We start from the raw sequence: 103633 nt of genomic DNA on the forward strand, positions 1-103633 counted from the left end.
GAAGCCACCTACAAGGTCATGAAAACGGAGTTTATGTACCAGATGGAATTTAGAAGCCTTCGTCATTTAGAACTGGAATTATACGACTACGTCAACTGGTTTAACAGGCATCGAATTCATGGATCGCTGGGATATTTGACGCCTGTTCAATATCGCCAAGAAGCCCTTAAAAAAGTGGTCTGATTTAATGTTGACAATCCAGTGCTCTAATTCATCCAGCCAAAGCATTTTTCTACTACTTCACTAATTCTCTACTATATGCCATTCGACTTGAGCCTAGAGACACACATCTGTTAAGTTTTACATTTCATTACCCCATATTGACACACAATGTTATGCTTGTTTAATGGATATTGTGCCAATCCGTGCATATCACTTCCTTTTAAGGTCATACTTAGCGACTGGCTGATGACTGATGACTAAAATCTGCCATTTTAATGTGACTTATTCTTCTCCTGTCATCGTTGCATTGCTTTTACTATTCGAATCTTTTATCCAAATTTTTCACACTCACTTAGGTACTCTAAATAAATCACTTTAATAAGTTCCATCTACTTCATTCACCTCATCCATGGTCATCTCTATCGACGTAAAAGCAAGTTATTTTAAAATGAGGAATTTGGAAGCATCCTGTAGTTCTAGGATTTTTGCTTGTTCACACCGGTCCGACTCGTAATCAACAATTGATTATTAAATAAAATAAGATCCACTTGTGCATGCCTTCTTGTTCTTATCCCATTGGACTAAAGCGTTCGTCGGATTATCCCAACAAAACAAACTCACGCACCATCCACTCAACCTACTAGAAACAGGAGATTAATTATGTCATCACCTACACAACAGCAGCATTCCATCGCTTCAGGGGGAGATAAACCTTCTAAACAAACCTCTCAAAAACTCGGGATGTCACTCGCTGGAATTATCGTCATCGCCGCTACCATGCGGTCACCCATCACAGCCACTGGCCCTGTCGTGGACTTAATTCGCTCCGACACAGGGATTGGCCATACTATGGCGGGTCTGCTAACCTCACTGCCTTTGATTGCCTTTGCAGCTGTTTCACCTTTTGCTCCGCGTCTTGCGAAACGTTTTGGGTTGGAGACCGCTCTGCTGCTTGCTGTGATTATTGTTACTGGCGGAATCACTTTACGCTTACTCCCTTCCGTTTTGGCTCTATATGCGGGGACAGCTATTTTGGGATGTGGTATCGCCCTTAGCAATGTACTCCTGCCGAGTCTGATCAAACGTGATTTCCCGTTACGTGTTGGCATCGTCACCGGACTGTACTCGGTTTCGATGAACATGTTTGCTTCGATCTCCTCAGGCCTCAGTGTCCCCGTGGCAACAACCGTACCGCTTGGCTGGAGGGCTTCATTGGGGATGTGGTCCATTCTGTCCCTGCTGGCTGTAGTTCTATGGCTTCCGCGGGCAGGGAGAGGACGCAAACAGATGTTATATGTTACTTCTCAGAGCGAAAACGCACCTGCACGTTTACGTACCTCTTCTCTCGCTTGGTTCGTGACGTTGTTCATGGGCATCCAGTCGTTAATCTTTTATACAACGATAACTTGGCTTCCCGAGATTCTCGCGGATCAGGGATTCAGCGCTGCTTCGGCTGGCTGGATGTTGTCTCTGATGCAAATGATTAGCGTACCTGTTACTTTTATTGTTCCGATCCTAGCCGGAAAAACGCAAAATCAGCGAATGCTGACCACCATAACGTGTTTGTGTCTCATTATCGGATATGCATTACTTTTCAGCGAAGTACCGGCCCTCGTCACCATCGGGGTTGCTCTAGCCGGTATTGGTGCCGGGGCCTCATTTGGGCTGGTTACGATGTTTTTTGTTCTTCGCACCAATCATGCGCGAGAGGCTGCAAGTCTTTCCGGAATGGCTCAATCCTTCGGTTATATGCTTGCGGCAGGAGGTCCATTACTATTTGGCTTAATGCATGACTGGACCAATGGATGGACTCTCCCGCTGCTCGTACAGGTTCTGCTTGCGATTGGTCTTCTTATGACAGGACTTCAGGCGAGCAAAGACCGAACTGTTTCTTAGTTTTTGACTTTGTTAAAATTAGTTGTTGAAAATCAATGATTAACTGGCGTTCAACAATCAGAGCCAGGTTGTAGAATTATAAGGAGGGTGGAATAATGGATGATTTTTATACAGCACTAAATTATGTAAGTAAAATGATTTACGAGACAATTGATTTAACTGCGGAATCTGTCCAAGAAGAAAAACAAAATTCTAACTATGCTGCTGGTACATTTAATTTATCTTCTAAAACAGTTCGATTCAGAGTTGCTAATATAACTCCCACCAAAGTAGGTCAGTTTGTTGTATTTTGGGAAAAGGACGAAAATAATAAAAATCAACCCTATCTATATGAGGAAGCTCCTGATTTATTAATTGTAACAACCTTTAAAAATGAAAATGAGTTTGGTCAATTTATTTTCCCAAAAGAAGTTCTTCTAAAACAGAACATTCTTAGGTCTACTTCAACAAAGGGCAAAATGGCAATAAGAGTTTATCCTAACTGGGATAGTCCAAGTAATAAACAAGCGATGAAAACTCAAGAATGGCAGTTACCTTACTTTGTTGATATGCGTAATAAATTACCCTTAGAAAAAATAAAAGAACTGTATTCTTTTTAACCCTCTCGAATCAGGTGTTTAGTTGAATAAGGCATTATCGAAAATCAACAATAAAATTTAACAGAGCTTAGTTTGAAAAATAAACCACCAGGAGAGCGGATCTCGTTCCCTCCCTGTAAGCAAGCAACAAAAAATGGCCTCTTCCTGAACATTGCACAGGGGAGGCCATTTCTCATATCTCACTGTCGCCCTAGTCACCGGCTTAACGCCGGGACGAGCGAAGGCTTCACTTTTCCGGAAGCACAATCTGATTAGACTTCTTTACAGGAGACCTTCCCCTGATGATCGTTTACGGAACAGGAGTGTTATACTAGCTATATAAAACTTATATGCAATAAAATAGAAGGTGCGAGATCAACATATATTCGAACCGTAGCCTAAATTTGATCTACATAAGCAACTTTGTAGTATTTACTTTAAGTAAATTGGAGGAGGAATCATGAAACTCGTCATTGAGAAGTTAAAAGACACCGACTTTGAGAACTTATATAAATTTGAAATTGAAAACAGAACTTTTTTCGAGGAAATGATACCATCTCGAGGAGATGATTATTACAGACCAGAGGTTTTCAGAGTAAAAAGTGAACTGCTGCTTGATGAGCAAGCTAAAGGGCTCTCATATTTTTATTTAATAAAAGATGAAGATCGTTCTATTCTTGGAAGAATAAATTTAGTGGATATCAACTTTTCAAATAGAATAGGATTTCTCGGTTATAGAGTAGGAAAAATCCACACCGGGAAAGGTATCGCGAAACAAGCATTAAAATTATTACTCCAAACAATCATTGATTTAGATATAAAAGAGGTTCATGCCAAAACGACCACCCACAATATAGCATCTCAAAAAGTTCTAATGCAAAATGGGTTCAAGCATACAGTGACTAGTGATGAAGAATTTGAAATGAATGGACAAAAGCTGCAATTCACCAATTATATATGGATAAATAAACATCATCCCTCCCTGTAAGCAAACAATAAGAAATGGCCTCTCACTGTACACTGCACAGGGGAGACCATTTCTCATATCTCGCTGCCGCCCTGGTCACCGGCTTAACGCCGGGACGAGCGAGGGTTTTACTTTTTCAGACAACATGCTCTTACCGCGTTCACTTCACCTTCACCGTAATGGTATTGGTGTTTGTCACTCCGGCAGCGTTAACCAGCTCGGCACGGTACGTATACGTACCAGATGCTTTGCCTTTTACTGCGGTTACAGCAAATTGAGGCAGAGGCGTTGTAGCTTTGAGTGACTGTGTATCAATCAACTCATCATTCTCGTAAAGACGATACTCGGTCGCATTCGTTCCCCACCACAAGTTCATCATCACCTTGTAGTTGCCGTCCACATCCCAGTTATCATGGGAGAGCACCGCTTTGCCAGGCAGTGCATCGGTCACCCGTACAGTCAGCGTCTGACTGCGCGTAATGCCCTTGTCATTGGCCAGCTCGGCAACATAAGTGTAGGTGCCATTGGTTTTGCCTTTAATTTTCGTTTGAGCAAACTGTGCCCAAGGTGCGTTATAGGTCAATTTTTGCGAATCAACCAATACGCCATCCTCATACAGCTTATAGCTCGTTGCATTTTCACCCCACCACATGTTCATGGACACCGTGTAGTCGCCCCCTAACAGACCGTTCACAAAGCCGTTATTGTGGGACAACGTAGGTGTTCCAGGTGCTTTCGTAGCTGGTGTTTCAGGTTCAGTCTGCACAGATTCCACTGTAATGGTAGTGCTCGCCGTACCAGCAAGACCTTGTTCGTCTTTTACCGTAGTCTCAACAGTATACGTACCACCTTCGACACCCTCCAATGCATATCGGAAGCTGGCGTCTGCCTGAACATTAAACGTGCCTTCTTTCAACGTGGAGCCATCTTCCTTTTTCACCACGTAGGTAGCTTCCAGCGCTTTCGTCGGATCAAGGGTAATGCTCCACCCTTTAGCCAGTGCAGGTGCAGCGCGGAAATACAGATCATCCACCGTACCGTTAATCACGACCGCATCCTCTGCTTTGAACTCTAGTGATTCTGGAGCAGTTACTGCCGGAGCTGTCTTTTTAACCAAAAACGGAGGTGTATCTTTTTTATAAGTCTTGCCGTCCGCACCAATCGAAGTGATATCCACTGTATACAATCCGTCCGGAATTTCAGTGACTTCTTCCGTAGTGTAATCCGAATACTGGCCATCCCAAGCCAGCGTGTATTTTGTATTTGCATTAAAATTATAATAATTCCCAAAGATCGAGCCGATGTAACCATCTTGATAATGACCGCCCTCAGGATCAAGGCCGTTATAAATTTCAATCAGTGCAAATGTCATTGGATTATAGAACTCCATTGAAACGTTCAACGTGTCCAGTGAACCGTCTGCCTTCAACGGATAGTAAAACGGATTTTTGGCAGTCCCTTTGACCGTTTCAATATACTTCACTCCGCTGGATGTCACGTTAAAGTGTGCCACATAGGGTACCGTAAACGAATTTGTTCCATTCGTAATTTCAATGTAACCTTGTGCCTCAGTTAGTGCAGTAACACCACGAGGAACAGTAATGGTCACAGCAAGATCTTCCTCCCCGTTCAAGGTGAATGAAGTTTTATCAACGGCAACAGATACCCCCGGCACTGCACGAGTCGGATTCACATTTACCGTATACTCGCCGTTACTTCCGTTCAAGGCCTGAACCTTGATCGTTTTGGTTACTGTTTTTTCATCCGTACTCATAAAGTTGCCATAGTTGATACTTCCCGTGATGTTTTCTTTTTCAACTACGGAACCGCTCTCCGTATACTGGGTCACATCCATAACTTTGACAAAAGCGGCAGGATCAATGGATTTCACCGCTTGAATGCGGCCTGCACCCTGATCAAACACGTCATATTTGACTGTATCCATGATTTTGGCATTATTCATCAGAGCAACCTTGACATCAAAAGCAGTCCAGTCCGGGTGCTTTTCAAGAAGAAGTGCAGCGAGACCCGCTACGTGCGGTGCTGCCATGCTTGTTCCACTTTTGCGATCATACGCTTGCGCATAATCTGCTTCCGGTTCATCTTTGCCATAGGCAGGAATGGTCGACAAAATGCTGGCACCTGGTGCAACGACATCCGGTTTAATATCCAATGTCACCTTGGCAGGTCCGCGGGAACTGGAAGAACTCATCTCATCCCCAGGTGTCTGACTGCGTTCGAAATCACTGAAACTAATTTCAACTGCTTGACCCGCATCCAGTTCAGCTTTGATCACTTCGCCACCTTCCTTCGACATGCTGAGTGTCGGAATCAGGTCGAAGTTGTCACCAAGACTTACGCCAATCGGACCAGGAATATTGTTATACACAATAACTGCCACGGCTCCTGCTGCTTTGGCATTGGCAATTTTTTCAACAAAAGCAAGTTCTCCGCGTTGAATCAACGCGACTTTGCCCCCGAAATCCTTACCTTCGAAATCAGCAGGTTTACCCAGAGCTGCAAATTCAACATCATATCGATCTGTCAAAACTGCTTCAGGTTCAGCTGCAAGACTCCAGCCCATCACATCCAGACGGTACACGGATTCGGTCAATGACAGAGGCGTTTGTTCCTTATTCGTAGGTGATGCTGGTGCAGTTGGCTCTGTCACCTCTGACGTTGGAGCAGTAACTTCGTCCGTCATTACATTGTCAACATTCGCTTCTGGTGCTGTAGCCTGATCATTCTCAGGCTGTGCAGTTTGTTGTGACTTATCAGATGACGTTGCATCCGTTGTATCAGCATCAGTCGCATTGCCGCTATTCTGTGCAGGTGCAGCCTCTCCTGCTTCACTTTCAGGTGTAGTGGCTTCCGCCTCACCTTCTGGTGCGGTTACCGGTGTAGCGACCGGCTCCTGTGTTTCAGGAGCCTTCCCCAGTTCAGGAGTTTGCTCATTTTCTGGTACTGGCTGTTGCTCAGGCGCTGTTTTCTCGCCTTCTTCACCAATCCAGAAATGTGTGTTCACCGTAATGACCTGACTAGGACCTGTAGAGTTACCTACTGTAATCGCCATAGCGGATGCACCCGGTGAACCAAGAGTATAACGGCTAGGCCCACTGTTACCACTGGATACAACCGCAGCTACTCCAGACAGCATTGCATTATTCAACGCAACCGAAGTGACATAGTTTGGATCATTATTTTCGGCACCAAGCGACAGGTTGATGACATCCATTCCGTCCGCTACTGAGCGATCAATTCCGCCGAGTACCCAAGACGTCTGTCCATTGCCATAAGGCCCTAAAACACGGTACGCATAAATATCCGCTTCAGGAGCAATCCCGACAACCCCATAGTCTCCCGCTTCACGAGCAGCGACCGTACCTGAAACGTGTGTACCATGAGAAGTATAATAAGAGCTCCCTCTTTCATTAAGCTCAGGCTGACCTGATGCTTTCCATTCCTGATAGGTCGCTTCATATGGATCATCATCGTTATCTACAAAATCCCATCCGCCTTTATAAGCATCGCGCAGATTCGGGTGATTGTAGTCAATACCGGTATCAATAACGCCAACTTTCACACCTTTTCCTCTATACCCTAGATCCCATACTTCAGGAGCTCCGATAAAAGGCGCTGTATCTTTCATATGAGGATTAACCTCGCCTGTGTCAGGCGCAAGCGTCACTTCATAGTCAGGGTATACACTCACTACGCCTGGTATTTGAAGCAATTGTCCCAATTGATTCCCTTTTATTTCAAGGGATACACCATTAAGGGCATATGCATAATTGTCCAGTACTTCGTGTTTAATTTTTTTCTGAGTGAGGCTATGTACAAATGACTGTTGTTGGTCTTCAACTTGAGTCACAGCCTTGGTTTCCATCGAGGAGGTGAATGATCTTCCTGAGAGGGTTGATTCGCCTTGTGCTACAGCAACAGGTTTATTGGAAAGCTCAACAATTACCCGTGTGTTCTCTCCGCCAAGACCTTCCAGGCTTTTATCCAGAAAGGGATCTGCAGCAATTCGAGCTTCCCGACCGGCAAGCACCTCTCTCATTTGCTTTGCTTCGGTGCTGTTTAATGTGTTTTCAAGTTCAATTGCGGAATCCGCAGAAGCGGCTCCGGCCGCAGGCAGGATAAGGGAAAAAACCATTAGGACACTCATTAACATAGATATCAATCGTTTATTCAAGGCGATGCCCTCCTTCTTCGTGTATATGCCTCACCACATGGGATCTTGTTGCTAGAAGCACTGCAATACTCTCGACCATGTCACCGCCAATCTGCAAGATGTTTGACCCCTGGTAAATTATTCTACCAAAATATCACAAATTCCTTCTAAATACTTACATTATGATATAGAAATTACTTATATGGGTCTTTAGAACGATATGTATTCGCATTTGTATATTTTTGTCGTTTGGATATTTAAATTTTAAATATTCAGTTCAAAAACAAGGAAAAACCATGCTTTTCTGAACGAAAGAAAGGCATGGTTTTAAATGATTTGTATTAGAGGTTTCAAGATTCATTGGGATTAGCCTACCCCTTACTGGGGTGAAAATGGGGGGGGGGGAGAGATGTTGCCAATTAAGCTAATTAAAAGCAATAAATTCATATAACAATATTTTTCGGTTATTCACCTACTTAGCTTCGGGTTTAAACGCTTCAATTCGAATGCGCTTGTAATCAGCATAAATCGCATCATTTTTCCACAATTTTGGAGTCACGATCCGGCTGATCTCATGGCACCATTCCTCTACCTGCTCGGAGCTGAATCCCTGGAAATAGTCATCACCAAAATGAGCCAACCAGCCTATGATTCCCTCTTCCCCATCTGCTAGTTTGGTAGGACGGTCATAGTGATAGGCCTGTCGAACCATAAAGCCTCTGTTTTCCAAAAGAGTACTGTATTGTGCAATCGTCGGAAAATACCATGGATTACGCTCCGAAGCCTTGATTCCTGTATGCCGTTCCAGTACTTCCTCCACCGCATTCACAATGATCTGCACATTCCCTTTCCCGCCAAATTCGGCCACAAATCGCCCTCCTGGCTTCAAGGCAAGCCATACGCAGTCTACAACATTTTGTGGATTGCGCATCCAGTGCAACGCGGCGTTGGAAAAAACAGCATCATACTGGCGCTCTGTCTTAAACTGCTGGCCATCCGCTTCCCAAAACTCCAATCCAGGGAACTTTTTCCTCGCTTGATTGATCATATCAGAAGAGGCATCTATGCCTGCCACCTCTGCGCCTGATTGGGAAATCTCATGTGTTAAATCGCCAGTTCCACATCCAAGATCAAGAATGGATTCTCCTGCTTTCGGATGAAGCCAAGGGATGAGGCCTTTTCCATACTCCGATACAAAAGCCAGTTGATTGTCATACTCTTCGGCCTGCCACTGATTGATCGATTTCATCTGCTCCACCGTCGCTTTCACTGTTGATATCCTCATTGTGGCACAAATTCCTTTATTGATAAAATATATACAATCTATTTAACTTATAGGAAAAAACAATCAATCAACACTATCAACAGACCTAAAAGCCCGCTCGATGAAGGAGAACAATCTACATTTCATGGTTCGTACCCGTCAACAGGTAAGCAAAATAGATAGGATGTGTAAAGCAAGTATATAGGATGAGCTTACAAGAGGAAGAAGACTGCTCTGTAGTATATATTAAACGTAGGAATAGACAGCGTATCCTACCTCTTTTGTTGAACTAAATTTCTAACGATCACGAGAAGCCTTATTAGGTGAAGAAAAAGTTTTTTTCAATTCTAACGATCCTCAGAAACGCTATTCAGTTAAATAAACTCGAAAAAGCACAAAAAATGCCCTAAATCGAGAAAATAAGCTCTCTGATGATCGTTACAAGTTCAAAATGCCGAAAGTAGAGCAAATAGAGTCTCTGGTGATCGTTAGAATTATATTGGTACGGGGGCGAGGGCCCACCTCACTGTAAAATGGCTTACTCTCTCCCAAGAACAGCATTCTCCCTATAGGAGACTCATTCCCTGAACGCAAAAAAGCTTCCCGAAGGAAGCTTCTTGTTTGACGTCCCAGGAGGGATACTCTCCTTCCAGTCGAGACTGCGAAGTGAATGCTATCGATGTAGATGCTCCGACGAACCTTTGGGGGTTCTCATCCCCAGAACGCAAAGAATCTTCCCGAAGGAAGCTTCTTGTTTGACGTCCCAGGAGGGATTCGAACCCCCGACCGACGGCTTAGAAGGCCGTTGCTCTATCCTGCTGAGCTACTGAGACAAATATGTATAATAAAATTCGGCACGATCTCTATTATACTCCGATTTCTATTTTTAGCAATAGTTTTATTAAAAATTAATAATGAAGCCTAATAACAACCAGTACCGTATAAGTATGTATACTAAAGCAAAAAGCCGAATAAGGTAATCATATTGAGGTAATATTGAGTAACTATCGATCAGTACTAACGATAGTCCCTGCAGCCTTCAGAGAGAATAGCAGCACAGTACGCAACAGCATCTTTTTAACACTAGGCCTATATGGATCTATACATTTCTGTTGATGTAAATCCTATGCCTGCTACATTTCTGGACTTGTGTCAGTACTTACATATACCGTATCTTTACCTGTACTTATGTCTGTACTTATGTCTGCACGTGTACCTGTACCCATATGAAGTGCATAGTTATTCAGCAGCCCTCAAGCTGGGTAATTGGTTTGCATACATACCATGTGAAATTCCATCGAAGGAGAGAACATTTATGAGACAACTTTTATCGTCCCTATCCTATTTCAGCATTTTCTTCGCCCCGTTCCTGTTCCCCATTATTGTATGGATTGTGGCGAGGGATGAATACATCGCCGGACACGCAAAGCGTGCTCTTTTCTCCCATGTGTTCCCGTTTCTTGCAGCTATTCCGTTGCTATATTTTTTTGTGACCGCCCAAAGTTTGGGATCAGCGATCGGGTTCGTAGTTTTGTTCTTTGTCATTTATGGCCTGAGCTTTGTATACAATGTGGTGAAAGGAATTCAGGTTCTGCGTGAATATTACTGAATCACTGGATCACTCTAACCCACCTTAAACAAAATATGCGCTCACTTATCAACAAACCCGCCGTGATGCTACGGCGGGTTTATCCATCACTACTCTTGAATTCCCAATACGTCCCATTACTCTCTGTACTCGTGCTTCCTCTACTTCATTTCCTGTTTCTTGCAGTCCTCTAACCCTTCAATGTACGCTCTTCACTTTCAGATCTTTTTCTCTTTCCATTGCTGCTGATTGCAATAACACAATCACTTGTGCAAGTTGCGCTAGCTGCTTACCCCTGACCAATCAAATATCGCTGCAGTGTTGGGCCAAGCAAACCAAAGGCAAACAGATTGCTTTGAAACTGTGCTTTGTCCTCTTCTGCTGTGATGCCCTCACTATTTTCAAATGCTGTTTCTGTAGCATCTTCAAAAGCGGTATGCATATTGTTGTTATACCAGTCGATCGCGCCATCTGAGTGATTGCGCACAATGCGCACTACCTGCAGTTCATTGCCCGGCTGAGCCCTAGATACATATACAAGTAAAGACGGATCACCTGTATTACCCGGTTGTACCTCTACTTCAGCACAAGACATTCCATCCACTTCCGTTAATCTGCGTATTTTAGCATCCTGAATGGCATACATCGTTATCTTCTCCTTTTGTTCTGATCACTTTCACTTGCTTCATTCCAATCATCTAGCTTGCCTGTTCAAGTACTTTGTTCGATCTGATGCCTTGTCTCCGGTGTCCCTAATCGGTAAATTTCCCGATACACTTGCTGCAAAACGGCTTCATAAGCACGGTTCACATCATGTTCCGGCGTATCCGGCCAAGGAAATACCATTCCGGGAAAAGCTTCTTCTTCCTTTTCCTGCATAAGATAAAGCAATCCCAGTAAATGTTCGGCTTCCTGCGGTGTTGCCTGAATCACCCATTCATACGACGTTGTAGTTGAATCGGGTATGACGGAGCGACCCATGACAGACACGTAGTAGTTGATTCTGTCCATTGCATGTTCTCCCCTTCAGAGCCAGCTAAAGGCTGTTATCCCTAGATGTAGTTTCCGAAGAGGACAGACATTTTATGCCTGCATTCGGCATATATTTGTTACGACCTCTGACGAAAAAGACAACATTTGCTAGTTGCTTACGATTTTTAGCAGCATACGGATGAACGACTCGACCAAGAAAGGATGAACAAACCATGTGCGGTATAACCGGCTTCGTACAGTGGAATCGGGATTTGACACAGGAATCGGAGCTGCTCGTCCGAATGACGGATAGCTTGTCGAACCGCGGCCCCGACGCTTCAGGTACATGGATTTCCAACCCCTGTGCTTTTGGACATCGCCGCCTCAGCGTAATGGACCCAGAGAACGGGGCACAGCCCATGCATGCGTTACAGGGAGATACCTCCTATACCGTTGTGTATAACGGAGAACTATACAATGCACCCGAATTGAAAAAAGCGTTACTTCAGCGTGGGCATCATTTCCGTACCCAATGTGACACAGAAGTTCTACTTGCCTCGTATATCGAGTGGGGGCCTGTGTGTGTAGAAAAGTTTAACGGTATCTTTGCTTTTGCCATATGGGACAGCGGAAGAGAACAGGTTTTCATCGCTCGTGATCGCCTCGGCGTGAAACCTCTGTTCTACAGTAATACAAAGGATTGCCTCGTATTTGGTTCGGAACCCAAAGCATTGCTTCTGCATCCGGATGTGGAAGCTACAGTAGGACCGGAGGGACTCGCAGAAGTATTTATTGTAGGCCCTGCACGAACACCAGGACACGGCGTTTACTCTTCATTACATGAACTGAAGCCTGCCCACGCCATGATTTTTAGCCGTAATGGGATTAAAACCTATACCTATTGGAAACTCGAGTCCGTGAAACATGAACATAATCTGGAAGAGACAGCAGCTGAAGTACGTCGTCTGTTACAGGACACGTTAGAACGCCAGTTAGCCTCCGACGTTCCTGTATGCTCTCTTTTATCCGGCGGCCTTGACTCCAGCGCCTTGTCTGCTTTGGCTGTTGATTATTACAACCGGACGGGGCAAGGCCAAGTCAGTACGTATTCGGTTGATTATGTGGATAACGCTAAACATTTTCAGGCACATTCCTTCCAGCCCGGAGCCGATGGTCCATGGATTCAGCGAATGGTTGATGAGCTCAAAACCGATCACCACTGGATTGAGATTGAAAATGGAGAGCTTGTACACGCACTGACGCAGGCTATGCTGGTAAGAGATCTGCCGGGCATGGCAGATGTTGATTCTTCCTTGTATCTGTTCTGTAAAGAGATCAAAAAGGGAGCCACCGTCGCCATCTCTGGTGAAGCTGCTGATGAAGTATTTGGGGGTTATCCTTGGTTTCACCGGGATGAAATGCTGAACTCAGGTACATTCCCCTGGTCTGTAGCACCTGATATGCGGGCAGGACTGTTATCTCCAGACATTCGCGAGTGGATTAGACCACTTGACTACCTTGCAGATCGATATTCGGATGCCGTTGCCGAGGTTCCGTTACTGAAGGGTGAAACAGGAAAGACAGCGCAGATGCGTGTGATGTCTTATTTAAATATCACCCGGTTTATGCCTACACTGCTGGATCGCAAAGACCGGATGAGTATGGGCGCCGGATTAGAAGTACGTGTTCCTTATTGTGATCATCGTCTGATCCAATATGTATTTAACATTCCCTGGGAAATGAAAATTACCGGTGGAAGAGAGAAAGGCATTTTGCGAAAAGCACTTGAAGGCGTGCTGCCTGATGATGTTTTATATCGTAAAAAGAGCCCTTATCCCAAAACACATAACCCTCAATATCTAGCAGCCGTTAAGCAACAGGTGCTTGAAATACTGGATGATCCATCATCGCCAATTTTGCCGTTAATCGACAAAGTTCAGATTCGAAATCTCGCTTCTTCACCGGACGCCTCTTCGAATCTGCCTTGGTTTGGACAATTAATGTCAGGGCCACAATTGTTTGCTTATTTGACTCAAATCAATAGCTGGCTGAAGACCTACAGCGTCGCCATCCGATAAATAACTCACCCTCAGTTCATCTGTACTTTCGAACACACGGTGCACCCATTCTGCACAATGATGGTCACCAACAAGAATTCAGCAACTAAAAATGCCCCTATCCACCATTGACATGGCGTAGGGGCATTTTCGCATATTTCTTTTTTCCTCAATTAAGAAACTTTAAAACGAGCAACAGACTGCTGCAATACCTCCGCCATAGATGAAAGATCATTCGCAGCCGATGCAATTTCCTGCATTGCAGACAATTGCTCTTCGGTTGTTGCACTTACTTCTTCTGTGCCCGCAGCCGCGTTCTCCGTGACGTCCATGATTGATTTCATAGAGGCATTAATCTGCTCTACACCAGCATTCATCTGTTCAATGGAAGCGGATACCTCCTGTGCCTGCCCTGCAACACCACTCACTGAAGATCGAATCTCGTCAAAAGTAGATCCTGCCTGATGCACTAACTGAATTCCTTCTTGTACCTCAGATGATACCACACTCATCGAAAGCGCAGCATTCCTCATGCCTGTCTCAATGGAAGAAACAAGTCCGACGATTTCTCCTGCAGACTGTGCAGACTGCTCTGACAACTTCCGAACTTCGGTAGCCACAACCTGAAACCCTCTTCCGTGCTCTCCAGCTCTTGCTGCTTCAATGGCTGCATTAAGAGATAACAGATTCGTTTGCGCAGATATTTCCGAGATTGCATCTACCATTTTCACAATATCTGTCGAGTGCTTACTGAGTTCTTCAATAACTACTGCAAGGCTCGAAACCGTGTTCTGAATGGAATTCATCTGCCCCACTGCTGAGCGAATGGATTCACTACCGGAGATCGTCTGGGCAGATGCTTCTGCAGCCTGCTCCGAAACAACGGTTGTATTTTCAGCCACTTGCCGGAAACCGGTTGCCAGTTCATTCATCGTCTGGAATCCTTCACTGACCATACGGACCTGCGAATCCATTCCTGCTGCAATCTCCCCCATTGTCGTAGCAACTTGTTCGTTAGCTGTAGCAGTCTGTTCTGTACTTGCCGTTAATTCTTCAGATGAAGCTGCTACTCGTTCAGCACCATCGTTCACCTGATGGATCAGCCTACGTAAATTAACTGACATCAAGTTAAATGCCTCAGCCATCTCCCCAATCTCGTCTTTGTTACGAACCTTTAATGGTTCCCCTGTTAAGTCACCTTCCGCAATACGGCTCGCGGCTTGTGCAACAGCCTGTACCGGTTTGGCGATAATTCGGCCGATGATGATTGCGATTGCTAAGCCAATAAGAATAGAGATGATACCAAGGATGCTGATTAATCGAAGGACCGTAGCTGTTTGCTGATTGGCCGCAGCGACTCCTTCATCCATTGCCTTTTGCTGATGATTTTCCATTGATTGAACAATGTTTTCAAATTCAGTTATAAGCGGCGGGACTGTATTCTCCATCAACTGAGATATTTCTTCCACATTCCCTTGCTTGGTCATAGACATTATGTTTTTTGAAATTTCATAATATTGGCTCATCAATTTGCTGGAGTCTGCCAGATATTGTTTCATATTGGCACTTGCAACTGTCGCTTTTAAATCTTCGCTCAATGTTATGTAATCTTCATACGCCTGCTGAAATGCATCCTCATTATTCTGACCAGGTTGCATGATGTAATTCCTCAAAGCTACTTGTTGTGATTTAAGATCAATTGTCATGTTTTTGATTTTAAGCAATTTGCTAGTTCTATCATTTATTAAATCGGTGTACGTTTTCTCCAGGCTTACAAATTGAAAGTATGAAATAGATGTAACCGCTATCAACAACAATAGAACGGATGAAAAACCGATAAGCAATTTTTGACTGATGGATACCCTTTTCACGTTGAATTCCTCCTGAGGTTCAATGAAATTATGTAAAACCAAATACACTTTGACGTATTTACCCCTCCCACATTAAAGACTAAAGACCTATAATAAGATATAAATCGATATTATAAACGCTAATATCATCTATCAAGCAGGTCTTTGTTCCTAATTTATACTAACCCAAATTGAACCAAACTTGAATCAAAAATATTTAAAATTCGCAAATAAAAAAGTCAAGACCTATTCAAAAGGAGGGAATCGTGATTTTTTTCATCGCAAAAAACAAAAAAACATCTTTCAGTGCACTCGCAAGCAAACCTTTGGGTTTGATACAAGTACGTACTGAAAAATGTTTTTATTGATGGATGAAGGCTGGATTCCGTTCCAGCAGCCCTGTGCCAAATGTTTCTCTAAACGGGGCATCCTGCATATGAATATAACCGATATAACAACCGCATTTTTTCATACTACAAGGTCGGTCTTTCGCCAAAGCCTGTAAGCCGTCACGATAGAGATGACCAATGATGCGGCGATCCTTGTAACACCTTTTCACATGTCCCGAGCCTTGCACGTAAAATACATCTGATCCTGCGGCACAGCTTTTGCCCAAACTATCATAGTCTTGCAGATTCCCTTCAAACAACGGGTCGATTCCCTTGAGAAACTTTATTTCGTCCGGGGTATAGTACTTGGGCCGATCTTTGAACGCATTAACCCACATATATACATCGTCCGGCAGAGCTTTTCTCATGGTTTCTATCGCTGGAAACGCACTGCGCAAACCTACCGTACCTACACTGAAAGACAGTCCCATCTCACGTAAAGTCATACATTGGTTTACAAAGGCTGTCTCTTTCGTCTCACGGGGATGATATGTTGCCCAGAAGGCGGCTTTGCCCACATGCAACTCACGTGCCCAGTCCAGTTTGACTGACAGGTTCGTCTGAATTGCTACTTTTTCCACATGGGCCATATGTGACAATTCAACCATCGCTTCCCGATACCATCGCCGCACCAAGGCTTCTCCATAGGGGTTGAAAAATATAGAAAAACGATGCCCATGACTCTCCTGTTCCCTCACCCAGTTAACAAATTGCCGTAACTGTTGTTCATCCACACTCAGCGTTTCTTTGGAATCAACTGTTTTACTAAACGGGCAATAAGGACAGTCATAGTTACAGGAGGACAACTTCCCCCGATAATATAAGGTCGCTTTCATGAGAAAACAAATCCTTCCATCTGCTCCCGAATTTTCGCAGAGATAAGCCAATCTCCTATGGCATCAGAGTATCCCAGCCCCTCCTCTGTCAAACGCAGCACTCGCCCTCCAGCATCAACATCGAAACTTGCCATCTCTTCTGCCAGCAATTCGTTTAGCCAAGGGTAATCAGACATAACATCAGTTCCAAACCTCTCCTGGTAGGTGGACAATAGGAGTCCCTCCCGATGTAGCAATGCTTTTAAAATGAATCGGCGTCTCTGCTCTTCGAGGTTTAATACGATGCCATAATCTGCAATGTCGTAGCGTTCAGCGTTTACATAATCGGCAATAATGCTCTGCGTTGCTTTATAAGTCACACCATACTTTGAGGCATAATGCACCTCGCTCGTATAGGATCGAGCACCACATCCGAGACCAACCATACCTTCTTCCTGACAGCTGTAGGGTAAAAGTATTTTGGCAGAAGACTGTTCCTTCGCAAACCTACGCATGGAATATTGCACATATCCTTTGCTTTTTAACAGCTCACGTGCAGCTTTGTACAGTTCCATGCGAATATCGGGCCCTTGACGTTGTATATCTTCTGGCTTCACAATCGTATTCTCCCGCGTATACAGCGGATAAATAAATATTTCACCAGGATCATAGGCCAGCACACGTTCAAGGGAATAGATCCATGTTTCCACGGTTTGACCTGGCAGACCATAGATCAGATCCAGATTCAACAGCGGGAAATCATAACGAACCAACTTCTCGAGAGCCCGCTCTACCTCCTGCGGTTTTTGCGGACGATAGATGGCAGAAGCCTCCGCTTCAATAAAGCTCTGAATCCCCATACTTACTCGATCCACTCGTCGTTCCTTCAAAATGCTCAGTTTCCCATCCGTAACCGTGTCAGGCGATGTCTCCACCGAAATAGAAGCCTGCGACGAATCCAGTCCCATCGTATACTCAGCAATGTCGAATAAGCGGCTGAGTTGCGACTCATTCAACAATGTTGGTGTTCCCCCGCCAATAGCAAAACGTGAATACGGTCTACGCGATGTAATTGGCGCCCACTGCTTTGCCTGACGTTCAAGTGCATCCACGTACTTCTCATGGCTATCCTGCCTTTTGTCCGGCAATGTGAACAGATTGCAAAATCCGCAACGAGCGGCACAGAAAGGAATATGCATGTATAAAAAGTAAGTTTCCGTATCCTCCTTTTCCCACAAAGATTGCAGTGGAATCGGCGGATTCAGTTCACGATACGCTGTCTTATGCGGGTAGGAGTACAGATAAGAACGATAAGGGAATTTCAGCACTTCACGAAGAGTCGCTGTTGAATCGGAGCCAGATTGCGGGGCACTTGCTGTAGTTCGCTCTGCATACTCACTCATCGGGCTTCCCTCCTTATAAAATAAATTCACGGTACGGCACCGTCCAAACGACATCGTGTGCCAGACGATGACCGTGATATCCATCCTCACCGTAGGCGGTACCATGGTCAGAAAAAGCAAGACAGAACGTTGGCCGTTCGCGTTTTCTCATCGCTTCAAACAAAGGTCCTAACGCCTTGTCCACATATCGCAATGCAGCCCGCTGCGTCTCTACCGAGTCCTCTCGGGCTCCCTCAACGAAGTATCGGTTGGGGCCGTGAATAGCGGAAACGTTTATGAAGAGAAACAGCTTCTCTTCTAAAGCAGTCTGATGAAGCAGCTTTAACGCATGGTTTACTTGATTCTCTGTTGACCTTGGATTGGTAACCCCAAAATTCATGCGCCAATAACTTTGCTGAAAATAACCAGGCAGCACTTTGGCGAGAGGATTCTTTTTCGTAAAAAATATGACGCCACCGATACAGATCGTTCGATACCCCTCAGCGGCAAATCCGGACACGATATCTGGTGTATCAAACAACCAGGTGTGAGGATGAGTTTTAAGTCCGGTATTCCGAGAATGGAACAACCGGATATGAGATGCTTTATCTGTATTCACCGGTGTAGGCATAAAACCGCCAAAAAAAGCATGATGCGCAGCATATGTAAAGCTGCCGGGGGTGTGCCGTTTTTCCCATGGACCTGAGCCGCACAGATTAGGGCAATGTTGCTCCTCCAGCTTGGCAACGTCATATCGCAGTGTATCCAGTGTAATCATTAAGATGTCATGGGAGCCTACAATGGTGTTCATATCAGGCATGTCTAACAGGCTCCTTTCGCAAAAGCTTCATTTCCCATTCATAAGGGCTCATCCCTTCATATTTGACTCGGTATAACAGGTCTCCAAACGGATTCACATCCAGCACGTACGCACGAGGGTTCATGCCGCTAGTCAGCATCACATCAATACCTGCCGACCATGATTTAGGGAACACTCTTATCGTATCCTGAGCCGCCTTCTGAATCATGGACAGATGTGATTCCTTCAGACCAGCTTCTGCTGGCAGCATCCGCTCATTCCGTAGATGAAGATTGGTGATTGGTGTATGGCTAAGGCGCATGACCGCATGACCAGCCTGCCCCGCCGCTACAAGTTGACGAATATCATAAGCGCGTTGATTCAGCGTTGCTTTGGGCATCCACCGTTCAATTTGAGCCCCTTCAGCACAAAGCCAGTCCAGCAGCGTACGAATTTCCTCATGGCGAGTATATTTCTGCAGTTTCCCTTCGTTATAAAAAATCGTTCGACCCTGGAGGGTCTCCATACCTACAGTTGTCACAGCGATCTCCGCACCTGTTCGCGGATTCACCTGATATGCAACCACACCAGAAGCAGCCGAGCCGCAGGCAAGCTTGACAAAGACGCGATGCATCCGTGATGCATCCATCCCTGCTCGTAACATTTCCCAGCTCCTAATCGGCTCGGAAGAAGGTAATATCGGTGGCACCGAAATTCCATAACGCATGAGGTGAAGCTGGCATTCTCTTTTATCAAACATCATCCCAATCTCATCAGGATCGTTCCAGAATTGCACATCTGGCCACACTACACGCGCTTCTCGGGCAATCCGGTCAAGACAAATCTTCCAGCCTCTGAACCATTGGGCCGGTGCGTAAATTCTACCCCACTGTTGTTCTAATATGAGCGCTGCTTCGGCGGAAAAAGATTCCCGTTTCACCTTTTGCAAGGAGGACGGCAGATCAGTTGCAACGCACGCCTTCGATCCCTTAACGCTCGGCTCTGAATCAGTCCGCACCTTACCATCCGATACTTCGTAGTCGGTTGCCCCGAGATGTAACAGCCCGCGTTCTACCTCCCAATCTTCCCCAGGAGCATCCAGCCGAATGAGCGGGCTAGGTGAGCTGGATTTCACAAGTTCGGCAAGACCGCCTCCCCGTCTCCAGGTTTGGAGCAGATTCTCATAAGGCAACACCGTCGCAGGTTTCATGCCCATTTGACTTCTGGCTTCTTGTATTCCTGTCGTTCGTCGGTTACCTGGATGACCGATTAATAATAGATCCTTTTCATGCAACATCATTTATTCTGTCAGCATCGGGAAACGCCAGTCATCCTCATCAATTTCTTGCTGGTCACTGACATCCACCGACATGCCTGATTGTTTAAAACGCTCCATCATTTCGTCCGTCATGAAGTGATAGCTCAGGTTCAAATGTTTTAATTGTTTGATTTTATCGCTGGCAAGCAGCGCCTCTGCGCCTTCATCGGATAATGTGCCTTCGGAGAAATCAAGTATCTGAATCTGCTCCAAGATCGATGCATCTGCAACAGCCTTGGCTATCTCATCCTGTATTTCGCTGTCCTTCAAACCAAGGTACTCCAGTTTAGGGAAACGCCCTTTTTCAAGCAATGGCAGTACGTCCTCTAATGAACCGTTAAATCCGTAATCTTCCACACCCAGATACAGTTCGAGCTTGCGCAATTCAGGCAATTCAGCGGCCGCAATGGAATGTAGCACTTTCTTCGGAAGACCGCCACAGATAATGATTAATTCTTCCAGCTTGCTGTGCTGGAGAGGTTCCAGTTCAAGTCCGCTGCTGCCTTTGATCACAAACGAGGTCAAATTCGGAAAAGCTTGTAGAATTGGCGCAAGATTCGTCTGAACAATCCAGGAAACTTCGCACTCTTCCGACTCCATATCTCCGATAAACAATTGTTTTAGAGCCGGAAAACTTGGTGCAAGCTGAATTAACGTATCTTTGAATTCCTGCGGTGAATTTTCATAAGCTTGTCCCCAATCTCCAATGATCAGACTTTCCAGCGTAGCCGCTTCCGGTTTCGCTGCCAAATCTTGAAGAAGTGTCTCCATTCGTATACCTTCTTCATAGTCATCGTAATTTACAACCAGCTTCACTTCTTGCATGCCAAATCCCTCCCGTATAAGGTGTATCATCTTTCACTAATCTGAATGTTAACCCATACCCGGCATGACTTGCAACTTCTTCCAACCCCAGTCCCAATGCCATTCCCAATCGTGCAAACCACCTCCTGTTCGGCATAGGAAAAAGAACGCACGTTCCCCATATCTGAAATCCTTAATCAGTCATGATATCTAGGTATATGGAAGGACCACGCTTGATTAGTACAACTACGCATATCAAAAAGACGTTAACAGAGTGACAACCTTATCCCACAGGAATGAAAGTTGTTTCCATTAACGCCTTGATGAATTCAATGCTTCTCTTGCTTGCTTCATGCAATAAAGAAAGTCAATCGATTCAGCACACTAGCGAAGCATGCAGCCTACCTCGCCTTTTATGCTTTCAGCCGAGAAATGAGTGCTCGCAGCGCTTGACCTCGATGACTGATGGCTTGTTTTTGTTCCAACGTAAGTTCTGCCATCGTTTTCTCATATTCCGGCACATAGAAGAGTGGATCATATCCAAAACCGCCTTCGCCTGCCGCATCAGCTGTAATCCAGCCGTCTGCTGTACCTTCGGCTTCATACTTGTCTCCGCTTGCTGGATCGTACAACACCAGTACACAGACAAACTGTGCTGGGCTTAGCAATGGCTGCTGGGAATCCTCTCCGGACTTTAATGCAGCGAGAGCATCCAGAAGCTTGGCATTGTTCTGTGCGTCCGTTGCACCTTCACCTGCATATCTTGCCGAATAGACACCCGGCTCTCCGTTCAGCAGTTCCACACAAAGTCCCGAATCGTCTGCCAGAACGGGCAGTCCAAGCGCATCGCCAACTGCTTTTGCTTTTTTCCATGCATTTTCAGCAAAGGTAACGCCGTCTTCCACGACATCCGGCAGCTCCGGGTAGTCAAACATGCTTTTAACCTCTTTACCCAGGGAAGCGAAGGCATGTGCGAATTCCCGCACTTTACCCGCATTGCGGGTAGCAACAATAATAACCGGGCTGTCCAGGCTCATCTTATGCCTCACCTAATCCGCGTGAGCCGATTTTGAGCGCAATCGGTCCAAGTACTTCTTTTTGACGCTCAATCATTTCCAAGATCCCCTGTTCACCAAGTTCCAGCATCGCGTTTAATTCACGGCGATCAAATGGTGCTTCCTCACCTGTTCCCTGAAGCTCGACATATTTACCGCTGCCGGTCATTACCAGGTTCATGTCTACCTTGGCTTTAGAGTCTTCTTCATAGTTCAGATCCAGCACTGGTTGTTCTCCCACAACGCCTACACTCACGGAAGCGAGGAAGTCTGTAATCGGGAACACTTGCAGTTTGTGCTGCTGGGCAATTTTGTTCACTGCGAGCGCAAGCGCAACAAATGAACCGGTAATCGACGTTGTGCGTGTGCCTCCATCCGCCTGAATAACATCACAGTCCAGCGTAATGGTGCGCTCCCCGAGTGCCTGCAGGTTCACAACCGAACGAAGAGCCCGGCCGATCAGACGCTGGATTTCCATCGTACGTCCCGTCAGTTTACCCCGATTCGCTTCACGCTGGTTCCGAGTGTGCGTGGCACGCGGAAGCATGGAATATTCTGCTGTAACCCAGCCTTTACCTTGTCCTTTCATAAAAGGCGGAACACGTTCCTCCACCGTTGCGGTACAGATTACCTTTGTATCACCAACTTCAATCAATACAGAGCCCTCGGCGTATTTATTCGTGTTAATTGTTAAATTCATCGGGCGCAGCTGTTCGCTAGTTCGTCCGTTAGATCTCATATTTTCTGCCTCCTACGACTTAAGCATACTGTAATGTTGAACTTCTTATCTCTTACAGCCATCCTTTATATTTTACCAAAGAGTTCAATTAAAAGCACCCTTAGGCATCTCCTATCCTTTAAATCGGGATTTCGTTAATATACTCCGGCTTCGATACAGGCGTGCTGTAATCTCGGTTATCATCGCCTTTGACCGTTTTGTGCCCGTTCCATTCAATCTGCACTTTGGCATCCTTGCTGACTGTGTTCTCTGCAGTTGTCAGGACAACGGACTGCAAAAGTTCACTAGGTACAACATCCCCTTCAGTAAACATGTCGTCCTTAAGCGCAACCGTTACCGTTCCATCCTCAGATATTTTAACAGATTGGAGTTCTGTTCCACCTGTCATGACTTCTTCCAGTTCTCCGCCTTTGGCTGGTCCCTTGATCAACTCATTTAAAGCAGCCTGAACTCGGTCTCCACCTGGAGTTACGAGACGTGTAACAGGAACATAATACTGTACACCAGCAGGAGAAGCAGCTGAAAAATAAACCGTCACCGGACTGCTGTTCGTTGTAAAGGACTCGCCCAGATCCAGATTAATGCCTACTGCACGATTCAATGGCTCCGGTAGCGGAGTACTGTTCACAGGCATTTGGCTCAGCTTTTTGCCATCCACCCAAATCTGTACATTGTTTACGTCTGGCGTACCCGTCAGTGTCCACGTCACCGCTTCCAGCATTTTACGCTCATCTTTGGCATCATATTTGGCAAAGTTACCCGAGAACTCGACAACTGCCAGCTTGTCGTCTGCATGAATCGTTACATTTTGCACGACCGTACCTTGTGGCAGTACACCTTTGAAACCTTCTGGTAACATGCCTGCATATGCTCCGCCCGTAATTAATGTATCTAATGCAGTCTTCGGACTGCTCACATCCGTTCCAGACGGAAGTGTTAAAGAGACTGGAGCGAGCAGCCCCTGCTGGTCTTGCAAATATACGGTCGTGAGTGGGAGCGTTGCGAGCGTTCCGTTCCCTTCGGCTGCCTGAATCATAGCAGCTTCCTGAATACGTGGCGGCGGATCAATAGCTTCTGAAGATTGGGCACCAAACATACCACAGCCAGTCAAAACTACAGGAATACTCAGCAAAGCTGCTGCTGATGCCTTACGCAAAGATGGGATTTTTCTCATGATCACGTTCCCCCTCATCATTTTTACAGTTTGTACTACCATGTATACGAGCCTTTGATCAAAAAATAACTACTTTTTGCACAAGCCCTTACTCGAACTGACGATCTTCTTGTGAAACAAACATAAAAGCAACGCGATACGGTTAATAACGTATGTAAGTTAGATGTATACAATCATCAATATATAATCCGTATATAATCGTTATATAAGTTGAATGAATTTTTTTACACCAGAGGAGGAATCGCCCATGGAACATCCGGAGCAGGAAAAAATCCCTTACAGTCTGAATAGCCGTAAAGTTGCCGAAGCGACAAGGGAATGGTTGCACAAACGTGGCGTCACGATCCCTGAGATTGCAGAACTGGTTATGCTGCTTCAGAAGAAGTACTATCCTGGACTGACGATGGAAGAATGCATTGAAAATGTAGAGATGGTTTTGAAAAAACGCGAGGTGCAAAATGCAGTGTTAACCGGCATCCAGCTTGATCTTCTGGCAGAACAGGGACAACTGCTCTCTCCCTTGCAAGAGATGATTGAGAACGATGAAGGCTTATATGGCGTAGATGAAATTCTGGCCTTCTCCATTGTGAATGTATATGGCAGTATCGGATTTACCAATTACGGTTATGTGGACAAGCTGAAACCCGGAGTATTGGAACGTCTCAATGACAAAAGCCTTGGGCCTGTGCATACGTTCTTCGACGATATTGTCGGAGCCATCGCTTCAGCCGCCAGTAGTCGTATCGCTCACCGTAAACAATCCGAGATGGAAGAGGCGCTGGGAGAAAAACCGGTCAGTGACGATAAAATTTAGTTCCTTTATTAGCGTACCAGTAACAGAGGATGAATTGGCACGGAATGGATTCGTTTTCGCGTGAATACATATCTGCCTGATATACGTTGTTTCATAATCAAACGTCTCAGAAAAAAAGCGGCCTCCATGGCCGCTTTTCTATATTAAAATTACGATGATATATAGTTGAAAATGATGGAAAACCATACTCGAACAAGAGAACCTCTACTTAACACGATATGATAACATGCCTATTTGAGCTGCTCTTGTCCGAGCGGCACGGCTAATCCATAGGCTTCTGCCCACTTTCGATCCCGCATGGATTCTGATTCGATTCGTTTGGGTCCAATCGTAATCTCCGGTCCTTTGCGCTCCCGTAACAACCCACGCAATACCGTAATGCCTATAATACTTATGCCCGTAAATACATACATAAGGCGCATGATGACATGATTGGAATCACTCCCCGTAATCATGCCATGAATCAATAAACTGGCGAACACCGGGTAGGATAACATATGGAACATAAACCACCATCTGCGCCCCAGCTTGTTTCGTAGATCACTGGACAACAACACGATCAGCAAGCCGTAGAAAGCTAACGTGCCCAGTCCCGTACCAATCGGGTGCACCGATGCTGTAAAAGGAATCAACAATTCACTCCAAGTAAACGGGCTATAGTGATCAACAACCAATGTGAGCGCATGTATTATGCCAAGTCCAAAAGCTAGCCAGGTTGTCCTTGTGTGCCACGTTAACATAACAGCTTTTGGTTTCCCCTTTGCCATAGGCATCCCTTGAGCAATACCTAGAAACACCCCGGCAAAAAGCAGCAAATATGCGGCAATTCCACTTATTCGAATAATGTTCCACGTTGGCAGGTAATCTACAATCCACTGCGCCATAACCGGCTCCCCCAAATCTACTGGATTTGTCCCGTTCCTATTCGATCAAGCTGAACCGATGATCCGGGTCGAATCCAGGCCAGCGCTCAGCAAGCGTTGCAGTATTCCCTCTAAAATATACATTTCCGTCCCTAGTGATCCAAAGAGCATCATGTCGGTCATAATGCCGATTAAGCCAATTCACTGCCTCCGCACTTCCCAAGATACATACGGTCTTGGCTATAATTTCGCACTGCGAAGCATGCTGACCGACCACTGTGCATTGCAAAATGTCTGTATGTGAGGGTTCCATCGTCCGGGGATCAATAAGATGATGTGCTGTAAGACCATGCTCATTCTGCCACTGTCTGCGTGTAATGCCTGATGTAGCGACAGCCCCTCGCTGCAGCCTTACCGCCCCATTCATACCTTGCTCCTGTGAGAATGGACTTTTTATTTCAAGTGTCCAATGTTGATGATCTTTCGTTCCCCATACCTGGACATCACCGCCTGCATTAATCATGCCCGCAGTAATCTTCAACGTCTTCTGCAACCAGTCTGCAATGCGTTCTACAGCCCAGCCCTTCACGATTCCACCGAGATCAAGCTCGGCTCCCGGATCGAGATGAACCATCCGGCTACCTTCCCTTTGTATCCAGTTCGGACGACTGTAATCATACCCATGTTCGCTCATACTAAAGGATTCATTTTCTCTTGTACGAAACAGACGTGCCAGCAAGGGCAGCTGGAATCCTCTCTGCTGCATCTTCTCAAAGCTTATATCGTATCCCGCTGATCGCAGGGCCTGCGAGATGCCTGGCTGGAAAATGCCTTCCGTCTGTCCAATATATCCGTAAGCCAGACTGAGCACCTCATCCATCGCAGCCGACACAGGTACCCATCCTTCACTCTTATTCAGACGATTCAGTTCACTGTCAGCCACAAAACGGCTGAAGCGCTGCTCCTGTGTTTCAAACCAGTTCTTTACGAGGCAGGCTGCATGTTCCGCTTGTTCTCTATCTGCCAACAGCTGCACCTCCACCTCCGTGTTCATCGCGTAGAAACAAAATCGGAGCGGACTTACAGCTTGCTCTGTGCGGCTCATGATACACCTGTGTGTGACTGATAATGACCACGACTGCTTTCAGAGCCTGAGCGGAACAATTTTGTCTGATCCTGATTCTGATTCTGATCAACCGAGTCTCCATCTGCATCCCAGCTAAACTGATCTTTACGATCTGGAGACCATTCATCCATCACGTCGTCGCGTGAATCAAGCTGTGTTGAAGCCGTCACACCAGTGTCTGTTCCATTCGCAGCCGCATAAGCAGCATCAAATGCATCCGAGGTTCTTACATATTGAAAGAGTGCAGCCACCGTCAACGTTGCTGCAGCCGAAGCTTGCCATTTTCTCCATTGGTTCCTGTTACGTCTAGCCATCGCTTATCCCTGCTTTCTATAGCAAAGTTCATAATTGTATGATAGGCAAGCAGGCTTAAAAGAAGCTGAATAAACGGTTAAGCGTGCCTAAAGCTTTTTAATATGATGCAACAAAAAAGCCCCGAACAGGTACTTCCTGCTCAGGACACAAAAAAGTTTATCATTGAGATATATAGATAGATAGTAGTATCGATGCAAAAAGATCTTAATTAGCATATCATATGATTTCCGAATACTTATACTGATGTTGATATATAAATGATGCCTTCAGGTTGCTGTTCCTGTCTCGCTAAGCCCCGCCGGATTAATTCTTGCAAGTGAGCCAGTGTTTCACTCATGGCAAAACGCAACTGATGTATACCAAGCCGATCGCCAAACAGGTACAAACAGATATCGTAAGCGTGAGCAGGGCTTTCCTGCAAACGTTCCGTCAGTTTGCCCAGACGTTCTTCATGATGAGCAATCAATTCGATAGTGCGTTCCGTAAAACGGGTAAACGGATTTCGATGTCCTGGATATGCACGCTCCACTTCAAGCGCGTTCAAACGCCTTAAGCCGTCCATGTAGGATTGTAAAGGTTCCGGATCGCTGTCCGGCTGCAAACTAATATTGGGTGAAATCTGGGGTAAAACCGCATCTCCGCACAAAATCTCTTTGGACTCGGGAGCATAGAACGACAGATGGCCTGGAGCATGTCCCCCCGTTTCCACGGCGATCCAACCTTTTCCACCCATATGGATAGTATCACCATCTGCAATGATGGTTACCTTCGGAAGCGGTGTAATCTGTGAAATAAACGTTCTCATATGTTCCTTGATTTCAACCGTTTTTTGTTGCGGCATACCATGAAGAAGGTAATACGCTGGCAGTCTCTCTTCAATACTCGCCCCGGTTCCCCACATGAAATCTGTTTCCTGGCGGGAGCGTGCTGACATTAACACCGGCGCACCCGACATCTGCTGCATCCATCCGGATAATCCCAGATGATCGGGGTGATGATGAGTTAACACAATTTGATGAACATCCTCAAAGGTCAAATCTCGCTCTGCCAACGCTTCCTGCCACTCCTGCTCCGTCCCTGCTGATCTTGGTCCCGGATCAATAATGCTTACCTTCCCATTCGGTTCGGTCAAAATATAGCTGTTCACCCAACGAAGCGGAAAAGACATCGTGATTTGGATACGGTGCATCCCTTCTGGCATCGATAACTCTTCGGTTCTTGTACGTTTCATGGTCTTTCCCCTCTCTCATTCATAAGTTGAACTAAAGATATTTACATTGAGCATGCTTTTGCTTTTAGTCCGCAGGACGATGTCCCACAAAGATCATGCGTGGCGAAGTCTGCTCGTCATACTTCTCTTCATCGTAACCCCCGTGAACCTGATCAACCTGAAGATCCGCAGCCTCCAGCATCTCACTAAGTTGCTCACGCGAGTAGAGCTTGACACTTTCCTTATAAATTCGCGGTTCCGTCTCGGCTGCAATGTCCTTGATTCGAATTTCCTTTTGCACAAATCCGTCTTGTATCCTGCGAAACTCTTCAATCCGCTGCCCTTCATCTTCACGAACGGAGTGTGGCACCAGATGTTTCTTCACATGAGCTGTGTTGATAAAATCAATAATGAAGCTGCCTCCCGGTCTCAATACATCATGCATTGCATGCAGCACCTTCAATTGCTCGACATCCTCAGGAAAGTACCCAAATGAAGTGAACAGGTTAACTACGGCGTCAAAACGAGCGTTGGGCGGAAGCCTGCGCATATCGGCATGATACCACCTGACCCGATGATCGGTATCGAGTTCCCTGGCTTCGTTCAGTAGCACATCCGACAAGTCTACTCCTGTCACCTGAAAGCCAGCGTCCGCAAGCGCAAGAGAGTGCCTGCCCATGCCACAGCATAGATCAAGCACTTCTGCATGAGGGTGGAGCCTTAGCCAGTTAATCATTTTATGTACTTCCTCATAAGCACCATGTACATCCCGGTGTTTGTATACGAGCAGATAATCTTCGCCAAAACTCTTTTCGTACCATGCCGTCATGGTCATCTTCGCCCTCCGTATCATCATTCGCACAGCTAGCTATATACTTTGGACTAGATATTACTAAGACTTGCACTCCAATGACAAAACAACCTGAACAGTCGCTGTTATCAATAAATATAGACTGGTTATGCTCTATGTATCATTCCAAATTATTGTAACGTTTTATGCCTCAAACTCAAAATAATCCTCTATTGTCACTCATTGAACGCTTCTATAACGCACGATATAATGTTAGACATATCATGCTCCTGCGAATCGGTTAAACACATACAACAGGAGGTGTTCTTATGATTCGTATCGGACTTACGGGATGGGGCGATCAAGAAGACCTCTATCCTAACCGTACCCAAGCGAAAGACAAGCTTCGTCTGTACGGACAATATTTCTCCACGGTGGAGGTAGACAGTTCATTCTATGCCGTGCAGCCTCGCGACCGTATGGCCCGCTGGGCTGCGGAAACGCCTGAATCATTCTCTTTTATTGTGAAAGCCTATCAAGGAATGACGGGACATCTACGGGGCAAACCGTATTTTACCAGCACGTTCGAGATGTACAAAGCTTTTCGTGAATCGCTTGAACCTGTGATTGAGGCAGGCAAGATGCAGGCTGCCCTGTTTCAATATCCGCCATGGTTTGAATGCAACCGGGACAACGTCAATGAACTGCGGGAAGTGAAGCTCCGTATGGAGGGTATTCCATGCGCAATCGAATTTCGTCACCAAAGCTGGTATGCAGACAACATGCGTGAGCGCACCCTTCATTTTCTAAAAGAGCAAGAATGGATTCATAGTGTCTGTGACGAACCACAGGCAGGGCCAGGCTCCATCCCCATTGTGCCCACCGCAACGGATTCCCGGATGACACTCGTTCGTATGCATGGACGCAACGTATCCGGCTGGCAGCAAAACGGTGCCTCAAACTGGCGTGAGACACGTTATCTGTATCGGTACAACGAACAGGAATTGCTGGAGTGGAAAGTTTATCTGGAACAACTGCAGGAGCAGAGTGAAGATGTATTTGTTATTTTCAACAATAACTCTGCCGGAGATGCAGCAACCAACGCCCAGATGATGATGGAATTGCTAGGTCAGCCTACCAAGCCATTCCCCGACCGCACCGAGCCAGAGAAGGAAGAAGGCCCTGAGCAGCTGGAGTTATTTTAGAATAAATACTATGCTTAATCATGCTGCCCTGCGGGGGAGCATTTTTTAACCAATGTTTTATTAACAGGGCGAAATGGATTACAATAGATTGAAAGCAGATTTGAAGGAGGCCTTTTTCAATGAACGAACAAGCATATTTTGAGCAAAACCGGGACAAACATCTGGCAGAATTGAACGAATGGTTATCCATTCCAAGTATTTCCGCCATTTCTGAGCATAAAGAAGATACTCAACGTGCGGCACAATGGGCAGCGGATGCACTTACACGTGCTGGTATGGAAAATGTCGAGATTATCCAAACAGCAGGTCATCCGATTGTTTATGCAGACCATCTGCATGCTCCGGGTAAACCGACAGCCTTGATCTATGGACACTATGACGTACAACCGGTTGATCCACTTCACCTGTGGGAAACCCCTCCTTTCGAACCAACGATTCGTGATGGGAAGCTATACGCCCGCGGTGCAACGGATGATAAAGGACAAATTTTCATACATATCAAAGCCGTTGAAGCACTGATTGCCGCAAATAAAGAGTTGCCGATTAACGTGAAATTCTGCATCGAAGGCGAAGAGGAAATTTCCAGCCCGAACCTGCCGATTTATTTGAATGACAACACCGACAAATTGCGTGCAGACATGGTGCTGATCTCAGATACGTCCCTTTTGGAAAAAGGAAAACCTGCCATCTCCACGGGCCTGCGCGGCCTGTGCTCGATGCATGTGGATCTGTTCACCGCCAATACCGACCTGCATTCCGGTTCCTTCGGCGGCGGTGTACCAAACGCGCTGCATGCCCTAGTTTCCTTGCTGGCATCTTTGCATGATGAGCAAGGCCGCGTGAGCGTGGATGGATTCTATGATGGTGTTCTGCCGTTGTCCCCCGAGATGAGAGAAGAATTCGTGAAGCAAGGCTTTAATGAAGAACAGCTCCGTCAAGATCTGGGACTTGAGCAACTGTATGGTGAGGAAGGGTATTCCTTTGTAGAACGTGTCGGCGCACGCCCAACACTAGAATTGAACGGCGTATGGGGCGGATTCCAGGGCGAAGGCAGCAAAACGGTCATTCCAAAAGAAGCTCACGCTAAAATTACTTGCCGTCTTGTTGCAGATCAAAATCCGCAGCATGTACTAGATCGCATCGAAGCTCATCTGCGTGCACATGTGCAACCAGGAGCGACATTGCAGATCAAACAGATTGAGAAGGCTTTTGCTTTCAATACCGATCCGACTGATCCTATCCTGCAAAAAGCCGCAGACGCTTACGAAAAAGTATATGGCGTGCGTGCTCTATTCACCAAAGATGGCGGGTCCATTCCAATCGTTGAGAAGCTTTCCCGCGTGCTTGGCGTTCCTGCCGTAATGATGGGCTTTGGTCTGCCAGACGAAAATTTGCATGCACCAAACGAACATTTTAACCTGGAGAACTTTGATAAAGGTTTGCTGACCGTCGTAGAATTCATGAAAAGTTTATAATCGTTAAAAAACACGCTTACATGGAGGTCACTACGCAGGGAGAATAAGCTTTCGATCGCTGTTATTCCCAGATTTCTTTGATCCCTTTTCTAAAGGGAGAAATCCGGTAATAAAGGCGAGCGCTTCGCTTCTACAGCTTTTTTCTCCCCACTCCGTTTAACGTGTAAATTTTTATTTAACCCCTATTAGAGGATAATCTATAAGAGAGCGTGGTTCGCTTCTTCAGAATCGATTTCGCCCCCTCCACTTAAGTTAAGCGCGTTCCCATAAGTCGTTTTAAAAACGTAATCTAGCTTTTACGGGATGTGTAAAAAAAGAAAGGGTGCTTTCGTGGACTTTCCGGTGCACATCATTCTTTCCTTCGCTGTTATTTTCGCTTCAATAATGTAATAACGTAATAACGATGGCCTAAACGGTCATCGTTTTTTTATTTTTCTGTGTTTGCAGTGATCAATACAATACCATATTTAGGTAAAATGTGTTAGCCTTCTTATGTACGATTTCAGTAGTAAACCATGTCATATTACGACCCCAATCTGAATGATGAGGTGAACGGTAATGTCTGCTTCCCATTTGACCAAAACCGCGCTGGCTCATTCGCTTAAATGCCTGATGGAACACATGCCCCTCAATAAAATTACAGTGAAACATCTGGTGGATGACTGCGGTGTAAATCGGCAAACATTTTATTATCATTTTCAAGACATTTACGCCCTGCTTGGTTGGATTTACGAAACGGAAGCAGTAGAAAGCATCCATGCATACCGCAGTTATGATATGTGGACCGAAGGGTTCTACAAAATTTTCTGTTACATCGAAAATAATAAGGCTTTTTGCTGCAATACTCTTGAATCCCTTGGACGTTCTCATCTGGATGGTTATCTCTATCAAGTGACTCATGATCTGATTATGGGTGTGATCGATGAACTGGCATGCGGGATCAAGGTTCGTAGCGAGGATAAGGAGTTTGTTGTTAATTTCTATACACTGGCTTTCACAGGCATGATTATTCAGTGGATGAGAAATGACATGAAAGAACCGCCAAAACAGATTATTGATCGGCTGAGTGAACTGATTGAGGGCAATGTGCTCAGGGCGCTGCATAAGTATGAGCATAAATATGTGTACGAGTAAGTGCATCTACAATGAAACCAGTATTAGTAACCAAGAATAGCCGAACATTCAGCGCACTAGTAAGAATGCACACAATGATAGGCGCAGAAGAAAATAACAAGCTGCCATCCCGTTTAGGATGAGCGGCTATTTTGCCGTTATCGGGTTTGTATTGACGAGTTTGGCGATTGATTAGGCTGGCTTCTCTATTTGTGTGAATAACTATACGCTGCATCGGCATACCATTTGCTCGATTCAACGACCTAACACTAGACATTTTTCCAAAAGTGACTAAAAACCAGACAGCTCTCTCCTTTTGATCATACCTTCTTTTCCGGTGCAGGTTTACATTGGAAATGTGAAGAATACACCATCTTTGGAGGCGATTGATCGTGAAAAAAGAACATGGCTCTAAACAGGTTTATTTTGTAGGCGGCGGTATTGCATCCCTCGCGGGAGCGGCTTATTTGGTCAGAGACTGTGACTTCCCCGGCGAAAATATTCACATCATCGAGGAAATGCCCATTCTTGGGGGGAGCAATGACGGTGCAGGTAATCCAGAGCAAGGTTACGTCATTCGCGGTGGACGGATGCTCAATGATGAGGCATATGAAAACCTGTGGGAGCTGCTGGAGACCATCCCTTCCATAGAACATCCGGGTATATCGGTCAGAGAAGAGATTACGGCTTTTGACAACGCTAATCCCACACATTCCAATGCACGGTTAATTAACCGTGATGGTCAGGTGGAAGACGTATTGTCCATGGGTTTTGATATGGCCGACCGCCTAGCGATGGGCAAACTCATCATTACGCCTGAAGACACGCTGGGTAAATTGCGGATCAACGACTGGTTTGCACCCCACTTTTTCCAAACGAACTTCTGGTACATGTGGGCGACGACGTTTGCCTTTCAGCCTTGGCATAGTGCGGTGGAGTTCAAACGATATATGCTTCGCTTTTTTCACGAGTTTCCGCGAATTCAAACGCTCGAAGGGGTTACACGTACACCCTATAACCAATATGACTCCATCATTCTACCGCTGCACCGATATTTGGAGCCGTACGGCGTAGATTTTACGCTGAAATGCACCGTTACGGATTTGGACTTCAAAAAAGGCGACGGAATCACGGTCACAGGTATGCATGTGCGGCGGAACGGTGTCGAAGAAGTGATTAACATTGACGAAGGGGATTTAGTGATTGTCACGAACGGCTCCATGACAGAGGGTGCCGATCTGGGCTCCATGACATCCGCTCCAACATTGAACGGCAAGGGCAGCTCTTGGAAGCTGTGGGAGAACATCGCGGCGAAAAAACCGATGCTGGGCAATCCTTCTTCGTTTAACGACCATGTCGATGAGTCTAAATGGGAGTCATTTACTGTCACCTTCCAGGACTCGGTCTTCTTTGATCTGATGGAAAAATTCACACGCAACCGTGCAGGTACAGGCGCACTGGTTACATTCAAAGATTCGAGCTGGTTTATGTCCGTTGTTTTGGCTTTTCAGCCCCATTTCCGCAATCAGCCTGAGCACGTCAAAGTCTTCTGGGGTTATGGATTATATCCTGATAATGTAGGGGACTATGTGAAAAAAAGAATGTGTGATTGCACCGGGGAAGAGATTATGCAAGAATTGATTGGCCATCTTCATTTTCAGGAGCATCAAGAGCAGATCATGGCAACAGCCAATTGTATCCCATGTATGATGCCGTATATCACCGCGCAATTCATGCCACGATTGAACAGTGACCGGCCTCAAGTTGTGCCGGAAGGTTCAACGAATCTGGCATTTATCAGTCAATTCTGCGAAATTCCGGACGACGTGGTATTTACGGAAGAGTATTCGGTGCGTGCTGCCCGGATTGCCGTATATACGTTGCTTGGCATCAATCGTCCCGTTGAGCCGATCCATCAATATCAATACGATGTGCGGACGCTGTTCAGCAGTTTCGTGACTTCGTTTAGATAGTAGTTGAATAGTTGAAGCTTAGATTGATGTGATGTGATTCATTTTCTATGACTGTTAAAATAAAATATCAAAATGTTAAATCAAAATATCAAAAGAGCCCTGTTAGATCTAAAATGTACCCTTGGTAAAGGACATTTTAATTCTTTGACAGGACTCTTTTTTGGATGTATCTTTTGTAAAACTGTAAAGTATGTAAGAACAACCACCATAAATAGAAGTACCAATGCTGGGCGGCACAACTCTTTCGCGAGAGCAGCAAACAAAAAAACAAAGAACAGACTAAAAAAACATAGAGCAAACCGAAAAACATAGACAAAAACTAGCTACTTGATGCTCTAACGATCACCAGAGAGCTTATTTCACACTTTTAGAGTCTTTTAAAAATCTAACGATCACCAGAGACCTTATTTGCGATGGAACGTCTCTTTTACACCCTAAAACTGCTCATTTACATGAAATAGTGTGTGTGGTGATCGTTAGAATGGTGAACACTGCAAAATAGGTCAAATAAGCTCCCTCAGGATCGTTAGAGTTCAAGCATAATTGTCACAGTCTTGACTCGCTACTCGCCACTTGCCGCAACGGTTTAAAGTGTGAACTATTCGCACTGCTTGCAGCTCCCAGCACGCAGCGCCATGCTTCATGAGGAGGGTGGGCAACTCCCAGCACGTAGTGCCCTGCTTCATGATGAGGGTGGTCAGCCACAACTAAGGACGTTTTTCGATACTTCTTCGACATATTTGGATTATTACTTGGTTCCCCACTCTACTGTTCGTCAGGATAAAGTTACAGGCATGCATCATCCATCCTTGACCAACTCAGCCTTTATTCCAACGTTACGGACGGAATGTCGTGAATTTCAGCATGTGCACCAGTTTGGAGAAATGGGTTATCTCCTGATCTACATCTTTGGTGTCAGTGCCTGCCATGGCCTGATTGGCTCGCAGCGTTCTGCGCGTATTCAGCATACCTTCGATCAGCTTCATGACCGTGTTGCGTCCACGATGATCCACAATCATGTATTTTTTACGTTTATCCAGTTCAATCCATACGATGTTATTAAAGGTTATGAACAAATGTTTGCGGTACTGCTCCATATCCGTCTCGTTGTAATGCTCGCCATAAAAAGCATAATATCCGTGAATGTGCAGCTTCTCCGCCAGCATAGGGATAAACGGATCATGTTCCAGCATGGCGTTACGTTCCATGGTTCATGCCTCCGTTAATGATCCGCAGATCTCATTTTTGAGATCTATTTTAACATATTGTTCAGCGTATTTCCTCTCAACTACCGACCCTTCTGCCTTTCACCCACACCGTATCAATCTCCAAATCCTCATTCAGCAAAACGATATCTGCCTGCTTCCCCCTCGCCAGGGAACCAGTTCGGTGGTCGATCCCTAGCAAACGTGCTGGCGTCAAGCTGGCTGCTCTGGAAGCAGCGATCAGACTCAGCCCTACCTCCTGCACAAGATATCGGAAGCCGCGAACCATAGTCAATGTGCTACCTGCCAGAGCGCCGCCTTCTTTCAACCGTGCCTCACCGTTCTTCACAATAACGGGCAGATCACCAATCTTATATTCTCCGTTCTCCAGCCCTGCTGCCGACATCGCATCGGTAATCAGCACAAGCTGATCATTTCCCTGCTTCAATTGAGCAAGGATTGAAATTGCGGCAGGATGCACATGTATGCCATCGGCAATCACTTCGGCACTGATACGGGGATCACTTAACACGGCTCCTGCTGTTCCCGGCTCACGATGGTGTAGCGGTGTCATCGCATTAAATGTGTGCACAGCATGATGCAATCCGGCCTCCACTGCGCGCTGTACGTCATCGTAAGTTGCATCCGTGTGACCTAGTGCAGCCGTAATCCGCTGTTCCCGCAGCCAGGAGATGACCTCCAGTGCCCCTTTACGTTCTGGTGCCAGCGTCACCTGGCGAATGAGGCCGGGGTATTGCTTTTCCCATCCTTGTAGCCAGCTGACGTCAGGAAGCACGATATGATCGGGATTTTGCGCACCAGGCCACTTCGGACTGAAAAATGGCCCTTCCAAATGCACACCTTCCAGTTGAGCATAGGGCATTTCCTCCGAACGGTAGCGATCTACTTCAGCCAAAACATGATCCAAACGTTCCTTCGGAGCTGTCATGGACGTCGCCAGCATCGCCGTTGTTCCCTGGGAACTATGAAATGAGGTGATCTTGTCCAACACATCAGGGCTGGCATCCATGAAATCTTCACCGTTACCGCCATGCACGTGGATGTCGATAAATCCAGGTACAATAAGCCCTTCACCTTTTACAGGAAGTGATCCAGCTTCCCGACGAATCTGTTCAGGCAGACCTTCCGGTATGCCGGCATACATGATTTTTCCAGCACGCCAGGCGATCAGGCCGTCTTCCAGCAGTTCATCGGCAAGCAGCAGTCTGCCGCGGAGCAACGTTATTTTATTTTCTAACTCACTGCTACGGTCTGTAGGATTGGTTTCGGTCATCTAACCAGCCTCCCTGCCGCTCGATCCAGCAATACAACCACGTTTGGATGACATTGCAGCAAAGATGCAGGACAGGAGGTTGTAATCGGACCCATGAACGCTTCGCGGATAATCTCCGCTTTTTCCTCTCCACGGGCAATAAGCAAGATCTGTTTCGCTTTTAAAATAGAACCGACTCCCATCGTAATCGCTTGTGCTGGTACTTCGTCGATGCTATCAAAAAAACGTGCATTCGCTTTTCTCGTCTCTTCCTTCAGTTCCACCACGTGGGTACGCCCTGTCAATTCCGTTCCAGGTTCATTAAAACCGATGTGACCATTATGCCCGATCCCCAGCAATTGCAGATCCACTGGCCCCCGCTCCTCCAGACGTTGCTCGTAACTATCACATTCGGCTACTAAATCTGCAGCCTCGCTATTCGGCACATTCGTACGGGATAGATCAATGTCAATATGATGGAACAGCTGTTCATTCATGAAACTGCGATAACTTTCACGATGTTCTGTAGGCAAGCCTACATATTCATCCAAATTAAAGGAAGAGGCCTGTGCAAAGCTCACCAAACCCTTTTGATACATCGTAATTAACTGCTTGTAAATGCCCACAGGTGAACTTCCCGTTGCAAGCCCAAGTACGGCACGAGGTTTCGTTTGTAGCAAGCTGGCGATTAAGCCTGCACCTGTCGCGTTCAAATCTTCTTCATTTTCAAAAATACGAATATTCATCTGTCAAGCACCTCCGGTGTGATGGAAACGATAGGACTGCACATTGTGATACGACTGCTCAAGTTTAGGTATAAATTGATCAAAATCTGCACTGACCATGCCTGTAAACAAAATATCAATCACATGCAGCAGCGCAATGCGTGAAGCCATATCGCCGCGCCGCATCCCTTCTTCGAGAGAAGATGTGAAAAGCGGAATATGGGATACGGCAGCAAGTGAGTTACTGCCATATGACGTCAGCGAAATGGTGGAAGCTCCCGCCTGTTTGGCACAAGTCAGCGCATCAATCGTCTCTGGTGTTTCACCTGTATACGATACGGCCAGCGCCACATCTCCTTGCCCCAGCGAGGAAGCGGACGTAATCTGCATATGGGAATCGGAAAACGCGGTACAGCTTTTACCGATCCGCACCAGCTTCTGATAAAAATCCTGTGTAACAATGGACGAAGTCGCCACACCGTACAGGTCAATACGCCGGGCCTGGCACAATAGCTGCACGACTTGTTCTAACCTGCCCAAATCCAGTAACCGTGTTGTATCCGCAATAGATGCGAGATGATTCGCTTCAATAGCCTCGACGATTTTGGATAAAGGGTTGCCTGCAACAATATCCTGATAAGCTGTTTCATTTGGTGCGTGCGACAGCTCGGCGGCAAGTTTCATTTTGAGATCGGGGAAACCTTTGAAGTGAAATGATTTGCAAAAACGAGTCACGGTCGCCGCGCTCGTCCCGCTCTGTTCAGCCAATTTGTTAATCGTCATTCCGGGAACATCCGACGGCGATTGTAGAATCACCTCGGCGATCCGCCTTTCTTGAGACGGCAGATGGTTTAATTCTTGCTGCAACGCATGTAAGATAGCTGCCATAAGCACCTCTTTTATTTTTAATATGAAAATTATTTTTATTATTTTTATCATTATTAAGAAAATAGTTTTTACACCTTTATTCTAATCAAGCCGCATTGGCAAAGCAAGAGGATTTTTCGCTTGAATTGATATGCTGAATTACTGGAAATCATGTAGGCTGTAACCAGGTACGCTTCATTTGAAGTTTTCTCACAGTCTGCTAAAGTTAATCGTATGTAATTGTTATTCCATTCGCCCGTATTTGCGCTCATACTCTTAGTTTACTCTTACCTTACTCTTACTTTTACTTTTTCCTTAGTAACAGGAGCAGAACAAGTGACGCGTCTATATGGGATGATTCGGGGATCAAAAAAGGAGCACTGCTTATGAACCGCAGACAGCGTAATAAAATCGTTCCAAACATTTGGATCATTGCCACTAAGTGTAGTGACACCGTCGACAATTATATTGCCCTCTATGCGATGGATTGGAAACGTGGAGCCAGGTTGAGCTGGGAAGGTTGGAAACGCTACGAAGACGTCTTGCAATTTCACGTGCCGATCAAGCGAAAAGTGGAAGGACGCGCCAACTCATCGCAGCCTGCCGCTAAAATTGCCAAAAAGGCGTTGTACTTACAGTTAAATGAAGCACAGTATGAGGAATTGGAGCAGTTATTTTATCAACCGTTTTCGAGGAAAAGATGGAAAGCGTTTATGAAGGAACATACTTGTAAAAAGGAGGTTTAATTGAAGTGACCAAAAAGTGGATTTGGATTGTTGCTTCTATTATAATTGTTGTTGTGTTAACGATCCCAGCGTATATGGATTATAACGATAGGCAGAATGAGTATTATGTTTTTATGGAGAACAGTTCCAAACATATGACACAAACGTTAGAGAAAAACGATATTCCGTATCTGATTGATGAACGTGGGCGATTACTGATTAAAAGAAAATACGACGAAAAAGTTGTCGTGTGTTGCACTTAATGTATAAGCGTTATTTTCAGCCCTACTCGTAAGAAAAGTCATTCACTTTTAACGTTGTGGAATTATGTTTGTTATATTTAGATCATCAGATTCATAGCGAGGTGAAGCCAGTGAAATGGGAGGACATTACTGAATTGCATTTGAGTCGTTTTGTGCTAGTTGAGGCAATTGAGGCGAGCTCCAATAATCAGCTGCGTCAGTTGGAGGACATGTCAGTTATTCAAGACTATGATGATCCACAAAAGGCATGGAGTGGGTATAAAGAGATGCATAAACTTCACCCCTTACGCGAGTTGTATGTTTTTCATACAAGTAGAAGCGATGTTGGTGTTGTTGAGGAGTTTTTCTCAGGAGTAAGGCAAAGGACATGAAGCTAAAACTTATTAACGGCTTACTCATCATTTCCATGACTGTGACTCATAGGTATTGATCATGATTTCGAATCCATGAGTATAGCGTTTGAAAAGCAGCTGTATTTGTTAAAATACAAACATAAAAGCCTTTCCCCATGCTTCATACTGAAGGATAGAGAAAGGCTTTTGTGTTGCCTCATTTTAACTGTAATTCGCAGGCTAAATCTTCAGTTCTCCGAGCTTAATAAGCTCTACAACTGCCTGCGAACGACCCTTAACATTGAGTTTCTGCATCACATTGGAGATATGGTTACGCACCGTTTTCTCGCTGATGAATAACTGCCCTGCGATGTCACGCGTTGTTTTGTCCTGAACCAATAATTCGAATACTTCGCGTTCACGGTGGGTTAACAAAAATTTGCTTTTATGATGATCGATACCCTTCAATGTTCACCCCTCCTTGCTCGGGTTGTGTTGGTGTAACAAGGTTAAGGGGATACAGTCAACTCATCTTATGTCAGATCAAGGGCGTTGGTTCAGTTTTATAAGAAAAATGGGCAGTTGAATGGGTATTTCAAGTGGGCCAGCACATAACAATCAATTTAAGCAATCACTGCTTGCTCCATTTTTCATTGTGAAAGAATAAGTAATTCTGTATGTTTGCGATATTTCAAATATGTCCTTACTACTCTTTTATTCATTTTCTTCAATCGAGAACCGATATACCTAGAACAACTTGTATTAAAATTAATAGCCTTCCATAAAAGGAGCCACCATTAATGGACATTATTCAAGCCCTAATTGAAAGCATGCCTTATTTTCGGGCAGCCATCCGACAAGATGTGACGTTATCCTTAATTGATCGAGAGAAATATCTGTACTTCTCTTCAGGAGAATCGCTGAAGGAACTGAATTTTAAGACGGGAGATCCAGTCCCTGAGGCAAATCGGAATTTTGCTGATCTGCGAAACGGCACAACAACGACATACAGTCACTTTCCGAAGGAGGTATTTGGCGTTCCCTTTGATGTGGCTTTCATCCCTGTCAAAAATGTCACTGACGAGATTGTCGCTGTATTTACCCTCGTATATAGCATGGAAAACCAGGAAAAGCTACAGCAGTTAATGAACATCGTTGAAGGACTAACCAACCAACTGGTGGACAGTGTGCAACATGTTGCAGCTCATTCGGAAGAGCTGAGCGCTACCTCCGAAGAGATGCTAGGCAATACTAAAAAAGCTGTTCAGACTTCTGGCGGTGTAACTCAGGTGGCTGGATTTATTCGTGAGATCTCCGAGCAGACGAACTTATTGGGCCTTAATGCGGCCATTGAAGCCGCACGTGTCGGGGATGCAGGAGCCGGTTTTGGGGTAGTAGCCAAGGAAATTCGCAAACTGTCTGTTGATACTAAAAATGCCACTAACGAAATTGAGAAGTCCTTACTGACAGTGAGACAGTCCATCCAATTGTTAGATAACGACCTTGGCGAAATTACGGCAAGTTCACAGGAACAGGCTGAGCTCGTCAGCGAATTTATGGAAACGATTAACCACTTGAACGAAACGACCAAAGAGTTAAAGCAATTCTTACAACAATTAATTAGTATTGATGAATCTTAAATAGATATTTAGTGTTTTTTGACCAAAGTAATGTACTTATGTAGAAACAAATATGCCCTTGCAGTGGATAGACATCCTCCGCAAAGGCACAATTGTTCATTCCACCGGCCCTACCGATTCATACGGTTCATCATGCCGCCATCATTATGGTTACGATTCATTAAACCATCATGGTTGCGGTTCATCACACCATCGCCTAAAATACCATCCCGGTGATTGGTGTCGCCCGCATTCGTTGGGAAGATACGTTCTACCATCGATTGGAACGTGTCGATCATACCGCTGACTGGCTTACCGTTACGCAGATCAGCTGCATAGTTCTCAACCTGGCCTACGAAATCTGGGTTAGCCGATACATATACGTTCTCCACGTTTGGCGCGAATTGCTTAATTTTAGCTGAAATTTTACCTTTGATCTCCTCCGGCGTGTTATCATCCGAACTGTCCATCATACGTGGACGCTCACTTCTTGTGCCATAATGACTTTCGTTCATCGGACGCGCCTTGCCACTATCTGTCAAGCCACGCATCATACCGATTGTGCCCGTGCCCATCGTGCCATAGATTCCGCGGTCATTGCCCATATGGCTGCGATCTGTTGCTGTACCCGTATTAAGGCCCGGAGCAATTCCGCTTGTGCTGTACGGAGACATCGTGCCCGATCCGCCATGGACACGCATCCCGCCCATATCCTCATTCATCAAGCCGCCACGCATCGTATCACTGGCATAATTACGCATCGTGCCATTCAGACGACCACTCGGTTGACCTGTCGATTTGCTCTCCAGCTTGCCTGCATGTCCATGAGCCAGACGCACTGCAACATAAGCGTTACGATCCGTCAACATGACGTGAGCGGACTCGACTTCCTTCATCTCGCTAATACGCTTTGCCAGCTCATCGCTGGATCTCAGGTCTGTGACATTGTGCATCCGGTAACTTTTCGCACGAATACCATCCATACCGTTAGTTTCAACACCGTAACGATTGATGCCATGCGCTTGCTCACGAACACTTTGTGTATGCATGTTATTATCGCGATTCCCACAACCCGTCAAGCCGGCCATTACAAAAATTGCAGTAGACAATGATAACGTAATCGCTGTTGCCTTTTTGACTGTTGGCATGTAATGTTCATCCTCCAATGTGGTTGGTTTGGTTCACATGGATAGGATGCGCGTCTGCTGTGATCGATATGCTGAAAGGATATGGCACTTTGACTTACCAAGTTAGCACATGTTTGCTTTTTGTCTAGGGAAGTTCGACTCGGAAAATTTTTTCGATAAAACAACAAAGAACAGTACTGCATTACGACAGTACTGTTCTTTTCCCCAACTTACTTTCTGGAAGAAGTCGCGAATGATGTTGAATTTTTTTCAGATGCAGCTGAATGTTTAGAAGCTGTAGAAGCTGAATCTTCCCCCGATTCTGTAGATTACTCTCCAGACTTCGAAATGGTACTGGATGTTTTGAGTTTCTCCGAATACTTCTCCACTTCTTTCAGACCAGCCGCATCCATCGCATAGGCCCACCCTTCATCCGGAGTAATCACCCAGATCGTATCTGGATCCAAAGAGGTCGTCAACAACCGATAAACCATAGCCGTCTCTTTTCCGTTCACTTGTTGCTGGACTGACAAAGTGGAGCGAGGAATCGCATCTTTTAAATCGGACGCCTTACGAACGTCATCGGCGGTAGTCAAATTTTTAATTTGACCGATCAGCGATATCGCATCTTCTGCCTTAATGGATTTTCCATTGATCGTCCACGTATGTTCAGACGCCGTATCCCCTTCTGCCGATGCCTTTAGCATCCAACTCGCCGCTTCTCCTTCCCATTCCAGCGTACGAACATTAGACTCATCCATGTTAAACGGGGTGGTGTCCATTAATCCACGGCGTGTGAGAGCCATATTGGTGACCGCTTCATTTTTCACAGCAACCACTGCTCCTGAATTCACTTGCACATAGTGCGTATCTCCCGCAGGCAATTGGCTACCAATGGCAAGCTTGAATTCACGCCCATCCTTCACTTTGATATCCAGACGTGTAGCCGCAGAGCCCAAGCCGTACTTCTCTACACCCTTTGGCGACTCTTCGACAATCATCTCCTGGTCTGCACTACTCATCGCATCAAGCAAGCTGCCAACACTGTATTCATTTAGCGGATAGTTTTTCGGCTCTGTCATGTGCCAGACTCCATCTTTTAGTTCTAACGTTGACACCGCATCTGAATCCGAACCTGTACCGGACTTATCTCCAGTCCCCTCATGCAGCGTAATAGCCTGAATATCTGATGATGATATACCCAGAAGTTTGGCCCGTACCGCCTCTTCTTCCCGAAAATAATTCTGATTGGCTGCATACACCCAACCTGCAATTAATATAACAACGACCACTATTGTTGGAATTAACCTTTTCATACTCGTCTGCGCCTCCACCATAAGAGTACACCGATAATCACAAAGACAAGCGGGAATGCAACAATCGCTGCAAAAAATATGACTCTGGCCTGCTGACCATTCAGATATGCGGTCTCATAACCAGCCTGTACGCGTGGACGGATTGTTAGACCGTCTTGCTTTTCACTCAAATAATTCACAATGTTCAAAATGAAATCCCGATTGCCGCCATTTATTATTTCCGAATCCTGCATGAAAATGGACGACCCCAAAATAACCGCTTTGGGCTTGCCATCATTCGTATCTGCGGCATAGCCAAGATCTACAGGCCCCTGGATGTCCACATCCTTATCATTATTCGTTTCATTTTGCAGCAAACCGCTAATATTGGTCTCTCCGTAACTTTCATTCGAGGAATGCATCAACGGAGACAGCTTATACTTGTCCTGCTCCTTGCTGGTTAGTGCAATCGACAGAGACAGCATCGGGTATAGCTTGTTCTGAGCAAGTTTGTCTGTGATCGCATGACTTCCGTACTCAGGGGCAAGCCACAGCGGACCCATTGTACTGGCTTGATTGTTATCCACCATAACTGCATGCTCATCAACTACGCCGTAGTCTGCGATCAACGCATCGATATTTTTCCAACTGGACTTCATATCTTCTGCAAAACCGAGGGATAATAACAGCTTACCCCCATTGCTCATATAAGTACGAATAGCTTTCAGCTCTGCGTCACTGAGATCTCGCTGTGGCCCGATTATAGCGAGTACATTGGCATCATCAGGTACTTTGTCAGCCTGGTTAAGCTGTAACTCCTCTGTTGTGACATTATTCTGTTCCAGTGAAGATCGCAAAGTCCCCATCTGATCGAGACTCAGTTCTTCATGTCCGGTCAGGAATGCCATTTTTTTCGTCTCCGTGGAGGAAAGATTCATCAGTGCCTGTGTCAATTTCTCTTCACCTGTAAACTGGTAAGACCCATCACTTCCGTCCCCGTTCGCAGTGAACAAGCTGGCAATGTCGATGACCTTATGCCGATCTCCCTGCTCGAGCACGATTGAGCTGCCCGTAATCCCGTACTTGGAGGCAAGCGCAGGTTCCTGCGTCAAGTTGTACTGTTTCATTTTCAGCTTGCTGCTGCGTTTGGCATACTCTTCAATCATATCCGCTACTTCGCGGTTCAGGACGGTATTGTTTGCATTTTCAACTGTTAATACGAGAATATTGACATCATCTTTGACATTTTTGATCGCTGTAAGGGACTGGTCAGATAATGTATATTGTTTATTTGAAGTCAGATCGAGTTGGAATCCGCCAAGCGAATTCAGGAACAGGGTTAGCAAAATAAAAATGCCAATCACCGCGACGGACAAGACGGTACTATTGGTATGACTTAACCATTTTTTCATCTTCTCACCTCCACCGCTTCCGTTCCACAATTTGAATGCTTAACAGTAAAAACAAACCCGAAAGTGTTATATAGTACAGAACATCCGGGCCGCTGAGCACACCTTTGGTAAAATTGTCAAAGTGCTTTGTCAGCGCAAATGGATCAAGCCACTTCTGCAAAGCAGATCCCGTATTGCCAGCAAATGAATCAAGCATCCACAAAACGAGCAACATAATAAAACCCGCCACCGCGGACACCATCTGATGCTGAGACAACGTGGAAGCAAAAAGTCCAATCGCCATCATGCTGGCACCGAGGAAGAACAAACCAAGGGCAGATAACCAGACCGACGTAAGATCCAGCTTCCCGTAAAAAGACATGATAAACGGATACACCAGACTGCACAAAATCAGCACGAGCAAAATGGCGAGTGAAGCCAAATATTTTCCGAAAATAATCTCGGTCACTCGTGTTGGTGAAGTCAGTAGCAGTTCGTCTGTTCCTTGCCTAAACTCCTCTGCAACGAGCCGCATCGTTAACAATGGCACGACAAAAAGCAGCATAGACAACGTATCACCCAAGACAAGGCGGTAGTCTACAATGCTCGGCTGATAGTATACAAAGCTGGAGTAAAATAACAGACTCGTCATGAGCACGTATACGGCAAAAGAAAAATAAGAGGTTGGTGACAGGAAATATGCCTGCAACTCCTTGTTACAGATGGCCATCATTCGTCTCATTTGCTTCCCTCCCCTTCATCGGAAGTTGAATCCAAAGAAGTTTCTGACCCTGTATCATCCGCATCCTGTAGGTTTTCCCCGGGGGTTAATGCTTCCTCGGTTTCAGTAATCTCCGACGTTGTTAACTTCAGGAAGATTTGCTCCAAGCTCAGGTTCTCACGTTTCATCTCCAGAATAGGCAAGCCTGCACCAGACAACAGATAAAATAGTTCTTCCCGGTAATCCTCGGACGTTTCCCCGGTAAGCCTTACATGAACGGTAGAAGGCGCGCTGGAGACGACCTCTCCTGATGCTCCAAATTGACTTGACGTTGCTTCTAAGCTTCTTTCAGAAGAAGCGGAAGAAGATGTAGCTACAATTGGAATAATCTCCGTTTCTGCCTTCTCCCAAGGTGACAATACCTGTAACAACTGCTGCTCCGTTGCTTTAACTTCAAGCGACACCTTGAAACGATCCCCCATGGCAGAGCCAAGATCCTGCGGAGAACCATCCAATACAAGTTTTCCCTGATTAATGATCAGCATGCGATTACAGAGTGTACTTACTTCAGGCAAAATATGCGTGCTAAGCAGCACGGTATGATTTTCGCCCAGTTCCCGAATCAGATCCCGGATTTCAATAATTTGGTTCGGATCAAGTCCGGACGTCGGTTCATCCAGCACCAGCAGATCGGGCTTATGTATGATCGCTCCGGCTAGCCCGAGCCGCTGCTTGTACCCTTTGGACAATCCACGCACCAGCTGTTTTTCCCTACCCTGCAATCCCAGCCTGCTGACCATCTCGCTAATCCGAAGTTTGACCTCACGCGCAGGCACATCCCGCAGATTGGCGACAAATTTAAGATACGACTGCACCGTCATATCTGGGTACAGCGGCGGCGTCTCGGGCAGATATCCAATTTTGGAGCGGACGCTCCGTCCCTGATCATGGACCGATACACCATCGACCAGAACTGAACCTTCAGTTGGATGCAGATACCCTGTAATCATTCGCATCGTCGTCGTTTTGCCGGCACCATTGGGTCCCAAAAATCCAACAATCTCGCCTCGCTCCATGGTGAAGTCCAATTGGTGCACACCGCGCTGGCCTTCGTACACTTTGCTCACCTGTCTCACTTCGAGCACGTCCTTCATCCTTTCCCGTTAAAAATACCCATGCAGCGCTATTAGACACAACACGGGAAGTTATTTGTATGATAGGAGATGTACGCTAGCCTCAGCTTAAGATCACTTAAAATAAAGCTTAATTTTTTTTGTCTAAATTGTGAACTTTCAACATTGTACCCACACCCCGCCCTTGTGTCATACGTAACATACAGTACAGGAGAATGAGCTCCTGACCATAAGTCAGAGGGTGAATCGTGTGAAAGTATTGTTCACGTTTTATGTTCCAAGCGGCGGCGTGGATACGCTGAATCGGTTGCGGACCGCTGTATTGAAACGTCATGGCATAGAGGCGCATTTATTGTATTTGAATACAGGCTCAGGTTTGCAGAACAACAGCGATACTCGTATCTTCACCGCCTCCAGTGACCAGGATATACACCATCTGATCCACAGTCAGCACTATGATGCCATTATTACCACTTCGGATATTGCCATGCCTGGCCGTTTGAGAGGTCTCGGTTACAAAGGTCGGATTATTTTTGAGGCACAAGGCCTAGGCACGCGGGAACAAGCACTGGAAACCATTGAAATGGCCGTTCCCTACCTTCAGGCTCACTGTGATGCTGCTGTATTGCCGCCAACCGATCATCTGCTGGATATGTTCATTCATATCTGTCCATGGCTTCATCGTTTTGTCATTCCCAATATGCTGGACACAGACAACTTTGCCCCACTTGCTGTTGACACTCCGCCTTATCCCGTACTTGCGTGGGTCGGGCGTCTGGAGCATAACAAAAACTGGCGGGAATACCTCGAAATTTCCCGTGCGATTATTAAAAAGAAACCAAAAGCCAGACTGTGGCTCTTCCACGATCCCACTTTGGCTAATCCGGAAGATGAGGTCATGTTCCGGCATCTGCTCGCCGAGTATGGGTTACAAGATCGCATCGGGATCTTTGTAAACGTTCCCCACTCAGAAATGCCAACCTTCTATTCCATGGTTGCTGCTTCAGGAGGGATTATGTTATCCACTTCTTTACTCGAAGGTTTCGGTTATGCCGTAGCCGAAGCCATTAGCTGTGGCTGTCCCGTCCTCAGTACAGATTCGGATGGCGTTCGTTTATTTATTACTCACAACAAAACGGGAAAGTTCTATCCCATCGGTAATGTGCCCGCTGCAGTAAACGAGGCCATGGATCTGATGAACAACAAGAAATTGCGCGAATATATTCGCATTCAGGGAAGACAACATCTGAGCCTGTCCTTTTCACCCGACCGATACGCAGCCTCTTTCCGCGAAATGATGACGGCTTTGAGAATTTTTCATTGAAGGTTGAATAACTTGAACTATGGATGATTTACATGGACCACTCCGATGACAGAATAACCATCCAATCGCTGTTATCCCCAGATTTTTTGGATTCTCTTTTCCAAAAGGAAAAATCCGGTGATAAGCGTATGCTTCCGATGTAGCTTTCTTGCAGAAAGCTTTGAGGCGAACGCTCCGCTTTTCCTGGTTTTTTCTGTCCTCTCCGTTTCTGTGTAAATAAATTAGTGCAAGTTATTCGAGAATTGGGTAATCAAAAGGCAGTTCAGAAGCGTATGCTCTGAACTGCCTTTAATTTGTTATATATTGGAAATTCATTAATGTCCCATCATCATCGCCGGGTCAGGACTATCTCCTGTCTGCAATTCCGGTTCCGGTTCAGCCATACGCTTCGGTTTGCGCAGAATCAGACTAAGCACGCAACCGAACAGCGCAATACACGCTGCGAGCAAAAACGTATCATTGAATCCACTCACTAATCCGTTTACGATGTCCGCTTTCTCCGTGCCCATTGTGTTACTCGTCACACGAGAGGTAAGGAACCCCGTAAGACCCGCTACCGCGAAAGATACTACGACCTGCTGCGCAGCAGCAGTCAATGGTGTCACACGTGCCACCAGTTTACGCGGTGCTGCATTCAGTACATGTGTGTTCAAAGGCATCATGGACAAGCCCATGCCAAATCCCATCATAAGTAGTGCCGTAATAATAAGACCAAGGCCTGTCGTTGCTGTAATCGTAGACAAAATAAACAACGCACCTGAGATAATACCCAGACCTACAAAGGCCAGTGGTCTTGCTCCGATCTTGTCAAACAGTCGACCACCCAGCGGCATGGAAATCCCGGAAGCCAGCGCTTGTGGGAGCAGGATTAGTCCTGTCTCCAAGGCCGTGTATCCTTTGATTTGCTGTAAGTAGAGCGGAATCAGAATCATCGAGCCGAACAATGCCACTTGGGCTACCCAGGCCAGGACGATACCTCTGGAGAAATCGGAAGAGGTAAACACCCGAAGCTCGAGCAATGGATTTTTTTGACGAAGCTCAACGATAATAAACAGGATAAGCGCTACTCCACCGACAATGACGCCCGTAAGGGTTGTCGCAGACGTCCAGCTCGTGCCGCCTTCACTTACACCGTAAGCCAGCATGGAGAAAGCAATTGGTGCAAGAATCATGCCGAGCAGGTCTAGAGAAGGTGTACGTCCACGATCTGTATCCGGTAAGAAGCGAACACACAAAATGAAAGCTGCGATACCGATTGGCAGATTAATCAGGAAAATCCAGTGCCAGCTTACCGATTCAATAAACCAGCCGGACAACACTGGCCCAAGCGCAGGAGCAAGCAGCATTGGAATACCGAGCATCCCCATAATAGAGCCTCTGCGTTCCGGCGGAGCCAGACGAAACACCATGGCCATCCCGATTGGCGCGACCATGCCTCCGCCAAGTCCTTGAATGACACGATATAAAATCAACTGCTCTGGTGATTGAGCAATCGAACACAAGACAGAGCCAAGGGTAAACATGGCAATGGTGAATAAAAATACTCTTTTGGCCCCGAAACGGTCAGTCAGCCATCCTGCTAGTGGAATTACGGCAGACAAAGCCAGCGTGTACCCTGTAACCGTCCATTGAATCGTTTTCAGGTCAGTCTCGAAGTACTGTACAAGATTCGGAATAGCGACGTTAACGACCGTGCTGTCCAGAATGACCATGATCATTCCGACGATAATCGATAGAAGGGGCAAGATGATCGTCTTGAGTGAAAATGCCTCGGTCTCCTGCGGTACTGTTGTTTGTTGTTTCACGAACTCACTCTCTTTTCCGGCGTCGCCATGGCATCAGGATGAACCGGCCTGCGGACTGCCTATAAATACGATTTTTCAAACCATCGTTTTAAATCATTGTTTTAAACTTTCGTTTTATACTGGTTTAATTTTAATGAAAATACCTTTACTGTCAAGCTATTTTTTATGGGGTTATTTTGCAAAGCAACGACAAAAAAAGGACCAGGCCTCTCGCCTGCTCCTTATCGTTGTGTATACATTAATCCGCAAGTTTGATCATTTGATGCTCTGATAATACACCGATAAGCAGTCCTTCCCCGCTGCGACAATAGATTCGAATCACCAGATGGTTAGGTACAGAACTATTACTTATCATTTTCAACTCACATTTTTCGACAGGCACATTCAGATTATGAATGACATAACTATTCGCTGTCATGCCTGAACCTGGGTTTATATGAAATAAGTTTCGGTACATTTCTCCGTAACTTCCGCTTACTCCAACGTATACATCTGTTCCTTCCCCATCTCCAACATAAGCAACTTCCACGTCCATGTATTTCACAGGAATAAACGTCTGAAGCAAATTTTCATGCATCTGGATGATATATGCGGCCATCTCGTATCCCTCCTGCGGAGTCTGAATTCTTCGCAATTCTCCCTGTAGACAGGATATGTTTCTTCTCGTCCATTGGCATGTATAATCACCCAATTTTAAGGATTGCAACGGATGCCCGGCCTGAATCCTCACTTATTTCATAGAATAACAGGATAGGAGTTCGGCCTGCCCAGGCCGCGACAAGGAGGTCGTTATGAGAGTTCTGCTCGTTACGTATTGGGAACTTACACATATGGGAGGCATCTGGACATATATTAAACAACTCGCCGACAGACTCGCTGCCCTCGGTGTCGAAGTGGATATCATGGGCACCAACAGCGCCAGAAATGAAGTATATGTCCGTAATCTCAATCGTTCATTCTCGAAAGACCTGGTATGGCCCATGCTACAAGCCAAGCTTAACCCAACCGACCTGCCACAATTCACAGCTGACTCACTTCTGGCCTATTACGAATTGAACAGATATGCTTTTGAGATGGCTGCATCCTATCTTGGCGTGGAGCATTATGACGTTATTCATGCACAAGACCCTGTTGCAGCCGTAGCGATCAAACGCATTTTGAAGCGAAATATTCCTCTCGTCACAAGTTACCATGGAGCACTCGCCCGTGAAGCGTTCTATGATGCACAGAACTCCAACCCGCAACTGACACTGCCAGACTATCTTCAATCCAAAAGAGGACGTTATTTCCTCTCACTGGAGCAGCGAAGCGCGGCGCAGTCTGAGCTAATACTCGTATCGAGTCATTGGATTAAAAGCACGGTGACCGAACTCGCGGTGCCGGAGTCCAAATTCAGACAGATTCCGTATGCTATCGATCTGCCCAAGTATCGTAAAGCTGCGGCCGCCAGGTTCCCCCATCGTGCACCTGCTGGCAAGAAGGTCATTGCTTTTACCGGAAGACTTGAATATATCAAAGGGGTTCATGTGCTGATCAAGGCGCTCGCCAGCCTGAAGACCAAACGTTCGGATTGGGTGTGCTGGATTGCAGGAGAAGGCAATCTGCTGGGTGAGTTGCATGGTCAGGCTTCTAACGCTGGTATTGCCCAAGATATCGTATTCTGGGGCAAGCTGGACAACATCCCTTCTTTTCTCAAACAAGCGGACATTTATGTGCAGCCAAGCCTTCAGGACACACAGCCTTTTTCTGTTACCGAGGCACAACTTGCAGGTGTTCCGGTCATCGTCAGCGGCACAGCGGGTATGCCCGAAATGGTTGAACCTGGAATTACCGGCTGGGTCGTGCCTACACAGGATGTCGATTCTCTCAGCGAGCTGCTGCATGCATTACTTGAAGACGATATAACCCGTAAAAAGGTAGGCGCAGCGGCCAAATCCTGGGCTGAACAGCATCGTTCTCTGGAAGAAATGGGATTACGTACACTGGATGTATATCATGAAGCGATCTATAGAGGAGGACTCCGGGCATGACACTGCTTGTTCCAAGTGATCTGTATAATCGCTGGTTTTCCGTTCCCGTCTCCACACCCCACATTGAGGTGGATTACGAGACGATGAACGCACTTATGCAAAAGCTTCCGAAAGGATATGTATTTCCCGATCCGGTATCCATGGTGATTTTGAATGAAAAAGACTAAAAAATCACTCTCCGGGTCTCCCCTTCAAAGCTAATGTGCAAGCATGTACACAAAGAAGCCACAGATCTAAATCTGTAGCTTCTTTTTTCATACTCTACTCATACCTCAACTCTTTTTCTAATTAGGTCGGATGCCAACTTTGAATACATATACAGATCATTAAACGTATCCATCGAACCTGGTTCTGCTCCACTTCCTACTCTCTCGTAACCTCTCAGAGTTCCTTCCCTTGTGAAATCTAGCTTTTCCAGCAGTTTAATAGAGCTCATGTTACGGGGATCAACTTTTGCCTCAATCCGATTGAGTTTCAAAGAAGAGAAGCCATGAGTTAATAGAGCAGATACAGCCTCCATTGCATACCCTCTACCCCAGTAGGCTTTGGCCAGATCGTACCCGATCTCGGCTCTAGCTTGTTCACCATCAAGGTAGTTATAACCGCAGGAGCCTATAATTCTACCTGACTCCTTTTCGATGATCGAGAATCGGATGGCCTGATTTTCCTTAGCCAGATCAGCGAGCAACTGAATCATCTCCAGCGCTTGTTTTTCATCCGAGAATGGGGAAATATTCATAAACCTGGCGACCTCTGGGTCAGACCATACCTGAAAGAGCTCAGTCGAGTCGGAAGCTTTCATTTGGCTTAAATTTAGTCTTGTCGTGTGTAATTCGGTAATCAATACGTTAACCTCCATTATTAGTAGTTAATAGTCCGGTTATCCAATATTGATATCTGCGCATCATTCAGTCCCTTCTATGTACAAGTCACCATTCATTATACAGGAATTTCGCTATCTCATCCTTCTCAAATAAGAGCGGCACCTGAGCAGCATCTTCACACTGCTGCTCAGGTGTTCGCTCCCCATACTCCGTATTTTAGCTAATCATCCTGCTGATCCATGTTGCTCTGCTAGATAGACCTACAATTGCAATCATCCATCATTTCCAATACCCGCCAACATGCAGCAAGTTAAGCAGGGTCGGACGGTGCTTCTCTTGAACGCGTTCCATCTCCGCAACCAGTTCCTTGAAATGTCGTTTCGTGCCCATCGACTCGTGCAATCGATAACACATCAGCGGCTCATTGAAGTAAAACAGCTCATACAGCGGGAACAGTCTTAGCCACATTTCGTAATCATGCGTATACCGAAAATCGGTGTCAAACACCCCAAAGCGCTCAAACGCCTCCATCTCCACCATTACCGTACATCCATTAATCGGGCAGCCTTCCATCAGTACTTGCAGCATCTCCAGACGGCTTCCCACCTCAGGCTGTACCGTATCTAACCATTCGCCATGTTCATTCACGTAATGATACGCCCCATGACAGAACGATGCTTTGACATCAAGCATAAACTGTAACTGCTTCTCCACCCGATTCAGCAGCATCACATCATCCGAGCTCAGCCAAACAAAATAATCCCCTGTTGCATGTTTGATGCCTTCGTTGAGGGCGGTTGCTGTACCGCCGTTCTCTTTGCGAATGTAATGAATCTGATCCATAAATGGCTGCAGTCGTTCTACATGTTTGGTTGAACCATCATCCACCACGATCACCTCAATATGGGGGTATGTCTGGTGAAGGGCACTGTGAACGGCTTGCTCGATATATGGACAATTATAAAAAGGAATCACGATCGATACCTTCGGCTCCATCCGGGCATCCCCTTCCTCCACAAATCTCTGCAAAGCAAACTCTTGCGTCTCCTCCAGTATATGAAGCTTCCAAGCAGCGGCATCGGGCATTCGCGGTATGATGAACGTACATTTTATACCTTTTGTACTGTATAACAGAGCAGTCGCACCTTCTGATATTAAATCTAACTTATGGCACACATCCGGTTACGTATCTCTTGATTCCCCTCGCAAAAGGCTACGCCAAACAGGCCGCTATTCAGCACGCAGCGCGGCTTCATAACGGCCTCCTTCGCTATCCGCCAAGCGCAGCAATACGCTGCTGCAACGGTTCGCGGTACCTGGACCAGACCATGGACGCTTCTCTGCCGATCACGTCCGCATGACGCACTGATCCCATCCCTCCATGCCAGCGATACGCCGTTAGCGGCTCATTCAGGTACGGGAAGCGATGACCATTAAGCAGCATGCGCAGCCAGAGATCGAGATCATGCGTATAAGGCAATAGTTCATCAAACAGCCCTACGCCGCTGAATAAATCCTTGCGAATCATGACCGTGCAGCCATTGACCGGATTGCCGCCATTAAACCGGCGTAGACAATCCAGTTCAGACATTGGCTCAGGCCCGCCATGCATTTTGGTAACTGCCGAATGTTCATTGATATAGTGAAAATTCGTATGGGAAACCAGCACATTTTCACGTTGCATGAATTCAAGCTGGTAACGGATTTTGTCAGGATAAAAGAAATCATCTGAACTCAGCCAAGCCACATAATCACCCGAGGCATGCCGAATACCATGATTCAGCGCGGAAGCAGTTCCACCGTTGCTTTTGCCAAGCACGTTGATATGCGACAAATAAGGCTGGAGCAGCTCCGCATGCCTCGTGGAGCCGTCGTTGACGACAATAATCTCCACCTCAGGATAGGTTTGATCCAGCGCACTCTGGATCGCCATCGGCACGTACGGGCAATTGTAAAACGGAATCACAATGGATACTCGCGGAATCATCCTGTCGTCCTCCCTTGCTGGGCACGAACATCACTCAAAATATCTCGCAGCGAAGCCTCAAAAGGGATCTGCGGCTGCCAGCCCAGCTTACGCAGTTCCGACATTTTCTCCTGCTTCCCTGCTCCGTCCGGCCCGGAGGAAGCTCCATCCCAGCGGATCGGCACCTTTGCTTCTGTCATGGACAACAGCAGATCCGTTATCTCGCCAAGACTCCGCTCCACCCCGGACACCACCGGATACACTGTACCGATTGTGCCATGCAGTAGTAAGGAAGCGTATGCCCTAACTGCATCCCGTACATCCAGAAAGTCACGTGTGTTATCCCGACCGGACAAGCGGAACGCTTCGGTTTTGCCCATCTGCTCACAGGCAGCTACATGACGGGCGAGCAGGGAGCAGATGCCTGTGGATGGCCCGGCTCCGATCAGATTACCCGGTTCGGCTAGCATGATCTGCTGACCGAACAGGGACATCCAAGACAGGGACACCATCTCCTCCAGCGCTTTACTCAAGCTGTACGGATGAGGCGGCTGAGGAATGCGTCCAGGTTCCGGGGTATATTTGAGCCTTGAGCCCACAATTACGGTTCGAGCCTCCGGACAACTACGTAATGCATCTAGCAGATATAACACTGCCATGACATTGGTTTCAAGCACGAGCAGCGGATCGGCCCAGGAATCTGGCACCGAGTTTTTTCCAGCAAGATGTAATACGTAGTCTGGCTGAACCTGCTTAATCATGTCGCGGACTTGATGTTTATTATTCAGATCACAGACATATACACCTACGGTTTCACCAAAGGAATACACATCCGGTCTGCGGACGACCGCTGTAACCTTCGCTCCGATGCTTTGAAAATAAGTTACAGCATGCCGCCCCGTAAAACCGGAGGCGCCTGTAATCAGTACTTTTTTACCCGTCAGCTCTGCTCCATCCATAATGCCAGCTCCTTCAGCATAGTTGAATAGTCCGGCAGGTCTGTCTTCACATCCTCACGGGTGGATACGAGCGTGCGATCCTGTACCATGCTATCATCCGGTATAATCTTCACATCCAGTTTGTTCCAAACCTGCTGGAACAGCACAAGCAAATCATGTTTGCTGACTGGTTCAGGATGAGCAAGATGGATCAGGCCACTGACTGGAGAATCCAGATAATGGTCTACCCATTTGGCAAGCTCAAGTGTGGTTACACCATTCCAGAAGACACGCGTATACCCGCCAACCTCACCCGTACTGGACATAAACCACTGCATCAGACCAATACCACCCTGCCGGATTTCAGGTCCAATAATGGAGGTCCGTATCGTCAGATGTCCTTCATCCTGCACTTCACCGAGTGCTTTTGTAATCGCGTAGGCAGACGTACCGTCTGTCAAATCATCCTCCCGATATGCCCCACGATCTCCGCTGAACACACAATCTGTGCTGATATGGATCAGACGTGCACCGATGGAATCAGCCATCCGCCGCAAACGATGCGGTAGAAAACCGTTGATATGATAGGCGCCAATCTTATCCTCATCCGCGAAGCTGTTCAGCACACCAACCGCGTTAATGATAACGTCCGGGTGCACCGCTTCTACAAGCCTGTCGACCATGAAGCTATCATTCACATCCAGGACCAAACCGTTCGGGTCAGTCACATCCCGGGTGGTGTAGAAGACACTGTGCACACCTTGACGGCGGAAATAGTCGACCAGAATATGGCCGGCCATTCCGTTTCCCCCAAGAATCAGCAGCTTCATGACAGAAACCCTCCGCGCTTCAGAATCTCACGAATCTCCTCTTTCGTCATGAGTTGGTGCTCCGAACTAAAGCTGCTGTATGGCACCGGTGGGCAGTTGGTGTAATGTTCACGCAATCCTGGAATGCCGAGCGTAGGCAAAATCACCAGATACTGTTCGTCGTAGACAACAGTCGTCATGCTTTCGAATTCACTCATCAGAATTTCGTGAATTTTCTCACCTGGACGAACGCCACGTTCTACAATCGCTACGTTTTCCACACCGGAATCTTCAATGAGAACCTCGGCAAGATCGACAATCTTGCATGTTGGCATCGTCATGACAAAGATTTCACCGCCAACACTTTCTACCGAAGCTTTGAACAGTAGTTTAATCGCGTCCTTAAGTGTAAGAAAGAACCGGGTCATGCCCATATCGGTGATAGATACCTGACCTTTTTGGCGAATCTGGTTTTTGAACAGATGCACAACACTGCCGTTCGTGCCAAGCACATTGCCGCCCCGCACCGTGACAAACTTCGTATCACTATGAAGCAGGTTCGCATAAACAATCAATTTCTCACCGATCGCTTTGGTCATTCCATAGAAGTTCGAAGGATTGGCCGCTTTGTCAGTCGAAATATAAATGACTTTTTTCACTTTATTTTCAATCGCCGCTTCGATGACATTCTGTGTGCCGATCACGTTTGTTTTGAGTGCTTCATAAGGCTGGTCTTCACATACCGGTACATGCTTGAGTGCAGCCAGATGGAAAACATAGTCCACATGCTGGCAGGCTGCCGTCAATGCATCCCTGTCACGAATATCCCCAATGCGAAAGTGAAGGCGCGGGTCTTCAAAATCACGACTCATCGCTACCTGGCTAGACTCGTTGCGAGAGTACACAATAATTTCTTTGGGCTGCTGAGGCAACAGTTGAGCGACAAGCTCATACCCCCATGATCCCGTACCGCCAGTCACGAGTATACGCTTATTTTCAAACATGTATTTTCCCTCCAAGCAGAAATTTGACCACTTTACTGGACACATCCGTTGCCTTGTAACCTTGCGGACAATCCCAGTCATTTGGCAGTTTGGTCATCACGTTCACGCAATCTGCAATGCGCGCGGCTTCCAGGCCGGAGACCACATTGCTGCCACAATCTACCGTTTCGGGACGTTCTGTCGTGCGACGCATCGTCACGGTAGGCACCCCCATGATGCAGCATTCCTCCTGAACCGTTCCGCTGTCTGTGAGTGCACAGCGTGCATGTCGCTCCAGCATGACAAAGTCAAAAAATCCAAACGGCTCATGGAATTCCACCAGCGGGTGCATCTCCAGCTGCAGATGTTCGGCAATTCGAATCGCTGTTCGCGGATGAATGCTGCATATCACCCGTTGACCATGCTCCTCCGCGACTTGATTCAGTCCTTTCATAATCTCCAGCAGATGAGGAGGATGATCGACATTTTCAGCCCGATGAGCGGTAACGAGAAAATAGTGTCCAGGCTTCAGCTTGAGTTTTTTTAAAATTTTGCTGGCATTGACCTGTGGAGCATAATGTTCCATCACCTCGTAGATCGGATTGCCCGTAAGCACAATACGGCGGCTGGGCACGCCTTCACTGACAAGATGTTTCTTACTTTGTTCGGTGTAAGGCATGTTAATGGTCGAGATCGCATCAATAACGCGGCGGTTTTTTTCCTCCGGCACATCCAGATCGAAACAGCGATTCCCCGCCTCCATATGAATAACGGGAATGCCCATACGTTCAGCGAGTACGGCACACAAGGCACTGTTCGTGTCTCCGAGCAAAAGCACCTTGTCGGGCTTCTCCTGCCGGATCAAGTCCTCCATCTGTGTAAACATGGAGGACAATTGCCGTCCCAATGAGGCGGCTTCATCCTGAAGAACGTAATCCGGGGCACGCAGACCCATTTCCTTGAAAAAAAGACCGCTGAGACTCTCTGTGAAGTTCTGTCCCGTGTGTACCAGAATATGTTTGGACGCATACTGGTCCAGCTTGGAAATGATCAGGCTGAGCCGAATAATCTCAGGTCTCGTACCCAGCACCGTCATGATCTTCATCATCATCCCTGCCTTCTATCGTGTATTAGAAACCCCTTTTTCTTGTATTGGGATCCCACTCTTTAACGTGTATTGGGAACTTTGTCTCTTATCGTGTATTGGAACTTTTGCGTGCCGTACGGCGGCGTCCCTTACTTCTGGAAGAGCGTCTGCGTGTAGACAATTTCGAAGCAGATGCGTGCCGGCTTTTTACTTTACGGGCCGTACGGCTCTTCTTCCCGGTTCGGATTGTCCGTTTCACCGCTTTGAGCTTACGGCGAGAAGTCGGAACACTTCTCTTGCGGCGGCGTTTTCTCACGCGGATTACCGATTCAATCCGTTGATCTTCTTCGCGTAGTTTTCCGGCTCCCTCCCCCTGCTGTGTCACGGTTACTGGCGGCAACGAAGAGCGAGGTAGAAGCTGCACAATGTTTTCTGGGAATAGCAACGTCCGTATAAGGGCTGGATCGGAAATCAGTACTGTACGAAGTCCGCCATCCCCCCAAGTCAACACAGGACCATTCGGTGGCTGGATATACTTGAACCATCCGGGAAAACAGAGCAACCACTGTGTGACCATCGTATGCAGCTTCACTCGGTAGGTTTCGATTCCATACAGCTTTTCCGCTTCTGTCCGGTTACGCCATCCGGTATCGGAAGCAAGCTCGGAATCATTCAGCAACGTTGTAGCCAGCGTAACGAGTGCATCACTATCCCCAGGCGGAGCCAGAAATGCACCACTGCCTACGGATTCCATCAATTCACTGAGGCCACCCTGAGCAAAGGCAATGACCGGTTTGGCAAAATAAAGTCCCTCCAGCGCAGTCATGCCGAATCCTTCTTTTACCATACTGGGGATGACAACGATATCCATCGCAGCGTAGGCCAGAGATACATTTTCCTCGAACGTGGTAAAAATGAAGCGCCTTGCGTACCCGGATCTTTTCACCCGTGATACACATTCGTCGTAATACTTTTTGTCTGATGGTGCGCCAATGATCCAGAAGCGGCAGCGCGGATGAGTCTCGCACAGCTTCAGTGCCATATCTACAAAGGGTTTTAAACCTTTGGCATCATATATAAAGGAAGAGATATAACCGATACAGGTATGTGAGGACTTGAAGCCAAGCTCCCTGCGTTTTCGCTCACGTAGATGAAGCCAGCGATCCGGTGCAGGCAGGGAAGGCTCCCAGGTCGGGGGAATAATGGTTATCCGGTCACCCATGCCTGCTTCTTTGAACGGTACCGCTGCCGTCTCAGAAATCCCGATAATCCAGTCCGCATACCGGCCGATCATCTGGATCGCTTCGGCTGTGTGTTCATTCGTCTGAATAATCTCGGTAATTTTCCAGATGACCGGAATTCCCAGTGATTTTGCAGCCACAGCGGGCATCACATTCACACAGGTATTAGTTAGAATCATATCGGGCTCGTGACTTCGAATCAGCCAGAGCGCATCCTGAAATGCCGGGGTGTGCCGCAGATGTTCTGCATCTTGTGCAATGCCCTGATAGGGGGTGTACACACCGTGAAGCATCGGCAAATTACAGATGTGAACCTGGATGCCAAACCTTCGTGCGAATGAAGTAAGTTTCCCTTCTTGGGGTGCGACGAGCACACACTCGAAGATCGCACCGATCTCTCTCATAAAATGAAGCAAAAGCTTCTCCGCCCCTGTAATACTGCGGGTATTGCATACATGGGAAAACAGCATCAGTTTTGGTTTCATTGCCATGGCCGCACACGGACCCTGCATACAGACAAGCCGATACAGGGTACTGTGCACACCTCCTCCTGGCCGAGATTAAGGGAATACAATGCTTAACAATTGATTGATTCTTCTGCCGTACGTGTGATCTTTCAATGTCCGTTCCAGCCCTCGCAGGGCAATCTCGCGCCGTTCCTTCTCATGTGTGAGGTAATAATCCACCTTCTCAATCAATTCCTGCGGTGAAGAATACGTCTCGATCTCCACCCCTGGTTTATAGAAACGTGCCAGATCGTCGCGTGCATCGGTCAGTTGCAGTGTTGTGCTAGCGGCAATCTCAAACGTTCTCGGGTTTGGTGAGGCTGGCGGAATTTTGATCTGGTTATTGTTGACTGAATCATCCTCATGGGAGCGATGCAGATTGATGACGATTTTGGTGCCGTTATATACGTCATTGGTCTCTTGCGGACTCATCCAGCGACCCAGCTCAATTTTCTCGCCATAGGCCGTATAGTCAGGCAGACGATCCCACCAGATGCCGTTAAAGACGGTATTGTGCGACATAAGATGCGGCATGATTGGATTGAAGAAATACACGCGGTTCCAGTATGCTGAGCCGATAAAGCTAACTTCCCGTTTGAGCGGGGAAGGGGTTGTGATCGGGAAGTAGTGGTTGGTGAATGCGGCAAAAGGCATATAATGCACGGACGCACAGCCATGCTGGCGATATAGTTCAATACAATTCAGTTCCAGTGTGAATACATGATCATAATGCTTCACAATCTCCAGAGTCATGTCGGTGTAATACGGATCGTCTGTAAGCCAGATTGCCGTCTGAATTCCCGCTTGGCGTATGGCATCGATGTGCTCGATAGGGATATCCATGCCATCCAGCACTAACACCAGGTCAGGACGGGTTTCGAGCGCAACTTGTGATACCGGCTGGCGTGGATCAGACAACGTCACCTGAGCAACCATACCCTGAAGTGTAGACATAATCGCTTCATCCAGCGGAGAGTATGGGAAACCTTTCCCCGAAGAAACATAGAGCACGTGAAGCTGCCGGAAAGGCAGGGGCTCTTGTGCACAATTCACAATATAGTTGGCGCGGCCACGCAGGTACCCTTCTTCTTTACCTGCATCAAATCCGGCCCGCTGCCCGTTTTTTCGCGCCTGATCTGCCAGGCTGACTACAGGTGGTTGATGAACCTTTCTCGTTTTACGATGTTTGAGAGACATACCGCCACTCCTTTTTATTTGGGATAACGTGCTTCCTGATGCTGCCCTTCCACAGAAGGGAGACTACAGATGTCCTAACAACTCGGTAATGCGGCGGTTAAACGTATGGCGATTCATGGTGGTGAGCAGACCTCGCCAAGCGATGATCTGGCGTTCTTCTTCATGATGCAGATAATAGTGGATCTTGCGCTGCAGTTCTGCCGCTGTGCTAAATGTCTCGATGTCATATCCAGGCTGGTAATACCGGGGCAAATCTCCACGAGTATCGGTAATCTGCATTGTGCCGCAAGCACCGATCTCATAGGTGCGTGGATTGATCGAACGCCCCGATATTTGATGGGTATTTCGATTATCCTCCCCGTTCTCACAGGTTCGGTGTACGTTAATTACGATTTTGGCGCCATTGTAATAATCAACCGTTGCCTCCGGATCAATCCACCCTTCATGAATGAACTGTCCCAGTACATCGAGCCTCGCCAGGCGGTTCCACTGACTTCCGGCAATGAACACCCTTTTATCCGCAAGGTACGGAGCGAGCTGATTAAACAAATCGATACGATTCCAGAACCCAGTGCCAATAAAGCAGATATCGTACTGATATTGCGGCTCTGTGCGGCGTGGATGATACATGCCAGGATTTACAGCGAGCGGCATGTAAATGACCCGTCGTGCTCCTTGGTTTGTGTAGAAGGGCACGGTCGCCTCTTCATGAGTAAACACGATATCGTAATGCTGACAGATGGTCGCGGTATCCTCCGTGAAATAGGGATCATCGACAAACCATACAGCTGTTCGAATCCCCAGTTCACGTATTCCCTTCACCTGCTCCAAGTGATTCTCGGGAAATACGTGCAGACCGTTCATCACAAGAACAACATCAGGCCGGTGCTGACTGGCTTCTTGCAACATCGCTGCTGGCGATCCAACAACGCATTCTCGAACCGACTGTTGCAGTGCCAGAATGACACCCTGATCAATGGCATCGAATCCCTGTGGGATATACAATATCTTCATGTCCCGCAAGGTCGGTTCAAATGGCTGCACCCGCTCCATGATAGCCTGACAGCCGCCAAACCTGCGGCCTTCTGCATATCCGCCGCGGTAGGCCGCCTCCGCTTCAGTCAGCGGGCGGTGTCTTCGTTTTGCCACATTCTTCACCCTGTCTTCCTTCAAGGAGATCTCATTTCCTGACTCTCCACGAGATTGGTCTTCCCTCTAAAGGATATGCCTCGGGGTCAGATGCATCATGGACGGGTGTCCTGCAAGGCTCAAAATTGGCGTCTGCCCTCCATATTCGCCTGCACGGGCATGTCCGCTACTGCGGTCATGCAAAGAGCCCGGAGGGATGTGTCCCTCCGGGCTGTAACCTTAAACTGTATGTTAACCATAGGTATAAATTATACGTCGTCGCGCTTTGCTGTTTCTTCGACAACAGTTTCATTCATGGCTAGTTCTTGAACGGCTGTATTTACTACTGTGCTTTGTATGCCAATTGGTGTCCGTCCTCGAATCCCTTGGCGAAACCCGCGTTGAATCCCTCGTTGTACGCCTCGTTGTACCCCTGGCTGTACGCGCTGTCCGGGTTTGGATCGGTAGGGGTAACCGGGGCGACAGGTCGAACGAGTCCCTTGTTCCGGTGCCTCTGCACCGTACGTTTCTTTTTTTTCAGCCACGCACTGCGCCCTTTGCCTGTACGTTTGTGAACAACACGCTTGGATTTCAGCGCACGCAGCTTGCGAATTTTGCGCAAACGGGCACCGCGGGCTACTAAAGCCCGTTTGGCTTTGAGCCTAGATTTCTTTTTTAACATATCAGCATTCCTCCTGTAGGTCCCCGGCAGTACGAACGACACATCCGGGGTCTTTGAGCCAAGGCAGACCTGGTTCCCCATAACGAATTCGGGTCAGCCTGATCCCCGTGACCATACGAGACATCTCTTCCTGGTAACGGCTAAGCAGACGTATGTTCTCTGCGAGACTGCGGGCAGATACTTCCGAATGAGAAGATACACTGGCTACACTGTCCAGAATGCGGGCGAGCGCCTGCTGGCTGTGTGCGATTGATTCGATCAGCGCCAGTTTGACCTCCTGCTCACGCTGCAACAGACTCATTTCCCCATATCCCCGAGATCCATGCCGCCAAACATGCCCCCGTCCATTCCGCCGCCATCTTCGCTGTCATTCTGTACCATCACCGCTTTAAGGTTGTTGCAAAGTCCCGTCTCCATACGAGTTAGTCCTTCCAGCAGCTCCACCAGTTGCTCATGCATTTTAAGTGGTTCTCCTACCTGGTCACCATGGGTTAAAAAGCTATCCCCATTCAGATGATTCAGTGTCCAGTTCCGTACTTTCTCGGCCTCAATGGCTTTGGCCTCCAGAATCAGCGCAATATTCCACTGCATCTTGGCAGCTGCATCCAGCATCAGAATAAGACTTTGTTCTCTGCTCATGTTTCATCACCCGCCTTCCGGGCTTATTCTTCTTCTTGTACCGCGATCTCCCGCATAACCTGGGTCAGCGTTTCGGCCACAGCTTCTTCCAGGTCAGCAAGCCCGCCCAGGTAGGAGATAATGCTTTTGTTAATCTGTCCCGAGCTGTCCAGCAAACCTTCCACTCCATCCAGTTCCGGCTCGTTATCCGGCAGATGGTGGATGATCTCCGACATGCGTACAGCCACCTGGCGTTTGGCATCCAATACCCGTGCAATCTGCTGGTGTGAATGTGCAATATGGTTAATAATTTCATCGATTTTACTCTGCATGGTGCTCCTCCTTTCGGTTAAGGCCTGCTTCACCCATAGAAAACCCGGCCTATCAGCATTTGCCTGCTACAGCATATGCCGGGCCGGGATCGTCAGTTCCTCCAGCTTGCGCCTATTCGTTGAAATCACATCATTCCTGTATACCATTAAATTACGTAGCTCCAATTCGAAAAGCAACGGTGCCGTGTTACCAGAGGGAAGCAGCTTTAGCTTTTAAAAGCAAAAAAGCCACTCCCCGTTTAGCACTGGAGAATAGCTTTGTTCTACAATATGTTATTTCATTGTGTTACTTCAATGTGTTACTTCCAAGTGAGCACTTGATCTGGGCAAGCGAAGAGGATCGTGAATTTTACGCAAGTCTGAACTATTATCCGTGTTATTTCATAACGACTTCTATCTGCGACTCGCCCACTTAATTTTCCGGGCTACTTCCACCCGCTGTAATTGCAACACACCTACACGTTCTTCGAACTTTTTACGTTCATCCAGAGAGTGAGCGGCATGAATCTGATGACATAGGCCTGTCAATTTACTATTGATATAATCAAATCTCATCCATAATTCTTCTTCAGGAGTATGTTGCTGCTCCGTTGCCGTTTGAAATATTTTGAGTTGCTGGATAAGGGACTGGCGCCATTCGTGATCTTGAATTTGAATGGCAAAATGCAAAAGATCCAGATAATCATCGATTTGCAACGTTATGTCGCAATCAAGTTTAGTCTTCATCGTCGTCTCTCCTTATTTCAATGCTTGGCTGGAATCAGTTACCTCCTATTTTACAGGAACAAGCCCCCGGAAAGCGAGTACTGAATGGTACATTTTTGGAAAAAAATTTGTTTTTTTTCGCCGAAAAGGGCTTTACTTTTCCATTATGATCATTTTCATTCCTCCTGAGGACATATGTCAGCTGATCCATAATAAAAACCCGCTATCCGAGAATAAATTCTCCAAGCGGATTTTACATGCTTTTGCCGATTGTTGCGAGATATTGCAGATTATTTACAAGTTATAAGATACTGTTACGAACTTTATGTCGCTCCGGTTTATTAGATTTGATTTGAACTAAAAGGATGATTTGCTGTCGCGCTGCTGTCTCGTCATGAGTAACATGAGGAAGGATATAATAATGATCGATATCGTCCAGGCCCAGGCCATCGTCTGATTTCCCGAATCAACAGCGACATAAATAGCCGTTGGCACCGTCTGGGTTTTGCCGGGAATGTTGCCTGCAATCATTAGTGTTGCGCCAAATTCCCCCAGCGCACGGGCAAAGCCCAGAATAAAAGCGGTCATCAACGCTCTACCTGCCATTGGCAACGTAATGTAACGGAACACCTGCCATTCACCTGCTCCGATAGACCGTCCTGCATCCTCCAGGTCTCGATCCACCCCGTTAAAACCGGATTTCATCGTCTGATACACCAGCGGGAAGGCCACAACGACAGAAGCAATGACCGCAGCCCACCACGAAAAAATGACAGGTGCCGAAAAGATCGCCTCGATCCAACGTCCGAGCAAACTTCTGCGACCTAGGAGGACGAGTAACAGAAATCCGACCACCGTTGGAGGCAGTACGAGTGGTAGCATGAGAACGGTCTCCAGAACAATCTTACCTCGAAATGCAATACGTGACATTTTCCAAGCGACAGCTACCCCCACCACAACCGCTATAACACTGGATAACAGCGCCACCTGAAGGGACAGACGCACCGGGGGCCAGAACATGGACCAGTCGATCATGGTCATGTTCATTTCGGAATCGAGAATCCGTATTTCGCAAAGATATCCAGCACTTCAGGTGTCTGTAGATAAGCATAGAATTGTTCAGCCTCTGAGCGATGTTTCGTGCCTTCAATGATGCCTAGCGGATAATTCGCTGGTGTGTAACTGGTTTTATCTACTTCAAACGCAATTGTCACTTGGCTAGAGGTGAGTGCATCGGTTTTATACACAAATCCGGCATCCGCATTGCCTGTTTCTACATACTGAAGCACTTGTCTGACGTCTTTGCCTTGAACAAACTTGCTCTCAAGCTGATCCCACAGCTTCGCATTAGTCAAAGCTTCCTTCGCATAAGTACCCGCAGGTACACTCTCGGGAATGCCAATGGCTACCGTTTTGATGGCGTCACTGGTCAGATCTTTCTCACTGGTCACAGTGTTTGTCCCATCCGCGGGTATAATAGCTACCAGTGAATTTTGAAGCAAGTTCTTCTGGTCGCTTGACGCAATCAGATTCTCATCAACTAGTGCCTTCATATTTTTGGCAGATGCAGATACAAATAGATCTGCGGGTGCTCCCTGCTCGATCTGCTGCTGTAATGCACCGGACGCCCCGAAGTTAAAGCTCAGGCTGATATTGGGATTGGCTTGTTCAAAGTTCGTCTGGATCTCCTTCATTGCATCGGTCAGACTTGCTGCAGCGGAAACGATCAGCTCGACTTTTTCCTGTGGCTCTGTCGTTGCTGGCGTTGTATTCTCCCCAGAAGCTGCTGGTGTAGAGGCTGCTGGTTGATTTGCAGAAGAAGCCGCATCTTGCTTATTCGTATCTGCGTTTGCACCACAGCCAGCCAGTAAAAGCGCCAGTCCCAGTGACATAGTTCCAAGTACATATCCGATTCTTTTATTCACTTGTTCTCCCCCAAAACCCATAATTAACGTTATGTTTAGTTATAAATAGATATAATTGATTATAAATAATTATACACAGAACAAATAAAATAGGAAGGTGATATTCATCACATTCCGGGTTTAACACAGTATGACGGCTTTTTTTATTGTCCGTTCCCAAGTTTATGCGTATGTTCAAATAATGGTATAGTACAAGAAACACCCTTTTATATGAAATTAGATGTTTAGGGTTTTACGGCCTTTATATTATAGAGGGAGGTTCTTCATCAATGACGGAGGAGCAATCCTACACAACCGAAGAAATTGCCAAGCTACTTAAAATATCAAAACTGACCGTCTATGACCTGATCAAAAAGGGAGACCTGGTCGCCTATCGTGTGGGCAAACAGATGCGCATTGATGCTGCCGATCTGGACGCTTACAAACGACGTTCCAAGCAACTTCAGGCGCCAGCACAGGCGCAGCCAAATGCAGCGCCTGGAGTGACAACCGAGCAACTATCGAGCGAGGCTATCCAGAAGCATAGCCCGATTGCTGGCTCTTCCACAGTCATGGGTCAAGGAGAGCCGCAGCATGCGATGACATCTCATAATAGGATTACATCCGCTTCTCAAACGGCTTCACCTGCATTCGCAAGTTCTCTGGCTTGCTACGGTCAAAACATTGCCGGTACGGCTCGCCATCTGGTTATTACAGGACAAGATGTCAGTCTGGATATTCTGATGCGTCATATCGAGAAACAATCTCGGGAGATTCGTCCACTGCGCTCTTTTATGGGTAGTTTGGATGGACTAATCTCGATGTATCGGGGAGAGTCCGATCTGGTTAGCACCCATCTGCTGGATGGGGACACCGGAGAGTATAATCTGCCGTATATTCGCAAAATTTTAACAGGCTGGTCCTATATTGTAGTCAATCTGTTGTCCCGCCCTGCGGGCCTGTATGTTCCACGCGGTAACCCCCGTCAGTTAAACAACTGGACAGATCTAAACCAATCAGGCCTGCGTCTCGCAAATCGGGAAAAAGGTTCTGGCGCCAGGGTGCTGCTGGACGAGCAGTTGCGACTACACGGGATATCCGCTGCTGGACTACTCGGATATGATATGGAAGAAACAAGTCATATGGGCGTGGCAGCGAAAGTCAGTTCCGGCGAAGCCGATGTAGGTGTTGGCATTGAGAAGGCCGCTCGCCTTGTCGGACAAGTCGATTTCATTCCTCTCGTGCAGGAGCGCTATGACTTAGTCATGCTGAGAAAACAAGGGAACGAGGCCTGGATTGAATCCGTTTTACACATCCTCCGATCTCCAGAGTTCAGACAAGAGTTGCGAGCGTTTGAGGGGTATGACGTATCACGTACGGGGGAAGTTTTATTCGAGGCTTAGCTGTGGGAGAGTTGAGTAGCTTGAAGTGTGTGCAGATGAAGGAATGAGGGACGATGTGAACGGAGAGATGGGGAGTGAGGGGCGTCGGTGAGGATGTCAGCAGGGTAACAGATTGTACGGTGTATGGGCTGTACGGTTGTACGGTCTAGAGCTGCACGGTTATACGGTCTACAGGGGCAGGGAACCAGTGTACTCCACTCCATCCAATGTTTGCTCTTCACCAGTTGTTTGCTCTTCACCAGTTGTTTGCTCTTCGCCAGCTGTTTGCTCTTCAACAAATGACCGCTTCTCCACCTGCACTCCTTACGCTAACGATCACCAGAGATCTTATTTAGCCACATTTCACAGTATAAAAAATCTAACGATCACGAGAGAGCTTATTCCGCTGAAAATCACCGATTCCCCCGTCATAATCGCCATTTTCAGCAAAATAACGCTTCTACGGATCGTTAGAATTTCAAATCCGCTTTTTTGGGGTGAATAGCGTTCCTGGGGATCGTTAGAATTTTGTACTAGAGATTTTTAGGGGCACGAGCCGAGCCTACTGCAGTAGTTTCTTTCACCTTCGCCACATTTCTCTCCAGCCAAGTTACTCTACCCTCTCGCACCACTTTACTCTCACCACCAAGTTACTCCACTTATTCGCACCACCCATTTAAAACCTTTCACGACAAAACAAAAAGAGGACCCCAATCGTTGTCCACGATTCCGATCCTCATATAGCTAATGTGCGCTTCTCCAGTTATTTTAGTTATTTCAGTTCTACCACAAGACGCACCACAATTATGTTTTCAATCACGTTCACGCCAAAACACCCCGGAGTCATCTCGCTCCACTTGCTCCAATACATCCTCAAAGTCGGAGCATGGCATAACCATTTCCGCTGGACTCCAGCTGTGCTGATCATCGCTAGCAAATACCTTCCACTGGTCTCCCTCCCAGTAAAAACGAGCAATCGGCATTCGCTCCCACTGATATCGTTGTCCAGCAGGGCGCTCTTCGGTGAGAATCAACTCATTTTCCTGCATCTCGTAGGTTAACTTCACCATCGTCCGTAACTCTGCTGGTACTTTCTCATGAACATAACCGTTCATCAAGGCTACAATTCGCCGCTGCGTAAACATATCCAACATGGAAGAGACCTCCTTATCAAGAACTCCGCTTATAATACTTACCAGCTCGATTTGGTAACTCCCGGGATTTGACCTTGATGAGCCAGTTCACGGAATTTGATCCGGGATACTTTGAATTTGCGCAGATATCCACGCGGACGGCCTGTGACCTCGCAACGATTTTTCAATCTGGTTGGTGAAGCATTACGAGGTAGCTTTTGTAACGCCTCATAGTCTCCTTTTTCCTTCAGTTCGCGGCGCAGTTCCGCATACTTCGCTACGACCGCCTGACGTTGTTTCTCACGCACAACCTTTGATTTCTTAGCCATCTTCTACAGCTCCTTTGTTAGATTGAAATTTTTAGATGTTTTATGAAAAGTATCTCGCCCACTAAATCCATAAGGTTGTCCTGCTGTAACGCCCAGATCACTTATAGCTCCTACAGCCCTTCTTCCCTTACACCTTCAAGCCTCTATTACACAGCCTCGACAGGCCAAGGCAACGGGTTATCAAAATGTCTCCAATCTGCCAGCATCTCTTCATCACTGAGCAGACATTGATCCAGTTCATCCTCAATGATAGAACGCTCCATATCAATTCCGATCATGACCAATTCCGTTTGGCGATCGCCCCACTCGGCATCCCATTTTGCAAGCACATCCGGCTCTGTCCGCAAAATCTCTTCCTTGTCCGCTTCCGGCAGTGCAGCAACCCAATGCCCGACAGGCCCAAACTGGATGGATGGCCCTGCCTGACTCAGACTGGCAGCCACATCCCCTTCAGCCGCAAGCCATACCAGCCCTTTGGCACGTACAACCTCCTCCGGCCAGTAGCTCATGAATTCAGCCAGACGGGAAGGATGAAACGGCTTCCTGCGGCGGTACACAAATGATCCAATACCGTATTCTTCAGTCTCTGGTGTGTGGGACTCTTTTTCCAACTCCTGAATCCAGCCAGCCGACATACTCACTTTCTCAAAATCAAATCGTCCCGTATTCAAAATCTCCACCGGATTCACCTGTCCGTTCACCGTACGAATGATTTTGGCACTCGGTTGCAACTTACGGATTATGCCCTCCAGTTTGTGAAGTTCCGCTTCTTCCACGAGATCACATTTGTTCAGTAGCAACACATCACAGGTCTCAATCTGATCAATGAGCAAATCGACCACATCACGAGTATCTTCCTCTCCAGTCGCCTGATTCCGATCAAGCAAGCTTTGCCCTGAGGCATAATCATGCCAGAACCGGTTGGCATCAACGACAGTGACGAGACAATCCAGCTTCGCTAGACGTGTCAGATCGATGCCTGTCTCTTCATCGGCGTATGTAAATGTCTGTGCTACCGGAACAGGTTCGCTAATACCTGTCGACTCGATCAGAATGTAGTCATACTTGCCTTCGTTCACCAGCTTTTTGATCTCCTGCATCAGATCATCACGGAGGGTGCAACATATGCAGCCGTTAGACATTTCCACCAGTTTCTCTTCGGTACGAGAGAGTGTAGCCTCCCCTTTCACCATAGCCGCATCAATGTTGACCTCACTCATGTCGTTCACGATCACAGCAACTTTCAGCCCTTGCCGATTGTGCAACACATGATTCAGAACCGTTGTTTTACCTGACCCAAGATAACCGCTAAGAACGGTTACCGGTATTTGCTTTTGTGTCATATGATCTACTCCTTATAGGTACAATCCATCTTGATAGGTGGATTTTTGTTTAATAGTAATAATTACGATTAACAACAATGACTATAATCCTGCTTGGCGCCGTTGTCAAATCTTTTTTCGTGTCTCGTGCAAAAAAAATAATAAAAAAAGCTTATGACTCCCCTGCACATTCGCATTCGCATTCGTAATGCGCTTCGCAGAAGAACCCATAAGCTTTATCTGTAACTCTTTATTTGTAATTCTTTATTTGTAATTCTTTATTTGTAACTATTAATCAGTAAGTCTTTACCTGTAGCTCTTCATCTGTAGCTCCTGTTTGTATAACCCTATTGCTTGCGACCTGTGCCGCTTCCTTTACCTTCTTCCGTACCTTACCTAAATCTACACCATACCCTTGTCTTTCCTTCTGTCTTCCAACTCAACTCACTGACTCGCTGACGCAGTAATAGGCTTATTCCCGGCTTCCATCCGCTGTCTGAAAAACACCACGACAATCAATGCGGCAACAGAAATCATCGTACAAACCGTAAACATGGCTGAATAAGAGCTGATCTGCACTACAATGCCCATCGCCAGCCCGCCCAGCGAAAAACCGAGGTCGTACGAGGACATAAATATGCCCATAAGCACGTATCTCGAATCCGCAGGCAATACAAAGGATAAATACGTGGTCAGGGTGGGATATAGCAACGCCAGCGCAAACCCGCTAAACACTGCAGAAATATACACAAACGGCCCCAGTGTATCCATCAGGCTAAGCAGCTGTGTCCCGAGCGCCGCAGATAACATCAGACCTGCCATAAGCCACGTATTCCAGCTGCCGTCCGAAGGTATTTTTTTGCGTAAAATAAATCGGCATAGGATCACCACCAGACCCTGAATCGTCAAAAAGATACCCGCACTCGCTACACCTGTCGATACCATATAGAGCGGAAGAAACGTCGCTGTCGCTCCGAAAACACAGGAAGCAAACAGCATGACCACACTGCTGACGAGCAGGGGTGTACTGCGCCAGATGCCACTGAACGAGCGAAGCATATCCCCCAGCGTATACGTTTTGTTCTGCACCGTGCTCTGTGGTAAATCCACCTTGTATCCGAGCAACATGGGTAATGCCGCCAGTCCAATCATCAACAGCGTAAACGCAAGCTCACTGGCGTTTTGCCAGATTTGCACGGCCAGAATCGGGATGACTAGCGAAGGCACCATCGTAAACAAGGTGTACATCGCCAGGCCTTGCGCACGATCCTTATCCTCCAGTCTTTCTACAATGCCTGCCTGCATCGTCATTGAAAAAAATGCGGTCGCCACGCCCTGCAATGCCCGTAGCCACAGGTACGTTTCTACCCCGGATACAATAAACAGTAGCAACGTCCCGGCATGTAACATCAGCAGCCATCGCATAACCCGGAGCGGTCCATACTTGCCCAGCATCTGTGCCGCAAATGGTCGGAGCAGCATGCAGGTGAACATGTAACTGCCCATCATCAGACCAATTTCAGCCTGATTTAGCCCGGCCATTTCACTGCGCAAAGGCAAAATAATCGTCAACGCCGCATTCGCCGCAAAAAACAAAAAAGCCAGTATGTAAAACCCGATAAAGGAAAACGATACCGGGTCTAATTTTCCACTGGATGTTGTTGTTATAGAAGATTTCAATAGTTCATACCTGCTTTCTCTAACACGTACCCACGTACCCACGTTCCCGTTCCCTGGCCGTCAGCTCATGAGGTTCCGGTAGTCGCTTTACGCCGTTCATAGGCAAAAACGATCATTACCGCTCCTAGAATAGCACAGATCGTGTACATAAATGAATAGGAAGACATGTCAGCGATTGGCCCCATGACTGCACCACCCAGCGAAATGCCTAAATCAGCCGTCGCAATAAACAAACCCATGAGTACATTGCGGTTCAGCTGAGGCAAAACAAAGGACAGATACGTCGTGAGCGTTGGATACAAAATGGCTTGAGCGATCCCCATCAGAACGGCACCCGAATAAAAGAAGAGTATGCCTCCCGTAACGGAAAAACTCACACATTGTGCCGCAACAGCCAGCAAAAGCATCGTGGTCATGATAAACGGTGAATGCCACTTCCCGTCCGAAGGAATGCGTTTGCGGAGTGCGATTCGAGCCAGCACCACTGTACCCGCCTGCAGCATCAAGTATACGCCGGCATTGCCGCTATTAATCTGACTCGCATACAGCGGAATAAATGTAGTGACCGCGCCAAATACCACCGATGCACTCAGCATCAGCATACTACAGCGGAACAACAATGGATTTTTCACCAGCTGGCCGAAGGACTCCCACATACTCACGTTCTGCCCGGATGCATCTGTAGCGGACTGTAGTTGTTCCTTATGTTTTTCTATCTTGGCTGTATATCCGAATACACCCGTACAGACCGCGATTCCGATTAACACCACTGTAAAATAATCCATGCCTCCGGTCTGCCAAATGGCTAAAGCAAGCACCGGGCCAACAATGCCCGGAATGTAGCTGAACAGTGAATAATAGGAGATGCCCTGAGAACGCTCTTTCTCCGGTAGTGCATCAATGATGCCAATCTGCAGCGCCATGGAAAAAAAGGCCGTCGATACGCCTTGTAAAATACGGGCAATCAGATAACCACCAAGTCCTGTAAACGTGTAGAGAATCAAGGCAAAGCCATTGATAATCAGAATAAAACGCAGTATTTTGATCGGCCCGTGCTTTTGAATAATTTTACCCGCCCACGGTCTGAAAAACATCGTTGTAAACATATACGCACCCATAATCAGCCCGATCGTTGTGCTGCTAGCACCGAGGAATGCCCCCTGCAACGGAATAATCACATTCAGAATGGCATTGGCACTGAAGTAGAGTAGCACCAAAATGTACAAACGCAAAAAAGGCCATGACATTGCCCCACTCACAACAATTGTTCCCCCTTTCAATCACAACCGTCTCCCCTACTTCTCCACGCTATAGTGAAATGAGATGGCTCAACAATTGTTGAGCATAGTCGGACTGCACATGCCTTAACTGATCAACCGCAACCGTTTCTTCAATCTGGCCTTCTCTGAAAAAAACAAACCTGTCGCAGATATAGGCTGCCGCCTGAATGTCGTGCGTAATGAAGACATAACTCATCTTGTATAAGCTCTTCAACGATTTTAGCAATTGCAAAACCTGAATCTGAACCGACACATCCAGCGAGCTGACGGCTTCGTCCAACACAAGGTACTGCGGTTCCGTCGACACCGCTCTCGCGATGCAGACTCGTTGTGCTTCCCCACCGGACAGCTCATGCGGGTACTTGAGCCGGTATGATGAGTCCAGTCCAACTTGGGCAAGCAGTGTATCTACTTTTGCGTTAATCTGCTGTCCTTGTCCTGACTTTTGGAGTACCTTCATCGGCTCCATAATCGCATCCTGCACCGTAAGAAACGGATTGATGGAGGAGGTATAGTTTTGAAAAACCGCGCTGATGCGGCCCATCCGTACTCGCCGATCCTTCACATCTTCTCCATCCAGCCGGATAGCACCTCGATCCGGGCTTTCCAGTCCAAGCATCAACCGACCTAAAGTGGATTTGCCGCTGCCGCTTTCACCAATAATGCCGAGGCATTCACCATGCCGGCATTCCAAGGTCACCTTTTTCAACACCTGCTGCCGACGCTTCGAGAACAGTCCGCCTTGGACATATGATTTCTCAACCTGCTCTACCGTTAGCATCTATGATTCCCCCTGCATCAATGCTTTGAAATGATTGCTCAACTCCAGTCGGGTAGATACGAGATAGCGGGTATACGCATGTGCAGGCTCCTGCAAAACAGACAGTATGCTGCCCTGCTCCACAATCTTGCCGTCTTTCATGACCATAACATCATCCGCAATTTTCTGCACAACGCCGAGATCATGTGAGATAAAGATCATGGAGCACCCCATACGTTCACGCAGCTGAATCAGCTGCTCCAGCACTTCGTATTGGGAGATCGTGTCCAGCGCCGTGGTTGGCTCATCCGCAATAATCAGATCCGGTTCCAGCACAAGAGCGAGTGCAATCATGATTCGTTGCAACATGCCGCCAGACAACTGATGGGGATATTTGTTCAGGATGTCCATCGGATTTCGGAGCATGACACTTTCCATTGCGAGCCGCATTCTTTGCTCCAGCTCACGGGTGTTCCAGCGATAATGCGTCTGCAACGTCTCCCGGATATGTACACCGACCACACACGAAGGATCAAATGCACTCATCCCATGCTGCAAAATCATACACAGTCGCTTGCCTCTTCTACGCTGCATCTCTTGTTCCGAAAGTTGGTTCAGGTCCTCGCCCCGAAACAGCATCTTTCCCGATTGGCGCATATTGGGCTTATTCAGCCGCATCAGCGCTCTGCATGTGACCGATTTTCCGCTTCCGCTCTCCCCGACAATCGCCATGCAGCTCCCCTGCCGCACCGTAAATGAACTGTCATGAATAATGGCCTGATCTGTATGCGTATCCCATACTTTCAGATGCTCAACCTCGACTATATTCATAGGCTGCCTGTCTCACCTCTCTTTCACGAGATTTATCCGGATTGCCTGGAGAGGTCATTAATTTCGGGTCCAACGCCACCTGAAGTGCATCTGATAAAAAGTTAAAAGCCGATACCACCACAACAATCGCAAGCCCCGGCGCAAGCATCAGTTCAGGTCTGGAGAACATGACTTCTCTCGCCTCATTCAACATCATGCCCCACTCCGCATGGGGCGCCTGAATGCCCAGTCCCAGAAAGGATAGCCCCGACACCTGCAGCATCATGGAACACATCGCGCCACTGGAAATCACGGCGATATCGGCAAACGTTACTGGAATGATGTGACGTATAATGATGGTTAGGCTCGGTATACCCGAAGCTTTGGCGAATTTCACATAGTCCATGTCAGAGAATTGCATCACGGATGTACGAATGACACGCGCAAACCAGGCCCATTTTATACAGACAAACGCGATCAGAATATTTTCAAGCCCCGCCCCCAAAATACCAACCACCGCCAGAGTCATCACATATCCGGGAAAAGACAGCATAATGTCACAGATTCGCATCAACCACGCATCCACTTTACCTTTGAAATACCCTGCGACAAATCCTGCAGCCGCACCAACCAGTACAGAAAAAGCGAGTGCCGCCAGCACCCATAGCACACTCGGACGGATACCGTAGATCATTCGGGATAAGACGCATCGACCAAGGTGATCATTGCCTAACAGATAGGGCCAGGAAGGTGAGGCATAGCGCAGTTTCATGTTGACGGCTCCAGGGTCATGAGGTGCAACGAGAGGCGCACAGATGCCCAGAGCAATGGTCACGACAATAACGACAAGAGAGGTCACGGCAAGTTTATCACGCTTCAGATTTTTGAATAGTCGCATCAGATTTCCTTTCTTAAACGAGGATTCAGCGCTGCATTGATCATGTCCGAAAGCATGTTAAATAACACAAACGTTACTGCCAAAATAAGCACATACGCCTGAATGATCGGAAAATCCCGGCTCAGAATCGACTTTACACTCAGCCGGCCAAGACCCGGCCATGCAAATACATTTTCAATGACAACCGTGCTGCCTAGTACTATCGGAATCGCCATGCAGAAGATCGACACCGCGACTTGCAAGGAGTTACGCAGTATGTGCAGCATGACCTTCCGCTCGCTAATGCCGCTCGCGCGGGCATATAACACATAATCCTCATTCATGTTGCTCAGCATTGCACTGCGTACCGTTCGAAAATAAATGCCCGTATAACTGACCGTGATCACCAGCACAGGCAGAATGTAGCTGCGATAAGAGTCCATGCCACTGGTCGGCAGCAGGTCTAGTTTCACCGAAAAATACCAGATCAGGATGGCCGCAAGCCAATAAGACGGCATCGCTGTCAGGAAAAAGGACACACCTCTAACGGATTGATCCAGCAGCTTCCCTTCGTTCAAGGCACAGAGCACGCCAAGCCCTATGGATAACAGGATGATGAAGACGGATGATACGAGCGTAAGCTTTAACGTGTTCAGTAAAGCCGGCCCGATTAAAGACCACACCGACTCACCGGACACATAAGAATATCCAAAGTCAAACTGCACAACGGCCGCCATCCAGTCCATATAACGAACGAGGAAAGGCTGGTTAAAACCCAGCGCTTCATTCGTTTGAGCGATCAGTTCATCGGTGATCTGCGGTACATCCTGTGCCTGCAGCACAACGACTGCCGGGTCGAGTGGGGAGAGATTGATCAACAGAAATGTAATCAAAGAAATAACAATTAGTAAAGGGATGGTCAGCAGCAGTCGTTTGGCAATATAACTCCCCATAGCCCTCTCCCCTCTACTCGAATTTCATCTTCTCAAACGGCAATTCATACTGTGTCTGTTTAAAGGTAATCCCTTGCAGACGTGTCGGAGCAACAACGGTGACACGCCCGTTCGTAAGCGGGATGAACACCGCTTCATCATGTACGATGTTTAAAATATCCGCATAAAGTGCTTTTCTCGATTCTCCATGATGAAGCTCCGTTGTTGAGTCATCGTCGGTTGAACTCATCACCTGATCAATCTTCCGGTACAGTTCATCCGCTTCAGCAATGCCACTTGTCGTATGTTTGTATGCTGAATCCGATGTGAACGCGGCGATGGTGCTCTGCGGGTCATACGCAAGTCCCCAGGTCTGGTTGAACAACAGATCATATTCCCCCGTCGCTCTTCGGTTCGCAATGGAAGAGGACTCTTCGCCTGTCAGATCCAGTTCCATACCGATCTCTTTCATCGCATATTGGATGAACTCCGCCTGCATTTTCTGAGAGGACGAGTTGCTGTCATAATACAGTTTCATAACTAAGGGTTGGCCGTTCTTCGCACGTACGGTTTTGCCCTCTGCCAAAGTCCAGCCCGCCTGATCCAGTAGACGTTTGGCTTCTTCCGGATCATACGTTCGAACATTCAAGTCGACGTTGGCGTAGTTCACATTGGATGAAAATAAAGTATTGGCTGCCGTCTGTGTGCCATTAAAAATATCCTTGCTGATCGTCTCCCGATCGATACCGATCCATAACGCCTCCCGCACAGCTTTTTCATGAACCGGGCTGTTCTGCTTGCTGCTATTCGCGACAATCATCGCCGTATTCATCGCATCACTTCGCACCACCTGATATTCGCCGGATGCTGCCAGCTGATCCATCGCTTCTACGTCAATGCTGTCTGCACCGCGGTCATCCGTGAAGACAAAGTTGATTTCGCCTTTTTGCAGCGCCAAATATGTCGTTTCACCAGCGGGAAGCACTTTGGCCGTGATTTTCTGAATGGCAGGTTCACCGCCCCAGTATTCCGTATTGGCTTCAAAGGTGGCATTTTCTTCAACCTTATGCCCGGTCAACTTGTACGGCCCAGTTCCATGGAAACCGTTCACGCCGTCCTTGGTTCCACCGTTTTTGAAATCCTTTGGTGAGATAAAGACATATGGCCTGGTCATGGACAACTCCACGAGCGTCGGATAATAGGCATCTGACAGATCCAGCTCCACGGTGTATTCGTCCTTCACTTTGACATCCTTCAGCTTAGTGGAGAGCTTGATCCAGGCATGTTTCTCGGCATTGGCCTGAACCGCTTCGATATTCTGTTTGACCGCTTCGGCGTTAAAGGGCTCGCCGTCATGGAACTTCACCCCTTTGCGCAGATGAAAGGTATACGTTTTGCCGTCCTTGGAGATGTCCCATGATTCGGCCAGCAATGGTTTGATTCCCTCAGCCGTGTTCTCTACCAGAGATTCATACATCATGCCTTGCGCAGGCATCGAACCTGTGTACAAATGTGGGTTCATATCATTAATATCTTTGGCAGAAGCGTAGATGATTTCATTATTGACCTCGCTGTTTACTGATGCCGCTCGAGTATTCTCCTTGGCGGCATTCTGAGCACAGCCTGAAACCATCGCAATGACAGCGACCAGTGTTATTACCCGTATAAAAGTACGTCTTTTTCTCACCATAGTTCCCCCTGATAAACAAATAAAATTTAAATTAATCCTTTACACAAGACCACTCCTCGGTCAGAATAACCTCCGATCCCTGTTATCCCCTCAAGCCCGCGCAAATCATGCGAATATCCTGCCCAAACGACTGGATCACAAACGCAGTCGACAGACGCTGATCTGGATGTGTACGCGCCACTTCCTGAAGCTTAGCTTCATATGTGGCAATGAAACGATCTATCGTTGGACAATCAACTTTCACATGTCTCGCGATGCCCTGAATCATTTTGATGCGGTAGTAATCTTCCTTGGGCATTCTCGGTACATCGAGTTCACCCTCGCGGTTTATAAACATTCGGCGGAACGGCACGGCCGAGAAGTCAAAATATGTGCCAGCAGCATCCGGCTCCGAGAAGGGATCAATCAATAACGAGGCATACCGTATGTATAATAAAAACTCCTGATGGATGGCCTGTAACTGATCAAATTTCTCGATATCCTGACGTGATAAACTCTCTAATCGAACCGGATAATTGTCATCCGTCATAAACTGCAACAGGTTCACTCCCTGAATATGAAGTCTGTCTGTAATCTGCCGGATCTCCTGCCACTGTGACCGCATACTACAAATGAGCTTGGGTGTAATCGGCCCTTCGGGATAAAGCTTATAAACATATTTTTGAACACCTTGCTCACCAAAAATGGCCTCTAGCGAAAATTCGTTCATAAACAACGGTGGGTGTACGTACAGCGAAATATTCCTTGTTTCGGCTTCCAGTGGAGAAGACATGACGGCGAGTGAAATATGCAACCGCTGGAATAAATCTCTTAATTGCTGTACATAGGTTGAAGAGGGAACCGTGGAGCCAATGTACACCTTCCTTTTGACCCCCGTGGTGATCACTTCATTCGACGGTTGTTCATGCATCCAGCGAGTATCGCCCAGGTAGGTGGAAAAGCTGATGATTTCCGGGGAAGCATTTCGCTCAAGCAAATACTGACTCACCAGGAGACTGGAACCAAAGGTAGGGGAAACCAAAATAACGTATTTCAGTTGTTTAATGAACTCATCATTGATTTCTTGGAGTACATCGATATAAGCATCCGTGGTGACTGCCAATATTAGTGTATCCCACTCCCCTTCAAGGGTGTTGTATCCTTTAAATACTTGATCCACTGTACATCCCCCGGCGAAGGGTCGATGCTTCTCATTTTGAATCGTCACCTGAACCTGTTGCTGGCTCTGTTCCAGTGATGCAAAGAACGATGCTGACCGCACCGATTGCCTGCCCGCCATACCCACATGACAGCCCAGATGTATTTTCAAGATTACCGCAAGCTGAATGGACACAGGACCCGTGCCGCATAACAGAACTTTTTCAACGCCGTTCATACATACCTCCCTGTAAACAAATCATAGACCAAAGTACACTTCACTCGACGTCTTACGCCTTCTGATACAACGCGATATCGAACACATCATGCGGGCGTAGAATGTTATCTGCCAATCTCCATTTGTTGCCGTCCGTCTCTTTCATAGGATAATTAAACAGTGATTTCAACCCATTGCCATACCGCATAGCTACAACGACTTGTTCATTGGTCAATGCGTATAATTGATCGAGCAAGTCATACTTGTTAGCCACCGTGGAGCTGAAAATAATATGTGTCGCCTGCCTGGTATACGCCAGATCCTCCAGCAGTTGCTGCTCTAAACGAATGTTCAAGCCTGCCCCAAGCTTCTCCACCACTTTTCGCCCAAGCGTGATCGCCTCTGCATCGATATCAATGCCAACCACCTCGGCTCCGGTACGTTTAGCGATTAGTAAAGGGGTCATCGGAAATGAACCGGAACCCACCAGTAGCACTTTGGATTGAGGTGTCACCTGAAAGCTGCCAAACTCTTTGTCGATGCACTCTTCGATATTTTTAAAATAATCCGCAATCTGCACTTCTCCATCCTGCAGCTTCAATGCCCGATATTTCTCCATAATCGCGACGCACTGAGCGGACTTTTGTCTTAGAGCCTGAACTAGCGGATCAAGCTCCTGCAGTTCGGCTTGCCTCAACATCCCCCAAGCGATCTTGTGATCAGGGTCGGTCACAAACCATGCATACTCATTAATCACCGCTTCCAGTTCAGCGCTATGCTCAAGCGTCTGATCATATCTGACCGCAAGCTTGCCGAATTGTTCAACAAACACTCGAAGTCTCGTCTCAAAGTGCATTAACGTTATCAAAATCTCTCCTCCTGAACCTTGTTATGGTCAACCTCTTACATCTCAGTCTCAGGTATTCGCTCAGACCTCTACGACGCTCCTGCTCTGCTCCTGTAAGGTATCAATGAAAGCCGTGCCATAGGCAACAATACCAACAGTTCCCTCAATCGTAATGGCCTTCACTCCTTGGGCCTCCCACTGAGCGCTCACCTTAATTATACCTCCAGGTTGTTTGACCAACTGGGTGACTTCGCTCTGTCTAAGCCAGGCCTGATAAGCACCTACAGAGGCCGTACCTGATCCGCAACCTCTCTCCCAGATCAGACTGTCCAGCTGCGGGACATAAATAAGGGGCGCCATCTCTTTCGTAGCGGGGTGATATAACAAAACACCAATCATTTTATCTCCCATCGTGAGTCCCAGTAACCGTGCGAGATGTTCTGCCCTTCGCTTCATCAGGTCATCAACGTCCTGCACTTCAATCACGATGTGAATGAATTCGGCATACCGGACAATGACAATATCCAGCTCCATACCTTCAAACGTAATCTTCCGCCGCTCGATCTGATCGGGAACCGGCATCGTAACCCGGCAATCATACCGATGCTCTCGCCGCTTCACCTGACAGCTGATTAAGTGCTCTGTACCTGAAACATCCAGCTTGATATTCATAAACGCTTTCTTATCCAGCCCTGCTTCTGCTGCAATATGGGCTGCCAGTGCCATACAAGCATTGCCGCAAAACTCCCCTCCTGCCATCTCCAGACGGGCAACGGCTTCTGGCCTTCGTGGCTGCTTGATGAACCCGACTTGTTCAGCGTAAACGTGATCATAGGACATCAGGCTGGAAGCGATATCACTGTAATGTTCGGCTGCGTGATCCGTCCTTACCAGAAGGGTCATGTTCTGCGTCGGATTACATTTGATAAAATCAATCTCTTGTTTCATCGCGGCGGCGGCTCCTGTTCTTTAGACTCGAATTGAAGTTCTCCGTTGCTTGCTCTACATAAGTTAAACTAAGAAAGTTTACACGGAGCACTCCGATGACAGAATAACCTTCCCATCGCTGTTATCTCCAGATTTTTTTTGATTCCCTTTTCCAAAGGGAAAAATCCGATGATAAAGGCGACCGCTACGCTTTCTCAGGTTTTTTCTGTCCTCTCCGTTTCTGTGTAAATAAATAGGTCAACTTATGTATTTAATAGTAATAATTACGATTAAAGGACGAGAAAAATATAGCACACTCATTGGGGGTCGTCAACAAATATTTCCATCTATGCCTGTTGTACAACCCGATTTTACGCGTACACTCCGGTGTTAGAATAACTGAAAAGTCCCTGCGGATTCCCCGATTTTTGAAAATAAAACAAAACAGAGCTGACGACTAGCGCCAGCTCCGAAGCAAATGTTACAGATCGAGAACAAGAATACACTTTGAATTCAAATTAAACGTCTACTTTCTTTTCAACATCAGTGCCTTTTAAGCTTGCAGACGTTTCAAAGCCTGTTCAGCCAGCCCTGCCAGCAGGTATGCACCAATCGGTAGCGCCCGCTCATCTACATCAAAGCCCGGATGATGCCACTCGTGCGGTCCCGATGTCCCGAGAAAGAGAAACAGGCCCGGCACTTCTTTTTGATAAAAGGAAAAATCCTCTCCTGCCGGTGAAGGCAGCGGTCTGACATGATTTAACCCCAGCTCACGCACGACTTGTTCTGCATCCAATGCCAGCAATTCATCATTGACCACAGCAGGCGGCCCCTGAATCCAGCGTACCGTCGCCGTTGTGCCGTAGGCTGCAGCCACGCCAGCTACGACCTGATTGAAACGTTCCCGGATACGGGCGCGCACCTTCTCGTCAAACGTGCGTACTGTGCCGTCAAGTATCGCTTCCTCCGGGATGACATTCCAGGCCGTACCGCTGTTCATTTTCGTAACGCTGAGTACAGCACTCTCCTGAGCACCTACATTCCGGCTGACAATGGCCTGCAACGCGATGACGATATGTGAAGCAACCACAATTGGATCGATGCCAGCCTCGGGTACAGCCGCATGGGTGCCCACGCCCTGCACTTTAACGACAAATCCATCCGCTGCAGCCATCAATGCCCCTTCACGAATGCCCACTGTACCTACTTGCAGATCCGGTTTATTGTGCAAACCAAATATAGCCCGAACATCGGCGAATGCGCCGCTCTGGATGACTTGCCGTGCACCTATTGCCTTCTCCTCTGAAGGTTGAAAAATCAATCGCACTTTCCCGGGCAAACTGTATTCACGCTGCTTCAGCAACCGCGCAGCTCCAATCAAAATAGCGGTGTGCGCATCGTGCCCGCATGCATGCATTCGGCCCGCAATCTGCGATGCAAACTCCAGCTTGGTTTCCTCCTGAATAGGCAAGGCATCAATGTCCGCTCGCAGCGCAACGACAGGACCGTTTCCCCGCCCAACCTCAGCAACAAGCCCTGTCCGCAGTTTATACTCATCGGCAAGGTGAACACCTTCCTCTTCCAGCCAGTTGCGAATGGCTGCTGTCGTTTCCTTTTCCTCACCGGAAAGCTCCGGATTGCGATGTAGATGTCGCCGAATTCCGGTCAGATATGCCGCGAGCTCTTGCTCTTGCTCCGTATTCTGTACCCATGGCAGCACATGTTGGTCATCCAAAGTTTGCCCTGCTTCCTGCTGTAGCTCTCTCTGCTCAACTTGCTGTTGCTCTTCCTCCCGCTGTACAAGCTGCCCTTTCGTCTGCTCCAGATCACTTTTCATCGTATTCTGTGCCCTCCTTTCAAGCTTAATTTATCGGATATATAGCGGTGAGAACTGATTCACCTTTCCATCTACAATTGCCGCAGCAGTTCTCCAAAAGGCTCTGCAAATGGCGAATATTCTTCTTTTAAAGTCACCACACTGATCTGTAGTGATACACCTGCCACCTCATGGACTTGAATCGGGAACAGCTCCTGACGCTGTACCTCTTTCTTTACTGCTAACCCCGGGAGGAAAGCAATGCCCGCACCTTGCATGACCAGTTTTTTCGCTGTTTCCGAATTATCGACATGATATGTAATATCCGGCGGATACTCCAAGGAGTCGAAGGCTCGGTGAATCCGAAGCCAGTCCAGAGAGCCACATTCGAAAAAGACCAGCTGTTCATTCCGGATCGCCTCCATGCTGACATGTCCGCTTTCAATGAAAGGATGCCCTCTGTACACGTATAGCTGTATCGGATCTTCGTAAAAAGCAACGGTGCGGATTGAAGGGTGCATGACCTTGCGTACAAACGCCAGATCAATCTCTTGACCGAGCAGTTTGGCAATCAATTGATCCGTTGTGGCTGTTGTCAGTTTAATGTTGACTTCGGGGTACGACTCCTTGATTCGGGGCAGAAAATCGGGGATGACATAGTTGGACACTGACACAGTACTTCCGAGGCGCAATGCCTCAGGTGTCGTTCTCCGCTGCTGAATTTTCTGTTTGCCCTTCTGGATCACTTGCAGCACCTGCTGCGCATACGGCAAAAATTTGCGGCCTTCATCCGTCAGCACAATCTGCTTGCCTAGTCGGTCGAACAGCTTGCATCCCAGCTCTCTTTCCAGTGATTGAATACGTGCTGTCACCGAAGGCTGGGACAAGAAGAGTACTTCAGCCGCCTTATTGAAGCTTCCGTAATGATTGATATATACAAACGCTTCAATGTTTTCAACATTCATAGGCGCCTCCGCATCATCTTATTTCCCTATAAAATTACTTGGTTTTAGGATATCGTAATACCATCCTTTTCCAGTGTCAATCTTAATTCTTCCAGAGACCGATCTAAACGTGCAGTAATATCTGCTGCAAGTGTAAATGTTCCGTCCTCATTGCGTTCAATCGCTTGATCCACCGCGTATACGCCGCCAAGAATATGGCGCCCGCCGAGTGCTGTAAGCACAGGCTTCAATGCATAATCAATGGCAAGCAAATGTGCAATCGAACCGCCAATAACCAGGGGGAGGGTTACCTTATCCCGTAGTCCTTCTTGTGGAATCAGGTCAAGAAACAGCTTGAGTACCCCCGAATAAGCTGCCTTATATACAGGAGTAGCCACAATAACGGCATCCGCTGCATCGACAATGGCAAGTGCATCCTGAATGGCCGGACTGTCGAACTTGGCCTGCACCAGATCTTCAGCCGGCAAATCGGTTACCTGTATCACTTCAACGGAAATGCCTGCCTTGCTTAACGTATGGTTACTATAATCCGTGAGTCCCGTCAACCTTGAACGCTTGGACGGTGTTCCGGCGATAATGACAACATGTGACATGTTATTTTCCTCCTTGGAATAGCGGTCAAGCCGCTCCTTTTACTTTTGGATCGAGTCGATCGCGAATTTCGTCCCCAATCAGATTTACAGCCAAGACAAACAATGTAATGGCCAGACCCGGGAATGTGCAAATCCACCAAGCTACGGTCAAATAACCTCTACCTTGGGACAGCAGTGCACCCCAATCCGGAATTTCTTTCAGTACTCCGAGCCCGAGGAAACTGAGTCCAGACCCCGTCAGGATGGATGTACCTACACCCAGCGTTGCCATCACGAGTAGCGGAGACAAGGAATGTGGCAGCACATGTTTCCAGAAAATGCGGGCATTGGAACCACCTAGTGAACGTGTGGCTGTAATGAAGGGGAGATTTTTGACGGACATCACCTGACCGCGCATCACCCTTGCATAACCTGGTATCGAAGCTACTGCAACAGCCAGGGCAATATTCAGCAGTCCTGGCCCAAGCGCCGCAGCAACAGACAGGGCGAGTAATACACCCGGTACGGCCATGAGAATATCCACCGCCCGCATCGTTATCGTATCAACCAGTCCTCCCGCATATCCCGCAAGGATGCCAAGAGCACTGCCGACGAGACCGCCAACAAGCACGGAAGCAAAACCAATCAGCAAGGAGTCCCTGCTGCCATGCACAACCACACTGAAGATGTCCCGGCCGAAATAATCTGTACCGAACAGGTGTGCAACAGAAGGAGCCTGTAGAATGGCATCCGTCATCATCTGTGTTGGATCATAAGGCGCAATCCAGCCAGGCACGATGGCACAGGCCACAGTGAAGATGACGATGAGCAGGGCGGTATACAAAAACAATTGCGATACTGCGGATGAAACGCGGCGCTGCCAAGACAGGCGATTCCACCTCCACAGGCGTGCTTTTCCTACACTTCCTGCACTTGCTGCGCTTCCTGTCCATGCCTTTTTGTCACCAGCCAAAGGTTTCATATTCATATCTATTAACGCCTCCTTCCCTGCTGCTTCACATGCTGCATCCTCCTGATACGATGTTTCTGATCTATATCATGTACGGACCTCCCGCCGAACCCGAGGATCAATGTAGGAATACGAGATGTCTACAAGCAAATTCAACACGACATAGATGATGGATGTAAAAAACACAACACCCTGCACCACCGGCAGATCCTTCGCCATCAGCGCATCGGCAATAATACGACCGATCCCCTGTCTGGAGAATACGGTCTCTACCACTACCGTTCCTGCCAGCAAATCCCCTATCAACATACCAATGACCGTTACGGCGGGGATCAACGCATTACGGAGCGCATGACCATACATGATGGCACGTTCAGATAATCCTTTGGCTCGTAAAGCAATAATAAACGGTTCGTTAATCACTTCAAGCATGCTGTTACGCACCATCCGCAAAATAAATCCTGCTCCGACAAGTCCGAGCGTAGCTGCCGGAAGCACCAATGAACTGAATCCATCCGAACCCATCGCCGGGAACCAGCCGAGTTGCACGGAAAACAACAGAATAAGCAGAATGCCGGTCCAGAACGTTGGCATCGAGATGCCGAACAATCCAACGAGCCGAGCCAAAACATCAATTACACCATTCCGATGAATGGCTGACAGAACGCCAAGTGTAATTCCGATCGTGATGGCAATCAGTGAGCTGAGTGCCGTTAATGCCAGCGTTGCCGGGAAATGCTCCACAATTTTCGGCAATACCGGATCGGAGTTGACCATGGATTGACCAAAATCCCCGCGTAACATATCGCCAAAATAGTTCGCAAACTGGATATAAAATGGTTGATCCAGCCCAAGCTGTGCCCGGAGATTTGCAATCATCTCCGGAGTAGCCGAGGACGGGTCCAGCATAAGCAGCACCGGATCACCCGGCAGAAGATACATGATGCAGTACACCAGCACCGAAGCTCCAAATATAACGAGAAGCGAAGTTGCTAGCCGTGACAAGATCAGTTGAATCATACCGGGATGGCTCCTTTCTGAATCCGCAACAGGCTGTATGCCTTGTTGGAATGATGAGACTGGATAACCTAACGTGCACTATGGCTGAATACGTACATCATTAAAGAGTGGATAACCGAGTGAATCAAACTTAATACCTTCAACGTTTTTGGATGCAGCCACGGTATACGGAAATACGTAGATTGGCAAAATAACCGCCTGTTCAATGAGATATTTCTGAATCTGACTGTAGATGTCTACCCTTTTCGCCGAATCGGTCTCTACCGCTCCCTGCTCCAGAAGTTGATCGATCTTTGGATCAGATAAACCGGATAATGTCGGACGTTCCCCTTCCGCACTGGTGTGATAGAAGGCATACAAGGCATTCGGATCGGAGTTGACCTGGCTGTTGCCGTATAGATCATAATCCCAGTTCTGATAGATCACGGTAGCAATGTCTTTGGTAATCACCACTTCTACCGCAATGCCCAGCGGTTTCAGCTGTTGCTGGATGATTGCAGCAATGTCATTGCGTTTCTCCCGGTTAGGGGAGCCATCTACATAACGCAGGGTCAGCTTCTTCCCGTCTTTGACACGAATTCCGTCAGCCCCCTTAACCCAGCCCTGCTCATCCAGTAGCTGGTTTGCGTGGTTGATATCCGGGGTGATGCTTCCTTCAAGCGCTTTGTCATAGCCGAGAATGCCTGGAGACAATGCAGACCATGCACGTTCGTAGTTACCCAGATACAAGGTTTTCACAATGGACTCCACGTCTACAGCGGATTGTACCGCTTGCCTTACTTTTACATCATCCCAAGGTGCCTTGCGCAGATTGAAAAAGAGGGTATACGGCAGTCCAACGGTGTTGGCTTGCAACAATTGCTGGTTCGGATCACTTTTCAGCGCAGCGATATTTTGTGGTGGTACAGTCTCTGCGGCAAGCACCTGCTTACTCTGCACACTTCCGATGCGTGTTGCTTCTTCCGGTACAATCTTAAACGTGATCGTATCGATATGAGGAGTGCCTTTGTTTTCGACCGTATCCGGGCCCCAGTTGTAATCCTTGTTTTTGGCTACAACGATATCCGCATTTTCATCCCATTTCACAAAGGTATACGGGCCTGTGCCTACCGGATTTTTGCCCAGTTGATCCCCATATTTCTTCGCAGCGGTTGGAGATACGATTCCAAGTAATGCCTGACTTAGGTTACCGAGAAATGCTTGCGAAGGAGAATCCAGATTTACCTTAATCGTATATTCATCAATGACCTCCGAGGAGCTATAGGGTCTAATCAGGGCAAGGGAGTTGGCAGCTTTGGTGGCCGGATCAATCACCCGATCCAGATTGTACTTCACCGCTTCGGCGTTAAACGGGGTTCCGTCATGGAACTTCACGTCTTCACGCAGCTTGAACGTATAACTTTTGCCGTCCTTCGATACACTCCATTCCTTGGCAAGCCAAGGTTTGATGGAACCATCGGGCAGCTGCACCACCAGATTGTCGTAGATCGTGCGAATCGCTCGTACAGCTACCGCAAGACCGCTACGATGAGGGTCGAGCGTATCCGGTGAAGTCGCCAGCGCAAAGGTGAGGTTACCCCCTTCTGCATTACCAGCCTGACCCCCACCGGCAGAAGCCTGTGCCGCACCGCTGGTTTTGCCCCCTGTTGCTGCTCCGCATCCGGACAAAACCATCACCAATGCTACTGCCAATGCCACCATTTTTGTCCATGAGATAGACCTGTTCATATATCGCTTCCCCCTCTGTGTATACAGGTGTCATTAATGTGCTACGGTATGCAGATTGTATATACTTAATATTTCCCATGAGAAAAGTAGGTTTTAAGATAAAAATGACTCATTAACTTTATCAACTTTATTAGCCCTGTGATCCAGATGTATTTGTATTTCATTTTACGCAGATTAGATATATCGCATCTTTAATAGCATTAATGAAATCGATTGAATGATGTTCGATTTAGAGAACATTCGGCATTCGGTTAGATAACGTTCGACTCTTCCTGTGTTCTCGCTGCTGTATAACGGTTTACAGGCACCTGAACACCCAAATTGCCACGCAGCGTATCATGCTCATAGTCCGTACGATAGATACCGCGTCCTTGTAGAATTGGCACCACCAACTCCACAAAGTCGGACAATCCGCTAGGCAACTCCGAAGCAATGATGAATCCGTCTGCCGCTTCCGCCTCGAACCATTCTTGGACTTTGTCTGCTACCTGCTCTGGTGTGCCCAAGAATTGACTCCGTGGTGTTGCCGCCCGTAAAGCAACTTCGCGCAGCGTTAACCCCTGTTCTTTGGCATCTTTTTTAATCTTGTCTGTTCCACTGCGGAAGCTGTTGCTGCCTATGCCATCCAGTTCAGGGAACGGTTCATCCAGCGGATATTGGGAGAAATCATGATGCTCGAAGAAACGTCCCAAGTAGTCCAATGCTTTATCAATGGTTACAAGACTAGCGATCTCCTGATATTTCTGTTCCGCTTCCTCTGCCGTTCGTCCCACAATCGGATTAATGCCTGGCAAAATAACAATATCTTGTGCTGAACGCCCATAAGCTGCTGCCCGTGTTTTGACGTCCTTATAAAATGCCTTTGCATCTTCTATATTATCGTGTCCAGTGAATACCGCATCCGCTTCCTGTGCCGCCAGCGTTTTGCCATCCTCCGAAGAACCTGCCTGGAAAATAACCGGCTGTCCCTGCCGTGAACGAGCAATATTCAATGGCCCCTGTACAGAGAAGAACTCCCCTTCATGGTTCAGGGTGTGCAGTTTGGATGGATCGAAGAACACACCGCTCTCCTTGTCTCTTACAAATGCATCGTCTTCCCAAGAATCCCACAATCCTTTGGTCACTTGTAAATATTCCTTAGCAATACGATAACGCTCCGGATGGGTTGGATGATGACTTTTGCTGTAATTTTTTGCGGTACCTTCCAAGGGGGAGGTCACCACGTTCCAGCCTGCACGACCGTCACTGATCAGATCAAGCGAACCGAACTGTCTGGCGACTGTAAATGGATCACTGTAGGATGTGGAGAGTGTGCCCACAAGACCAATGCGTGAAGTTACCGCAGCAAGAGCGGAAAGAATGCTGATCGGCTCAAAGCGATTCAGGAAGTGAGGAATGGATTTTTCCGTAATATACAGGCCGTCTGCAATGAATACCAGATCAAACTTGCCTTCTTCTGCCTTCAGCGCCTGACGTTTGTAAAATCCAAAGTTTACGCTCGCATCAGACAAAACCTCCGGATGTCTCCAGGTTGTGTTGCTTCCCCCAACGCCATGAATGATGGCTCCAAACTTCAAACTCCGTTTTGCTGTCATGTGTACTCCGCCTTCCCTGAAATAAGGTGATTTGATGGAACAAGAATGTAGCGTATCTAAATCAATGAGCAAACAGCTTAAAACTTAAAAATTGATTATTCCTATGAGTTTGGTTTGTTTTAATTTCACACAGCTTATCACTGCCCGGTAAACCGGTCAACCGTGCTTCTAATAGATTTTTTCTATAACGTTATCAGAAGTGTAAATAAGGGGACACCCATACCGTCCATGTAAAATAATGCTAATATGTCCTACTGATTTAGCATTGGCAGAGTTAGACTTATTCCGTTCAGACAGTAGCAATCTCATCCTGCTGTAACAGAAGTTTAGCCACCTTTTCTAGATCAGGCACCAGTAAAGCTTCAAATTTGCCGTCCCGCCTACACCACTTTTTTGGATGATGACATCGACATAGCTCCTGAGTTTCATGATTTTGATCCAAGAGATTAGACAACCTAGACATACCAGATCAGTTTAAACCTCTAATTCCCATATGTTAAATAAGGATTATGGCTATAAATGTACTCCCGACCCTTTGCATCGTCAATGGTTCTGCTAATAGAACAATCCTATAACAAAATAGAAAAAATAAATTTAAATTTTGAGTTATACGTTCAGGATCATTTTTGATTCAAAAAAAAGGAGTGAGTTTAAAAACTCACTCCAATGCTTTTAACTTCTCCTCAATCATCTTGGCTGCTTCTAAATTTGTTGCAGGAGAAATTATGACTAAGCCTTCATTCTCATATTTTTCATTCGTTAATTTCATGTATAGTTCAGGTTCTGTAATAATAATTGCAAATTGCTTAGCCTGTTTATCTATATAAATATCTCCTAAAACTGTTCGCTCTGGGCCTTCATAAGATATTAGTAAAGATTTATGCATGAAGAGTACCTTCTTGAAAGCAATATCATTGATAGATAAAGCTCCCTCGAAAGTATTCTCATTCCTGTTAAAGATTCCATTTAAACTTACTTTTACTTCACTAGCGAGCTCGGAGTTTTCGCTAAACATGTAGGATGGTGATTTAATATCTATATTTTCGTGAGTATTACACCCCGAAAGAATGAATAAGATTAGAAAATTAATAAAAAGCGCTCTTTTCATTTTTCAGCCTCCAAACTTGTTAACATGGGGTACCTACAGCCCCCTGGAAGTGAGTTAAACCTTCAACTTTAAATATGTATTTACAGGTATACTATGCTTCTGTAACTTCCACCACTTCATTACTCCTGCCTATCATCACTTAATTAAATAGCCCTTGTGGAAAGACCTCATGCGGAATAAACAGATCCGTGCTCACGTTCAGCCTAAAAGCTGCGTAGCGTGCAGTATTGTTCATTCCGCATGTTTACATGTTGCTCCAGACCACGAACGATGGTCATCACAAATTTTCGTTCAGCAACTGGGGGGGAGCAATAATCGGGCATGCTTCCGGGATCATATGGAGCTGTTCGGTCGATATTTGTTGCACATGTCTGGAACGTATACCCCAACGTTCCGCTGCATAGGTGGACACAAACTTTCTGCGCCGGCCTTCGGTGACCAAATACCAACCTTCAGGTGCCTCAGCAGTAGCTACAATACTTGTATCTGTATACGGCACGCCTGGATCAGAAGTGGTTACAGCAAGAGGAGGATCAGATTCATGCGATCCGTTCCATATGTCCCCGGCGGACACCAGCGGTTCACCCTCAGGTATGCCTAGCAGATCAGGTTTGGCTACCAGCACCGGCGAGATGCCACGCGGAACCGGAATGTTCAGCTTATGGCGCTGACCACCTCTTAGTACATAGACATCCCCCTTAAGATCAACAAGGAATGCACCTTCAGGATAGAAATCACTGCTTCGTCTGAACGGTGATGTTACATGACTTTTTTCATAAGAGGAACCGGCAGCCTGCTGACGTAGATCCCCTTTTGCTGCTGAAGATACGTTTGCTTGAGATCGAGTTTGAGTGTCTGCATACTGAATCTGTGCCAGCCTGGAAGTTTCCGCGATGAGCGCTTGCGGATCTCCCCATTTTTGACTGTAAAATTGTTCATTGCCCTTATTCACGGTGTTAAAGTCCTGCTCTCCGAGCGCTTTCATGCTGACACTTCCAAAATGATGGATAAAGGCGTCACCTGCTACAGCAAGCCGGTATCCGAGCATTCGTACCCGAACAATCCAATCGTCATCCTCAAAATTGCCTACGGCGTAACCCTCATCAAGATAACCTGTGCGCTCAAACAAATCTCTGGAAAACAGCCAGCAGAATCCAACGAGCCGATCCGTCATCCGATGTTTCTCCGGGTCTGGACGGTTCTGACTGGCAGCGAAAGACCACATTTGCTCTACTTCGCGATAAGGCACTTCAATCTGTTGGTCTCCGCCGATGTAGTTGGTCACCGGACCCACGACACCAATCTGAGGATCACTGTTAAGACACGTCATCATATTTTCGAGCCAGCCCGGAGTAACCAGGGTATCATTGTTCAGCACAACGATATGCCGCCCTTTTGCCATCATCAGGCCCTGGTTGACTCCTCCGGCAAATCCTCGATTTTTCTCCAGTGCAGCTACCCTGACCATACCACCTTGGCGAAGCAGCGCCTCTGCTGTACCATCTTGAGAAGCATTGTCTACAACGATGATTTCATAAGGTGCCGGGGTATGTTTCTCAATGCTTGATACACATTGCAGCACATAACCCCGCTGATTGTAGGTAGGAATGATGATGCTGACCCCTTCAAAAACAATGCCGAATGAATTTTGCCCCTGACGAACCCCATCTTCGTAACCACGGTTATACCCCTGTTTGTATAACTTGTTGCTTCGAAGGATGCGTTTGCTTTTTGGGCCTTTCCGTAAGGAATGACGTCGTTTGCGACCACCGACTGCATGAAGAAGAACCTTAGTAGATGTTCCCGTACGTTGAGGATATGTGCCCGTTGATCGTGCTCCCTCTCTATTCTTAAACTGACTGCTCAGTTGCGAGCTGCTCTGATTATTTTTCCGTACACGATGAGGCTGTATTTCCGATTTCGTCATGTTGCTTCCTCCATTCCACTCGTGCCAGAAGCAGGCTTCCAGATATCCTGCCCCAGACGACTCACTAGAGTTGAAGCTCCCCTGTTACCAATTTGTCTGCCAAATGTCCAAAATCAAAAGCAACTTTGCCCAGTTCTCCGGCGATACGCCTGCATAGCACCACCGCTGGAATGCCCGCTGCGACCAGAGCGATATCAAAGGTGTACTCCGCTGTCAGTTGCATTACCCTCGGTATATCTGCCATGCCTGCTACAGCAGGGATGATACCTACGACCTGTATTCCATGCGGATGAAGCAAAGCCCCCAGCTCTGCCGCTCGGCTGCCGATAAGCAACACGCGCCGCCCTTGTAGCATTGGCAGCAGCAGACGAGACTGATGCAGACTGTAATTGATCGTGGAACTGGTCAATTTCAGGGTGGACCAGTCGATCCCGAAATGGCGCAGCACCGGGAATAAGAGTCCCTGAAACGTAGGTGCACGTGAGATGGGTACACCCACCCAGTCTGCACCCCGAATAGCTTCCGCAAGCATCGCGCGGATGTCCGGCGTGGAGCACGGCACCCCTGCATACGGCAGAAACGGTGCCAGCTCCTGCACTTCTGTAGCTGGCAGCACCGTATCCGCTGCCAGCGTAAGCAGTTCGCCATCTCCGAGGCGAACGACAGACAGGGGGCGCTGTGCATCCAGCGCCGCCATGATGTGACCAGCCATCTCATGAGGGCTGGTCAGCCGGGTCAGGCTGGGCGCATACTGGCGGAAGCCCGCCGCGATCAAATCTGCCGCCGCCACAGCGGGCAGAATATGATCCGGCGGGATGTGCTGCGCCACCAGCGCCTCGCCCCCGGCGAATACGCCGTCGCGGTAGCCCGCGGCGTAACCGCCGGGCCCTGCCGCCTGCACGGCATGCTCCGCAGCCGGCGGCGGCACGCCGTTGGCGCTGCCGGCACTCGCGGCAGCGCCTTCCCGCCCCGCGGGCAGGACGACACCCTGCGGGTGTGTCGTCTGGCGCGGGGCGGGGCCAGCACCGCTGGCAGGCATCGCCTGTGGCGAGCTTGCGTGCGGTGCTGGCTTGGGCGCACGGCGCATCGCCGTGCGCTGCTTGGCGCGGGCCGCGGCGCGCCGGCCCTGCGCGGAGGCGTGCCTGCGCTGAGCCGAGCCTTGGCGCAGGCGCCTCTGTGCTGCGCCAGCCAGCCTTGCCCGTCTGGCTCGGCCTGCCTTACCAGCTCTTATCCCGCCTCTGCCCCTGCCCGCTTTCCCCTTCTTTATCTCGCCTCCGGCGCTGCCCACTTTTCCCGCTTGGATCACATCTGTTGCTATGTCTGCCTTGCCCGTCCTTATCCCTTTTTCCACCCTACCTGTCTTGCCCACATTAAACATGTTTCCAGCTCTACCTGTCTTACTCAAACCCGACACCACTCCGGCCTGATCTGCCTTGCCTCTACTCTTGCTGCTCCTTGCTCTTGCTGCTGTACCTCCCACATGCCCCACTTCCCTGCATTATTCAATTGCACAGCTCTGCCTTCACACTTCACATCACCTGCATTACCTAGACCACTTCTGCTCCCTGCTCTCTGCTCTCACCGTACCTCTCACATTCCGCACTTCCCTAAACCTCTTCCCTTTCACCCTCTTGCCCGTGCGCCCTACAATGCTTCACACGCTTTCTCTCCTGCCGGCGCGGCGCACTTCACTCCCACGTGAAATTACAGATCTCACTCCACTCCCCGAGTATAGAAAAGGATGGCTACAGTCACTGCACAAAACGCCGGAGCCTTGAAGAAAGCTCCGGCGCAAGTTTCACTTCATTCATTCAGTCTAAACCATTTACTCAATGATCTATTTCAATCATCTGCTTTGTTCATCTGCTTCGATCACGCACCGCAGCTGTATCGTGTTATCTCCGGTTAAGGAAGCTGCCCTTTCATGCGTACAGCTGCCTCCTGGAGTGATTCAAATGTGCCCGCATCACTCCAATATTTTTGCAAAATATCGTACTCCAGTCCGCCGCCGGATGCATAATGGTTGTTTACATCGGTAATCTCCAGTTCCCCACGTGCAGACGGTACAATGTTATGAATCAGGCTAAATACATGGTCATCATACATATATATGCCCGTTACACAATAAGAGGTCTTCGGCTGACTTGGCTTTTCTTCAATGTACGCGATACGTTCCGGATGGTGTTCATCAAAGACAGGCACCCCGTAGCGACGTGCATCGTCCACCCCTTTAAGCAGTACACGCGCCGTCCCCGCAGGTTGCTGCATATACCGATCTACGTATGGTTTCAAATCATCGCTGAACAGGTTATCACCAAGAAGCACCACAAATTTTTCGCCCGGAAGAATAAACGATGAGGCCAGATCAAGCGCTTCGGCAATCCCTCCCGCCTTTTCCTGAATACGATACGTTAATCTGACTCCATGATCTGCTCCGCCACCAAGATACTCCGTATACAATCCAGCGGAATGTTTATTGATGACAATCAGAATATCCTCAATCCCTGCCTGACGAAGCCTGTCGATGCCATACATAATCATCGGATGTTTACCGACGGGAAGCAGATGTTTATTGATAAGCCGGGTCAGGGGGTACAGCCTGGTCCCTGTGCCGCCAGCAAGAATTACACCTTTCATTCCTTGTTCCCTCCTTCATCGGATATGTCCATAAATTCACGCGGATCGACATGCCATTTATTTATAAAAATCGAACGGTTACGTTCCAGCAATTGTTTCCATTCGGCTTGATCTGTCTTCTGAAAGCTCGCGCTCCCCTGATGATGTACAAGGACATCCCCGCATACCAGCAAACGGAAGCCCTTCAGCCTTGCCCGATAACAGTAATCGTCATCTTCATAGTGTCCAGGGGAATATGCTTCATCAAGCCACCCCACTGCCTCCAGTACACTTCGTCTCATCAGCATACACAGCCCAACAATTCGGTGCACTTCTTTCCACTTTGACATATCCGAAACATTATTGGCAGCTGCCAGTTCCTGAAAGTGCTGCACATCCCGAAACGTCATATCCACTTGCTGAATTCCGCTGGCATAATTCGTAACTGGTCCGATGATGCCAATGTGCTCTTCACTGTACAACGCTTTGCGCATGTTATCCAGCCAGCATGATGTAACGGTAACATCGTTATTCAGCAACAGCAGCTCATCTCCGCATGCAACCCGAAGGCCAGCATTACAAGCAACAGGGAATCCCCGATTTTCGGGTAAACGGACAAACCGGATGCGCTCCTTGGCACAATATTCGGCAGTACCATCTGTCGAACCGTTATCCACAACGATGATCTCGTACGATGTCGCTTCTCCCGTATATGTTCGGATGGCCCCCACACAAGGCTTCAGCAGTGAGAGGCCGTTATAAGTGGGTATAATGATGCTTGTCAGCGTCATCTCACATTCCTCCTGTACGCTATCTCTGTGCGGGAAGGGAGATTGGCGCGAAGCGCATGTTCACTCGTATCCATCCATGCCGCCAGTGCTTCCAGATGATCACCAAGAATTAGTCTGGCAACATCATTACCACTGCCCGTGTTGCCTGGACGCAACCGATTAGAGCGTATGACGTCTACCTGGCATGGAGCGGATACCCTCAGTCCCTGTTGGATTGCAAGCATCTGTGCCTTGGGGGGAACAGCCAGGGCAGCAGGTTTCACCGCTTGAATCATTCGCCGTGATAGAGCATGAGGCACAGCAGTCATCGAATTCGAGCCAAGATCCCGCCGACCTAACGTGTGATTCAAATAGGCCTTGATGCGGCTAACTTCATCCTGCCTGGAAAATTGCGGAAGCAGAGACGTCAGATCGTTTAATGCAACATCCTGCCCGCTGTCAATGGCGAACAAGAAGGGCGCGAGCTGTTCAGCAGGCAAAACCATGTCTCCATCCACAAACAAAACAGTCTCTGCATCTGTCATTTTGGCTCCAAGTGCACGCCCCACATCATGACCAGCCCGATCCGGTTCATATACAAGTGTAATGCCTGTATGTTGCAGCACGCACTCCAAACTGTTATCCGTTGTGCCGTTTAATACAACCACAATATCACGGAGGGGCAGACGTTTCAGCTGTGCCAGCACTTGCCCAATTGTGCGTTCCTCATTGCAGGCACAGACTACGGCAGCAGCAACATGTCGGAGGGGCAATGGTACAATCTCTGGCGTACGGCCTGAGGACTTCGCATAGCCTTGAATAAACATTCTGCCTGCCTGCAATGCAGATTCGTAGCTGATCTGTTCCGGCAGATTCGCCGCAGCGTATGCTAGCCACGCATCAGAAGCATGTTTATTCAGGATGTCGGCATCTGCCCTGAATTGTTTGCCCGCAAGCTGGCCTGCTCGCCAATATGGACGTAGATCCGGCATCACCTGCCGGAAATTCCGCTGGCTCCGTTCGAGACGCTTCACACGAGGTGCCCGTTTCCCCCCAGTCTGCCGTCTGCTCCGGGGTCTGCTCCGGGGTCTGCTCGACGCCATTCGCTTGGCTCCCGTCCGTCTCTGAGCCCTCGCTCCTGATCGTATTTTCAGTGCTGTCACCTCCCGCATGTTGCCATTAACCGATCTTATGGCATACCTTTCTGACTGTTCCCCTCCTATTGGGCCAGACGGCGAACACGCTGCAGATCAGGATGACCGCCCCGTGGCCCCTGTGTATCTGTAATCCAGCGGATCGCCTCCAGATGATCCTGCAATACCACCTGACTCAGCGGATCTGCACCGATTCGTTTCTTGATGCGAACAGCATTCCATTTGCCTACAGGCACATGATGAACGGCTTTCACCTGAAGTCCGCCGAGTACCGCTTTGGCATGAGCAAGCGGCGGGATCTCCAGCGAAGATATGTCAATCACATCAAGTGCCTTACGGCTGAGAGCATGAGGAATGGCTGTCATGGAAGCCCCGCCGAGATCAGGTCTGGAAAGCAGACTGTTCAACATATGTTTCGCTTCAACGACTGGATGAACTGGGCTGCGTGTCACCGGACCGTTGTAATCGTTCAGTGCAACATCGACACCATTCAATACGGCTTTCACAAAAGGGGCAAGATGTACGGCCGGGATACGAATATCTGCATCCGTGAACAGCAGAATTTGCCCTCGGGCTGCTGCCGCCCCTACTCTTCGTCCTGCATCATGTCCCAGCGCTTCGGGATACTGGAGTACACGTGCCCCTGCCCGTTCAGCTTCGCTCGCTGTGCCATCGGTTGATCCGTTCACAATGACCAGCACTTCCGTATCACGGCATATACGTGTGGCTTCACGGACTACAGCAGTGATGGTGCGTTCCTCGTTCATCGCTGGAATAATCACCGATAGCACAGGCTGCCGGATAACTTCTCTATGTTGTTGAGAAGCTTCTCCATCCATTCTAGGAGCCGTTCTAAGATCATTCGAAAGAAATGAAAGATGGGGGGGTATAACGAAGGCATAGGCCTTTATACCCTTTTTTCTTCGTGAATGGATTCTTCTTTTTCCAAGAATCCTTCGGGTATATTTTTTACTTCTTTTTGTCGCAAAACGTGCTTTATTACGTTGTTTCCGCAACAAATTCACCTCCCACAACCCATCCTGATCGTACCAAGGGAGTACACGTTATTCTATGTATTCGTGGAGCAGTGGAAACGGCGTATGTCCTTATCACATTTAGGTTCTGGGCGAGAATACATATCCCCCCTCCCTCCAAAACGACAATATTCGTCAATAAACCTAAAAATGACATCTCCTCCCTGTCCTTAGACACAATTTTCACAAAAATTTCAAATTGCATCTTTTCCAAACTTTTACACTGTGATACTATACGATTCAAGCCACACAATTTACATTTTTAACCTCACAAAGAACTCACGTTTCCAACGCTTCTTGCTGCTCATTTATTGACCTTCGGTTAGTTTAAACGTTTGATCTCCTCCATTTAGTACGTAAACAGACCATGAACTTGAAAGGAGTGATGCCGTTCACAATCCCAATCCAAATTTCTTCTTCTGCACGCCACACGCGGATTAAACATCCCGGTTCTCCTTAGAACCTTCGGTTTGCCGCAATCACTAGGGGGACAACCCCTGCTTCTAAAACAAACTTCTGTTTCAGCCCCTCACTCCGCCCTGCCAGATGCAGACGGAAACCCAGCCGAGATAGGCATAATATCCTTTTTCCAACAAAATTATATGAGAACGGAGAGTTAACAATGAAATTTGCTAAAGTTATGCCAACCATTCTTGGAGGAGCTCTTTTGCTCGCTTCTGTATCCTCTGCTGCTGCAGCGCCATCTGATCCATCCATTCCGCTTGAGGCCCCTTATGCCTCCGAGGAGAGTATCCTGTTGAACAATAACCCGGACGAAACGATCTATAATTACCTTGGACAACAGGAACAGTTCCTGAACTCCGATGTCAGAGGCCAGCTCAAAATTATTAAACGTAACACGGACACTTCCGGCGTAAGGCACTTCCGTCTGCAACAGTACATCAAAGGCATTCCGGTTTACGGTGCTGAACAAACTCTCCATCTGGACAAGACTGGGGCTGTGACTTCTGCTCTTGGTGAGCTTCCACCTGTTGAAGAACAAGCTATTCCTAATGACGGAGTCCCTGGCATCAGTGCAGAAGACGCCATTAAAGTGGCTTCTGAAGAAGCGACCTCCCGGATCGGTGAGTTAGGTGCACCGGAGCTTGAACCAAAGGCTGAGCTCCAAATTTACCATCATGAAGATGACGGTCAGACCTATCTGGTTTACATTACCGAAGTGAACGTGCTTGAACCTGCCCCGCTACGAACCAAATATTTTATTAACGCCGTGGATGGCAGCATCGTATCCCAGTTTGATATTATCAATTTTGCTACAGGAACTGGTACCGGGGTGTTTGGCGATACCAAAACACTGACCACAACGCAATCCGGCAGCACCTACCAGCTGAAAGATACCACTCGTGGGAAAGGCATCCAAACGTATTCAGCGAACAATCGCTCCTCTTTACCAGGAACATTGTCGACCAGCTCTAATAACGTGTGGACGGACCGTGCAGCTGTTGATGCACACGCTTATGCTGCTGCCACGTACGATTTCTACAAAAATAAATTTAACCGCAACGGCCTTGACGGCAACGGCCTTTTGATTCGCTCCACAGTACATTATGGCTCCAACTATAACAACGCCTTCTGGAACGGGGCACAGATTGTATTCGGTGACGGAGATGGATCACTGTTTGGTATCTTCTCCGGAGATCTCGATGTTGTGGGTCATGAGCTGACACATGGAGTGATCGAGTACACCGCCAATCTGGAATACCGCAATGAACCAGGAGCATTAAACGAAGCGTTTGCTGATATTATGGGTAACACCATTGAGAGCAAAAACTGGCTATTGGGTGACGGCATCTATACCCCGAACATTCCAGGAGATGCATTGCGCTCTTTATCCGATCCTACGCTTTACAACCAGCCTGACAAATATAGCGACCGCTACACAGGCAGTGCGGACAACGGCGGTGTGCATACCAACAGCGGTATTATCAACAAAGCCTTCTACCTTGCAGCCCAAGGTGGCACACATAACGGCGTAACCGTTAGCGGCATTGGCCGGGATAAGGCCGTACGTGTTTTCTATAGCACGCTGGTGAATTACCTGACACCAACGTCCAAATTCGCGGCTGCCAAAACAGCAACGATTCAGGCTGCCAAAGACCTCTACGGTGCGAATTCTGCCGAGGCTACTGCCATCACCAAAGCCTATCAAGCTGTAGGACTATAATCGTTAACCAATCATGTACATTGTCTGATTCCATGAATACAAATTAAAACCGAACTCATTTATTTCAGGAATTATACTGGTAAAAAAATAGCTTCGTTCCGACACCCCTCATGTCCGAACGGTCAGGCTTGCCAAGCAAAAGCGGTGTCCGGGACAAATTCGCCGGCACCGCTTCTGTCAATTTGTAAATATGTTAACTCAGGATAACCATGGCAGAAGGTTATGCCGATGGCCCCGCCGCAATCCAGGACAACAAACCATACGTATGCTTGCAATCTGCTGTTCGCGTTACTTCCAGTACTGCTTCATCTTCGCTTTGTGATAGCAGGGATACCTGAAACCCACGGTCATTGCTCATCGCTACAATGACATAATGCTCCGAGACAAATGACTCTTCAAAAACAATCGTCACTTCCGTACACGTTTCATTCTCTGGGAGAACAAAGGCTTCCATGCCAAACTGCTGCACAGCAGGCTGTTTACTTACACTACGTACCGGCTGGAATGCCAGGTGTTCGACTTGAACAGCACCAGCCTGCAATTGATCACTGCCTACAGAACCATTGCACAAATGCTCTTGTGTCACCGACTGGGACTCAAGTGTATAGCTAACTGGCACCTCATTATCAGACCACTCGGGAGCAATAGAATCAGAGAACTCAGGGCCAGCTTCATCAGACGATAGCGTATCTTCTGCGTCCGATACATTTCCCGATTCAGTGATTTCCGCACCAGACTTGCCTTCCGTTAGCGCTGCTTCTGCTTCCAAATTATTGGGCAACCCGAGCAGTTCTTGAAGATTCAGACTTCCTGCCTGGAGCTCAATTGGCGTATCAGTCGACTCCCCTGCATCATCTCCCCATGCAAACAGTCCATCATTAGGCAAGCCTACTGACTGTATGAACTGCTGCACTTCCTGCATCGCTTCCTGCCTTTTGAACTCGGCAAGCTGTTCGAGTGTCTCTGCACTGACCTGACGAATTGCATTCCAGATCTCTTCGCTTAAATGAGCCGTGCCAACAATCCCTTCATTTAAGTGACTGGATGTAATACTTTGCTCGCTCAGCTTGCTGCCATCAATGGCACGATCAGCCAGGTGCACAGACGATATCGTACCTTCGGTCAATTTACTACCGTCCACACTGCCATCCGCCAGTTTGGACGCAGTAACTGCACCATCTTGCAGATGAGCTGTGCTTACGGCTTCTTTACTCAAATGGCTTGACGT

General features: G+C 47.5%; 96 protein-coding genes and 1 tRNA gene. 20 read left to right on the forward strand and 77 right to left on the reverse strand.

All coding sequences use genetic code 11. The features are described from left to right. From AB4Z30_RS23745 to AB4Z30_RS23760, 4 genes are all read left to right on the forward strand, one after another. Positions 1-183: IS3 family transposase (locus AB4Z30_RS23745; protein ID WP_441927559.1), on the forward strand; the 183-nt coding region annotated here is incomplete at its 5' end. Positions 184-822: 639 nt separating this feature from the next. Continuing rightward, positions 823-2058: a CynX/NimT family MFS transporter gene (locus tag AB4Z30_RS23750; protein WP_441929909.1), complete on the forward strand. Its 1236-nt coding sequence runs from the start codon at positions 823-825 to the stop codon at positions 2056-2058. Positions 2059-2153: 95 nt separating this feature from the next. After that, a complete protein-coding gene (locus AB4Z30_RS23755) occupies positions 2154-2657 on the forward strand; it encodes a MepB family protein (RefSeq protein WP_441929910.1) in 504 nt (167 codons plus the stop codon). Between the two features lie 439 nt (positions 2658-3096). Next, complete coding sequence (locus AB4Z30_RS23760; protein ID WP_441929911.1) at positions 3097-3624, forward strand: GNAT family N-acetyltransferase; 528 nt, start codon at positions 3097-3099, stop codon at positions 3622-3624. Between the two features lie 139 nt (positions 3625-3763). Here the strand turns inward: AB4Z30_RS23760 and AB4Z30_RS23765 are convergent, their stop codons facing one another. From AB4Z30_RS23765 to AB4Z30_RS23775, 3 genes are all read right to left on the reverse strand, one after another. Continuing rightward, positions 3764-7798, reverse strand: coding sequence for a S8 family serine peptidase (locus AB4Z30_RS23765; protein ID WP_441929912.1), 4035 nt, complete (start codon positions 7796-7798; stop codon positions 3764-3766). A gap of 451 nt (positions 7799-8249) precedes the next feature. Beyond that, entirely contained in the window at positions 8250-9062 is an 813-nt protein-coding gene (locus tag AB4Z30_RS23770) for a class I SAM-dependent methyltransferase (protein WP_441929913.1), read from the reverse strand. A 738-nt stretch (positions 9063-9800) separates the two neighbouring features. Then, positions 9801-9874: transfer RNA gene (locus tag AB4Z30_RS23775), tRNA-Arg, on the reverse strand. Positions 9875-10356: 482 nt separating this feature from the next. On the opposite strand from AB4Z30_RS23775, the gene AB4Z30_RS23780 reads away from it, so the two are divergent. Then, positions 10357-10650 carry a DUF4870 domain-containing protein gene (locus tag AB4Z30_RS23780; protein ID WP_441929914.1) on the forward strand — a complete coding sequence of 98 codons (294 nt, stop codon included), beginning with the start codon at positions 10357-10359 and terminating at the stop codon, positions 10648-10650. Between the two features lie 268 nt (positions 10651-10918). Here AB4Z30_RS23780 and AB4Z30_RS23785 read toward each other — a convergent pair whose 3' ends face one another. Together AB4Z30_RS23785 and AB4Z30_RS23790 are read right to left on the reverse strand one after the other, a co-directional pair. After that, positions 10919-11275 carry a hypothetical protein gene (locus tag AB4Z30_RS23785; protein ID WP_441929915.1) on the reverse strand — a complete coding sequence of 119 codons (357 nt, stop codon included), beginning with the start codon at positions 11273-11275 and terminating at the stop codon, positions 10919-10921. Between the two features lie 65 nt (positions 11276-11340). Further along, complete coding sequence (locus AB4Z30_RS23790) at positions 11341-11640, reverse strand: hypothetical protein (protein ID WP_441929916.1); 300 nt, start codon at positions 11638-11640, stop codon at positions 11341-11343. A gap of 194 nt (positions 11641-11834) precedes the next feature. Here AB4Z30_RS23790 and asnB point away from each other — a divergent pair, with 194 nt between their 5' ends. Next, complete coding sequence (gene asnB, locus AB4Z30_RS23795; RefSeq protein ID WP_441929917.1) at positions 11835-13679, forward strand: asparagine synthase (glutamine-hydrolyzing); 1845 nt, start codon at positions 11835-11837, stop codon at positions 13677-13679. A 152-nt stretch (positions 13680-13831) separates the two neighbouring features. On the opposite strand, the gene AB4Z30_RS23800 is transcribed toward asnB, so the two are convergent. From AB4Z30_RS23800 to AB4Z30_RS23840, 9 genes are all read right to left on the reverse strand, one after another. Beyond that, entirely contained in the window at positions 13832-15529 is a 1698-nt protein-coding gene (locus tag AB4Z30_RS23800) for a methyl-accepting chemotaxis protein (RefSeq protein WP_441929918.1), read from the reverse strand. Positions 15530-15869: 340 nt separating this feature from the next. After that, on the reverse strand, positions 15870-16733 hold the full coding sequence (locus tag AB4Z30_RS23805) for an STM4011 family radical SAM protein (RefSeq protein ID WP_441929919.1): 864 nt from the start codon (positions 16731-16733) through the stop codon (positions 15870-15872). Then, a complete protein-coding gene (locus AB4Z30_RS23810; protein WP_441929920.1) occupies positions 16730-18115 on the reverse strand; it encodes an STM4012 family radical SAM protein in 1386 nt (461 codons plus the stop codon). The genes AB4Z30_RS23805 and AB4Z30_RS23810 overlap by 4 nt, the downstream gene beginning before the upstream one ends. A 13-nt stretch (positions 18116-18128) precedes the next feature. Beyond that, the gene (locus AB4Z30_RS23815; protein ID WP_441929921.1) at positions 18129-18914 is read right to left on the reverse strand and encodes an STM4013/SEN3800 family hydrolase; all 786 of its coding nucleotides are present in this window, start codon (positions 18912-18914) and stop codon (positions 18129-18131) included. Further along, positions 18907-20193 (reverse strand): STM4014 family protein, encoded by a 1287-nt coding sequence (locus AB4Z30_RS23820; protein WP_441929922.1) that lies wholly within the window; start codon positions 20191-20193, stop codon positions 18907-18909. Before AB4Z30_RS23820 ends, AB4Z30_RS23815 begins: the two co-directional genes overlap by 8 nt. After that, positions 20194-21036: an STM4015 family protein gene (locus AB4Z30_RS23825; protein WP_441929923.1), complete on the reverse strand. Its 843-nt coding sequence runs from the start codon at positions 21034-21036 to the stop codon at positions 20194-20196. A 392-nt stretch (positions 21037-21428) separates the two neighbouring features. Beyond that, the gene (locus tag AB4Z30_RS23830) at positions 21429-22052 is read right to left on the reverse strand and encodes an XTP/dITP diphosphatase (RefSeq protein WP_441929924.1); all 624 of its coding nucleotides are present in this window, start codon (positions 22050-22052) and stop codon (positions 21429-21431) included. Between the two features lies 1 nt (position 22053). Further along, positions 22054-22809: a ribonuclease PH gene (gene rph, locus AB4Z30_RS23835; protein ID WP_441929925.1), complete on the reverse strand. Its 756-nt coding sequence runs from the start codon at positions 22807-22809 to the stop codon at positions 22054-22056. A 118-nt stretch (positions 22810-22927) separates the two neighbouring features. Continuing rightward, positions 22928-23983, reverse strand: a complete 1056-nt coding sequence (locus AB4Z30_RS23840; protein WP_441929926.1) for a GerMN domain-containing protein — start codon at positions 23981-23983, stop codon at positions 22928-22930. A gap of 247 nt (positions 23984-24230) precedes the next feature. Between AB4Z30_RS23840 and AB4Z30_RS23845 the strand changes: the two genes are divergently transcribed. Beyond that, entirely contained in the window at positions 24231-24797 is a 567-nt protein-coding gene (locus AB4Z30_RS23845) for a phosphatidylglycerophosphatase A family protein (RefSeq protein WP_441929927.1), read from the forward strand. A gap of 230 nt (positions 24798-25027) precedes the next feature. On the opposite strand, the gene AB4Z30_RS23850 is transcribed toward AB4Z30_RS23845, so the two are convergent. The 5 genes from AB4Z30_RS23850 to AB4Z30_RS23870 all read right to left on the reverse strand — a co-directional run bounded on the left by AB4Z30_RS23850 (position 25028) and on the right by AB4Z30_RS23870 (position 29140). Then, the gene (locus AB4Z30_RS23850) at positions 25028-25681 is read right to left on the reverse strand and encodes a ferric reductase-like transmembrane domain-containing protein (protein ID WP_441929928.1); all 654 of its coding nucleotides are present in this window, start codon (positions 25679-25681) and stop codon (positions 25028-25030) included. A gap of 37 nt (positions 25682-25718) precedes the next feature. After that, positions 25719-26765, reverse strand: a complete 1047-nt coding sequence (locus AB4Z30_RS23855; RefSeq protein WP_441929929.1) for an FAD:protein FMN transferase — start codon at positions 26763-26765, stop codon at positions 25719-25721. Next, complete coding sequence (locus AB4Z30_RS23860) at positions 26762-27100, reverse strand: hypothetical protein (RefSeq protein ID WP_441929930.1); 339 nt, start codon at positions 27098-27100, stop codon at positions 26762-26764. The genes AB4Z30_RS23855 and AB4Z30_RS23860 overlap by 4 nt, the downstream gene beginning before the upstream one ends. A 236-nt stretch (positions 27101-27336) precedes the next feature. Continuing rightward, positions 27337-28332, reverse strand: coding sequence for an MBL fold metallo-hydrolase (locus AB4Z30_RS23865; RefSeq protein WP_441929931.1), 996 nt, complete (start codon positions 28330-28332; stop codon positions 27337-27339). Between the two features lie 64 nt (positions 28333-28396). Continuing rightward, positions 28397-29140 carry a class I SAM-dependent methyltransferase gene (locus tag AB4Z30_RS23870; RefSeq protein WP_441929996.1) on the reverse strand — a complete coding sequence of 248 codons (744 nt, stop codon included), beginning with the start codon at positions 29138-29140 and terminating at the stop codon, positions 28397-28399. A gap of 290 nt (positions 29141-29430) precedes the next feature. On the opposite strand from AB4Z30_RS23870, the gene AB4Z30_RS23875 reads away from it, so the two are divergent. From AB4Z30_RS23875 to AB4Z30_RS23890, 4 genes are all read left to right on the forward strand, one after another. After that, positions 29431-30306, forward strand: coding sequence for a DUF72 domain-containing protein (locus AB4Z30_RS23875; RefSeq protein ID WP_441929932.1), 876 nt, complete (start codon positions 29431-29433; stop codon positions 30304-30306). 119 nt (positions 30307-30425) lie between these two features. Beyond that, positions 30426-31781, forward strand: coding sequence for a dipeptidase (locus tag AB4Z30_RS23880; RefSeq protein WP_441929933.1), 1356 nt, complete (start codon positions 30426-30428; stop codon positions 31779-31781). A gap of 558 nt (positions 31782-32339) precedes the next feature. After that, positions 32340-32915 (forward strand): TetR-like C-terminal domain-containing protein, encoded by a 576-nt coding sequence (locus tag AB4Z30_RS23885; RefSeq protein WP_441929934.1) that lies wholly within the window; start codon positions 32340-32342, stop codon positions 32913-32915. Between the two features lie 371 nt (positions 32916-33286). After that, positions 33287-34867 carry an oleate hydratase gene (locus AB4Z30_RS23890; RefSeq protein ID WP_441929935.1) on the forward strand — a complete coding sequence of 527 codons (1581 nt, stop codon included), beginning with the start codon at positions 33287-33289 and terminating at the stop codon, positions 34865-34867. Positions 34868-35703: 836 nt separating this feature from the next. Here the strand turns inward: AB4Z30_RS23890 and AB4Z30_RS23895 are convergent. The 4 genes from AB4Z30_RS23895 to AB4Z30_RS23910 form a co-directional block, all read right to left on the reverse strand. Further along, positions 35704-36075, reverse strand: a complete 372-nt coding sequence (locus AB4Z30_RS23895) for a hypothetical protein (RefSeq protein ID WP_441929936.1) — start codon at positions 36073-36075, stop codon at positions 35704-35706. A 76-nt stretch (positions 36076-36151) separates the two neighbouring features. Continuing rightward, positions 36152-37366, reverse strand: a complete 1215-nt coding sequence (gene nagA / locus AB4Z30_RS23900; protein ID WP_441929937.1) for an N-acetylglucosamine-6-phosphate deacetylase — start codon at positions 37364-37366, stop codon at positions 36152-36154. Beyond that, the gene (nagB, locus tag AB4Z30_RS23905; protein ID WP_441929938.1) at positions 37363-38091 is read right to left on the reverse strand and encodes a glucosamine-6-phosphate deaminase; all 729 of its coding nucleotides are present in this window, start codon (positions 38089-38091) and stop codon (positions 37363-37365) included. Before nagB ends, nagA begins: the two co-directional genes overlap by 4 nt. A gap of 3 nt (positions 38092-38094) precedes the next feature. Then, positions 38095-38958 carry a MurR/RpiR family transcriptional regulator gene (locus AB4Z30_RS23910; RefSeq protein ID WP_441929939.1) on the reverse strand — a complete coding sequence of 288 codons (864 nt, stop codon included), beginning with the start codon at positions 38956-38958 and terminating at the stop codon, positions 38095-38097. Between the two features lie 365 nt (positions 38959-39323). Here AB4Z30_RS23910 and AB4Z30_RS23915 point away from each other — a divergent pair, with 365 nt between their 5' ends. From AB4Z30_RS23915 to AB4Z30_RS23925, 3 genes are all read left to right on the forward strand, one after another. After that, positions 39324-39683 (forward strand): hypothetical protein, encoded by a 360-nt coding sequence (locus AB4Z30_RS23915; RefSeq protein ID WP_441929940.1) that lies wholly within the window; start codon positions 39324-39326, stop codon positions 39681-39683. A 5-nt stretch (positions 39684-39688) separates the two neighbouring features. Then, complete coding sequence (locus tag AB4Z30_RS23920; RefSeq protein WP_441929941.1) at positions 39689-39925, forward strand: hypothetical protein; 237 nt, start codon at positions 39689-39691, stop codon at positions 39923-39925. Positions 39926-40035: 110 nt separating this feature from the next. Beyond that, on the forward strand, positions 40036-40296 hold the full coding sequence (locus AB4Z30_RS23925) for a hypothetical protein (protein WP_441929942.1): 261 nt from the start codon (positions 40036-40038) through the stop codon (positions 40294-40296). 201 nt (positions 40297-40497) lie between these two features. On the opposite strand, the gene AB4Z30_RS23930 is transcribed toward AB4Z30_RS23925, so the two are convergent. Further along, positions 40498-40725 (reverse strand): helix-turn-helix domain-containing protein, encoded by a 228-nt coding sequence (locus AB4Z30_RS23930; RefSeq protein ID WP_090919235.1) that lies wholly within the window; start codon positions 40723-40725, stop codon positions 40498-40500. A 332-nt stretch (positions 40726-41057) separates the two neighbouring features. Between AB4Z30_RS23930 and AB4Z30_RS23935 the strand changes: the two genes are divergently transcribed. Further along, positions 41058-41897, forward strand: coding sequence for a methyl-accepting chemotaxis protein (locus AB4Z30_RS23935; protein WP_441929943.1), 840 nt, complete (start codon positions 41058-41060; stop codon positions 41895-41897). A 110-nt stretch (positions 41898-42007) separates the two neighbouring features. Here AB4Z30_RS23935 and AB4Z30_RS23940 read toward each other — a convergent pair whose 3' ends face one another. From AB4Z30_RS23940 to AB4Z30_RS23960, 5 genes are all read right to left on the reverse strand, one after another. After that, complete coding sequence (locus AB4Z30_RS23940) at positions 42008-43024, reverse strand: YhcN/YlaJ family sporulation lipoprotein (RefSeq protein ID WP_441929944.1); 1017 nt, start codon at positions 43022-43024, stop codon at positions 42008-42010. 308 nt (positions 43025-43332) lie between these two features. Then, entirely contained in the window at positions 43333-44319 is a 987-nt protein-coding gene (locus tag AB4Z30_RS23945; RefSeq protein ID WP_441929945.1) for a DUF4340 domain-containing protein, read from the reverse strand. Continuing rightward, positions 44316-45710 carry a GldG family protein gene (locus tag AB4Z30_RS23950; protein WP_441929946.1) on the reverse strand — a complete coding sequence of 465 codons (1395 nt, stop codon included), beginning with the start codon at positions 45708-45710 and terminating at the stop codon, positions 44316-44318. The genes AB4Z30_RS23945 and AB4Z30_RS23950 overlap by 4 nt, the downstream gene beginning before the upstream one ends. Before the next feature lie 4 nt (positions 45711-45714). Then, entirely contained in the window at positions 45715-46431 is a 717-nt protein-coding gene (locus AB4Z30_RS23955) for an ABC transporter permease subunit (RefSeq protein ID WP_441929947.1), read from the reverse strand. Next, positions 46428-47564, reverse strand: coding sequence for an ABC transporter ATP-binding protein (locus AB4Z30_RS23960; RefSeq protein WP_441929948.1), 1137 nt, complete (start codon positions 47562-47564; stop codon positions 46428-46430). Before AB4Z30_RS23960 ends, AB4Z30_RS23955 begins: the two co-directional genes overlap by 4 nt. A 229-nt stretch (positions 47565-47793) precedes the next feature. On the opposite strand from AB4Z30_RS23960, the gene AB4Z30_RS23965 reads away from it, so the two are divergent. Then, complete coding sequence (locus tag AB4Z30_RS23965) at positions 47794-48867, forward strand: glycosyltransferase family 4 protein (RefSeq protein ID WP_441929949.1); 1074 nt, start codon at positions 47794-47796, stop codon at positions 48865-48867. 314 nt (positions 48868-49181) lie between these two features. On the opposite strand, the gene AB4Z30_RS23970 is transcribed toward AB4Z30_RS23965, so the two are convergent. Both AB4Z30_RS23970 and AB4Z30_RS23975 read right to left on the reverse strand, forming a co-directional pair. Next, positions 49182-50672 (reverse strand): DHA2 family efflux MFS transporter permease subunit, encoded by a 1491-nt coding sequence (locus tag AB4Z30_RS23970; protein ID WP_441929950.1) that lies wholly within the window; start codon positions 50670-50672, stop codon positions 49182-49184. A 238-nt stretch (positions 50673-50910) separates the two neighbouring features. After that, on the reverse strand, positions 50911-51270 hold the full coding sequence (locus AB4Z30_RS23975; protein WP_441929951.1) for a hypothetical protein: 360 nt from the start codon (positions 51268-51270) through the stop codon (positions 50911-50913). A gap of 193 nt (positions 51271-51463) precedes the next feature. Between AB4Z30_RS23975 and AB4Z30_RS23980 the strand changes: the two genes are divergently transcribed. After that, positions 51464-52702 carry a glycosyltransferase family 4 protein gene (locus tag AB4Z30_RS23980; RefSeq protein ID WP_441929952.1) on the forward strand — a complete coding sequence of 413 codons (1239 nt, stop codon included), beginning with the start codon at positions 51464-51466 and terminating at the stop codon, positions 52700-52702. Continuing rightward, on the forward strand, positions 52699-52869 hold the full coding sequence (locus AB4Z30_RS23985) for a hypothetical protein (RefSeq protein ID WP_167375712.1): 171 nt from the start codon (positions 52699-52701) through the stop codon (positions 52867-52869). The genes AB4Z30_RS23980 and AB4Z30_RS23985 overlap by 4 nt, the downstream gene beginning before the upstream one ends. Before the next feature lie 98 nt (positions 52870-52967). Here the strand turns inward: AB4Z30_RS23985 and AB4Z30_RS23990 are convergent, their stop codons facing one another. The 17 genes from AB4Z30_RS23990 to modA form a co-directional block, all read right to left on the reverse strand. Further along, on the reverse strand, positions 52968-53546 hold the full coding sequence (locus AB4Z30_RS23990; RefSeq protein ID WP_441929953.1) for a GNAT family N-acetyltransferase: 579 nt from the start codon (positions 53544-53546) through the stop codon (positions 52968-52970). 259 nt (positions 53547-53805) lie between these two features. Then, a complete protein-coding gene (locus AB4Z30_RS23995; protein WP_441929954.1) occupies positions 53806-54522 on the reverse strand; it encodes a glycosyltransferase in 717 nt (238 codons plus the stop codon). A gap of 274 nt (positions 54523-54796) precedes the next feature. After that, positions 54797-55513, reverse strand: coding sequence for a glycosyltransferase (locus AB4Z30_RS24000; RefSeq protein ID WP_441929955.1), 717 nt, complete (start codon positions 55511-55513; stop codon positions 54797-54799). Further along, complete coding sequence (locus AB4Z30_RS24005) at positions 55510-56451, reverse strand: NAD-dependent epimerase/dehydratase family protein (protein WP_441929956.1); 942 nt, start codon at positions 56449-56451, stop codon at positions 55510-55512. Before AB4Z30_RS24005 ends, AB4Z30_RS24000 begins: the two co-directional genes overlap by 4 nt. Beyond that, positions 56433-57260, reverse strand: coding sequence for a dTDP-4-dehydrorhamnose reductase family protein (locus AB4Z30_RS24010; protein ID WP_441929957.1), 828 nt, complete (start codon positions 57258-57260; stop codon positions 56433-56435). The genes AB4Z30_RS24005 and AB4Z30_RS24010 overlap by 19 nt, the downstream gene beginning before the upstream one ends. Further along, on the reverse strand, positions 57257-58243 hold the full coding sequence (locus AB4Z30_RS24015) for a polysaccharide biosynthesis protein (RefSeq protein WP_441929958.1): 987 nt from the start codon (positions 58241-58243) through the stop codon (positions 57257-57259). Before AB4Z30_RS24015 ends, AB4Z30_RS24010 begins: the two co-directional genes overlap by 4 nt. Next, positions 58236-59327, reverse strand: coding sequence for a non-hydrolyzing UDP-N-acetylglucosamine 2-epimerase (gene wecB / locus AB4Z30_RS24020; RefSeq protein WP_441929997.1), 1092 nt, complete (start codon positions 59325-59327; stop codon positions 58236-58238). Before wecB ends, AB4Z30_RS24015 begins: the two co-directional genes overlap by 8 nt. A gap of 88 nt (positions 59328-59415) precedes the next feature. Continuing rightward, positions 59416-61092, reverse strand: coding sequence for a glycosyltransferase family 4 protein (locus tag AB4Z30_RS24025; RefSeq protein ID WP_441929959.1), 1677 nt, complete (start codon positions 61090-61092; stop codon positions 59416-59418). A gap of 18 nt (positions 61093-61110) precedes the next feature. Further along, positions 61111-62253, reverse strand: coding sequence for a CgeB family protein (locus AB4Z30_RS24030; RefSeq protein WP_441929960.1), 1143 nt, complete (start codon positions 62251-62253; stop codon positions 61111-61113). A gap of 63 nt (positions 62254-62316) precedes the next feature. After that, positions 62317-63411, reverse strand: coding sequence for a CgeB family protein (locus AB4Z30_RS24035; protein WP_441929961.1), 1095 nt, complete (start codon positions 63409-63411; stop codon positions 62317-62319). A 313-nt stretch (positions 63412-63724) separates the two neighbouring features. Next, the gene (locus AB4Z30_RS24040; protein WP_441929962.1) at positions 63725-64063 is read right to left on the reverse strand and encodes a hypothetical protein; all 339 of its coding nucleotides are present in this window, start codon (positions 64061-64063) and stop codon (positions 63725-63727) included. Between the two features lies 1 nt (position 64064). Further along, complete coding sequence (locus tag AB4Z30_RS24045) at positions 64065-64364, reverse strand: hypothetical protein (RefSeq protein ID WP_441929963.1); 300 nt, start codon at positions 64362-64364, stop codon at positions 64065-64067. Further along, complete coding sequence (locus tag AB4Z30_RS24050; protein WP_441929964.1) at positions 64361-64702, reverse strand: restriction endonuclease subunit S; 342 nt, start codon at positions 64700-64702, stop codon at positions 64361-64363. The genes AB4Z30_RS24045 and AB4Z30_RS24050 overlap by 4 nt, the downstream gene beginning before the upstream one ends. A gap of 23 nt (positions 64703-64725) precedes the next feature. Then, entirely contained in the window at positions 64726-65013 is a 288-nt protein-coding gene (locus AB4Z30_RS24055) for a nucleoside-diphosphate sugar epimerase (protein WP_090919291.1), read from the reverse strand. 393 nt (positions 65014-65406) lie between these two features. Continuing rightward, the gene (locus tag AB4Z30_RS24060) at positions 65407-65739 is read right to left on the reverse strand and encodes a hypothetical protein (RefSeq protein ID WP_441929965.1); all 333 of its coding nucleotides are present in this window, start codon (positions 65737-65739) and stop codon (positions 65407-65409) included. Between the two features lie 336 nt (positions 65740-66075). Next, positions 66076-66765 (reverse strand): molybdate ABC transporter permease subunit, encoded by a 690-nt coding sequence (gene modB, locus AB4Z30_RS24065; protein WP_441929966.1) that lies wholly within the window; start codon positions 66763-66765, stop codon positions 66076-66078. After that, entirely contained in the window at positions 66762-67610 is an 849-nt protein-coding gene (modA, locus tag AB4Z30_RS24070) for a molybdate ABC transporter substrate-binding protein (protein WP_441929998.1), read from the reverse strand. Before modA ends, modB begins: the two co-directional genes overlap by 4 nt. Positions 67611-67912: 302 nt before the next feature. On the opposite strand from modA, the gene AB4Z30_RS24075 reads away from it, so the two are divergent. Beyond that, the gene (locus AB4Z30_RS24075) at positions 67913-69025 is read left to right on the forward strand and encodes a substrate-binding domain-containing protein (protein WP_441929967.1); all 1113 of its coding nucleotides are present in this window, start codon (positions 67913-67915) and stop codon (positions 69023-69025) included. 168 nt (positions 69026-69193) lie between these two features. Here the strand turns inward: AB4Z30_RS24075 and AB4Z30_RS24080 are convergent, their stop codons facing one another. From AB4Z30_RS24080 to AB4Z30_RS24215, 28 genes are all read right to left on the reverse strand, one after another. Then, the gene (locus tag AB4Z30_RS24080; protein WP_441929968.1) at positions 69194-69319 is read right to left on the reverse strand and encodes a hypothetical protein; all 126 of its coding nucleotides are present in this window, start codon (positions 69317-69319) and stop codon (positions 69194-69196) included. A gap of 497 nt (positions 69320-69816) precedes the next feature. Further along, positions 69817-70158, reverse strand: coding sequence for a DUF3024 domain-containing protein (locus AB4Z30_RS24085; protein WP_441929969.1), 342 nt, complete (start codon positions 70156-70158; stop codon positions 69817-69819). Between the two features lie 38 nt (positions 70159-70196). Continuing rightward, complete coding sequence (gene rpsN / locus AB4Z30_RS24090; RefSeq protein ID WP_184182664.1) at positions 70197-70466, reverse strand: 30S ribosomal protein S14; 270 nt, start codon at positions 70464-70466, stop codon at positions 70197-70199. A gap of 146 nt (positions 70467-70612) precedes the next feature. Beyond that, positions 70613-71809: a GTP-binding protein gene (locus AB4Z30_RS24095; RefSeq protein WP_441929970.1), complete on the reverse strand. Its 1197-nt coding sequence runs from the start codon at positions 71807-71809 to the stop codon at positions 70613-70615. 423 nt (positions 71810-72232) lie between these two features. Beyond that, positions 72233-73468, reverse strand: coding sequence for a staphylopine family metallophore export MFS transporter CntE (cntE, locus tag AB4Z30_RS24100; protein WP_441929971.1), 1236 nt, complete (start codon positions 73466-73468; stop codon positions 72233-72235). 65 nt (positions 73469-73533) lie between these two features. After that, on the reverse strand, positions 73534-74727 hold the full coding sequence (gene cntE, locus AB4Z30_RS24105) for a staphylopine family metallophore export MFS transporter CntE (RefSeq protein ID WP_441929999.1): 1194 nt from the start codon (positions 74725-74727) through the stop codon (positions 73534-73536). A gap of 49 nt (positions 74728-74776) precedes the next feature. Next, positions 74777-75529, reverse strand: coding sequence for an ABC transporter ATP-binding protein (locus tag AB4Z30_RS24110; protein WP_441929972.1), 753 nt, complete (start codon positions 75527-75529; stop codon positions 74777-74779). After that, positions 75530-76339: a staphylopine uptake ABC transporter ATP-binding protein CntD gene (gene cntD, locus AB4Z30_RS24115; protein ID WP_441929973.1), complete on the reverse strand. Its 810-nt coding sequence runs from the start codon at positions 76337-76339 to the stop codon at positions 75530-75532. It lies immediately after the preceding gene. Further along, positions 76320-77216, reverse strand: coding sequence for a staphylopine uptake ABC transporter permease subunit CntC (gene cntC, locus AB4Z30_RS24120; protein WP_441929974.1), 897 nt, complete (start codon positions 77214-77216; stop codon positions 76320-76322). The genes cntD and cntC overlap by 20 nt, the downstream gene beginning before the upstream one ends. Continuing rightward, positions 77216-78148, reverse strand: coding sequence for a nickel/cobalt ABC transporter permease (opp1B, locus tag AB4Z30_RS24125; protein ID WP_441929975.1), 933 nt, complete (start codon positions 78146-78148; stop codon positions 77216-77218). The genes cntC and opp1B overlap by 1 nt, the downstream gene beginning before the upstream one ends. Before the next feature lie 13 nt (positions 78149-78161). Beyond that, entirely contained in the window at positions 78162-79817 is a 1656-nt protein-coding gene (gene cntA, locus AB4Z30_RS24130; protein ID WP_441929976.1) for a staphylopine-dependent metal ABC transporter substrate-binding lipoprotein, read from the reverse strand. An 82-nt stretch (positions 79818-79899) separates the two neighbouring features. Next, positions 79900-81192, reverse strand: coding sequence for an opine metallophore biosynthesis dehydrogenase (locus AB4Z30_RS24135; RefSeq protein WP_441929977.1), 1293 nt, complete (start codon positions 81190-81192; stop codon positions 79900-79902). Positions 81193-81244: 52 nt separating this feature from the next. After that, positions 81245-82039: a nicotianamine synthase family protein gene (locus tag AB4Z30_RS24140; protein WP_441929978.1), complete on the reverse strand. Its 795-nt coding sequence runs from the start codon at positions 82037-82039 to the stop codon at positions 81245-81247. 60 nt (positions 82040-82099) lie between these two features. Beyond that, positions 82100-82966 carry a diaminopimelate epimerase gene (locus tag AB4Z30_RS24145; RefSeq protein ID WP_441929979.1) on the reverse strand — a complete coding sequence of 289 codons (867 nt, stop codon included), beginning with the start codon at positions 82964-82966 and terminating at the stop codon, positions 82100-82102. Positions 82967-83498: 532 nt separating this feature from the next. After that, positions 83499-84782, reverse strand: coding sequence for an amidohydrolase (locus AB4Z30_RS24150; protein ID WP_441929980.1), 1284 nt, complete (start codon positions 84780-84782; stop codon positions 83499-83501). Positions 84783-84853: 71 nt separating this feature from the next. Next, on the reverse strand, positions 84854-85726 hold the full coding sequence (locus AB4Z30_RS24155) for a LysR family transcriptional regulator (RefSeq protein WP_441929981.1): 873 nt from the start codon (positions 85724-85726) through the stop codon (positions 84854-84856). Between the two features lie 44 nt (positions 85727-85770). Beyond that, positions 85771-86319 (reverse strand): NADPH-dependent FMN reductase, encoded by a 549-nt coding sequence (gene ssuE / locus AB4Z30_RS24160; protein WP_441929982.1) that lies wholly within the window; start codon positions 86317-86319, stop codon positions 85771-85773. Between the two features lie 25 nt (positions 86320-86344). Next, positions 86345-87286 carry an ABC transporter permease gene (locus tag AB4Z30_RS24165; protein ID WP_441929983.1) on the reverse strand — a complete coding sequence of 314 codons (942 nt, stop codon included), beginning with the start codon at positions 87284-87286 and terminating at the stop codon, positions 86345-86347. A gap of 69 nt (positions 87287-87355) precedes the next feature. Beyond that, a complete protein-coding gene (locus AB4Z30_RS24170; RefSeq protein ID WP_441929984.1) occupies positions 87356-88288 on the reverse strand; it encodes an ABC transporter permease in 933 nt (310 codons plus the stop codon). Between the two features lie 78 nt (positions 88289-88366). After that, entirely contained in the window at positions 88367-90016 is a 1650-nt protein-coding gene (locus AB4Z30_RS24175; protein ID WP_441929985.1) for an ABC transporter substrate-binding protein, read from the reverse strand. A gap of 251 nt (positions 90017-90267) precedes the next feature. After that, complete coding sequence (locus AB4Z30_RS24180) at positions 90268-91611, reverse strand: LLM class flavin-dependent oxidoreductase (RefSeq protein ID WP_441929986.1); 1344 nt, start codon at positions 91609-91611, stop codon at positions 90268-90270. A 658-nt stretch (positions 91612-92269) separates the two neighbouring features. Then, complete coding sequence (locus AB4Z30_RS24185; protein ID WP_441929987.1) at positions 92270-92719, reverse strand: hypothetical protein; 450 nt, start codon at positions 92717-92719, stop codon at positions 92270-92272. A gap of 277 nt (positions 92720-92996) precedes the next feature. Beyond that, positions 92997-94646, reverse strand: a complete 1650-nt coding sequence (locus AB4Z30_RS24190; protein ID WP_441929988.1) for a glycosyltransferase family 2 protein — start codon at positions 94644-94646, stop codon at positions 92997-92999. A 64-nt stretch (positions 94647-94710) separates the two neighbouring features. After that, positions 94711-95547, reverse strand: coding sequence for a GT-D fold domain-containing protein (locus tag AB4Z30_RS24195; RefSeq protein WP_441929989.1), 837 nt, complete (start codon positions 95545-95547; stop codon positions 94711-94713). A 1004-nt stretch (positions 95548-96551) separates the two neighbouring features. Then, positions 96552-97283, reverse strand: a complete 732-nt coding sequence (locus AB4Z30_RS24200) for a sugar phosphate nucleotidyltransferase (RefSeq protein ID WP_441929990.1) — start codon at positions 97281-97283, stop codon at positions 96552-96554. Continuing rightward, entirely contained in the window at positions 97280-98053 is a 774-nt protein-coding gene (locus AB4Z30_RS24205; RefSeq protein ID WP_441929991.1) for a glycosyltransferase family 2 protein, read from the reverse strand. The genes AB4Z30_RS24200 and AB4Z30_RS24205 overlap by 4 nt, the downstream gene beginning before the upstream one ends. After that, positions 98050-99135 (reverse strand): glycosyltransferase family 2 protein, encoded by a 1086-nt coding sequence (locus AB4Z30_RS24210; protein ID WP_441929992.1) that lies wholly within the window; start codon positions 99133-99135, stop codon positions 98050-98052. Before AB4Z30_RS24210 ends, AB4Z30_RS24205 begins: the two co-directional genes overlap by 4 nt. Positions 99136-99251: 116 nt before the next feature. Then, a complete protein-coding gene (locus AB4Z30_RS24215; protein WP_441929993.1) occupies positions 99252-100025 on the reverse strand; it encodes a glycosyltransferase family 2 protein in 774 nt (257 codons plus the stop codon). Positions 100026-100842: 817 nt separating this feature from the next. Here AB4Z30_RS24215 and AB4Z30_RS24220 point away from each other — a divergent pair. Beyond that, the gene (locus tag AB4Z30_RS24220; RefSeq protein WP_441929994.1) at positions 100843-102405 is read left to right on the forward strand and encodes a M4 family metallopeptidase; all 1563 of its coding nucleotides are present in this window, start codon (positions 100843-100845) and stop codon (positions 102403-102405) included. Between the two features lie 220 nt (positions 102406-102625). On the opposite strand, the gene AB4Z30_RS24225 is transcribed toward AB4Z30_RS24220, so the two are convergent. After that, on the reverse strand, positions 102626-103633 hold a 1008-nt coding region (locus AB4Z30_RS24225; RefSeq protein ID WP_441929995.1), incomplete at its 5' end, for a WIAG-tail domain.

The organism is Paenibacillus sp. 2TAF8, assembly GCF_052114825.1.
GTDB lineage: Bacteria > Bacillota > Bacilli > Paenibacillales > Paenibacillaceae > Paenibacillus.

Coding starts and splice junctions, on each gene's coding strand:
- AB4Z30_RS23750 (WP_441929909.1), top strand. CDS start 823: ATGTCATCACCTACACAACAGCAGCATTCCATCGCTTCAGGGGGAGAT.
- AB4Z30_RS23755 (WP_441929910.1), top strand. CDS start 2,154: ATGGATGATTTTTATACAGCACTAAATTATGTAAGTAAAATGATTTAC.
- AB4Z30_RS23760 (WP_441929911.1), top strand. CDS start 3,097: ATGAAACTCGTCATTGAGAAGTTAAAAGACACCGACTTTGAGAACTTA.
- AB4Z30_RS23770 (WP_441929913.1), bottom strand. CDS start 9,062: ATGAGGATATCAACAGTGAAAGCGACGGTGGAGCAGATGAAATCGATC.
- AB4Z30_RS23780 (WP_441929914.1), top strand. CDS start 10,357: ATGAGACAACTTTTATCGTCCCTATCCTATTTCAGCATTTTCTTCGCC.
- AB4Z30_RS23785 (WP_441929915.1), bottom strand. CDS start 11,275: ATGTATGCCATTCAGGATGCTAAAATACGCAGATTAACGGAAGTGGAT.
- AB4Z30_RS23790 (WP_441929916.1), bottom strand. CDS start 11,640: ATGGACAGAATCAACTACTACGTGTCTGTCATGGGTCGCTCCGTCATA.
- asnB (WP_441929917.1), top strand. CDS start 11,835: ATGTGCGGTATAACCGGCTTCGTACAGTGGAATCGGGATTTGACACAG.
- AB4Z30_RS23805 (WP_441929919.1), bottom strand. CDS start 16,733: ATGAAAGCGACCTTATATTATCGGGGGAAGTTGTCCTCCTGTAACTAT.
- AB4Z30_RS23810 (WP_441929920.1), bottom strand. CDS start 18,115: ATGAGTGAGTATGCAGAGCGAACTACAGCAAGTGCCCCGCAATCTGGC.
- AB4Z30_RS23815 (WP_441929921.1), bottom strand. CDS start 18,914: ATGCCTGATATGAACACCATTGTAGGCTCCCATGACATCTTAATGATT.
- AB4Z30_RS23820 (WP_441929922.1), bottom strand. CDS start 20,193: ATGATGTTGCATGAAAAGGATCTATTATTAATCGGTCATCCAGGTAAC.
- AB4Z30_RS23825 (WP_441929923.1), bottom strand. CDS start 21,036: ATGCAAGAAGTGAAGCTGGTTGTAAATTACGATGACTATGAAGAAGGT.
- AB4Z30_RS23830 (WP_441929924.1), bottom strand. CDS start 22,052: ATGAGCCTGGACAGCCCGGTTATTATTGTTGCTACCCGCAATGCGGGT.
- rph (WP_441929925.1), bottom strand. CDS start 22,809: ATGAGATCTAACGGACGAACTAGCGAACAGCTGCGCCCGATGAATTTA.
- AB4Z30_RS23840 (WP_441929926.1), bottom strand. CDS start 23,983: ATGAGAAAAATCCCATCTTTGCGTAAGGCATCAGCAGCAGCTTTGCTG.
- AB4Z30_RS23845 (WP_441929927.1), top strand. CDS start 24,231: ATGGAACATCCGGAGCAGGAAAAAATCCCTTACAGTCTGAATAGCCGT.
- AB4Z30_RS23850 (WP_441929928.1), bottom strand. CDS start 25,681: ATGGCGCAGTGGATTGTAGATTACCTGCCAACGTGGAACATTATTCGA.
- AB4Z30_RS23855 (WP_441929929.1), bottom strand. CDS start 26,765: ATGAGCCGCACAGAGCAAGCTGTAAGTCCGCTCCGATTTTGTTTCTAC.
- AB4Z30_RS23860 (WP_441929930.1), bottom strand. CDS start 27,100: ATGGCTAGACGTAACAGGAACCAATGGAGAAAATGGCAAGCTTCGGCT.
- AB4Z30_RS23865 (WP_441929931.1), bottom strand. CDS start 28,332: ATGAAACGTACAAGAACCGAAGAGTTATCGATGCCAGAAGGGATGCAC.
- AB4Z30_RS23870 (WP_441929996.1), bottom strand. CDS start 29,140: ATGACGGCATGGTACGAAAAGAGTTTTGGCGAAGATTATCTGCTCGTA.
- AB4Z30_RS23875 (WP_441929932.1), top strand. CDS start 29,431: ATGATTCGTATCGGACTTACGGGATGGGGCGATCAAGAAGACCTCTAT.
- AB4Z30_RS23880 (WP_441929933.1), top strand. CDS start 30,426: ATGAACGAACAAGCATATTTTGAGCAAAACCGGGACAAACATCTGGCA.
- AB4Z30_RS23885 (WP_441929934.1), top strand. CDS start 32,340: ATGTCTGCTTCCCATTTGACCAAAACCGCGCTGGCTCATTCGCTTAAA.
- AB4Z30_RS23895 (WP_441929936.1), bottom strand. CDS start 36,075: ATGGAACGTAACGCCATGCTGGAACATGATCCGTTTATCCCTATGCTG.
- nagA (WP_441929937.1), bottom strand. CDS start 37,366: ATGACCGAAACCAATCCTACAGACCGTAGCAGTGAGTTAGAAAATAAA.
- nagB (WP_441929938.1), bottom strand. CDS start 38,091: ATGAATATTCGTATTTTTGAAAATGAAGAAGATTTGAACGCGACAGGT.
- AB4Z30_RS23910 (WP_441929939.1), bottom strand. CDS start 38,958: ATGGCAGCTATCTTACATGCGTTGCAGCAAGAATTAAACCATCTGCCG.
- AB4Z30_RS23915 (WP_441929940.1), top strand. CDS start 39,324: ATGAACCGCAGACAGCGTAATAAAATCGTTCCAAACATTTGGATCATT.
- AB4Z30_RS23935 (WP_441929943.1), top strand. CDS start 41,058: ATGGACATTATTCAAGCCCTAATTGAAAGCATGCCTTATTTTCGGGCA.
- AB4Z30_RS23940 (WP_441929944.1), bottom strand. CDS start 43,024: ATGCCAACAGTCAAAAAGGCAACAGCGATTACGTTATCATTGTCTACT.
- AB4Z30_RS23945 (WP_441929945.1), bottom strand. CDS start 44,319: ATGAAAAGGTTAATTCCAACAATAGTGGTCGTTGTTATATTAATTGCA.
- AB4Z30_RS23950 (WP_441929946.1), bottom strand. CDS start 45,710: ATGAAAAAATGGTTAAGTCATACCAATAGTACCGTCTTGTCCGTCGCG.
- AB4Z30_RS23955 (WP_441929947.1), bottom strand. CDS start 46,431: ATGAGACGAATGATGGCCATCTGTAACAAGGAGTTGCAGGCATATTTC.
- AB4Z30_RS23960 (WP_441929948.1), bottom strand. CDS start 47,564: ATGAAGGACGTGCTCGAAGTGAGACAGGTGAGCAAAGTGTACGAAGGC.
- AB4Z30_RS23975 (WP_441929951.1), bottom strand. CDS start 51,270: ATGGCCGCATATATCATCCAGATGCATGAAAATTTGCTTCAGACGTTT.
- AB4Z30_RS23980 (WP_441929952.1), top strand. CDS start 51,464: ATGAGAGTTCTGCTCGTTACGTATTGGGAACTTACACATATGGGAGGC.
- AB4Z30_RS23985 (WP_167375712.1), top strand. CDS start 52,699: ATGACACTGCTTGTTCCAAGTGATCTGTATAATCGCTGGTTTTCCGTT.
- AB4Z30_RS23995 (WP_441929954.1), bottom strand. CDS start 54,522: ATGGAGCCGAAGGTATCGATCGTGATTCCTTTTTATAATTGTCCATAT.
- AB4Z30_RS24000 (WP_441929955.1), bottom strand. CDS start 55,513: ATGATTCCGCGAGTATCCATTGTGATTCCGTTTTACAATTGCCCGTAC.
- AB4Z30_RS24005 (WP_441929956.1), bottom strand. CDS start 56,451: ATGGATGGAGCAGAGCTGACGGGTAAAAAAGTACTGATTACAGGCGCC.
- AB4Z30_RS24010 (WP_441929957.1), bottom strand. CDS start 57,260: ATGAAGCTGCTGATTCTTGGGGGAAACGGAATGGCCGGCCATATTCTG.
- AB4Z30_RS24015 (WP_441929958.1), bottom strand. CDS start 58,243: ATGTTTGAAAATAAGCGTATACTCGTGACTGGCGGTACGGGATCATGG.
- wecB (WP_441929997.1), bottom strand. CDS start 59,327: ATGAAGATCATGACGGTGCTGGGTACGAGACCTGAGATTATTCGGCTC.
- AB4Z30_RS24030 (WP_441929960.1), bottom strand. CDS start 62,253: ATGTCTCTCAAACATCGTAAAACGAGAAAGGTTCATCAACCACCTGTA.
- AB4Z30_RS24040 (WP_441929962.1), bottom strand. CDS start 64,063: ATGTTAAAAAAGAAATCTAGGCTCAAAGCCAAACGGGCTTTAGTAGCC.
- AB4Z30_RS24045 (WP_441929963.1), bottom strand. CDS start 64,364: ATGAGTCTGTTGCAGCGTGAGCAGGAGGTCAAACTGGCGCTGATCGAA.
- AB4Z30_RS24050 (WP_441929964.1), bottom strand. CDS start 64,702: ATGAGCAGAGAACAAAGTCTTATTCTGATGCTGGATGCAGCTGCCAAG.
- AB4Z30_RS24055 (WP_090919291.1), bottom strand. CDS start 65,013: ATGCAGAGTAAAATCGATGAAATTATTAACCATATTGCACATTCACAC.
- AB4Z30_RS24060 (WP_441929965.1), bottom strand. CDS start 65,739: ATGAAGACTAAACTTGATTGCGACATAACGTTGCAAATCGATGATTAT.
- modB (WP_441929966.1), bottom strand. CDS start 66,765: ATGAACATGACCATGATCGACTGGTCCATGTTCTGGCCCCCGGTGCGT.
- modA (WP_441929998.1), bottom strand. CDS start 67,610: ATGTCACTGGGACTGGCGCTTTTACTGGCTGGCTGTGGTGCAAACGCA.
- AB4Z30_RS24075 (WP_441929967.1), top strand. CDS start 67,913: ATGACGGAGGAGCAATCCTACACAACCGAAGAAATTGCCAAGCTACTT.
- AB4Z30_RS24085 (WP_441929969.1), bottom strand. CDS start 70,158: ATGTTGGATATGTTTACGCAGCGGCGAATTGTAGCCTTGATGAACGGT.
- rpsN (WP_184182664.1), bottom strand. CDS start 70,466: ATGGCTAAGAAATCAAAGGTTGTGCGTGAGAAACAACGTCAGGCGGTC.
- AB4Z30_RS24095 (WP_441929970.1), bottom strand. CDS start 71,809: ATGACACAAAAGCAAATACCGGTAACCGTTCTTAGCGGTTATCTTGGG.
- AB4Z30_RS24110 (WP_441929972.1), bottom strand. CDS start 75,529: ATGCTAACGGTAGAGCAGGTTGAGAAATCATATGTCCAAGGCGGACTG.
- cntD (WP_441929973.1), bottom strand. CDS start 76,339: ATGAATATAGTCGAGGTTGAGCATCTGAAAGTATGGGATACGCATACA.
- cntC (WP_441929974.1), bottom strand. CDS start 77,216: ATGCGACTATTCAAAAATCTGAAGCGTGATAAACTTGCCGTGACCTCT.
- opp1B (WP_441929975.1), bottom strand. CDS start 78,148: ATGGGGAGTTATATTGCCAAACGACTGCTGCTGACCATCCCTTTACTA.
- cntA (WP_441929976.1), bottom strand. CDS start 79,817: ATGGTGAGAAAAAGACGTACTTTTATACGGGTAATAACACTGGTCGCT.
- AB4Z30_RS24135 (WP_441929977.1), bottom strand. CDS start 81,192: ATGAACGGCGTTGAAAAAGTTCTGTTATGCGGCACGGGTCCTGTGTCC.
- AB4Z30_RS24145 (WP_441929979.1), bottom strand. CDS start 82,966: ATGAAACAAGAGATTGATTTTATCAAATGTAATCCGACGCAGAACATG.
- AB4Z30_RS24150 (WP_441929980.1), bottom strand. CDS start 84,782: ATGAAAAGTGATCTGGAGCAGACGAAAGGGCAGCTTGTACAGCGGGAG.
- AB4Z30_RS24155 (WP_441929981.1), bottom strand. CDS start 85,726: ATGAATGTTGAAAACATTGAAGCGTTTGTATATATCAATCATTACGGA.
- ssuE (WP_441929982.1), bottom strand. CDS start 86,319: ATGTCACATGTTGTCATTATCGCCGGAACACCGTCCAAGCGTTCAAGG.
- AB4Z30_RS24165 (WP_441929983.1), bottom strand. CDS start 87,286: ATGAATATGAAACCTTTGGCTGGTGACAAAAAGGCATGGACAGGAAGC.
- AB4Z30_RS24170 (WP_441929984.1), bottom strand. CDS start 88,288: ATGATTCAACTGATCTTGTCACGGCTAGCAACTTCGCTTCTCGTTATA.
- AB4Z30_RS24175 (WP_441929985.1), bottom strand. CDS start 90,016: ATGAACAGGTCTATCTCATGGACAAAAATGGTGGCATTGGCAGTAGCA.
- AB4Z30_RS24180 (WP_441929986.1), bottom strand. CDS start 91,611: ATGACAGCAAAACGGAGTTTGAAGTTTGGAGCCATCATTCATGGCGTT.
- AB4Z30_RS24185 (WP_441929987.1), bottom strand. CDS start 92,719: ATGAAAAGAGCGCTTTTTATTAATTTTCTAATCTTATTCATTCTTTCG.
- AB4Z30_RS24190 (WP_441929988.1), bottom strand. CDS start 94,646: ATGACGAAATCGGAAATACAGCCTCATCGTGTACGGAAAAATAATCAG.
- AB4Z30_RS24200 (WP_441929990.1), bottom strand. CDS start 97,283: ATGAAAGGTGTAATTCTTGCTGGCGGCACAGGGACCAGGCTGTACCCC.
- AB4Z30_RS24205 (WP_441929991.1), bottom strand. CDS start 98,053: ATGACGCTGACAAGCATCATTATACCCACTTATAACGGCCTCTCACTG.
- AB4Z30_RS24210 (WP_441929992.1), bottom strand. CDS start 99,135: ATGGCGTCGAGCAGACCCCGGAGCAGACCCCGGAGCAGACGGCAGACT.
- AB4Z30_RS24215 (WP_441929993.1), bottom strand. CDS start 100,025: ATGGATGGAGAAGCTTCTCAACAACATAGAGAAGTTATCCGGCAGCCT.
- AB4Z30_RS24220 (WP_441929994.1), top strand. CDS start 100,843: ATGAAATTTGCTAAAGTTATGCCAACCATTCTTGGAGGAGCTCTTTTG.